The organism is Roseibaca calidilacus, assembly GCF_001517585.1.
In the GTDB taxonomy this organism is placed as follows: Bacteria; Pseudomonadota; Alphaproteobacteria; order Rhodobacterales; family Rhodobacteraceae; genus Roseinatronobacter; species Roseinatronobacter calidilacus.
Genome location: NZ_FBYC01000004.1, coordinates 170107 through 281960, shown reverse-complemented (window position 1 = coordinate 281960; position 111854 = coordinate 170107). Strand labels below are relative to the sequence as shown.

The 111854-nt window shown below is 61.8% G+C and carries 114 protein-coding genes and 1 riboswitch (2 of these 115 only partly in view); of the genes, 48 read left to right on the top strand and 66 right to left on the bottom strand.

The features are described 5' to 3' along the window. Window positions 1-811, top strand: partial view of a cytochrome c oxidase subunit I gene (ctaD, locus tag AWT76_RS04840; protein WP_072245353.1) — the 3' portion only. It extends 857 nt beyond the left edge of the window; only the last 811 of its 1668 coding nucleotides appear in the window; its start codon lies off the left edge, out of view; its stop codon occupies window positions 809-811. A 12-nt stretch (window positions 812-823) separates the two neighbouring features. Beyond that, a complete protein-coding gene (locus tag AWT76_RS04835) occupies window positions 824-1360 on the top strand; it encodes a DUF2244 domain-containing protein (RefSeq protein ID WP_072245352.1) in 537 nt (178 codons plus the stop codon). On the opposite strand, the gene AWT76_RS04830 is transcribed toward AWT76_RS04835, so the two are convergent. From AWT76_RS04830 to AWT76_RS04790, 9 genes are all read right to left on the bottom strand, one after another. Then, window positions 1357-1962, bottom strand: coding sequence for an N-acetylmuramoyl-L-alanine amidase (locus AWT76_RS04830; protein WP_072247460.1), 606 nt, complete (start codon window positions 1960-1962; stop codon window positions 1357-1359). The genes AWT76_RS04835 and AWT76_RS04830 overlap by 4 nt on opposite strands. Before the next feature lie 58 nt (window positions 1963-2020). Continuing rightward, window positions 2021-2803, bottom strand: coding sequence for a hypothetical protein (locus AWT76_RS04825; protein WP_072245351.1), 783 nt, complete (start codon window positions 2801-2803; stop codon window positions 2021-2023). Between the two features lie 35 nt (window positions 2804-2838). Further along, a complete protein-coding gene (gene gatA, locus AWT76_RS04820) occupies window positions 2839-4320 on the bottom strand; it encodes an Asp-tRNA(Asn)/Glu-tRNA(Gln) amidotransferase subunit GatA (protein ID WP_072245350.1) in 1482 nt (493 codons plus the stop codon). Next, window positions 4317-4607: an Asp-tRNA(Asn)/Glu-tRNA(Gln) amidotransferase subunit GatC gene (gene gatC / locus AWT76_RS04815; RefSeq protein ID WP_072245349.1), complete on the bottom strand. Its 291-nt coding sequence runs from the start codon at window positions 4605-4607 to the stop codon at window positions 4317-4319. The genes gatA and gatC overlap by 4 nt, the downstream gene beginning before the upstream one ends. A gap of 32 nt (window positions 4608-4639) precedes the next feature. After that, complete coding sequence (locus AWT76_RS04810; protein ID WP_072245348.1) at window positions 4640-5293, bottom strand: hypothetical protein; 654 nt, start codon at window positions 5291-5293, stop codon at window positions 4640-4642. Window positions 5294-5302: 9 nt separating this feature from the next. Further along, complete coding sequence (locus AWT76_RS04805) at window positions 5303-5755, bottom strand: nucleoside deaminase (protein WP_072247458.1); 453 nt, start codon at window positions 5753-5755, stop codon at window positions 5303-5305. Between the two features lie 125 nt (window positions 5756-5880). Further along, window positions 5881-6969 carry a bifunctional diaminohydroxyphosphoribosylaminopyrimidine deaminase/5-amino-6-(5-phosphoribosylamino)uracil reductase RibD gene (gene ribD / locus AWT76_RS04800; RefSeq protein ID WP_245638773.1) on the bottom strand — a complete coding sequence of 363 codons (1089 nt, stop codon included), beginning with the start codon at window positions 6967-6969 and terminating at the stop codon, window positions 5881-5883. 2 nt (window positions 6970-6971) lie between these two features. Continuing rightward, window positions 6972-7439: a transcriptional regulator NrdR gene (gene nrdR / locus AWT76_RS04795; RefSeq protein ID WP_072245347.1), complete on the bottom strand. Its 468-nt coding sequence runs from the start codon at window positions 7437-7439 to the stop codon at window positions 6972-6974. Between the two features lie 117 nt (window positions 7440-7556). Further along, complete coding sequence (locus tag AWT76_RS04790) at window positions 7557-7976, bottom strand: L,D-transpeptidase (RefSeq protein ID WP_072245346.1); 420 nt, start codon at window positions 7974-7976, stop codon at window positions 7557-7559. A 138-nt stretch (window positions 7977-8114) separates the two neighbouring features. On the opposite strand from AWT76_RS04790, the gene AWT76_RS04785 reads away from it, so the two are divergent. Continuing rightward, window positions 8115-8771 (top strand): SDR family NAD(P)-dependent oxidoreductase, encoded by a 657-nt coding sequence (locus tag AWT76_RS04785; protein ID WP_072245345.1) that lies wholly within the window; start codon window positions 8115-8117, stop codon window positions 8769-8771. On the opposite strand, the gene AWT76_RS04780 is transcribed toward AWT76_RS04785, so the two are convergent. Both AWT76_RS04780 and msrB read right to left on the bottom strand, forming a co-directional pair. Further along, window positions 8768-9178 carry a tellurite resistance TerB family protein gene (locus AWT76_RS04780; RefSeq protein WP_072245344.1) on the bottom strand — a complete coding sequence of 137 codons (411 nt, stop codon included), beginning with the start codon at window positions 9176-9178 and terminating at the stop codon, window positions 8768-8770. The genes AWT76_RS04785 and AWT76_RS04780 overlap by 4 nt on opposite strands. Then, a complete protein-coding gene (gene msrB / locus AWT76_RS04775; RefSeq protein WP_072245343.1) occupies window positions 9175-9696 on the bottom strand; it encodes a peptide-methionine (R)-S-oxide reductase MsrB in 522 nt (173 codons plus the stop codon). Before msrB ends, AWT76_RS04780 begins: the two co-directional genes overlap by 4 nt. 119 nt (window positions 9697-9815) lie before the next feature. Between msrB and dnaG the strand changes: the two genes are divergently transcribed. The 4 genes from dnaG (at window position 9816) to AWT76_RS04755 (ending at window position 15040) form a co-directional block, all read left to right on the top strand. Beyond that, a complete protein-coding gene (gene dnaG / locus AWT76_RS04770) occupies window positions 9816-11708 on the top strand; it encodes a DNA primase (RefSeq protein WP_072245342.1) in 1893 nt (630 codons plus the stop codon). A gap of 159 nt (window positions 11709-11867) precedes the next feature. Beyond that, window positions 11868-13859: an RNA polymerase sigma factor RpoD gene (gene rpoD, locus AWT76_RS04765; RefSeq protein ID WP_072245341.1), complete on the top strand. Its 1992-nt coding sequence runs from the start codon at window positions 11868-11870 to the stop codon at window positions 13857-13859. A 127-nt stretch (window positions 13860-13986) separates the two neighbouring features. Next, window positions 13987-14373: a helix-turn-helix domain-containing protein gene (locus AWT76_RS04760; protein ID WP_072245340.1), complete on the top strand. Its 387-nt coding sequence runs from the start codon at window positions 13987-13989 to the stop codon at window positions 14371-14373. 139 nt (window positions 14374-14512) lie between these two features. Continuing rightward, window positions 14513-15040 carry a response regulator gene (locus tag AWT76_RS04755; protein ID WP_141655881.1) on the top strand — a complete coding sequence of 176 codons (528 nt, stop codon included), beginning with the start codon at window positions 14513-14515 and terminating at the stop codon, window positions 15038-15040. Between the two features lie 156 nt (window positions 15041-15196). On the opposite strand, the gene AWT76_RS04750 is transcribed toward AWT76_RS04755, so the two are convergent. The 13 genes from AWT76_RS04750 to AWT76_RS04690 all read right to left on the bottom strand — a co-directional run bounded on the left by AWT76_RS04750 (window position 15197) and on the right by AWT76_RS04690 (window position 29630). Beyond that, window positions 15197-16081 (bottom strand): hypothetical protein, encoded by an 885-nt coding sequence (locus tag AWT76_RS04750; protein ID WP_072245338.1) that lies wholly within the window; start codon window positions 16079-16081, stop codon window positions 15197-15199. A gap of 218 nt (window positions 16082-16299) precedes the next feature. Beyond that, a complete protein-coding gene (locus tag AWT76_RS04745) occupies window positions 16300-17262 on the bottom strand; it encodes an amidoligase family protein (protein WP_072245337.1) in 963 nt (320 codons plus the stop codon). After that, complete coding sequence (locus AWT76_RS04740; protein ID WP_176699341.1) at window positions 17259-17681, bottom strand: gamma-glutamylcyclotransferase family protein; 423 nt, start codon at window positions 17679-17681, stop codon at window positions 17259-17261. Before AWT76_RS04740 ends, AWT76_RS04745 begins: the two co-directional genes overlap by 4 nt. Window positions 17682-17721: 40 nt before the next feature. Further along, window positions 17722-18609, bottom strand: a complete 888-nt coding sequence (gene rarD / locus AWT76_RS04735) for an EamA family transporter RarD (RefSeq protein ID WP_072245335.1) — start codon at window positions 18607-18609, stop codon at window positions 17722-17724. After that, window positions 18606-20009 (bottom strand): UDP-N-acetylmuramoyl-L-alanine--D-glutamate ligase, encoded by a 1404-nt coding sequence (gene murD / locus AWT76_RS04730; RefSeq protein ID WP_072245334.1) that lies wholly within the window; start codon window positions 20007-20009, stop codon window positions 18606-18608. The genes rarD and murD overlap by 4 nt, the downstream gene beginning before the upstream one ends. A 133-nt stretch (window positions 20010-20142) precedes the next feature. Then, window positions 20143-21228, bottom strand: a complete 1086-nt coding sequence (gene mraY, locus AWT76_RS04725) for a phospho-N-acetylmuramoyl-pentapeptide-transferase (protein WP_072245333.1) — start codon at window positions 21226-21228, stop codon at window positions 20143-20145. Then, window positions 21228-22643 carry a UDP-N-acetylmuramoyl-tripeptide--D-alanyl-D-alanine ligase gene (locus tag AWT76_RS04720; protein WP_072245332.1) on the bottom strand — a complete coding sequence of 472 codons (1416 nt, stop codon included), beginning with the start codon at window positions 22641-22643 and terminating at the stop codon, window positions 21228-21230. The genes mraY and AWT76_RS04720 overlap by 1 nt, the downstream gene beginning before the upstream one ends. Beyond that, entirely contained in the window at window positions 22640-24124 is a 1485-nt protein-coding gene (locus tag AWT76_RS04715; protein ID WP_072245331.1) for a UDP-N-acetylmuramoyl-L-alanyl-D-glutamate--2,6-diaminopimelate ligase, read from the bottom strand. Before AWT76_RS04715 ends, AWT76_RS04720 begins: the two co-directional genes overlap by 4 nt. Before the next feature lie 97 nt (window positions 24125-24221). After that, window positions 24222-26009, bottom strand: a complete 1788-nt coding sequence (locus AWT76_RS04710; RefSeq protein ID WP_072245330.1) for a peptidoglycan D,D-transpeptidase FtsI family protein — start codon at window positions 26007-26009, stop codon at window positions 24222-24224. Then, the gene (gene ftsL, locus AWT76_RS04705; RefSeq protein ID WP_072245329.1) at window positions 26006-26392 is read right to left on the bottom strand and encodes a cell division protein FtsL; all 387 of its coding nucleotides are present in this window, start codon (window positions 26390-26392) and stop codon (window positions 26006-26008) included. The genes AWT76_RS04710 and ftsL overlap by 4 nt, the downstream gene beginning before the upstream one ends. Before the next feature lie 3 nt (window positions 26393-26395). Further along, window positions 26396-27370, bottom strand: a complete 975-nt coding sequence (gene rsmH / locus AWT76_RS04700) for a 16S rRNA (cytosine(1402)-N(4))-methyltransferase RsmH (RefSeq protein ID WP_072245328.1) — start codon at window positions 27368-27370, stop codon at window positions 26396-26398. Between the two features lie 5 nt (window positions 27371-27375). Then, window positions 27376-27936 carry a division/cell wall cluster transcriptional repressor MraZ gene (locus AWT76_RS04695; protein WP_082700106.1) on the bottom strand — a complete coding sequence of 187 codons (561 nt, stop codon included), beginning with the start codon at window positions 27934-27936 and terminating at the stop codon, window positions 27376-27378. A 635-nt stretch (window positions 27937-28571) separates the two neighbouring features. After that, a complete protein-coding gene (locus AWT76_RS04690) occupies window positions 28572-29630 on the bottom strand; it encodes an Mrp/NBP35 family ATP-binding protein (RefSeq protein WP_072247452.1) in 1059 nt (352 codons plus the stop codon). A gap of 338 nt (window positions 29631-29968) precedes the next feature. On the opposite strand from AWT76_RS04690, the gene AWT76_RS04685 reads away from it, so the two are divergent. Next, window positions 29969-30181, top strand: a complete 213-nt coding sequence (locus AWT76_RS04685; RefSeq protein ID WP_072245327.1) for a DUF1127 domain-containing protein — start codon at window positions 29969-29971, stop codon at window positions 30179-30181. Window positions 30182-30488: 307 nt separating this feature from the next. Here AWT76_RS04685 and fliP read toward each other — a convergent pair whose 3' ends face one another. From fliP to fliF, 4 genes are read right to left on the bottom strand one after another with little or no spacing between them, the layout of a single operon-like run. Beyond that, entirely contained in the window at window positions 30489-31217 is a 729-nt protein-coding gene (gene fliP, locus AWT76_RS04680; RefSeq protein ID WP_072245326.1) for a flagellar type III secretion system pore protein FliP, read from the bottom strand. A 2-nt stretch (window positions 31218-31219) separates the two neighbouring features. Further along, the gene (locus AWT76_RS04675) at window positions 31220-31519 is read right to left on the bottom strand and encodes a FliM/FliN family flagellar motor switch protein (protein WP_072245325.1); all 300 of its coding nucleotides are present in this window, start codon (window positions 31517-31519) and stop codon (window positions 31220-31222) included. Beyond that, on the bottom strand, window positions 31512-32105 hold the full coding sequence (locus AWT76_RS04670) for a FliH/SctL family protein (RefSeq protein WP_072245324.1): 594 nt from the start codon (window positions 32103-32105) through the stop codon (window positions 31512-31514). The genes AWT76_RS04675 and AWT76_RS04670 overlap by 8 nt, the downstream gene beginning before the upstream one ends. After that, the gene (gene fliF / locus AWT76_RS04665) at window positions 32102-33658 is read right to left on the bottom strand and encodes a flagellar basal-body MS-ring/collar protein FliF (protein WP_072245323.1); all 1557 of its coding nucleotides are present in this window, start codon (window positions 33656-33658) and stop codon (window positions 32102-32104) included. Before fliF ends, AWT76_RS04670 begins: the two co-directional genes overlap by 4 nt. Before the next feature lie 123 nt (window positions 33659-33781). Between fliF and AWT76_RS04660 the strand changes: the two genes are divergently transcribed. The 5 genes from AWT76_RS04660 (at window position 33782) to AWT76_RS04640 (ending at window position 38373) form a co-directional block, all read left to right on the top strand. Beyond that, the gene (locus tag AWT76_RS04660; RefSeq protein WP_072245322.1) at window positions 33782-34276 is read left to right on the top strand and encodes a flagellar basal body-associated FliL family protein; all 495 of its coding nucleotides are present in this window, start codon (window positions 33782-33784) and stop codon (window positions 34274-34276) included. Between the two features lie 12 nt (window positions 34277-34288). Next, a complete protein-coding gene (locus tag AWT76_RS04655; RefSeq protein WP_072245321.1) occupies window positions 34289-34702 on the top strand; it encodes a hypothetical protein in 414 nt (137 codons plus the stop codon). Continuing rightward, a complete protein-coding gene (locus AWT76_RS04650) occupies window positions 34699-35271 on the top strand; it encodes a MotE family protein (RefSeq protein WP_072245320.1) in 573 nt (190 codons plus the stop codon). The genes AWT76_RS04655 and AWT76_RS04650 overlap by 4 nt, the downstream gene beginning before the upstream one ends. A 105-nt stretch (window positions 35272-35376) precedes the next feature. Continuing rightward, on the top strand, window positions 35377-36246 hold the full coding sequence (motA, locus tag AWT76_RS04645) for a flagellar motor stator protein MotA (RefSeq protein ID WP_072245319.1): 870 nt from the start codon (window positions 35377-35379) through the stop codon (window positions 36244-36246). Between the two features lie 3 nt (window positions 36247-36249). Further along, on the top strand, window positions 36250-38373 hold the full coding sequence (locus AWT76_RS04640) for a hypothetical protein (RefSeq protein WP_072245318.1): 2124 nt from the start codon (window positions 36250-36252) through the stop codon (window positions 38371-38373). A gap of 30 nt (window positions 38374-38403) precedes the next feature. Here AWT76_RS04640 and AWT76_RS04635 read toward each other — a convergent pair whose 3' ends face one another. Then, the gene (locus tag AWT76_RS04635) at window positions 38404-39165 is read right to left on the bottom strand and encodes an NAD kinase (protein ID WP_072247450.1); all 762 of its coding nucleotides are present in this window, start codon (window positions 39163-39165) and stop codon (window positions 38404-38406) included. Between the two features lie 200 nt (window positions 39166-39365). Here AWT76_RS04635 and glyA point away from each other — a divergent pair, with 200 nt between their 5' ends. Next, complete coding sequence (gene glyA, locus AWT76_RS04630; RefSeq protein ID WP_072245317.1) at window positions 39366-40661, top strand: serine hydroxymethyltransferase; 1296 nt, start codon at window positions 39366-39368, stop codon at window positions 40659-40661. After that, window positions 40661-41428, top strand: a complete 768-nt coding sequence (locus AWT76_RS04625) for an alpha/beta fold hydrolase (RefSeq protein WP_072245316.1) — start codon at window positions 40661-40663, stop codon at window positions 41426-41428. Before glyA ends, AWT76_RS04625 begins: the two co-directional genes overlap by 1 nt. Before the next feature lie 3 nt (window positions 41429-41431). On the opposite strand, the gene AWT76_RS04620 is transcribed toward AWT76_RS04625, so the two are convergent. The 3 genes from AWT76_RS04620 to AWT76_RS04610 all read right to left on the bottom strand — a co-directional run bounded on the left by AWT76_RS04620 (window position 41432) and on the right by AWT76_RS04610 (window position 42909). Continuing rightward, window positions 41432-41623: a hypothetical protein gene (locus AWT76_RS04620; protein WP_072245315.1), complete on the bottom strand. Its 192-nt coding sequence runs from the start codon at window positions 41621-41623 to the stop codon at window positions 41432-41434. Window positions 41624-41704: 81 nt separating this feature from the next. Then, a complete protein-coding gene (locus AWT76_RS04615; RefSeq protein WP_072245314.1) occupies window positions 41705-41998 on the bottom strand; it encodes a hypothetical protein in 294 nt (97 codons plus the stop codon). 56 nt (window positions 41999-42054) lie between these two features. Beyond that, window positions 42055-42909, bottom strand: a complete 855-nt coding sequence (locus tag AWT76_RS04610; protein WP_072245313.1) for a tetratricopeptide repeat protein — start codon at window positions 42907-42909, stop codon at window positions 42055-42057. A gap of 115 nt (window positions 42910-43024) precedes the next feature. On the opposite strand from AWT76_RS04610, the gene AWT76_RS04605 reads away from it, so the two are divergent. The 13 genes from AWT76_RS04605 to AWT76_RS04545 all read left to right on the top strand — a co-directional run bounded on the left by AWT76_RS04605 (window position 43025) and on the right by AWT76_RS04545 (window position 58135). Then, complete coding sequence (locus tag AWT76_RS04605) at window positions 43025-43648, top strand: hypothetical protein (protein WP_072245312.1); 624 nt, start codon at window positions 43025-43027, stop codon at window positions 43646-43648. 5 nt (window positions 43649-43653) lie between these two features. Next, on the top strand, window positions 43654-44058 hold the full coding sequence (gene ybgC / locus AWT76_RS04600) for a tol-pal system-associated acyl-CoA thioesterase (RefSeq protein ID WP_072247448.1): 405 nt from the start codon (window positions 43654-43656) through the stop codon (window positions 44056-44058). Between the two features lie 100 nt (window positions 44059-44158). Then, window positions 44159-44857, top strand: a complete 699-nt coding sequence (gene tolQ / locus AWT76_RS04595; RefSeq protein WP_072245311.1) for a protein TolQ — start codon at window positions 44159-44161, stop codon at window positions 44855-44857. 1 nt (window position 44858) lies between these two features. Further along, on the top strand, window positions 44859-45329 hold the full coding sequence (gene tolR / locus AWT76_RS04590; RefSeq protein WP_072245310.1) for a protein TolR: 471 nt from the start codon (window positions 44859-44861) through the stop codon (window positions 45327-45329). Between the two features lie 15 nt (window positions 45330-45344). Continuing rightward, window positions 45345-46481: a hypothetical protein gene (locus tag AWT76_RS16665; RefSeq protein ID WP_141655879.1), complete on the top strand. Its 1137-nt coding sequence runs from the start codon at window positions 45345-45347 to the stop codon at window positions 46479-46481. Continuing rightward, entirely contained in the window at window positions 46478-47785 is a 1308-nt protein-coding gene (gene tolB, locus AWT76_RS04580; protein ID WP_072245308.1) for a Tol-Pal system beta propeller repeat protein TolB, read from the top strand. Before AWT76_RS16665 ends, tolB begins: the two co-directional genes overlap by 4 nt. A 17-nt stretch (window positions 47786-47802) precedes the next feature. Beyond that, window positions 47803-48327, top strand: a complete 525-nt coding sequence (gene pal, locus AWT76_RS04575; protein ID WP_072245307.1) for a peptidoglycan-associated lipoprotein Pal — start codon at window positions 47803-47805, stop codon at window positions 48325-48327. Between the two features lie 3 nt (window positions 48328-48330). Then, a complete protein-coding gene (locus tag AWT76_RS04570) occupies window positions 48331-49110 on the top strand; it encodes a tetratricopeptide repeat protein (RefSeq protein WP_072245306.1) in 780 nt (259 codons plus the stop codon). Next, window positions 49107-50330, top strand: coding sequence for a tRNA lysidine(34) synthetase TilS (gene tilS / locus AWT76_RS04565; RefSeq protein WP_072245305.1), 1224 nt, complete (start codon window positions 49107-49109; stop codon window positions 50328-50330). Before AWT76_RS04570 ends, tilS begins: the two co-directional genes overlap by 4 nt. 75 nt (window positions 50331-50405) lie before the next feature. Next, window positions 50406-52328, top strand: a complete 1923-nt coding sequence (gene ftsH, locus AWT76_RS04560; protein WP_072245304.1) for an ATP-dependent zinc metalloprotease FtsH — start codon at window positions 50406-50408, stop codon at window positions 52326-52328. Between the two features lie 271 nt (window positions 52329-52599). Further along, window positions 52600-53340 (top strand): hypothetical protein, encoded by a 741-nt coding sequence (locus tag AWT76_RS04555; protein ID WP_072245303.1) that lies wholly within the window; start codon window positions 52600-52602, stop codon window positions 53338-53340. Window positions 53341-53350: 10 nt separating this feature from the next. Continuing rightward, window positions 53351-54073: a sulfotransferase gene (locus AWT76_RS04550; RefSeq protein ID WP_176699340.1), complete on the top strand. Its 723-nt coding sequence runs from the start codon at window positions 53351-53353 to the stop codon at window positions 54071-54073. Between the two features lie 12 nt (window positions 54074-54085). Then, the gene (locus AWT76_RS04545; protein WP_082700102.1) at window positions 54086-58135 is read left to right on the top strand and encodes a glycosyltransferase family 2 protein; all 4050 of its coding nucleotides are present in this window, start codon (window positions 54086-54088) and stop codon (window positions 58133-58135) included. On the opposite strand, the gene AWT76_RS04540 is transcribed toward AWT76_RS04545, so the two are convergent. The 8 genes from AWT76_RS04540 to mutM all read right to left on the bottom strand — a co-directional run bounded on the left by AWT76_RS04540 (window position 58128) and on the right by mutM (window position 65360). Further along, window positions 58128-58748, bottom strand: coding sequence for a LysE family translocator (locus tag AWT76_RS04540; RefSeq protein WP_072245300.1), 621 nt, complete (start codon window positions 58746-58748; stop codon window positions 58128-58130). The genes AWT76_RS04545 and AWT76_RS04540 overlap by 8 nt on opposite strands. Then, a complete protein-coding gene (locus AWT76_RS04535; protein ID WP_072245299.1) occupies window positions 58745-59182 on the bottom strand; it encodes a VOC family protein in 438 nt (145 codons plus the stop codon). The genes AWT76_RS04540 and AWT76_RS04535 overlap by 4 nt, the downstream gene beginning before the upstream one ends. After that, on the bottom strand, window positions 59179-60264 hold the full coding sequence (recF, locus tag AWT76_RS04530; protein ID WP_072245298.1) for a DNA replication/repair protein RecF: 1086 nt from the start codon (window positions 60262-60264) through the stop codon (window positions 59179-59181). Before recF ends, AWT76_RS04535 begins: the two co-directional genes overlap by 4 nt. 20 nt (window positions 60265-60284) lie before the next feature. Next, the gene (gene dnaN, locus AWT76_RS04525; protein ID WP_072245297.1) at window positions 60285-61403 is read right to left on the bottom strand and encodes a DNA polymerase III subunit beta; all 1119 of its coding nucleotides are present in this window, start codon (window positions 61401-61403) and stop codon (window positions 60285-60287) included. A 111-nt stretch (window positions 61404-61514) separates the two neighbouring features. After that, the gene (gene dnaA, locus AWT76_RS04520; protein WP_072245293.1) at window positions 61515-62849 is read right to left on the bottom strand and encodes a chromosomal replication initiator protein DnaA; all 1335 of its coding nucleotides are present in this window, start codon (window positions 62847-62849) and stop codon (window positions 61515-61517) included. Window positions 62850-63235: 386 nt separating this feature from the next. Next, a complete protein-coding gene (rpsT, locus tag AWT76_RS04515; RefSeq protein WP_072245291.1) occupies window positions 63236-63508 on the bottom strand; it encodes a 30S ribosomal protein S20 in 273 nt (90 codons plus the stop codon). Window positions 63509-63658: 150 nt separating this feature from the next. Beyond that, entirely contained in the window at window positions 63659-64435 is a 777-nt protein-coding gene (locus AWT76_RS04510) for an enoyl-CoA hydratase (RefSeq protein ID WP_072245288.1), read from the bottom strand. A 61-nt stretch (window positions 64436-64496) separates the two neighbouring features. Next, a complete protein-coding gene (mutM, locus tag AWT76_RS04505; protein WP_072245286.1) occupies window positions 64497-65360 on the bottom strand; it encodes a bifunctional DNA-formamidopyrimidine glycosylase/DNA-(apurinic or apyrimidinic site) lyase in 864 nt (287 codons plus the stop codon). 102 nt (window positions 65361-65462) lie between these two features. Between mutM and ubiE the strand changes: the two genes are divergently transcribed. Further along, window positions 65463-66215: a bifunctional demethylmenaquinone methyltransferase/2-methoxy-6-polyprenyl-1,4-benzoquinol methylase UbiE gene (gene ubiE, locus AWT76_RS04500; protein ID WP_072247446.1), complete on the top strand. Its 753-nt coding sequence runs from the start codon at window positions 65463-65465 to the stop codon at window positions 66213-66215. Continuing rightward, complete coding sequence (gene ubiB / locus AWT76_RS04495) at window positions 66216-67745, top strand: 2-polyprenylphenol 6-hydroxylase (RefSeq protein WP_072245285.1); 1530 nt, start codon at window positions 66216-66218, stop codon at window positions 67743-67745. A 20-nt stretch (window positions 67746-67765) separates the two neighbouring features. On the opposite strand, the gene tolA is transcribed toward ubiB, so the two are convergent. From tolA to AWT76_RS04445, 10 genes are all read right to left on the bottom strand, one after another. After that, window positions 67766-68560, bottom strand: a complete 795-nt coding sequence (gene tolA / locus AWT76_RS04490; protein WP_072245283.1) for a cell envelope integrity protein TolA — start codon at window positions 68558-68560, stop codon at window positions 67766-67768. After that, window positions 68560-68937: an ExbD/TolR family protein gene (locus AWT76_RS04485; RefSeq protein ID WP_072245281.1), complete on the bottom strand. Its 378-nt coding sequence runs from the start codon at window positions 68935-68937 to the stop codon at window positions 68560-68562. The genes tolA and AWT76_RS04485 overlap by 1 nt, the downstream gene beginning before the upstream one ends. Next, window positions 68937-69320, bottom strand: a complete 384-nt coding sequence (locus AWT76_RS04480; protein ID WP_176699339.1) for an ExbD/TolR family protein — start codon at window positions 69318-69320, stop codon at window positions 68937-68939. Before AWT76_RS04480 ends, AWT76_RS04485 begins: the two co-directional genes overlap by 1 nt. Further along, window positions 69320-69940, bottom strand: coding sequence for a MotA/TolQ/ExbB proton channel family protein (locus AWT76_RS04475; protein WP_245638772.1), 621 nt, complete (start codon window positions 69938-69940; stop codon window positions 69320-69322). The genes AWT76_RS04480 and AWT76_RS04475 overlap by 1 nt, the downstream gene beginning before the upstream one ends. Next, a complete protein-coding gene (locus AWT76_RS04470; RefSeq protein WP_072247441.1) occupies window positions 69940-70611 on the bottom strand; it encodes an adenosylcobinamide amidohydrolase in 672 nt (223 codons plus the stop codon). Before AWT76_RS04470 ends, AWT76_RS04475 begins: the two co-directional genes overlap by 1 nt. Continuing rightward, window positions 70608-71363 carry an ABC transporter ATP-binding protein gene (locus AWT76_RS04465; protein WP_072245279.1) on the bottom strand — a complete coding sequence of 252 codons (756 nt, stop codon included), beginning with the start codon at window positions 71361-71363 and terminating at the stop codon, window positions 70608-70610. The genes AWT76_RS04470 and AWT76_RS04465 overlap by 4 nt, the downstream gene beginning before the upstream one ends. Then, window positions 71360-72346: a FecCD family ABC transporter permease gene (locus tag AWT76_RS04460; protein ID WP_072245277.1), complete on the bottom strand. Its 987-nt coding sequence runs from the start codon at window positions 72344-72346 to the stop codon at window positions 71360-71362. Before AWT76_RS04460 ends, AWT76_RS04465 begins: the two co-directional genes overlap by 4 nt. Next, on the bottom strand, window positions 72343-73164 hold the full coding sequence (locus AWT76_RS04455; protein WP_245638771.1) for an ABC transporter substrate-binding protein: 822 nt from the start codon (window positions 73162-73164) through the stop codon (window positions 72343-72345). The genes AWT76_RS04460 and AWT76_RS04455 overlap by 4 nt, the downstream gene beginning before the upstream one ends. Continuing rightward, on the bottom strand, window positions 73142-74977 hold the full coding sequence (locus AWT76_RS04450) for a TonB-dependent receptor plug domain-containing protein (RefSeq protein WP_072245275.1): 1836 nt from the start codon (window positions 74975-74977) through the stop codon (window positions 73142-73144). The genes AWT76_RS04455 and AWT76_RS04450 overlap by 23 nt, the downstream gene beginning before the upstream one ends. A gap of 133 nt (window positions 74978-75110) precedes the next feature. Then, a riboswitch (cobalamin riboswitch) is annotated at window positions 75111-75321 on the bottom strand. A gap of 29 nt (window positions 75322-75350) precedes the next feature. Then, window positions 75351-76025, bottom strand: coding sequence for a thiamine diphosphokinase (locus AWT76_RS04445; protein WP_072245273.1), 675 nt, complete (start codon window positions 76023-76025; stop codon window positions 75351-75353). Window positions 76026-76245: 220 nt separating this feature from the next. Between AWT76_RS04445 and AWT76_RS04440 the strand changes: the two genes are divergently transcribed. Next, window positions 76246-78438 carry a prolipoprotein diacylglyceryl transferase gene (locus tag AWT76_RS04440; RefSeq protein ID WP_072245270.1) on the top strand — a complete coding sequence of 731 codons (2193 nt, stop codon included), beginning with the start codon at window positions 76246-76248 and terminating at the stop codon, window positions 78436-78438. A 62-nt stretch (window positions 78439-78500) separates the two neighbouring features. Here the strand turns inward: AWT76_RS04440 and AWT76_RS04435 are convergent, their stop codons facing one another. After that, the gene (locus AWT76_RS04435; protein ID WP_072245267.1) at window positions 78501-78728 is read right to left on the bottom strand and encodes a DUF2842 domain-containing protein; all 228 of its coding nucleotides are present in this window, start codon (window positions 78726-78728) and stop codon (window positions 78501-78503) included. Continuing rightward, window positions 78728-80020, bottom strand: a complete 1293-nt coding sequence (locus AWT76_RS04430; protein WP_072245265.1) for an adenylosuccinate synthase — start codon at window positions 80018-80020, stop codon at window positions 78728-78730. The genes AWT76_RS04435 and AWT76_RS04430 overlap by 1 nt, the downstream gene beginning before the upstream one ends. Before the next feature lie 152 nt (window positions 80021-80172). Here AWT76_RS04430 and secG point away from each other — a divergent pair, with 152 nt between their 5' ends. The 4 genes from secG to AWT76_RS04410 all read left to right on the top strand — a co-directional run bounded on the left by secG (window position 80173) and on the right by AWT76_RS04410 (window position 83578). Further along, window positions 80173-80535 (top strand): preprotein translocase subunit SecG, encoded by a 363-nt coding sequence (secG, locus tag AWT76_RS04425; RefSeq protein ID WP_072245264.1) that lies wholly within the window; start codon window positions 80173-80175, stop codon window positions 80533-80535. Window positions 80536-80652: 117 nt separating this feature from the next. Further along, entirely contained in the window at window positions 80653-82296 is a 1644-nt protein-coding gene (locus tag AWT76_RS04420) for a CTP synthase (protein WP_072245263.1), read from the top strand. Window positions 82297-82371: 75 nt separating this feature from the next. Continuing rightward, a complete protein-coding gene (locus AWT76_RS04415) occupies window positions 82372-82836 on the top strand; it encodes a RidA family protein (protein ID WP_072247439.1) in 465 nt (154 codons plus the stop codon). Next, the gene (locus AWT76_RS04410) at window positions 82829-83578 is read left to right on the top strand and encodes a glycerophosphodiester phosphodiesterase family protein (protein WP_072245262.1); all 750 of its coding nucleotides are present in this window, start codon (window positions 82829-82831) and stop codon (window positions 83576-83578) included. The genes AWT76_RS04415 and AWT76_RS04410 overlap by 8 nt, the downstream gene beginning before the upstream one ends. On the opposite strand, the gene AWT76_RS04405 is transcribed toward AWT76_RS04410, so the two are convergent. After that, on the bottom strand, window positions 83566-84183 hold the full coding sequence (locus tag AWT76_RS04405) for a TetR/AcrR family transcriptional regulator (RefSeq protein WP_072245261.1): 618 nt from the start codon (window positions 84181-84183) through the stop codon (window positions 83566-83568). The two genes, AWT76_RS04410 and AWT76_RS04405, sit on opposite strands and share 13 nt — an antisense overlap. Window positions 84184-84280: 97 nt before the next feature. Here AWT76_RS04405 and AWT76_RS04400 point away from each other — a divergent pair, with 97 nt between their 5' ends. Genes AWT76_RS04400 through AWT76_RS04375 form a run of 6 tightly spaced genes read left to right on the top strand, consistent with a single transcriptional unit; the run spans window position 84281 to window position 88840 of the window. Continuing rightward, window positions 84281-85210, top strand: coding sequence for an AEC family transporter (locus tag AWT76_RS04400; protein ID WP_072245259.1), 930 nt, complete (start codon window positions 84281-84283; stop codon window positions 85208-85210). 32 nt (window positions 85211-85242) lie between these two features. After that, entirely contained in the window at window positions 85243-86073 is an 831-nt protein-coding gene (gene fghA / locus AWT76_RS04395) for an S-formylglutathione hydrolase (protein WP_072245256.1), read from the top strand. Next, on the top strand, window positions 86070-86690 hold the full coding sequence (locus AWT76_RS04390; RefSeq protein WP_072245254.1) for an HAD family hydrolase: 621 nt from the start codon (window positions 86070-86072) through the stop codon (window positions 86688-86690). Before fghA ends, AWT76_RS04390 begins: the two co-directional genes overlap by 4 nt. After that, window positions 86687-87622, top strand: a complete 936-nt coding sequence (locus tag AWT76_RS04385) for an ornithine cyclodeaminase family protein (protein ID WP_072245252.1) — start codon at window positions 86687-86689, stop codon at window positions 87620-87622. Before AWT76_RS04390 ends, AWT76_RS04385 begins: the two co-directional genes overlap by 4 nt. 52 nt (window positions 87623-87674) lie before the next feature. Beyond that, window positions 87675-87986, top strand: a complete 312-nt coding sequence (locus tag AWT76_RS04380; protein ID WP_072245249.1) for an H-NS histone family protein — start codon at window positions 87675-87677, stop codon at window positions 87984-87986. 29 nt (window positions 87987-88015) lie between these two features. Beyond that, complete coding sequence (locus tag AWT76_RS04375) at window positions 88016-88840, top strand: YihY/virulence factor BrkB family protein (protein ID WP_176699338.1); 825 nt, start codon at window positions 88016-88018, stop codon at window positions 88838-88840. Here the strand turns inward: AWT76_RS04375 and map are convergent. Continuing rightward, window positions 88797-89669 carry a type I methionyl aminopeptidase gene (gene map, locus AWT76_RS04370; protein WP_245638770.1) on the bottom strand — a complete coding sequence of 291 codons (873 nt, stop codon included), beginning with the start codon at window positions 89667-89669 and terminating at the stop codon, window positions 88797-88799. The two genes, AWT76_RS04375 and map, sit on opposite strands and share 44 nt — an antisense overlap. 307 nt (window positions 89670-89976) lie before the next feature. Between map and AWT76_RS04365 the strand changes: the two genes are divergently transcribed. The 3 genes from AWT76_RS04365 (at window position 89977) to AWT76_RS04355 (ending at window position 94473) form a co-directional block, all read left to right on the top strand. Beyond that, entirely contained in the window at window positions 89977-92724 is a 2748-nt protein-coding gene (locus AWT76_RS04365; protein WP_072245245.1) for a PAS domain S-box protein, read from the top strand. A gap of 18 nt (window positions 92725-92742) precedes the next feature. After that, complete coding sequence (locus AWT76_RS04360; RefSeq protein ID WP_072245243.1) at window positions 92743-93378, top strand: response regulator; 636 nt, start codon at window positions 92743-92745, stop codon at window positions 93376-93378. A gap of 78 nt (window positions 93379-93456) precedes the next feature. Next, entirely contained in the window at window positions 93457-94473 is a 1017-nt protein-coding gene (locus AWT76_RS04355) for a Hint domain-containing protein (protein ID WP_072245242.1), read from the top strand. On the opposite strand, the gene AWT76_RS04350 is transcribed toward AWT76_RS04355, so the two are convergent. The 6 genes from AWT76_RS04350 to argH form a co-directional block, all read right to left on the bottom strand. Beyond that, window positions 94439-95173 carry a hypothetical protein gene (locus tag AWT76_RS04350; RefSeq protein WP_072245240.1) on the bottom strand — a complete coding sequence of 245 codons (735 nt, stop codon included), beginning with the start codon at window positions 95171-95173 and terminating at the stop codon, window positions 94439-94441. The two genes, AWT76_RS04355 and AWT76_RS04350, sit on opposite strands and share 35 nt — an antisense overlap. A 113-nt stretch (window positions 95174-95286) precedes the next feature. Further along, on the bottom strand, window positions 95287-97818 hold the full coding sequence (locus AWT76_RS04345) for a DUF4175 domain-containing protein (protein ID WP_072245238.1): 2532 nt from the start codon (window positions 97816-97818) through the stop codon (window positions 95287-95289). Window positions 97819-97839: 21 nt separating this feature from the next. Beyond that, complete coding sequence (gene lysA / locus AWT76_RS04340; RefSeq protein ID WP_072245235.1) at window positions 97840-99111, bottom strand: diaminopimelate decarboxylase; 1272 nt, start codon at window positions 99109-99111, stop codon at window positions 97840-97842. 84 nt (window positions 99112-99195) lie between these two features. After that, window positions 99196-99510 carry a DUF2834 domain-containing protein gene (locus tag AWT76_RS04335; protein ID WP_072245233.1) on the bottom strand — a complete coding sequence of 105 codons (315 nt, stop codon included), beginning with the start codon at window positions 99508-99510 and terminating at the stop codon, window positions 99196-99198. Beyond that, window positions 99507-99644 (bottom strand): hypothetical protein, encoded by a 138-nt coding sequence (locus AWT76_RS16880; RefSeq protein ID WP_176699337.1) that lies wholly within the window; start codon window positions 99642-99644, stop codon window positions 99507-99509. Before AWT76_RS16880 ends, AWT76_RS04335 begins: the two co-directional genes overlap by 4 nt. After that, window positions 99641-101032, bottom strand: a complete 1392-nt coding sequence (gene argH, locus AWT76_RS04330) for an argininosuccinate lyase (protein WP_072245231.1) — start codon at window positions 101030-101032, stop codon at window positions 99641-99643. The genes AWT76_RS16880 and argH overlap by 4 nt, the downstream gene beginning before the upstream one ends. 176 nt (window positions 101033-101208) lie before the next feature. Between argH and AWT76_RS04325 the strand changes: the two genes are divergently transcribed. Further along, entirely contained in the window at window positions 101209-102033 is an 825-nt protein-coding gene (locus AWT76_RS04325; protein ID WP_072245229.1) for an EAL domain-containing protein, read from the top strand. Window positions 102034-102203: 170 nt separating this feature from the next. Continuing rightward, on the top strand, window positions 102204-102629 hold the full coding sequence (locus AWT76_RS04320) for a universal stress protein (protein WP_072245227.1): 426 nt from the start codon (window positions 102204-102206) through the stop codon (window positions 102627-102629). Between the two features lie 6 nt (window positions 102630-102635). On the opposite strand, the gene AWT76_RS04315 is transcribed toward AWT76_RS04320, so the two are convergent. Together AWT76_RS04315 and AWT76_RS16875 are read right to left on the bottom strand one after the other, a co-directional pair. Then, complete coding sequence (locus AWT76_RS04315) at window positions 102636-103595, bottom strand: glycosyltransferase family 2 protein (protein ID WP_072245226.1); 960 nt, start codon at window positions 103593-103595, stop codon at window positions 102636-102638. 71 nt (window positions 103596-103666) lie between these two features. Next, a complete protein-coding gene (locus AWT76_RS16875; RefSeq protein ID WP_176699336.1) occupies window positions 103667-103843 on the bottom strand; it encodes a hypothetical protein in 177 nt (58 codons plus the stop codon). 122 nt (window positions 103844-103965) lie between these two features. Between AWT76_RS16875 and leuB the strand changes: the two genes are divergently transcribed. Beyond that, entirely contained in the window at window positions 103966-105072 is a 1107-nt protein-coding gene (gene leuB / locus AWT76_RS04310; protein WP_072245224.1) for a 3-isopropylmalate dehydrogenase, read from the top strand. A gap of 166 nt (window positions 105073-105238) precedes the next feature. Then, a complete protein-coding gene (locus AWT76_RS04305; RefSeq protein ID WP_072247435.1) occupies window positions 105239-107446 on the top strand; it encodes an NADP-dependent isocitrate dehydrogenase in 2208 nt (735 codons plus the stop codon). Between the two features lie 135 nt (window positions 107447-107581). On the opposite strand, the gene AWT76_RS04300 is transcribed toward AWT76_RS04305, so the two are convergent. The 4 genes from AWT76_RS04300 to betA all read right to left on the bottom strand — a co-directional run. Beyond that, window positions 107582-108349, bottom strand: coding sequence for an ABC transporter permease (locus tag AWT76_RS04300; RefSeq protein WP_072245222.1), 768 nt, complete (start codon window positions 108347-108349; stop codon window positions 107582-107584). Continuing rightward, window positions 108346-109137 carry an ABC transporter ATP-binding protein gene (locus tag AWT76_RS04295; RefSeq protein WP_072245221.1) on the bottom strand — a complete coding sequence of 264 codons (792 nt, stop codon included), beginning with the start codon at window positions 109135-109137 and terminating at the stop codon, window positions 108346-108348. The genes AWT76_RS04300 and AWT76_RS04295 overlap by 4 nt, the downstream gene beginning before the upstream one ends. A 52-nt stretch (window positions 109138-109189) precedes the next feature. Beyond that, window positions 109190-110194, bottom strand: a complete 1005-nt coding sequence (locus tag AWT76_RS04290; protein ID WP_072245219.1) for an ABC transporter substrate-binding protein — start codon at window positions 110192-110194, stop codon at window positions 109190-109192. 129 nt (window positions 110195-110323) lie between these two features. After that, a protein-coding gene (gene betA / locus AWT76_RS04285) for a choline dehydrogenase (RefSeq protein WP_072247433.1) crosses the window boundary here: on the bottom strand, window positions 110324-111854 show its 3' portion. It continues 107 nt past the right edge of the window; 1531 of the gene's 1638 nt are visible here — the last part of the coding sequence; its start codon lies beyond the right edge, outside the window — the gene reads right to left on this strand; its stop codon occupies window positions 110324-110326.

Here is a 111854-nt window from a genome sequence, read left to right as displayed (position 1 = left end):
TATCAGCCATGTGATCGCAACCTTCTCGCGCAAGCCGGTCTTTGGCTACATGCCGATGGTCTGGGCCATGATCGCCATCGGTGTTCTGGGCTTCATCGTCTGGGCGCACCACATGTATACGGTCGGCATGTCGCTGACCCAGCAGACCTATTTCATGCTGGCCACGATGACGATCGCGGTGCCCACGGGGATCAAGATCTTCTCTTGGATCGCGACCATGTGGAAAGGCTCTGTCAGCTTTGAAACCCCGATGCTCTGGGCCTTCGGCTTCCTGTTCCTGTTCACCGTGGGCGGTGTGACCGGCGTGGTGCTGTCGCAGGCACCCATCGACCGGGTCTATCACGACACTTACTATGTGGTGGCGCATTTCCACTATGTGATGTCGCTGGGCGCTGTCTTTGCGCTGTTCGCGGGGATCTATTTCTGGATCGGCAAGATGTCGGGCCGCCAATACCCGGAATGGGCCGGCAAAACCCATTTCTGGCTGATGTTCATCGGCGCCAACCTGACCTTCTTCCCGCAGCACTTCTTGGGCCGTCAGGGCATGCCGCGCCGCTACATTGACTACCCCGAAGCCTTTGCGCTTTGGAACTATGTCAGCTCGATCGGGGCGTTCATCAGCTTCGGGTCCTTCCTGTTCTTCATTGGGGTCATTTTCTACACCCTGACGCGCGGGGCCCGCGTGACCCAGAACAACTACTGGAACGAACACGCCGACACGCTGGAATGGACCCTGCCCTCGCCGCCGCCCGAGCATACGTTCGAGCAGCTGCCCAAGCGCGAGGACTGGGACAAGCAAGCCGCCCATTAAGCTTGCCTGACCATGCCAGCATTCTGGACGATATCCCCAAAGGCCTCGGGCACCCCGCCCGGGGCCTTTGCCGTGGCGCAATCGGATGGGGCGGAATATCTGCTGGTGCTGTCGCCGCATCTGTCCATGGGGGCCGAAGGCTTTGTTGCCATCATCGGGCTATGCGCGGGGCTTCTGGCGCTGCCGCTGATCGGGGTGCTGGGAACGCCGGTGCTATGGGGGCTGATCCCTTTTGCCGGGCTGGCGCTTTGGGGCTTGTGGTATGCGCTGCAACGCAACGGGCGCGAACGCCTAAGCCTACGCGAAGAACTGCGCCTGACCCGCGACATGATAGCAATCACGCGCACCAACCCGCGCAAACCTGAACAGCATTGGCAAGCCAATCCCTATTGGGTGCGGCTGTCACTTTTGGAAAAGGGCGGTCCGGTTGAAAACTACCTGACGCTGGATGGGGGTGGGCGCGCGGTCGAACTGGGTGCGTTTCTTAGCCCGGAAGAACGTGTGGCCTTGCATGACGAATTGTCACGGGCCTTGCGCCACCTGCGCTAACTGCGGCAGCGCAGCCTTTCAAAGGCTGATGCCACATAGGCTGCCCGCCGTGCATCTGCGTCCGTAACGGGCCCACGCCCTTCCGGCCTGAACCGCGCGCGAAAGGCAGCAAGCCGCGTCACCGTCTGCGCCGGCGGATAGCCGATACAGGTCAGGCTAGTGTCGAGATCGCTGCCCTCTGCCGCGCCGTCGGGCCAGACCGCGACTCCTGATCGCGCCAAAGCGCGCCAATCGAAACGCGGGCCGGGGTCTGCCTTGCGGTCGGGTGCCATGTCCGAATGGCCGATCACATTCACCGGCGCAATTGCCCATCGCGCCAGCACGTCGCGCAGCAGCGCGGCCAAGGCACACATCTGCGGGAACGGAAAGGGTTCTGCCCCGGTATTGACCAATTCCACCCCAATAGAGCGTGAATTGATATCCAGCAGTCCAGCCCAAGCCCCTGCCCCGGCATGCCATGCGCGCATATCCTCTGCGACCATCTGGTAGCAGGTGCCGCACCGGTCAATCAGGTAATGCGCCGAGACTTCGGCACCCGGATCGCACAGGCGATCAAGTGCCTCTTGTGCACAGCCCATCGCGGTATAATGCAAAACGACCATATGCGGGCGCAGCCCATCGCGTCGCGGCCCGTAATTTGGCGAGGGATGCCAGATCACCTTATTCGCGCGCCTTCACGGTTGACGCAGCTTGCCGGAACGGTGCCGGGTCCCACCAGCAGGCATAGCCATCACCATCCGGGTCCATATGTTCGGGGTCTTTTTCAGGTCCGCCTGCGGCAAGGAACGCTTCCTGCGCCAGATCCTGATGCGGGTATTGCGCACAGGCCGCTTCCCAACGCCGCCAACGCAGTGGGTGGCGACGGGTATAGCGCACATCGCCAACAGCATGCCGTGTCGAGAGCGCGTAGACAAACAGGTTCGGCCCGCTGGCGGCCGGCGCCTCTGCCGCCGTCACGCGCACCTGAGGGACGAAATCGCGGCGAACAACCCGGTTCTGGGTCGGCGTGCCGAAGGGCTGCGCCTCGAAGCTTTGGGTGCTGACCCCTTGTGGGGCCGGAGCCGGGGTCGGGGCCGCGGCAACCGCCTGCCCTGTCCCGAAACTCTGGGCCGGGGGCTGTTGTGCCACGGTCTGAGGTTGCAACACCGTCGTGGCGACCGGCTGGCCAAGCGCGGATTGCGGCGGCACCTGCGATTGCGCCGTTTCAGACCCTTGCGGCTGGAACCCGGTGGGCGCGGCCTGCGAAAACGGGCGCGACTGGCCGCGCGCGGTGGTCGCTTCTGCGCGGCGGATGCGCGACAATTCTTCCTGCGCACGCATGTATTGCGCGTAGTCGCTAAAGCCCACACCGCCGCCAGCAGTGTCGATCACATTCGAATAAGGCGCAGAAGATGTGCAGGCCGACACCAAAACGAGGGCGGCTAGAGCGATGGACACACGCATGGGGAAACTCTCGAAGCTCGATAATTTTCGAGAGATTACCACCATTTCGCGGGTTTGGCCACAAAGCCTGCCGCCTGTTCCAGCACATGGGCCGTGTTCAGCAAATCGCCCTCTTCCCAAGGGCGGCCAATCAGTTGCAGGCCCAAGGGCAAACCAGCGCTGTCCAACCCGGCCGGCACCGATACCCCCGGCAGTCCAGCCAGGTTCACGGTCACGGTGAACACGTCGTTCAGATACATCTGAACCGGGTCCGCATTGGCCATTTCGCCCAAGCCAAAGGCCGCAGAGGGCGTGGCCGGTGTCAAGATCGCGTCAACCCCATCGGCGAAGACCGTCTCGAAATCGCGCTTGATAAGCGTGCGAACCTTGCGCGCGCGGTTGTAATACGCGTCATAAAAGCCCGCCGACAACACATAGGTGCCGATCATAACGCGGCGCTGCACCTCTGGGCCAAAGCCCTCTGCGCGGGTTTTTTCATACATTTCTGTAATGCCATCGCCCGCTGCCAAGCTGGCGCGGTGGCCATAGCGCACCCCGTCATACCGCGCCAAGTTCGACGACGCTTCCGCCGGGGCGATGACATAATAGGCCGGCAGCGCATATTTGGTATGCGGCAGGCTGATATCGACCACTTTAGCACCCGCATCGCGCAGCATATCTGCGCCCTTGTCCCAGAGTGCTGCAATTTCCGCAGGCATCCCGTCAATGCGGTATTCCCGCGGTATGCCGATGGTCTTGCCACGGATATCGCCGGTCAGCATCGCCTCGAAATTCGGCACTGGCAGATCGGCGCTGGTGGAATCCTTCGGGTCATGCCCGCACATTGCTTCAAGCATAATGGCAGCGTCGCGCGCGGTTTTGGTCATCGGCCCGGCTTGGTCCAGACTAGACGCAAAGGCCACAATCCCCCAACGCGAGCACCGCCCATACGTGGGCTTTATCCCCACGGTGCCTGTAAATGCTGCGGGCTGGCGGATAGAGCCGCCCGTATCGGTGCCGGTTGCCGCCAAACACAGATCCGCTGCCACCGCCGCCGCAGAACCGCCCGACGACCCGCCCGGTGTCAGATCGCGGTCGTCCACTTTCCACGGGTTCACCGCATTGCCGTAAACGCTGGTTTCATTGCTGGACCCCATGGCGAATTCGTCCATGTTCAGCTTGCCCAGCATAACGGCACCTGCATCGCGCAACTTGGCGCTGACGGTGGATTCGTATTCGGGGCGAAAACCGTCCAGAATGCGGCTGGCCGCTTGCGACGCGACACCCTCGGTGCAGAACAGGTCTTTGATCCCGATAGGAAGGCCGCACATGGCGGGCGCATCACCTTGGGCCAAGCGCGCGTCGGCGGCGCGCGCGCGGTCCAGCGCCAGATCGGGCGTGTTATGCACGAAAGCGTTTAGCGCCCCGGCGGCGTCAATCGCGCCAAGGCAGGCTTCGGTCAGTGCCACAGATGTCACATCGCCTGTGCGCAGACGGTCGCGCGCTTCAGCCAGCGTCAGCTTGTTCAGATCGCTCATTCCACCACCTTCGGCACCGCAAAGAAGCCTTCGCGCGCATCGGGCGCGTTGGACAAAATCCTGTTCTGGTAATCGCCGTCCGTCACCCCGTCCTTGCGGCGTGGCAGGCGCATTGGCGTGACAGAGGTCATCGGCTCGACCCCTTCGACATCGACCTCGTTCAATTCTTCCATGAATGTCAGAATCCGGCTCAGGTCACTGGCCAAGGCAGGCAATTCGCTTTCAGGCACCGCAATACGCGACAGTTTCGCAACCTTGCGCGCCGTTTCATTGTCAATCTCGGACATACGCCCTCCGCAGGACAGGGTTTTGGGCGGGTTTACCCAGATGGCACGCGGGGTGCAAGCGGGGCCGCGCGCATGTGGCGGCAATAGACCAGGATCATCCAACCCAGCATGATCCCGTTCAGGATATGCCACATGAAATGGCTGCCAATGGGAAAGCTGGCGCAAACCGCGTCATCGATCATCCGAAACCCAAGCGAGGCACATAAGATCGCCGCGCCAACCATCAAGCCGCGCCCGGTCGGACTGCGGCGCAACCACAGCCCGTAGGCCAGGATCAACACCGCCACGCTGGCATAGAGCGCATTCGCCCCCGGAATGACGCCGCCAAACACAGCCCGAAAGCCGAACGCATAGGGAAAGAAGGCCAATGTCACGATCCCGGCCACCAAGGCCGACGCGCCCAGAAAATCCCGCGTGGCCGCAAAGATATAGACCAAGATGAATAGCAAGATCGGAAGCACATCCGCCAAGCCCGCCCAGCCCGTGGCATGCGTGTGCCATAAGTAAGACCCAAGGCCGATCATCCCAAGAATGACCGCCAGCAAACGCCCCAGAACCAAGCCTTTCGTCTGCGGCCAGACATAGACTGCCGCTATCACAAACGCTGCATTCGTGACGGCATTCACCGGCTCTGACCAATAGGAAAAATCGGTGCGTTCACAATAGGCTATAACCTGTTCGAACATATCCTCGCCTCAGCGTAACTGTTCAAAAAACGATATTAGAAGCGTTCTGGCGGCAGCCGCCTGTAACCCGTCATAGACCTCTGGCGCGTGGTGGCATTGCGCATGCGCAAACACCCGCGCCCCGTGCAGCACACCCCCGGATTTAGGGTCATCCGCCCCGAAATAAAGCCGCCTTATCCGCGCATGCGCCACCGCCTGCGCGCACATTGCACAAGGCTCTAGCGTGACATACAGATCGCAGCCGGTCAGCCGTTCCTGCCCCAACCGCGCGCAAGCCGCGCGAATGGCCAGCATCTCGGCATGGGCCGTGGGGTCGTGACGCTCTCGGGTGCGGTTGCCCTCCGCTGCCAGCACATGCCCCGACGCGTCAACCACCACCGCACCTACGGGGACTTCGCCGCGCGCGGCGGCCTTGCGCGCTTCCTCCAACGCCAAAGGCATGAAACTGCGAAATCCGACCATATATCTGACATGCCGCCGGGCCTGAAAAAACTCAAGCCCCTTCATCCTTGCACAGAAATCCTGAGAGAGAGTCGCGCGGCACCCGTGACGGCGGCAAAGCCCCCTTAAAACCAAACCGTGGCGCGTCAGCGCCTCCGCCAAGTCTGGCACAGATCCGCGCCCAACCGCTGCACTTGCATCAGCTCGAATTGCGGCGCTTCGGCCAAGCGCGCCATGCCCAGCGGCCCCAGCCCCGCGCGGCCATCTGCACCGATCATCTTGCCTGCGGCAAAGATCACCAGTTCATCGACAAGCCCGGCACCGATCAGCCCTGCGGCCAAGGCCCCCCCGCCTTCGCATAGCACGCGGGTCAGACCGTTTTGCGCAAGGGCGGACATCATCGCAGCCGGGTCAAGGCTGTCGCCCCGCGTGGCGCAGCCGATCAACCGCGCTCCGGTCGCGGTCCACTGCGCTGGCGGGGTCAGACCCGCCGCGTGCAGCAGCCAGACCGGCAAGTCGCGCGCGCTGCGGCCAAGACGGCTGTCGGGGTTCAGGTTCAGGCTGTGGCTGGCCACCACGCGGACGGGTTGATGGCTTACGCCCAAATCGCGCACGGTCAGATCGGGATCATCGATCCGCGCGGTCCCGCCGCCCACCAGAACCGCATCATGGCAGGCGCGCAGCGCATGCACGGCGCGCCGCGCCTCTGGTCCGGTGATCCACCGGCTTTCGCCGCCAGCAGTGGCAATGCGCCCATCCAACGACAGGGCCAGCTTTAGCGTGACGAACGGGCGTTCTTGGGTCAAGCGCAGCAAAAAGCCCGCATTCGCTGCATGGGCGGCATCGGCTTCGACACCCTCTTCCACCTCTATTCCTGCGGCGCGCAAGCGCGCATGGCCGCGGCCCGACACGCGCGGGTCAGGATCGGTCAGGGCCGTCACCACCCGCGCCACGCCAGCCCGCACAAGTGCGTCGCAGCAAGGCGGGGTGCGGCCATGATGGGCGCATGGCTCCAGGCTGACATAGGCGGTGGCGCCGCGCACATCGGGGTTGCGCGCAAGGGCTGCGGCTTCGGCATGGGGGCGTCCGCCCGGCCCGGTCCAGCCGCGTGACAGGATGCGCCCATCGCGCACGATCACGCAACCCACCGCCGGGTTGGGCCAGACCTGCCCCAGCCCGCGCCGCCCAAGGGCGATGGCCAGCCGCATGAAGCGGCGATCAGCGGCGCTTGCCACGGTTACTCCGTCTCTTTTGCCTCGGGGCGCAATTCCGATACGAACTTGTCGAAATCATCGGCCTCCTGGAAATTCTTGTAGACCGATGCAAAGCGCACATAAGCAACCGTGTCGATCCGCGCCAGCGTTTCCATCACGATTTCGCCGATCAGCTTGGACGGGATGTCACTGTCGCCAAGGCTTTCCAGCCGGCGCACGATACCGCTGATCATCTGGTCCACGCGTTCATGTTCAATATTGCGCTTTTGCAGGGCAATGCGCACCGAACGTTCCAATTTCTCACGGTCGAAAGCTTCGCGCCGACCGTTCGATTTCACGACAACCAGATCGCGCAATTGCACCCGTTCATAGGTTGTAAAGCGCCCGCCGCAGGCCGGACAGAAGCGGCGGCGACGGATTGCGCCATGGTCCTCTGCCGGACGGGAATCTTTTACCTGCGTGTCGGTATTGCCGCAAAAGGGACAGCGCATTAGCAGCCTCGGAGGTTATGTTCAGCTTGCCCCAAGGACTATACCCAATGCCAAGGCTTTGGGTAGCGCTTAATCGCACCCACCATATAACGCGGGCGCGGCTGTGGCATGAGGGACTCAGCGCACCACGATCACACGGGTCTGATCCATCCCTTCCTCGCGCACCATGTCGAACAGCAAACTGGCATTTTCCGGGTCCAGCCGCACGCAACCGGCAGAGGCCGGATGGCCCAGGCGGCTGACTTGATCGGTGCCATGGATCGCGTAATGCCCGGAATAGAAAATCGCATAGGGCATGGGTGCATTGTTGTAGCGGCTGGAACGGTGATGCTTTGACAAAAGTTGCGGCCGCCATTGGCCAGTGGGCGTAATCTTGCCCGGCCGCGCCGTAGAGACCGGCCATTCATGCAATAGCGTGCCATGGCGATAGACATACATTTTCTGCTCGGAAATGCTGACGCGCGCCACCACGCGGTCGGCCAGTGCAGAGCTTGCAAAAAGACCTGTCGCGGCCAGCGCCGCCAATAAGATGCGCATGATACAATCCCCCCGGAAACATCATGTCAGATTAAGGTGCAGCAATGCGTCAATTTGGCCCGAGTTGCGCGGCTCAAGTCAAGCGATTCCAGACCAAATCGCCTTGCAAAAGCGCAAGTTGGATGGCATCTGGCACGCATGACACAGAAACAGATCGCCCTTGTTACCGGTGCGTCGCGCGGAATTGGCGCGGCCTTGTCGGAAGAGCTTGCCGCACGCGGCTGGCATATCGTCGCTGTGGCGCGCACCTTGGGCGCGCTGGAAGAACTGGATGACCGGATCAAGGCACGCGGCGGGTCTGCGACCCTTGCCGCGTTGGATGTGACGATAGATGATGCCATGCGCCATCTGTGCCGCGACATTCATGACCGCTGGGGCAGTGTCGGGCTGTGGGCGCATTGCGCGATTCAGGCGCCGCCCCTGTCGCCGGTCAGCCATAATGCGCTGAAGGAATGGGACAAGGCCTTGGCGGTGAATGCCCGCGCAACAGGTGTTCTGATCCCGATGGTCGCGCCGTTGCTGGCTGCCAGCCCGGATAAGGGAACGGCGCTGTTTCTGGAAGATACCGCCGCCGAAGCCCGCTTTCACAGTTGCTACGGCGCGACCAAACTGGCGCAAATTGCGCTGGCGCGGGCTTGGGCCGATGAAAGTGTCAAGACCGGGCCGCGCGTTCTGGTCGAGGCTTGCGCGCCCATGCCCACGGCACTGCGCGCGCGCTTTCATCCGGGCGAGAATCGCGACGCCCTGACCCCCTGCGCGGCAGAGGCCGCACGCTTGGCCGACCTGATCGGCTAACCGCCCTCTGCCTGCACCAACTGGCGCGCGCGGGCCGAATCGCGGTCGCCCATGCCCAGCAGGTTGCAGGCCAGACGCATGAACCCATCTTCCTCGAAATCGCGGGCCTCGTCGGCCAGCACCACGCGCCACAGGTCTTGCAAATAGTCCAAGCGGTCATCATGCGCGATCTCATCCTTGATCGCTTTGGTCAGATGCACCGTGTCACCCGCGCTTTGCTCTAGCGCCTCGGCCTGTGCCAGCATGTCAGCGCTGCCGAAACGGCGGGTCAGGATGGCCTGAATGACCGCGCGCTCGGCATCGGCATAATCACCATCCGTCCGCGCCACGCGCACCAGCAGCGCCGCGACGGCCACACGACCGTCGGGCTTGTCGGGTTCGGGTTTGCGAAACAGGCGTCCGATCATGCGGCGGGCACCGGCTGCCCTTCGACCTCTCCGGTGCTATCCGGCGTAAAGGTCATGGCCAAACCGTTGATACAATGGCGTTTCCCGGTTGGTTGCGGACCATCATCGAAGATATGCCCCTGATGCCCACCGCAATTGCTGCAATGCACTTCGGTGCGGACCATGAAGAAGCGACGGTCTTCGCGCGTGCCGACCGCCCCGTCCATCGCTTGCCAGAAGCTGGGCCAGCCAGTGCGGCTGTCATACTTGGTTTCCGAGCGATAGAGCGCCTGCCCGCAGCCCGCGCAATTATATGTGCCCGCGCGGTCCTCTTTCAGCAACAGAGAGCGTTCGCCCATCAGCTCGTTGGTGAAAGCGCGTTCGGTTGCCTCTTCGCGCAGCACGGCGAATTGCGCCGGGGTCAGGCGCGCGCGCCATTCATCCTCTGACAATTTGAACGGGAAATCCCCTTCGGATGCGCTGGCTCGCAAGCCATAGAATGTCAGCCCGGTGGCGGCAAGAAATGTGCGTCGGTCCATGAAACCCTCCTGTTCTGTTCATGCCCCAAATACGAGGGCGCGCAGCGATTTGTTTCATACATAGGGTAGGATCGCGTCACGGCTTCAACAAGCCCGCGTGATCTGCCATTATCCTCCGCATGAGTCTGCCCCCCGGTTTTCTAGATGAATTGCGCAATCGCGTCACGATTTCGTCCGTTGTCGGGCGCAAGGTCGTGTGGGACATGCGCAAGTCGAATCAGGCCAAGGGCGATTACTGGGCCCCCTGCCCGTTCCACCAGGAAAAAACCGCCTCTTTCCATGTCGATGACCGAAAAGGGTTTTATTATTGCTTTGGGTGCCACGCCAAAGGCAACGCCTTCACCTTTCTGCAAGAAACCGAAAATATGTCCTTCATGGAAGCGGTCGAAACCTTGGCCCGCGAAGCTGGGCTGCCCATGCCCGAACGCGACCCGCGCGCGGCCGAAAAGGCCGACCGGCTGTCGGAACTGGCCAAGGTCACCGAAGCGGCGGTGCGGTTTTTCCGCATGCAGCTTAACACCGGGGCCGCGGCTGGCGCGCGCGAGTATCTGAGGGGCCGCGGGCTGGCGCAGTCGGCGCTTGACCGATTCGAGATAGGCTATGCCCCGGACGCGCGGCAGGCGCTGTGGGACGCGCTTACGGGGGCAGGCATTGCGGGCGACCTGATTATAGAAGCCGGGCTGTGCGCCAAACCCGACGATGGCGGCGCGCCCTATGACCGTATGCGCGGGCGGATCATCTTTCCCATCCGCGACGGGCGCGGGCGTTGCATTGGGTTTGGGGGGCGTGCCCTAAGCGCCAATGCACGCGCCAAGTATCTGAATTCGCCCGAAACGCCTTTGTTCGACAAGGGCCGGGCGCTGTATAACCTTGGCCCTGCGCGCAGCGCCTGCGGCAAGGGCCAGCCGCTGATCGTGGCCGAAGGCTATATGGATGTGATCGCGCTGAGTGAGGCCGGGTTCGAAGCCGCCGTCGCCCCGCTTGGCACCGCGATCACCGAAGACCAGTTGCGGCTGATGTGGCGCGTCTCTCCCGAACCGATCATCGCGCTGGACGGCGATACTGCGGGCCTGCGCGCGGGGTTCCGGTTGATCGATCTTGCCCTGCCGCTTCTGGGGCCAGAGCAATCCCTGCGCTTCTGTCTGCTGCCCGAGAAAATGGACCCGGACGATATTCTGCGCCAAGGTGGCCCCGCCGCCATGACCAAGCTGATCGAGGGCGCGGTGCCGCTTGTGCAGCTTTTGTGGCAGCGCGAAACCGAGGGCAAGGTGTTTGACAGCCCAGAGCGCCGCACGGCATTGGACAACCGCCTGCGCGACGCCTTGGCCAAGATCACCGATCCGGGGTTGCGCGGGCATTATACCGACGAAATCAAACGGCTGCGGTTCGAATTTCTGCGCCCTGCCGAAGCAACCGGTCGGAAGCAGAGCCTTGCATGGGGCCGACGTGCAACGCCCGCAAAGCCGCTTTCAAGCACCCGCGGCACAAGGCTGGCCAGCGCCCCCGATGATGCGATTGCCGAAGCCATGCGCGTGGAACTGATCCTTGCGATCTTGCTGTGCCATTCCGCGCTTGTGCCCGAATTCGAGGTCGAACTGGAACGGCTGAACTGTCGCGATCCGGCCCTCGCCCGCATCTGCGCCGCGTTTGTGACAGGCGACACACCCCCACCCGCCGATGCCGACGCGCTTTTGGCCCTGCCGCATATCGCCATTGCCCCTCCCGTGCGCCAAGCGGACGCGCAATTTGCGCGGCTCTGCCTGCGTGACGAATTCGCCAAGTATTTCGCACGCGGCGGGCTGGATGCCGAATTGCGCGAAGTGGTCGAGGACATGGACACGCTGGCGGATGAAAGCGTGACCTTCCGGCTGGCCCGCGCCACGGCGGCGCGCAACGAATCGGAACGTTCGCGTCTGAATGATTCGACCGATTTGGGCGAAGATCGGGCTGCCTTGTCGGGCGAATTGCAGCGACTCATCGAATCACAGATCTGGATCAAACCCAAAAAGTGACCGATTCGTAACGAAGCCGCGAGGTTATGTCATCAATTCTGCATCCGACAACTGGAAAATCCCGCAATCTGCACCTACATCATAACGAGCCGCATTCCGCCAGCCTGCTGATTCGCCCGAATCGGTCCAGGCACACGCGCATTTTTTCTGGGAGCGTCCATGGCCGCCAAAGACACTGACGATACGCGCAACGACGAGATCGAAGCCGACGAAAACCAGACCGTCAGCCAATCGTCGATCAAGAAGATGATCGCACAGGCAAAAGAACGCGGTTACATCACCTACGAACAGCTGAACAAAGCGCTGCCGCCGGAACAGGTCTCGTCCGAGCAGATCGAAGATGTCATGTCGATGCTTTCGGAGATGGGCGTCAACGTTGTCGAAGATGACGACGAAACCGATGAATCCGATGCCAAGGGCGGCGAATTGGTCGAGGTGTCTGGCGCGCGCGAAGTGACGGTTGCGACCTCGTCCAATAGCGAAACGCTGGACCGCACCGACGACCCGGTGCGCATGTATTTGCGCGAAATGGGGTCGGTCGAACTGCTGTCGCGCGAAGGCGAAATTGCCATCGCCAAGCGGATCGAAGCCGGGCGCAACACCATGATCGCGGGCCTGTGCGAAAGCCCGCTGACCTTTCAGGCCATCACCATCTGGCGCGACGAATTGCTGAACGAAGACGTTTTGCTGCGCGACGTGATCGACCTGGAAACCACCTTCGGCAACAGCCTTGAAGATGACGAGGATGTGCCCGTCACCAACGGATTGGCCGGGTCTACACCCAGCCAGAAGCGCGATTCCAGTTCGGAACCAGAGCTGGATGCCGACGGCAACCCAATCGCCCGTTCGGACGAGGATGATGACGAGGACGAAAACGCCAATCTGTCGCTCTCTGCGATGGAAGCCGCGCTGAAGCCCCGCGTTCTGGATACGCTGGACCGGATCGCCGGCAGCTACGAGCGGTTGGCCGAAATGCAGGATGCCCGGATAGAGGCGACCTTGCACGAGGCTGGCAAATTCAGCGCCGATCAAGAAGCGCGCTACCAAGATCTGCGCAGCCAGTTGGTAGAGATGGTGAATTCGCTGCATCTGCACAACAACCGGATAGAGGCGCTGGTCGACCAGCTTTACGGCATCAACAAGCGGATCATGTCCATCGACAGCGCCATGGTAAAGCTGGCCGATCAGGCCCGCATCAACCGGCGCGAATTCATCGACGCCTATCGCGGGTCGGAGCTGGACCCGACATGGTGCGACCGGATGGAGGAAAAGCCAGGTCGCGGCTGGCAAGCTTTGATGGAACGTTCGCGCGACAAAGTCGAGGAATTGCGCGCCGACATGGCACAGGTCGGTCAGTATGTGGGCGTTGATATTAACGAATATCGCCGCATTGTCGCGCAGGTCCAGAAGGGCGAAAAAGAAGCCCGCCAAGCCAAGAAAGAGATGGTCGAAGCCAACTTGCGGCTGGTGATTTCCATTGCCAAGAAATACACCAACCGTGGCCTGCAATTCCTTGATCTTATTCAGGAAGGCAATATTGGCCTGATGAAAGCGGTGGACAAGTTCGAATACCGTCGCGGCTACAAATTCAGCACCTATGCGACATGGTGGATTCGTCAGGCCATCACCCGGTCCATTGCGGATCAGGCGCGCACAATCCGCATTCCGGTGCATATGATCGAGACGATCAACAAACTGGTGCGCACTGGCCGCCAAATGCTGCACGAAATCGGACGCGAGCCGACTTCGGAAGAATTGGCCGAAAAGCTGCAAATGCCGCTGGATAAAGTGCGCAAGGTGATGAAAATCGCCAAGGAACCGATTTCGCTGGAAACGCCCATTGGCGACGAGGAAGACAGCCAGCTTGGTGATTTCATCGAGGACAAGAACGCGCTTCTGCCGCTGGATTCGGCCATTCAGGACAATCTGCGCGAAACCACCACGCGGGTTCTGTCCTCGCTGACGCCGCGTGAAGAGCGTGTGCTGCGGATGCGCTTCGGCATTGGCATGAACACCGATCACACGCTGGAAGAAGTGGGTCAGCAGTTCAGCGTGACGCGCGAGCGTATTCGTCAGATTGAAGCCAAGGCGCTGCGTAAGCTGAAACACCCGTCGCGGTCGCGGAAGTTGCGTAGCTTCCTAGATCAGTGATATAAAATTTCTAACAGAAAAACGTGCTTGATCTTAACTTGCGGTAAAATATATTTATAAATAACGTGAGTAACGATTTGTCAAAAATCGGTGAATTTAGATCGTAATTAGTCTGAAGCAGGATGGCATGCCTGAAACGGATACCGTTGACGAGGCACAACTCTCAGAGTGCTTCAGAATGAACCTTGCGCTGCTTATGAAAGAGCAGGGTTTGAATGCGACTTCGTTGTCGAGAAAAGCTGGCCTTAATCTACGGGCGGTCAAGGATATTTTAGACGGTCGCGCGAAAAGCCCTAGGTTATCAACATCATACAAGCTTGCCTGCGCTTTGAATGTGTCCTTGACTAGTCTTCTTGCTCCGATGGCAGGTCCTGGAAGCAATTCAGACATGGCTGAAACGCTTGATCCGAACCGAGCTGAAGTCGCACAATTTCTCGACACTCTTTCTCAAGCTCAGAAAGAACGTCTTCTGGAGTGCATTCACTTATTGGCTGCGATCTGCGCGCAAGAATAAGAGATAGCATCTCCAGCGCCAGTTGGCGCTCCATCCTGTCCATATTCAACACCTTGGTGTGATTTTTCACTTTTTTCTTGCAGTGACACGCAGCCTATGGCCAATATAAGTGAAACGTCACGTTTTTAAAGAGGGTAACATGGCGATGGTGACCAATCCTCGAACTGCTTCCACCGGTCACGATCGCCCTCACAGCGGGCTGGCACTCTTGATAGGCTCATATTGTGAGAATTCACAACTATTGCAAGAGTGGGCGTATGTAGAGTTCAAGCTAAGCATGATGGTTGTAGCCTATACCAAAGCTGCACAAGACTGGCTACGCAATACCCCTGTCAGCTACCGCCTTATCTGCGTCGACCTTGATCACTTCATAAGTATGAACACCGCGATAGAGGTCTGTTTGTCGCTTCGCAACGAACAACCTACGGCAAAGCTTGTTCTTCTATCACATGACACCGCCCGCGATGACTTCGGCAGCGAACGCAGTTCGATTGCTGATGTCACCCTGCGCAAGCCCGTCAGCTTCGACAGGTTTGTTGAAGCCATTGAATATGTATTGAACAAAAGAAGCGCACCAAGGGTGCAGACCTATCAGTATCGCGACTATTTTGGCGAGAACCACCGCGCGCACCTTTGCCCCGGAAACATTCCCCAATTCAAAACATAAAGGCTGACGACAGGTTTCCCGACGCAAGGCGACGGCGCTGTTCAAGCTGATTGCCCGTGTCGTTGTCGCGCGGTCTGCCCCGCTTTCCGAACGCAGGCAGATGGCATGAAAAAGGGCGCGGTGTAACGCGCCCTTCTTTGTGTTTTGACCCTTGGGTCAATGGTCCGAGTCGTCCTCATCGTCTTCGTCGTCTTCGTCTGGAATGTCATCTTCAGACGCTTCGCCGGTCGACAGGCTGCTCATCGTGTCGTCGTCTCTTGGCACCAAGGTGGTATTGCCATCATCATCGGTGCCCAGTTCGTAATCGGTCACAACCTCATTCCCATCGGCATCGGTGCCAACGATTGTGACCTGATAGACTTCGCCAACCTCGGTGCCGTTCTCTTCCAGATCGGCCAGAACATCGGTCAGAATGTCGTCGATATTTACCTCGTCAAGCGTCGTTCCTTCGGGAAGTTCGACCGTCGCCCACTGGAAATAGCCTTCTTCGGTGAACTGCTGCTCATTCCCATCAGCATCGACGGTCGAGTAAAAGATTTTCACTTCATCGACAGTGTCTTCACCAGAGGTGTCGCCGCCGTCGTCATCGTCACCATCATCGTCATCATCTTCTTCATCCACGTCATCATCATCGGTCTTGCCAGCCAGCGCATCCGCTTTGGCCTGCCAGTGATTTGCTTTCGCGTCGTATATATCGGCTTTGCATTCGCCCAGTTTCTCGATCTTGGCAGCCTTCAACTCGCCAATCTTTTCGACCTTGGCCGCCAAATGGTGAAAGCCCTTTTCTTGCAGCGCCTGCACCTTGTGTGCGGTCTTGTCCCGAATATCGTCGGCTTTTTCGGCGAGCTTGTCGCGAATGCTATCAGCCTTGTCCGCGTATCTATCAGCGATTTCCTGATACTTCTCTGCCAGCTTTTCGACCTTTTCGGTCGAACATGCATTGCTTTGACCATGATTCGAGAACTTCCCGAACCTTGAACCGCCGCCAAAGTTGGACCCAAATGACCCCGAGCCGAAGCCCAACGCTCTGAAAAATGGCATGGAAAACTCCCTTCACACCCTTGATGTTATGCTTCGGGATAGCCGAGCGGCCACAAAACGTGCTTGGAAAAGACGAAATCAGTGCGCGCCGGTGCCAACAATTTTAGATAAATTCAAAAGGGTTTTTACGCATTGGCAACGATTGCCCCGCAATGCCCCTGTTGTTGCGCGTTTGGAACTAAAGCGGCCTGTCCAGACCGTAGAAAGCCCAGCTTGGACTATCCACCGATTCGATCAATGATCGCGGATTGCCACAGTTTTGCCGCAATCTCTGCCGCCTCTCCGGTCGGCCAAAGCCCGCGTTGCTGACGGATATTGGCCAAGCTGTGAATAAAGCCGCTATCCTTGGCGACCTGTTCGACAACCCACCAGCGGTTCCATTCATAGGCCAGCGACCAATCCACTTCGTCCAGCCGGGTTTCCGGCAGTCGGTAATGAAAGGTCGGCCTGCCGCCCTTCAGCTGATCTGCCGGCACGTTGGCAAGCGTGTCCGGCACAGCGTCTTGCAACAGCGGCAGCAGGTCCAGCCCATAGCCACGCGACGGGGCATGCTTGGCATAGACGCGCCCAAGGTCGGCCAAGGACCAATCATCGGCTCCGGCCAGCGCATCGACCAGCGCGCGCGGCCACGGATCAACAAAAGGCAGAACGCGGCGCGCCGGGTCCAACGGGTCCGACTGGCGCAACCAATCTTCCAGCAGCGCAAAGGCGCGCACAATGGCAATGGTGGCGGGGTCATCCGGGCGTTCGGTGTTCAGGTGCACGCCGAACCCGTAGCCAACATGTGCGCCCGACCCTTTTGCGCCAGCCCGTGCCAGCGTGGTCAAAAGCGCCGCGACCTGCGGCAAATCGCGTTGCGCCATCGGGGCGGTCACAATCTCGACTGGAACAAGATCGCCCAAGATCTCGACAGCCAAATCCTCGATCCAGCGTGTCTTGAGCGTGATATCCAGTTCCACCTTGACCGGGCCGAAACGCCCATCTGCGACCAACAGGTCGCGCGGCCCCTCGCGGGTTATCGTGCCGCCCCATTCGGCCTGAACGATCTGGGCCGCCTGCTCTGGCGTCAACCCGGCGAATTCAACCTCTACCCCCGTGCGCCGATCGCGGCTGGGACCAGCATGGTCTGGCAAAGGCAAAAAGCGGTCTCGCGGCAAGGCGCGGTGCAGAGTGTCGGTCAATCCTCTACCCCCTCTGCGCCGGGCACCCCGATCAGGCGGTAGACCCAGGCGCTTTGCCCGTTTTCCAGCACCATCAGGTCACGGCGGTATTTTCGCCCGGTGCGCTCGTAGCGGTCAAGGCGGATCATCTCTGCCGGGGTTGCGCGGAACACAACCCCATCCAGCACGGTATCCGCCCCTTCCACGATGTCGCGCCCTGCGCCGCGCTGCCAGCCACGCAACTGCGCAGGTTCGGCAGGCACCCAACGGCCCATAACCACCAGCCGCACCAGCGGATTGGTCAGCGTCGCAAAGCCAAAGACCCGCACCGAACCATCGGGCGGCGCGGGCGTGGCAGCATCGGTTGGCGGCAAGTAAAACGGGGCGCGGGTGATCGCATACCACGCCAGCGCAATCACGATCAGGGCAAACAGCGTCATCTTGGTCATCCTTGGCAAGGTGGCAGAGCCGCGGCCAAGGTCAAGCCCGCGCGGCGCGCCGCTTGCGCAGCACTTCCCAGATATAGAGCGCCATGGCCGCCCAGATCATGGGAAAGGCGATTAGTCGCGCCCCCTCGAACGGTTCCTGAAACGCAAGGGTCGAGATCAGAAAAATCATCGTCGGAATCGCATAGCCCGAAATCGCGATGGTCGATAGCCGAAGTCCTTTGGCACCATTGGCATAAAGGATGAGCGGCACCGCGGTAATAACCCCGCAGCCCAGCAATAGCAGCCAATCCACCCCGCTTGCCTGTGCCGCGAACAGGTTGCCTTGCGCCGCTTGCCAGCCCATGAAGGCCAGCGCAACTGGCAGCAATATCAGGGCTTCCAGCGCGAAACCTTGGTTGGGGCCAATCGGCAAAGCGCGTTTGAAAAACGCATATCCACCCCAAGAAAAGACCAAGACCAGCGCGCCCAAGGGCAGGCTTCCGGCCTCGACCGTCAAGACCACGACCGCGGCAAAAGCCAGCGCAACCGCGCCCCATTGCCGCGCGCTGAGCCGTTCACCCAGAAAGATCGACCCCAGAAACACGCTGAAAATGGGGTTGATGTAATAGCCCAAGGCCGCTTCCATCGCTTGACCCGACTGGATAAGCCAGACATAGGCACCCCAATTCAGCGAAATCAGCGCCGCCGTGACCACCGCCATGCCCAACATGCGCGGGGTGCGGATGGCCAGCCGCAAATCTGCCGTGCGCCCAAGGTAAAGCAACCAGCCAAGCGCCACCGGGACCGCCCAGATCACCCGATGCGCGACCACTTCGGGCGTTGGCACATGGCCCAGCGCCCGGAAGTAAAAGGGCAACATGCCCCAGATCGCAAAAGCGCCAAGCGCGAACGCAAAGCCGCGCGGGGTATCTTCATTCATGCGTGGTCCAGCCCCGCCTGAACTGCGGCGATAAAGGCCGCGCCGCGCGCCTCGAAATCGGGGAACTGGTCGAAACTGGCCGCCGCCGGGGCCAACAGCACGGTGTCGCCCGGCTGCGCATCTGCCATGGCGCGGGCTGTGGCCTGCTCGATCGTGTCGCAAATCTCGTGCGGGTGCTCGCCCAATTGCAGGGCAAAATCCCGCGCGGAATGGCCGATCAGATAGGCTTTGCTTACGCGGTCCAGATGCGGGGCAAGCGCCGCGATCCCACCATCCTTGCCCAGCCCGCCCGCAATCCAGCGGATGCGGTCGAAGGCTTGCAGCGCCTTGGCGGCACTGTCGGCATTGGTGGCCTTGGAATCGTTGATGTAGCGCACACCACCCGCTTCGGCGACCAACTGGCTGCGATGCGGCAGGCCCATGAAACTGGCCATGGCATCTGCAATCAGGCGCGGCGCGGCACCCAGACTGCGCGCAACGGCATAGGCCGCGCAGGCATTCTGGTGGTTATGCGCGCCGGGCAGGCCCGGCATGGCGCGCAGGTCGATAGATGCCACCTGCCGCCCCGCGCGGTATTCGGCCAGAAAGCCCTTGCGCGCAAAAATGTTCCAACCCGGCCCCACCAGCTTCTGACCAGAGGAGATGCGGATCACCCGCGCATCTTCTGCCGCTTCCGAAAGTTGCCCGGCCATGAACAGCCCCTCAATCTCGTCCACGCCGATGATGGCGCGGTCCGGCCCGCCTTCGGAAAAAAGCCGCCGCTTGGCGGCGAAATAGCCGCCCATCCCGCCATGGCGGTCCAGATGATCGGGCGACAGATTGGTGAACACGGCAATATCTGGCGTCAGTGCGCGGGCCAGTTCGGTCTGGTAGCTGGACAGTTCCAGCACGATCACCTCGCCTTCGCCGGGCGGGTCAATGGACAAGACCCCCTTGCCGATATTTCCCGCCATCTGGCACGGACGCCCCATGGCACCCATGATATGCGCGATCAATGCCGTGGTGGTGGATTTTCCGTTTGACCCGGTAACGGCCACAAGCTTCGGCGGCTGGTCCATTTCCATGTTGCGGGTTGTCGCCATGCTGCGGAAAAATAGGCCGATGTCATTATCCACCGGCACCCCAGCCGCCAAGGCCGCGGCAATATGGCGGTTGGGCGCGGGGTAAAGATGCGCAATGCCCGGGCTGGTGATAAGGGCCGCGATTTGCGACCAATCGGCGCGCGACAGGTCTTGCAGGGCAATGCCCTCTGCCTCTGCACGGGCGCGGGCATCTGGGCTGTCATCCCATGCCAGCGGCGCGGCCCCGCCTGCGGCCAGCGCGCGACATGTGGCCAGCCCCGAGCGGCCAAGGCCCAACACCGCGACGCGGCACCCTTCAAACCCTTGCACCGGGATCATCTGACAGCCTTTCAACCGGAAGGGGCTGCGCCCCTGCGCCAATTTGTTCCGGGGGCGTTGCCCCCTTGCTGGCCCGGATAGGCCAGCCGCACCCCAGAGTATTTGGGGCAAGATGAAGGTGCAAGCGGCGCGCTTAACGCACCTTGAGTGTCGCCAGCCCGATCAGCGCCAGAACCAGCGCAATGATCCAGAAGCGGATCACGATCTGCGGCTCTGCCCAGCCCTTTTTCTCGAAATGATGGTGGATCGGGGCCATCAGGAACACGCGCTTTCCGGTCTTCTTGAAATAGAGCACCTGAATAATGACCGAGAGGGTTTCGACCACGAATATCCCGCCCACGATGCCCAGCACGATTTCATGCTTGATGCAGACGGCAATCGCGCCCAGCGCACCGCCCAAGGCCAAGCTGCCCGTATCCCCCATGAACACAGCCGCCGGGGGCGCGTTATACCACAAGAACCCCAAGCCGCCCCCCGCAAGCGCGGCTGTGAAGATCAGCAATTCGCCCACCCCGGGCACATAATGCACATCCAGATAGGCGGTAAAATCGACCCGGCCCACGGCATAGGCGATCACCCCCAGCGTGGCGCCCGCAATCATCACCGGCATGATCGCCAGCCCGTCCAGCCCGTCGGTCAGGTTCACGGAATTGGCCGCACCCACGATGACAAACGCCCCGACCGGAATGAAGAACCAGCCCAGCGTAACCAGCACCTCTGAGAAGATCGGAACGGCAAGCTGGCCCTGAAGCTCTGCCGGGTGGACATACATCGCCGCCGCACTGGCCAGCACGCCAATCAGCGTTCCCAAGGCCAGCCGCACACGGCCCGGCACGCCTTTGACATTGCCTTTCGACACTTTGGCAAGGTCATCGGCAAAGCCGATCAGGCCAAAGCCGATTGTCACCAGCAACACGATCCAGACATAGGGGTTGTCCAGCCGCGCCCAAAGCACGGTCGAAACCGTCAGCGCTGACAAGATCAGCAATCCCCCCATGGTCGGCGTGCCGGTCTTGGTCAGCAAGTGGCTTTCTGGGCCGTCAGCACGGATGGGCTGGCCGTTTGATTGGCGGCGCTTAAGCAGGTTGATAAGCGGACGGCCAAAGAAAAAGCCGAAAACGAGCGCGGTGAAGAACGCCGCCCCAGCCCGGAAGGTGATATACCTAAACAGGTTGAACCCCGGCAGGGTTTCGGCGAACTCGGTCAACCAAAAAAGCATTACAGGCCCTTTTTCTGCGAGGATTGGGTATCAAGGCCGCGCAGCGCGTCGACAACGCGCGAAACATGGCTGCCCTTGGAGCCCTTGACCAGCACCACGTCACCGGGCGCGACAAGGGTATGAACGTGATCGAGCAGCGCCTCGGCATTTGGCACCCGACGACCGCGCTGGCGCAGGGGCAACGCGGCGTGAAGTGCCGCCATGCGCGCGCCAACGCAATGCACCAACCGAATATCTGCCATGGACGGGTCTTCGGCCAGCGCGGCATGCATGGCCTGTTCGTCCGGGCCAAGTTCCAGCATGTCGCCCAAAATGGCAACGCGCCGCCCGCCATCGGCAGGATTGGTCTGGGCCAGCAGCGCCAGCGCCGCCGCCATAGAGGCCGGATTGGCATTGAACGCATCGTCAATCAGGGTGAAGCTGGCCTCTTCGATCGGGTCAAGCAGGATGGTCTGGCGCAGCCCGCGCCCGGCGGGCGGTTGCCAGCGCCCCAGCGCAAAGGCGGCGCGCGCAAGGTCCAGACCCAGCGCATGGGCCACGCCCAAACAGGCCAACGCATTGCTGGCGGCATGGGCGCCCGAATTGATCAGACGCACCGCAACCGCCATCTGCCCGACCTTGGCGCGCAGCACGAGCGCGGTCTCGGTCTGGCGAATGTCATGCAGGTGAAGCGGCAGATCACCCTTTCCCATTGGCAGGCATGTTGAGGCATGGGTCCGGGCGGTTCGCTCTAGAATGGAACTGGTCGGCAATTCGGCTGGGAAAATGGCCGTGCCACCGGGTTCCAGCCCGGCAAAGATACTTGCCTTTTCCTGCGCTATCGCCTCCAGACTGCCCAAGGATTCAAGGTGCGCGGGCGCAATCGCTGTCACTATTGCAACATTTGGGCGGGCAAGCGCGGTCAGGGGCGCAATTTCGCCCGCATTGCTCATGCCCATTTCGACCACGGCGAAATCGGCGTCTTGCGGCAGCCGCGCCAATGTGATCGGCACACCCCAATGGTTGTTGAAACTGGCCTCGGCGGCATGGACTTTGCCAAATTCCGCCAGCATGTCGCGCGCCATGTCCTTGGTCGATGTCTTGCCCACGGACCCGGTTATGCCAATGACCTTGGCACGGCTTCGGGCACGACCCGCCGCGCCAAGGGCGCGCAAGCCTTCCAGAACATCGGGGACCAAAAGCAGCGGGGCGTCCTTCGCCACCCCTTCTGGAATGCGCGAAACCATGGCCGCCGCCGCACCCTTGGCAAAGGCATCTGCCACGAAATCATGCCCATCGCGCGCGGCAGAAAGCGCCACGAACAAATCGCCCGGCTGCAAGCTGCGCGTGTCAATAGATATTCCACTTACCTGCCACGCCCCGGTGGTTTGGCCATCCGTGGCAGCAGCGGCATCGGCAGCGGTCCAGAGGGTCATGCCCGTTCCTCCAAAGCGGCAATGGCAAGAGACGCCTGTTCCAGATCGTCAAACGGGTAGACCGTATCGCCCACGATCTGCCCGGTTTCATGGCCCTTGCCCGCGATCAGCAGCGCATCACCCGGACCCAAGGCGTCAACCCCGCGAAGGATGGCTTCGGCGCGGTCGGCTACTTCGGTCGCGCCCGGGCAGGCTTGCAATATTTCTGCACGGATTGCGCCGGGTTCTTCGGATCTGGGGTTGTCGTCTGTCACAAATACAACATCGGCATGTTTTGCCGCCGCTGCCCCCATCAGCGGACGTTTGCCGCGGTCGCGGTCGCCCCCCGCGCCGAACACCACCACAAGGCGGCCCATCACATGCGGTCGCAGCGCCTGCAAAGCGACGGCCAACGCATCGGGGGTATGGGCGTAATCGACGAAGACGGTCGCACCATTGGCGCGCGTGCCCGCCAGTTGCATCCGCCCGCGCACCCCGTCCAACCGATGGAGTTGCGCGGCGGTCTCTGCCGGGTCGGCCCCGCAGGCCAACACAAGCCCATAGGCCACCAACACGTTTTCCGCCTGAAAACCGCCGATCAGCGGCAGGTTCTGCTGGTAGGTCACGCCGTCATAGGCAAACCGCAAGACCTGCCCCGCCGCGTCGAACCGTTGGCCCAGAAGCCGGATATCGGCATCGGCGTCGCGGCCTACGGTCAGCGTGCCAAGCCCGCGCGCTTCGGCAATTGCCAACAGTTCCGCCCCGCGCGGATCGTCCATGTTCAGAACGGCGATACCATCATCGGGCAGAACGCGTTCAAAAAGCAGCGCTTTGGCCGCGAAATAGGCGGCCATTGTCTGGTGGTAGTCCAGATGGTCCTGCGTGAAATTGGTAAACCCGGCGGCGCGCAATGTCACGCCGTCCAAGCGCCGTTGGTCCAACCCGTGCGAGGACGCTTCCATCGCACAATGGGTCACGCCCTCGCGGGCCATGTCGGCCAGCAGCCGGTGCAATGTCACGCTGTCGGGCGTGGTATGGCCCAGCGGCGCGCTATAGGCCCCTTCAACGCCGGTCGTGCCCAGATTGACCGCGTCATAGCCCAGCGCCGCCCAGAGCTGGCGGGCGAAGCTGGCCACAGAGGTCTTGCCATTGGTGCCCGTCACCGCCGCCATGGTCTGTGGCTGCGCACCAAACCACAATGCCGCCGCCCCAGAAAGCGCGGCACGCGGGTCTTCCGCCAGCACCAAGGCCGCATCAGAGCCAGCAAGCGCGTCGGCGGCAATTTCGGCCCCGGTCCGGTCCGTCAGGATGGCGGTAGCGCCCAAGGCAAGCGCGGTAGCGATATATTCGGCCCCGTGCACGCGACTGCCGGGCAGTGCGGCAAACAGCATCCCTTTTCGCGCGGCGCGGCTGTCCAGCCCAATTCCGGTCACAACGACATTGCCGCCCCGGCTGGGGTTTAGGCCAAGCGCAGACAAAGGGCGGGCAGGCAAGTCGGACACGCAGATGTTCCTTCCAAATGACCGGGGCTTGGGGCGGATCGCGGTTCAGTTACCCCGTTTTGGCATATGGGTTCAATGGCCCGCGCGCAGCGTTGGGCTATTGCGCGCCAGTGTCGGCCTGTAGCTTTGCCTCTGCTTGCTTCAGCGCCACGGGGCGCAGGCCCAACATGGGGGCCACGCGGCGGGTGATTTCGGCAGAGATGGGCACGGCGGTCCAACCTGCGGTGCGGCGCGGCTCTGGGCCGGTGGTGTCCACGGCTTCGTCCAGTGTCACGACCAGAACGTATTTCGGGTCATGCGACGGGAATACGCTTGCGAAGGTCGCCAGCACCGCATCTTCCTTATAGCCGCCATTCGGGCCGGGCTTGTCGGCAGACCCGGTTTTGCCGCCAACCGGATAACCCGGAATACGCGCGAAAGAGGCCGTGCCTTCATAGACCACATCATGCAGGATTTCGCGCATCTGGGCAGAGCTGCGCGCGCTTATCACCTGCGGCGCATCGGGGGGGGCGTCGCGGCGCAACAGGGTGGGCGTTACCTGCCGCCCGCCATTTACCAGCGCGGCATAGCCTGCGGCCAAGGCAAGCGGGCTGGTTGTCAGGCCGTGGCCGTAAGAAATGGTCATGGCCGACAGTTCCGACCATGGCTCTGGCAGCAATGGGCGCGCGCGCTGGGCCTCTGCCAGCTCTATCGCCATGCGGTCCAAGAACCCGAAACGGCGCAAGAAATCCTGCTGTCGCTCTGCCCCGATTTCCTGCGCCATGCGCGCGGTCCCGATATTAGACGAATGCACCATCACCTTTGTGACAGACATCTCGCTGCCATAATCACGGAAATCATTGATCCTGAACCGGCCCCATCTTAACGGGCCGCGCGTGTCGATGATGGTGTCAGGTGTGACATCACCCTCTTCCAGCGCCTGCGCGACGGTGAAAGCCTTCATCACCGAGCCAAGTTCATAATAGCCCTGCACCGCGCGGTTGAAGAGCGGGCTGTCGGCAGGCTCGCCCTCGGTCAAGGGCGCGGGGCGGTCATTCGGGTCGAAATCGGGCAAAGAGACAAGGCTCAGCACCTCTCCGGTATGGGCATCCATCAACACAGCGCTGGCGCCGCGTGCGCTGAGCACCTGCATACCGCCCGACAGAACCTCTGTGATCGTTGCCTGAAGCGGCAGGTCAATCGACAGCTGCAAGGGCTGGTTGGCGCGGGAAGGGTCGCGCAGACGCTCCTCGAAATACAATTCTGCACCCGCCACGCCCAAGATTTCGGCGGCCCGCACGCCTTGTTCGCCAAAACGCGCGCCGCCAAGGATATGCGCGGCCACGCGTCCATTCGGGTAAACACGCATCTTGCGCGGCCCGAACAACAGCCCCGGCTCTCCAATATCATGCACCGCCTGTTTCTGCTCTGGCGAAAGGCGGGTGCGCACCCAGACAAAACTGCGGTCCGGGTCGGTGAAGCGCGCCGCCAGGCGGTCGGCATCCAGTTCCGGGAATATGCGGCCCAATTCACGCGCGGCGCGCACCGGGTCCACCATGCGCCGGGTTTCGGCATAAAGCGCATGTGTGGCAAGGTTTGTCGCCAGCACCCGGCCATTGCGGTCGGTGATGTCGGAACGCGTGTCGGAAATCCCCTCTACCAGACCGACGCGCATTTCGACCGGCTCTGTCGCGGCCAACAGCCCCATACGCGCGCCCAGCAGCACAAAGCCCGACAGGAACATCAGGGCCAGCACCAACAGCCGCAATTCGGCACGCACACGGCCGGTATCGCGCAGCTCTTGTCGGCGCAGGCGCAGGTTTTCCTGTTCGATATAGTTCGGATCTTCGCCGCGTTCACGGGCACGAAGCACACGGGCAAGCGGGCGCAGGGGGGTGCGGATCATGGCTGCTCTTCCTCGGACGTGGCGGGCAAATCGCCTGTCATCTGCTCAAGCGCCCCGAAAACGACAACCCCATCGCCAATGTCGAATTGCGCGCCCGGCACTGGGTAGGCGATTTCGTCAATCTCGCCGAAATGATCGGCGGTCATGGGCACAAGCTGCAATTCCTCGAAATTGACATCGACAAGCGCGCGCAACCGGTCGGGGCGGTTCAGATAGGCCCATTCCACACGCTGCATAGAGATCTCGGCGTCCAGACGGGCGATCTCGCGTTCCAGCGCGGCGCGGGTGTTCATGGCCTCTTGCGTCAGGTGGTTTTCGCGATAGGCCCAGGATGCAAGGCCAATCACCGCCAGAGCCGTCAGCAGATACAACAAGCTTCGCATCAGTCACACCTCTGATATGCGGGGCAACCCCAACGCGGCGCGGTCGGCCGGGCTGGCGGGGGCGTCGGTGCGCCGCGCCAGCCGCAATCGCGCAGAGCGGGCGCGCGGGTTGGCGTCCAACTCTGCCGCATCGGCGGAAATGCCCTTCTTCTCGATCAACTCGAACCGCGCGGCGCGCTGGGGGGCTTCGGGGGCAAAACGGTTGCCGCCCCCGCCCTGCCCGGCCCGCTGCGCCAGAAACCGCTTCACGACCCGGTCTTCCAACGAATGGAAACTGACCACCGCCAGAAAACCACCGGGTTTGAGCGCGCGCTCTGCCGCTTCTAGCCCGTCCACAAGCGCGTCGAATTCGGCATTCACGGCAATGCGCAAGCCTTGGAAACTGCGCGTGGCCGGGTGGCTTTGCCCCGGTTTGGGGCGCGGCAGGCATCCCGATACGATCTGAGCCAATTGCCCGGTGCGCTCGATCGGGGCCTCTGCCCGCGCGCGCAGGATCGCCCGCGCGATCCGGCGGCTGGCGCGTTCCTCGCCATAATGGAACAGGATATCGGCCAATGTCTCTTCCGACGCGCCGTTGACGATATCGCGCGCTGACGGACCTGATTGCGACATGCGCATGTCCAGCGGACCATCCTTGGAAAAGGAAAACCCGCGTTCGGGCAAATCCAACTGCATGCTGGAGACCCCAAGATCCAGCACCACACCGTCCAGCGGCTGGCCCGCATGCGCATCCAACTGCGCGAAATTGCCCTGCACAAGGCGCAAGCGCGCGCCGAATTCTGCACCCCAGTCGCGCGCCATGTTCAAGGCGAGTGGATCGCGGTCCACCCCGATCACCTGCGCCGCCCCTGCTGCCAGAAGCGCGCGCGCATAGCCGCCTGCGCCAAGTGTTCCATCCAGCCAGACGCCGGATATTGGCGCAAGATGGGTCAGTATGGGCTGTAGCAGAACCGGGATATGCGGGCTTGGGTCTTGCATCGGTCTTAACGCCGGCGGGACAGGGTGTCACGCAGCAGATCGGCCTCTGTTCCGACCGCGCTGGACGGGCGCGGCGGCAGGTGAATGCGCGCGTCGAAATCGGGGGCCTGATCGGCTAGGAACACGTCTGTGCGCTGGGATTTGACGGCTTTGAACGTATCTTCCTTCCAGATCTGGAAATGATCGCCCTTGGCGATGAAGAACGCAGCCTCGTTCGGTTCCAGTTCCAGCTTGTCGCGCAGGCGTTGCGGAAGCACGATCCGCCCGTCCTCGTCAATCTGGGCATCGGCGGCATGACCGTGAAAGGTCAGTTCCAGCGTTTCGCGCTCTGGGCTGCCGGGTTGCATCAGGTCAATGCGGTCCTCGATATCTTCGATTGCGGTCAGCGTGTAGCAATCCAGCCGCTTCTGGCTGTCCAGCCCGTAAACAATGACCAGATTGGGGCGCAGCCCTTCGGTCCAGTCCGGGTCTCCGGATTCGACGACGCGTCGGAAGCTGGCCGGGATCGAAACCCGGCCTTTGCCATCCACCTTCTGGTGGAAAGAGCCTCTGAACCTGCGTGCCACGTCGGGCCGTCCTTCGTCTGCATGCGGCGCGTTTCAGGTGCCGCAAATGAAAACGGCGGATCGAGCTGCTGCCACTGCTCGATCCGCCGACTGTCCCATCTCTGGGTGCCCGGTTGGCGCTCGCTTCCTTGGGGGGAGGGGATGCTGCTCGCGAGCGCGCCGGATCTGTGCTTTTGTAGATAAAGCGGGGACCTGTATGAACTCTGCCTCGGCGGGGTCTTGGTGCCCCTGTGATGCCCGTTTATCTTGGAACAATCATTGCCACGGGATTTCATGGTAATCAATGAAGAATTGGCGAGGTTACCCACTATTCCTTGGGAATACGGCCCACAAAACATAGCATATCAAGCGGTGATACCACCACGGTATTCTACATGTTGTGAGAACAAAACAAGATCATATCTAAATAGGGCTGTAACTTGAGCTTTGTTCAGCACTTGGAAACCAGTTCCATAAATTCCCGCTTCAAACAAGAATTGCTCATGCATGTGGCAGCGCAGCCACATAAATCGCGATCCCACCCAGAAATCGCAATAAAAATAACGCTCGAATCACGGCGCAGTGATTCGAGCGCAACGCTGTCAGATCAGCAATCTGCCGGGTTCCATGTAATCCCGGCGCATCTGGGCTATGGCTTAAAGCGCGGCCACAACTTGCTCTGCAATCCGGCTATAGGCCTGCGCCACCGGACTGTCGGTGGCGGCAACCGGCACGCCCCCGTCCCCGGCCAAGCGCACTTCCAAGCTTAGCGGCAATTCCCCCAGAAACGGCAAGCCCTGCTTCTGGGCCTCGCGGCGCACACCGCCATCTCCGAAAATATGCTCCTCGTGACCGCATTGCGGGCAAATGAAGGTCGACATATTCTCGATCAGCCCCAAAACGGGTGTTTTCAGCGTCTCGAATGCGCGCAGCGCTTTGCGCGCGTCCAGCAGCGCGACATCCTGCGGGGTCGACACCACGATCGCCCCGCGCACATTGAACTTGGTGCACAGCGTTAGTTGAATATCGCCGGTGCCGGGTGGCATATCCACCAGCAAGACATCCAGCCGGCCCCATTCCACCTGCGTCAAAAGCTGTTGCAATGCGCCCATCAGCATTGGGCCGCGCCAGATCACGGCGTCATCGCCTTTCAACATCAACCCGATAGAGATCATGCGCACGCCATGCGCCTCGGGCGGAATGATCCGCTTGCCGTCCGGAGAGGCCGGGCGCTTGTCCACCCCCATCATCTTGGGTTGGCTGGGCCCGTAGATATCGGCATCCAGCAGGCCAACGCGCAATCCTTGGCGGGCAAGCGCCACCGCCAGATTTGCCGAAACGGTAGACTTGCCCACCCCGCCCTTGCCCGATCCGATGGCGATCAGACTGGTCACACCGGGCACTGTCTGACGCCCCTCTTGCGGTGTCGGGTGCCGCCCGATCTTCAGGTTCGGTGCGGGTTTGGGCGCGCTATGCGCTGTCAGCGCCACCGCGACCGACTGCACACCCGGCACTGCGGTGACAACCCGCTCGGCCTCGTTGCGCACCGCTCCATAGCTCTTGGCAATTTCGGCAGATGGCGTTTCGATCACGAATCGCACCGATTGGCCATCCACAACCAGCGCGCGCACAAGGTCGCGCGCGACCAGCGTCCCGCCATCCGGCAAGGCAACCGTGTCCAAAGCCGCAAGTATAGCGTCGCGCGTGGGTTCCATCGGGTTCTCCATTCCTGTCTTGCTGAATAGATGTGCATGGCGCACGTCGGGGCAAGGGGCCATTTGCAGGCGCCGCCCCTATTGCGGGAAATGGGCAACGCCCAAGTTTCGCGGCCAATCGATGCCACCGCCCCGTTTTCAGGTATCTGCTGCACATGTTTTACCATCCCCAGATGCAAACTGCCCGGATCTCGGGCAGCGTGCAAATTTACCCAACGTAAGCATGACACTAGCGCATAGCAGCATTGCAGCATCTTACATTGTGCACCCGCAGCATTCGCATATATTGATCCGCAAGAGGCCGAAACACTCGGCCAAAAGGTTAAAGGTGCATCGAAATGGCACATATCGCAGAAAATCTTGGCACGAGCCGCGTTCAAAGCCCTTTTGGTGGCTTTTTTCTGCGGCTGTCGGAAGCCTTCGTGCGTCGGCGTGTATATAATCGCACCTATGCCGAGTTGAATGCACTGTCCACGCGCGAGCTGGATGATCTGGGCATCAGCCGGTCGATGATTTCGCGCCTCGCTTACGAGGCTGCGTTCGAGAATTGAGTTTCAGGCCCTATCCTCCTCCCGGGGCTTGATTACGGCGGCGACTGTTTCCTCCTCCCTCAGTCGTCGCCAGAACTACCGCACCGGCCCGTCAAGCCGGACCGCGGACAGAAACGACCGCCCTTTCCTCCTCCCTAGGGCGATCGAGAGATAACCGGCGTCCTCCTCCCTGCCGGTGTCTCTGTGACCGGGCCTTTGGCCCTTGACATTGTGACGACCCCCTCCTCCTCCCTGGGGTCAAGCAAAATCGGCGGTAATCCCCTCCTCCTCCCTGGGATTGCCGCCTTTTTGCGTTTCGAGGGCCGCCCTAGAAATAGCTGCGCACCAGGGCTTCGGAAATCAGCCGCCAACCATCGGCGATGACGAAAAATGACAGCTTGAATGGCAACGACACGATTGCCGGCGGCACCATCATCATGCCCATCGACATCAGCACCGCAGCCACAACCAGATCGATAATCAGGAAGGGCAGAAAGATCAGGAACCCGATCTGAAACGCGCGGGCGATTTCACTAAGCATGAAGGACGGAACCAGCACCGAGAGCGGGCTATCGGGACCAAGCGCGCCAACCGGGGTTGGGCGCAGACTGGCTAGGCTCTCGAATGTCTCCGGGTCGATACGCGCGGCCATAAAGGCCCGAAACGGGTCCACAGTGCGCAGGAACGCCTCTTCCATTGCAATGTCACCGTCATTGAACGGCACAATCCCGTTTTGCCACGCCATGACAAATACCGGTTCCATCACGAAATAGGTCAGGAACAGGGCCAGCGACACCATCAGCATGTTGGGTGGCGACTGCATCAACCCCAAAGCCTGCCGCAAGATCGCCAGCACCGTCACGATGAATGGAAAACATGTGACCATGACCAATATGCCGGGCGCAAGGCTAAGCAGCGTCAGCAACACGACCAGTTGCGCACCACGCAGTGCGAGCGATCCGTCCTCGCCGAATTGCAGGCTGATATCCTGCGCCAGCGCCGGCGTCAGGGCAGCAAGCCACAAAGCAACGGCAACGCAGAGCACACGCAGCGGCATGGTCAAAGCATCTCGTCAAGATTGGTAAGTTCCGTCAGGCGCACACCCAGAAACCCGGCCTGTTCGCCCTCCATCTCCTGCAACTCGCCACGCGCGATCAGCTTGTCCCCGATATATAATTCAACCGGGTCATCCACCCGCCGGTCCAGCGGCAAAACCGCATCGCGGCGCAGGCGCATCAGGTCTTTCACCATCGGTCTTGCGAACCCAACAGAGACCGTAATCTCTATCGGGACCTGTCCAAGAATCGCGTTTGCTGGGCTTGCCTGCTCAAGGCTTGGCGGCTTCGCTTCATCATCCATATACCGTGTCCTTTTGCTCTAAAGTGTCGCCCAGCGCATCGTTCAGAGCCGCGATCACCCGATCTAGATCGATCCGCCGGTCCGTCTGGTCGACCCGGATCAGCACTTGCGCCTCTGTAAAGCTGGGTTCTTGCACCACCGCGATTTCCATGTCCGGGATGGCCTGAACAAGGTTTGAAATCGTGGTCACACTGGTCGGCGCACAGAGAATTTCGAGCCGCCCCCGAAAGTGGCGCGCTGCGAGCGTTCGCAATTCCTGTGCCAGATGCTGACGCAGCGCGACCGGGCGTAATTCTGGCAACAGCGTTGCCACAAGCTGCGACGCAAGGTCCATGAAGCAGCTTTCCAAGCCATGCTTCGCTTCCTGAAAACCAAAGGCCACCGCTTGCAACGCCTCTTCCGACGCGACGCGGCGCAACGCATCCTCGTTGCGCATCTGCTCCAACGCATCGGTCCAGCCTGCGCCATACCCGTCTTCAAAGGCGCGCGCGCGCAGGCTGTCTGCATCTTGCGGCGCAAGTGCCGCCCAATTCGGCGCCATATCGGCCGCGTCAAAGGATTCGAGGTTCAACATGGGTCTGGTCATGACGGCTCCTTTCGGTCCTCCATCCAGTGGCGCAGCAATTGCGTCGAATCCTCCTGCCGTTCTTCGATCAGGCGGCGCAAGCGGGCGATCGGGTCTTCCCTTTCATCGGAACTGGCTTGAAGCTGCGCTGCCCCCCCTTCGAACCGTTCGAACCCGTCTTCGGGCAGCGCCGGACCATCCAGCGCCAGCCGCTGCGATGCAGTATCCGCACGGGCGGCGCGCAAAAGTGGCCGCAGCACGAACAAGATAAACACAGCAAGCACCACCAGTAAAAAGGCCCAGCGGAGCAATGTCATGGCATCCAACGCAGGATTGGCGAACCAGCCAGAGCGCGCTTCGGTTCCCAAGGCTGCAACTGGTTCAAAACGCAGGGATTGCAGCGTGATGACATCGCCCCGCGCTTCGTCAAAGCCCACGGCAGACGCGACAAGCGCGCGCAATTGGGCCAGTTCCTCGGCGCTGCGCGGGCGCCAAGACTGCGTTCCATCGGGCTGCGGTTCTTGCACACCATCAATCAGCACAGCGACCGTCATGCGCCGGATCGCGCCCGGCGCGCGCTCTATTTCGCGCAACGTGTGAGATATCTCGAAGTTGGTGCTTTGCCGGGTCTGGGTTTCGGTATTCTCGGCGGCGCCGCCCTCTGCCGCATCGCCATCGGGCAGGTTCGACGCCACTGTAACACCCTGCGCACGCGAATCCGTGCTGCTTATCCGGGTTTCTTCGCTTTCAGAGCGGATTGCAACGCGGGTGTCAGGGTCAATCCTGCGTTCTGTGATGGTCTCTCGATCGGTGACCATCTCTAGGCTTACTTCAACGACGGAACGCCCCGGACCAACATGAGCTTCAAGCAAACGCTCCACGCTGCGTCGCAAATCGCGCGCCTGGTCGGCCGACACGGCCGCTGGCTGGCCGCTGTCATCGGGGCCAATGACCACCCCGTTCGCGCTGTCAATGATCGAGACGTCTTGCGGCGTCATGCCCGGCACGGCCGATGCCACAAGAAACCGCACCGCCCGCGCCTGTTCCGGTGCCAGTGGCCCGCCATGTGATGTGACAGACACCGAGGCCGTTGGCGCGATATCGCGGCGAAACGCCCCGTTCACACCCTGTGAGATGTGGACACGCGCCTGACGCAGATGTGGGCTGGCCACGATGGTCCGCGCCAGTTCCCCTTCCTTCGCGCGCCAATAAGCAGCGTCGAACATTTGCGATGTCGTCCCAAACCCGGTGAGGGAATCGAGCAGCTCATAGCCGGTATGCGAATTGGCTGGCAGCCCGGCAGAGGCCAGCATAAGCCGCAACTCGTCACGCGCTGGCGAGGGCACATAAATCGCGTCGCCGCGCACTTCATAAGCGATATTGCGCGCCTCTAGCGCCTGAATCACCTCACCCGCAGCGGCCTCTTCCAGCCCCGCATACAGAAGCGCCTTTGCCGGTTGCAGCCCAAGTTGCGCGATGAACACGGTCACGATGACCGCGACAGCGCCCAGCCCGGCCAGCAATAGCTGGCGCGTGGTGTCGAGTGTCGTCCAGAATGCCCGAACCTGCTGCACAACGATGCTCCCTTCCTGCGGGCCTTTTGCCCGTTCGACAGTCTGAACATCGCGCGCATGACTTAAGATTCGGTTAGTGAAGTTGTGGCAAAAGAACAAAAGTCAAACACGAAGCGAGGGCTTATGTCACAGACTGCGCCGATCACAGAGGGTGAAGGAATTTCTCCAAATAAAAAGACGGGTTTAAGGCCGATTTTGATCGGCCTTGTCGGGGCATTTCTGCTAGGAGGCGGTGGATTCTACGCGGTCTATACAAAGCTGATTCTTGGCGAGAACGAAGCACAGACTGTTCAATCCGCCACGCCGCAGAAGCGCCCGGCACCCTCTTATATGGCGATTGAACAGCTGACCTTGTCACTGGCAACGCCGGGCGCGGCGCAGCATCTGCGCTTGTCGGCCCATATAGAAATCGCCGATGGCCGCCTTGCCGAAGCTGAGCCTTTCAGACCGCGCTTTCTTGCAGTCATCAACACCTATCTGCGCGCCGTTGAACCAAGCGACCTTGAAGATCCGACCGCCCTGATCCGACTGCGCGCGCAGTTGCTTCGCCGTTTGCAAATGGTGGCAGGAGAAGACCTGATCGACGATTTCCTCATCACTGAATTCATCTTGAACTAAGGAGCGGCGCATATGGGCATTCTTGCAGATATTGCAATCGGATCGGGGGCGCTGCTGGCGGCTGCGTACTGCATGTTGCTGTCCCGCAGATTGCGGGCCTTCACGCGGCTAGACGGCGACGTGGGGCGAGCCATCGCGCTGCTGTCAAAACAGGTCGACCAGTTGACCCAAGCGTTGTCTGCGGCCGAGGCTGGCTCTGCCGCGCGCGAACGGGTGTTGCGCGAACAGATCACTGCCGCCGAACAGGCAGCACGGCGACTGGAGCTGTTGATGGCGGCGGATCGGCCCCATGCCGGCAAGACCACTGCCGCCCCACCAAGCGCCGACTGGTCCGACGCGTCGGCAGAGTTCGAACCGCTGGACCGCGCGCGCGCACCCGAACAACGCCTGCGCATGACCCGCACCCGAACGGGGACACGCGCATGACAGTTAATACCAAACTTCGCGGGGCGGGAATGGGGGCGGTGCTTTTCCTCGTCGCCGCCTTGTTGTTCGTAGCAGGGCTGTCACGGCTAAGCCTTGGCGTAGCAAGCGCGGTCGCCGCCGAAGACACGGCACCCGAACCACCTGAAAGCGCTGTCGAAATACCAGATGGCGGCGCTTTGTTCGACGCCTTGCGCGCCAGAGAGGCGCGCCTGTTGGAACAGGAAAAAGCACTTGCGGACCGCAGCGATGCCCTTCGCGCGGCTGAAGCGCAACTGCGCCGCCAACTTGACGAATTGCAAGCTGCCGAAAGCCGCCTTGCCGCGACGCTTGCCCAAACCGAGAGCGCCGCTGAAAACGACCTGTCACGCCTGACCACGGTTTTTGAACACATGAAACCCCCACAAGCCGCTGCGTTATTTGCGACAATGGAAACCGAATTCGCGGCCGGGTTCATCGCCCGTCTGGACCCGCAATTCGCGGGCGAGGTGATGGCCGAACTCGACCCGACCCTCGCCTACGGCATTAGTGCGGTCCTTGCCGGGCGCCATGCCCAAACACCACGCGAATAAGCTTCATGTGCAGCGCCCTCCAAGGGTGCAACCGAATTTTAAGGTCCGCTGGCGATACTGACTGCAACATCAGGCGCGGCGCCATCAGGATATCAAGAGGTTATCGTGTTACCTATTATTGGCATAATTCTTGTCGTTGGTCTGGTTTTTGGCGGCTATCTGGGGGCCGGTGGATCAATGACCATCATCTTGAAGGCACTGCCCTTCGAAATGGTCATGATCGGGGGCGCGGCGCTGGGTGCCTTCGTGCTTGGAAATGACCTTGCAACCATAAAGGGAACCGGCCGTGACATCGCAAAGGTGTTCAAGGGGCCGAAATGGCAAGCGACAGATTACCGCGACCTGCTATGCTTGCTATTCCAGCTTATCTGGTTGGCACGCCAGAACCCCGTCGCGGTCGAAGAGCATATAGAGTCTCCATCCCAGTCCTCCATCTTCAGCGCCTATCCGAAAATTCAAAAAGACCATGATGCCGTCGCACTGATTTGCGACACGATGCGCGCAGCCTCGATGAATTATGACGATCCGCATCAGGTGGAAGACGTGCTCGACAAGCGGCTGGAAGCCAGACGAGAACATGCGCTGCATACCAGCCACGCCGTTCAGGTTGTGGCGGATGCCTTGCCTGCACTCGGGATCGTGGCAGCTGTGCTCGGCATCATCAAGACAATGGGCGCAATCGACGAACCGCCCGAAGTGCTTGGGAAAATGATTGGCGGGGCACTCACGGGCACGTTTCTAGGTGTATTCTTGGCTTACGGTTTTGTCGGCCCGATCGCTGCGCGCATGGGCGCGATCGTTGCAGAGGACGATCACTTTTTCCAATTGATCCGCGAAGTGTTGGTCGCAAACATGCATTCACATCCTGCAAATATCTGCATCGAAGTCGGTCGGCAAAACGCACCGCACCATTTCAGACCGGAGTTTTCAGAGCTGGAGGATGCAATGCGAGACCTGAAAAAAGCGGCGGCATGATCCATGCGCTTGCTCGCACTCCTGATCGGGCTGTTTCACGGGTTTATCACGGCCTCAATGGGCCTTGCCCAAGGCGCGGACATCGCCTTGCGGGCCGGTGAACACGCAGATTTCACGCGGCTTGTAATGCCACTTCCAGAGGGCATGGATTGGCGATTTGTTGAAACAGATCGCTCTATTGACATAATTTTCTCGGACCCGTCGCTAGCGGTGGACCTGACCAAAACCTTCGACCGCATTCCCCGAACCCGCCTGCGTTCGGTCACGCAGATCGCGGGCGGTCTAAGGCTGCAACTTGCCTGTTCCTGCCCTGCACGCAGGGTCGACGGCGTGCCGGGGCAGCTTGTTCTCGACATCCAATCGCCCGAACCAGACGCGACGCCCGAGCAAACGGTTCGCCCGCAGGCACGGCCTGTTGCAGACCGCACACGCAATGCACCACAAAGCGCGGGCATAGCCCTTGCACGCAGGATGAAGGGCGAGGTGGACCATGCCACAGATACAGCCCTTGTCCTACACGCACAACTTATGCCGGGCCGATCCCCTTTAGCCGGAGCGGATGAACCCGAGCCCCCAAACGAAAATGACGCCAACATGATGACCGCGGCGCTTGGAGGCATGATTGCTGGGGCAGTCGCATCCAATCTGTTAACCCCCGAGCCCGAATTTCGTGCAGCCGCACCACCTGACCCCGTTTTGGTTCCTGAAGGGACGTCGCGCCACATTCTTGCGCAAGAAGACCGGCGCGATGCCCCAGAAGGTGCGGCAGATCAGCTTTGCTTCTCCGCGGCCTCGGCCCAGATTGCAGACTGGTCGGGTCTGGCGCCGGAAGGCGGGCCTCGCACAGACTGGCAGACGCTTTATGATCCACTTGACCGGCTGGATGAGGATGCGGCGTCGGCGCTTGCGATCGCATTTCTGCAAATCGGGTTCGGCGCAGAGGCGCGAAGCATTCTGTCCCTATTGCCCGCCGCGCCCGCCGCAGATGTGTTGCGACAGCTGACATACGTCATCGACCTAGACCAACCGCCTGCGCCCGACATCTTGGTGAAATATGCCGAATGCTCCGATCTCGACATGCTTTGGGCCGTTCTTGGCGACCCAGCCCAGAGCCTGACCTTGCCGAATGCGGAAAACCGGATCGTCCGCGCCACGCAGGCACTGTCTGCGCATTTGCGCCATCATTTGGGCAACACGATCATCAACACGCTACTGCAACATGATGCCCCGGACGCGGCCAAATTGGTGCAAGCCGTGCTTGACCGCTCGGTTCACCCGGCATCGTCCGGCACCAGATCGCAAACCCTGCTAACGCAGCCCGAAGCCTTAGGCGCGCTATCGGGCACTGACCTTATGGACCTGCCGGATAGCGATCTGCTGCTGATTCTGCAGAACGCCCTAGACCGCGGTCTGACCGTAACGCCCGAGCTACTGGCGCTTGCCGTGGATCGACAATTTGCGCTACGGCGCAGCGACCTTGGACGCCGGTTTGCGAATGTGGCAGCCCGCCTATTGGCCCGCGCGCAACAATACGACGCCGCATTCCGCATCGCTAACGCGCCAGAGACGGATCTGGCACCGGAAAATCGCGCTGCACTTCTTTCCGACCTATTCAACACGCTTGCGCAAACAGCGACCGACACGGAGTTCGTCACCACAACCTTCAAACAATCTCCATGGGCGACGGCAGGGCTAAGCGCAGATGTGCGGGGCGCGTTGCGCCGCAGGCTTGACACGCTTGGCTTTCCCGAGGCGGCGCAGCAAATGCTGCGTTCGCCCCAGCCAGACCCTGCCCCCACGCGCGCAGCCACAGCAATAGAGGCCGCGCCCGCGCGCAGCACGCCGATGGTTCTGCGTGGCGACCGGGCGTTGTCCGTCGCCACTCCGCAACCGCCCGGTCCGGCCGGGCCGGTGCCGCAAGACCCGGTCCCGCCCGCACCAATGCCTGTGCAAGTGCCACCCGACACGGCACCGGGGCCAAGGGCTGAACCAAATGCCACCACAACCGAGGACGTACCGGGCACGGGGCTACTTTCGCAAGGGCGCCAGACGCTTGACCGCTCCGCAGAGCTGCGCAAACGCGTGCAAGATTTGATCGGCGGCACATCGACAGGGGCAGAACAATGACCCCCTTTTCGTGGCCGGACCCAGCTTTGGCTAGAAAAACTGCTCGCGGATCAGCCGTTCTTCCAGACCATGGCCGGGGTCGAACAACAGCTTGTGGACGATATCGGCACGCGACACGATATCGACCGAGACAATATTGCGCACAGAGCGGCTGTCAGCATCCGCCATAACAGGTCGCTTATCGGGGTCCACCACTTCGAACCGCACCTTGCTGGATGTTGGCAACAAGGCCCCACGCCAGCGGCGCGGACGAAATGCCGCGACCGGTGTCAATGCCAAAACCTCTGCACCAACCGGCAGAATCGGCCCATGTGCAGAGTAGTTATAGGCGGTGGACCCGGCGGGCGTGCTGAGCATAGCGCCATCGCAGATCAGTTCCGGCAAACGCTCGCGTCCATCCACCAGAATGCGCAGTTTTGCCGCCTGCGCCCCTTGCCGCAGCAGCGACACCTCGTTTATTGCCAGTGCCCGCACAACGCTTCCGTCCACCCTTTCGGCGCGCATATCGAGCGGGTTCAGCGGCGCCATCTCTGCCGCAGCAAGCCTTTCGTATAACCCGTCGACCGCATAGGCATTCAGAAGAAAACCGACCGTGCCACGGTTCATGCCATAGACCGGAAGGTCGATATGCTGCGTTGCATGCAGGGTTTGCAGCATGAACCCATCCCCGCCCAAGGCAACGATCACATCGGCCTTGGCAATCGGAACATTCCCGTAGCGCGCCGACAACTCCGCCAGCGCAGCCTGCGGGGCAGCGACCGGGCTGGCAACGAACGCGATCTTGCGGGTCATGATGAACGCTCCTTGGCTGCATGATGTCGGTGTTGTGACCTGTATCGCGCGGGTTTGGCAAGCGGTTGCAACCTTGCGCATTTGCGCTTCATCAACCATGCCGCGTCGCGGTTTTGGCCAAATGCGGCGCAAACAAGCCTTCCACAAGCGCCGTCCATGCTCTAGATGAAGTCCATCTTACACCTTCGCCGGAGACCGCAATGGACATCACCACTCGCGATACAGGTTTTTTCACCGAAACTCTGGAGACCCGTGACACCGAGTTGTTCGCGGCCATGCAGCAAGAGTTGGGGCGCCAGCGCGACGAAATCGAGCTGATCGCCTCTGAGAACATTGTGTCCGCCGCGGTGATGCAGGCGCAGGGGTCGGTTCTGACCAATAAATACGCCGAAGGCTATCCCGGCCGACGTTATTACGGCGGCTGCCAATTCGTCGATATTGCCGAAAACCTTGCCATCGAACGCGCCTGCAAGCTGTTCGACTGCGAATTCGCGAATGTGCAGCCCAATTCGGGCAGCCAAGCCAACCAAGGTGTGTTCACCGCACTCTTGCAACCGGGCGACACGATTCTGGGCATGAGCCTTGATGCGGGTGGTCACCTGACCCACGGCGCCAAGCCCAACCAGTCGGGGAAATGGTTTAACGCGGTGCAATACGGCGTGCGCGAAGGCGACTACGCCATCGATTATGACCAGATCCAAGCCCTTGCAACCGAACATCAGCCGAAAATGCTGATTGCTGGTGGGTCTGCCATCCCGCGCGTGATTGATTTCGCGCGGATGCGCGACATTGCCGATAGCGTTGGTGCCTACCTGCTGGTGGACATGGCGCATTTCGCCGGTCTGGTTGCGGCGGGCCTGTACCCCAGCCCCTTCCCGCATGCCCATGTTGCCACGACCACCACGCATAAAACCCTGCGTGGGCCGCGCGGTGGCATGATCCTGACCAATGACGAGGCGCTGGCCAAGAAGTTCAACTCGGCCATCTTCCCCGGTATTCAGGGCGGCCCGCTGATGCATGTGATTGCCGCCAAGGCCGTGGCCTTTGGCGAGGCGTTGCGCCCCGGCTTCCGCGATTACCAAAAGCAGGTCATTGCCAATGCACAAGCCATGGCCGACCAGTTGGAAAAGGGCGGTCTGGCAACTGTGACAGGCGGCACGGACACGCATTTGCTACTGGTCGACCTGCGCCCCAAGGGCGTGAAGGGCAACGCGACCGAAAAAGCGCTCGGCCGCGCGCATATCACCTGCAACAAGAATGGCATCCCATTCGACACCGAAAGCCCGATGGTCACAAGTGGCATTCGTCTTGGCACGCCCGCCGGCACGACCCGCGGATTTGGCGAGGCTGAGTTCCGCCAGATCGCAGATTGGATTGTCGCGGTGGTCGATGGGCTTGCCGCCAATGGCGAAGACGGCAATGCCGAAGTTGAAGCCCGCGTAAAAGGCGAAGTCGCCGCACTTTGCGCCCGGTTCCCGATCTACCCACAGCTTTGATGAAGCTGGCGCAGGTCGATCATGGCACGGCAGGGGCGGCTCCGCCCTTGCTTGTGGTGCATGGCCTGTTCGGATCGGCCCGGAACTGGGGCGCGATCGCCAAGCGCATGGCCGCTGATCGCCATGTGGTCGCGGTGGACATGCGAAACCACGGAAACAGCCCGTGGGATCACCGCCATGACTATCCGGCCATGGCCGATGATCTGGCCAAGGTGATTGTAGCGCAGGGTCAAGCCATGGATGTTCTGGGGCATTCCATGGGCGGCAAGGCCGCGATGGTTCTAGCGCTGATGCGGCCTGATTTGGTCAACAGGCTGCTTGTGGCAGATATAGCGCCGGTCGCATATGCGCATTCGCAACGCCATTTGGTGCAGGCAATGCGCGACATGGAATTGGAAGGTCTGTCGACCCGGGCAGAGGCTGACGCCGCCTTGGCCGCGCGCGTGACCGCCCCGGACGTGCGTGCGTTCTTGTTGCAATCACTGGATTTGCGCGCAAGCCCGGCGCGCTGGCGGCTGAACCTGAACACGCTGGACACGGAAATGGACAAAATCACCGGTTGGCCCCACACGGTTCAGGGCCAATTCGACCGCCCCACCTTGTTTCTGAGCGGGGGGCGATCAGATTATGTGCTTCCAGAGCACCGATCTACAATCAAGGCGCTGTTTCCAAACGCGAAATTTGCCAAGATCCCGCATGCAGGCCACTGGCTGCATGCCGAAGACCCGCGCGCGTTCGAGCAGACAGCACGCGCGTGGTTCGACTAGGGGTCAGGCCGCTTCGTTCGCAAGGATCATCTTGGCGACGACCCAACTGGCCACGACGCCGACAAGCCCACCCGCAGCGGCCCAAGCCAAGATCGGGTTCAGCGTATCTTGGCCAATCACCAGCGCGATCACCACGCCGATCCCGGCACAGGTGGCCCCGGCAATGCTGAAGATCAGCGAAAACAAGCGGAACATAGCAACACTCCTCGGTTCGATTAACTTTGTTAGAGGATACTGTTGGAAGCCGCTTGCGTCCTTGATCTGGCGCAAACGGGATCAGGTGTCGCAATCAAGCCGCGCCCGCAGCACGCCGATATCCCCTTCGACCGAGTTTTCCCGCAAAGCGCAGCCGGTGGCATCACGCATTGCCTGCATCAAGACGCCCCGAAGCTGTGGCATATCATCCCGGCGGGCCATCCCATGGCGAATGGCCTCTACCCGGTCATCTGCACGCCAAACGGTAATGTCATATCCGCCACGCTGAAGCCGTGTGGGTTCTGCCTGCCCCAAAGACATGGACGGGCTATCGCAAGCGGCCAAAAGCAAAAGGATTGGGACAAAACGGGTCATGTCGCGGATGAAAGCGCAAATTGGTTAAAAATGCCTGAATCCGTGAAAAAACCGCGTCACCGCGGGCACGCGGACGCATCTGCCAAACAGCGTGCGGCGATCTCTCTTGCGGCGTTTTGGGCGTCCGGCGACATGACCTCTTGCAAGGCACCGGCCAGCGTCTTCGCCTGCTCAAAGCCTTGCTCTTGCGCAACAAGCGCCCAAGCCAGTGCTGCCCGAAAACTTTGCGCCGCACCCTGCCCCCGCGCGTGCATGAGGGCCAGATTATAGCTGGACGCGCCGAAGCCCGCGATCGCCGCGCTTGCATACCAGCGCCGGGCCGCGACCGGGTCCGTCGGCTCTAGCCCGCGCGCATGGTTGAACTGCGCCTCGACATGGCCCGCTTCAGCGGCCCGCGCGAACCATTGCGCGGCCTCTGGCACGTTTTCCTCGGTCAACAGAGTGCCAAGGGCGAATTGTGCGGGCACATGCCCGGCCTCTGCCGCCTGACGAAACCAACGCGATGCCTGCGTGCGCGACTCATCGCCCAAAAGCCCCCGGTCGTGCAGCACGCCAAGGCTATGGGCCGCACCGGCATTGCCTTGCTGAGCCGCCGCAGCATACCAGCGTGCCGCACCATGCCAATCTTGCCGGTCGGCCAACAGCCCGGCCAGCGCGGTCTGTGCGGGCAGATGCCCGGACTCTGCGGCGGCGGTGAACCAGCGAAGCGCATCGCCTTCGCCGCGCAAGGCCAAAACGCCAAGGTTATACTGCGCCAGAACATCGCCGCGCTCGGCCAAGGGTTCCCAGATAGCGCGGGCGCCCGCCGCATCGCCGGCTTCCAGTGCTGCCAAACCATCTGCCGCGCGAAGCTGCGCCTGCGCCGGACCACATGCCAGACAGAATACACCAATTATCCACGCCAAACGCATGATCGCCCCCTGTAATTCGCCAACCCTATAGGGCGCGCATCGGCCTATGTCACGCATTTGTGACGGGTTGCACGCGGGGCGTGTGCCGCTTATGCAAATGCCGAAAGGACCGCCCATGAATGCAGCTGAAATCACCGACTTGTTCACGCGTGCCGACGGGCAATACCTGTGCGCGCGCTGGGGACGGCCGATTGTGCCGGTCGTGTTCGGGGTAGAAGACAGCACGCTGCAAACCGTGAAAGGCGCGATTGAAGCCGTGGTCGCCTTGGCCAATCACAAGATGGCCGAAACCGACCCTGAACTGGGCGCGAACCTGATGGTATTCTTTTTCCGCGACTGGGCGGAATTGCTGGACGTGCCCAATCTGGACCGCTTGGTCGAAGGCTTGGAGCCATTGGTCGCGCGGCTGCAAGCGGCGGATGCCAACCAATACCGTGTCTTCCGGTTTGACACAGCCAACGCGATTCGCGCGGCATTCGTGTTCATCCGCATGGATGCCGCGCTTTCGGATGTGCCCGCCGAAACCTTGGCGCTGTCCCAAGCCGTGCAGGTGATCTTGTTATGGTCTGACACGGCCTTTACCGACCGGTCCGCCTTGGCCGTGGCGGGGGACCACACAATCCTGCGCCCCGAGATCGGCGCAATCATCCGCGCGGCTTATGATCCGGTGCTGCCAGCGGTCGCGACCGATCCCGCCCATGCGCTGCGGCTGGCGGCGCGGATCGCGCCCCAGAGTTGAACATGATGACCCATAACCACCAAATCCGCGTCTATTACGAAGACACCGACCTTGCGGGCATCGTCTATTACGCGAATTACCTAAAATTCATCGAACGCGGGCGTAGCGAATGGGTGCGCACATTGGGGGTGGATCAGGCACAACTGAAGGCCGAAGGCGGCGGTGTCTTTGCCGTGCGGCGGGTGGTGGCAGATTACCGCGCACCCGCCGTGTATGACGACCTTTTGGACGTGCAGACACGCTATATCAGCCATTCCGGCGCGCGGCTGGTGTTGCATCAGGCGGTTCTGCGTGCCGAGAAACTGTTGTTCGAAGCCGAGGTCACGCTGGTTTGCATCAATGACGCGGGCCGCCCGACGGCACTGCCAGACAGGCTGACCCGGCATTTCGGTGAAAAACCGCCAGAATAAACCCATGGTATAACGCCATCGTGTTGGTAGACCGCTTGCTTTGGTGTAAAGTCCGGCGCAAAGCCGCCGTCAGATGCGGACCCCAAACCCGAGCAGGACCATGGACCCGACCACACTGACCGCCGCGCAAGATATCGACTTTTCGTTGATTGCGCTATTTGCCCGCGCCACGCTGACCGTGAAACTGGTGATGATCTCGCTGATCGTCGCGTCATTCTGGTCATGGGCGATCATCATCCAGAAACACATCCGCTACCGCAAAGCCCGCGCCGAGGCAGAGGCGTTCGACGCCGCCTTTTGGTCGGGCGAACCGCTCGACCAGTTGTTTGACCAAATTGGCCCGAACCCCGCCAGCCCGCCGGAACGTGTATTCGCCGCCGGCATGTCGGAATGGCGCCGTTCGCACCGCTCGGACGGAGGGTTGATCCCCGGCGCAGTTGCCCGGATTGACCGGTCAATGGATGTGGCCATCGCACGCGAGGGGCGCGATTTGACGCGCGGCCTGACCTTTCTGGCCTCTGTCGGGTCGGCCAGCCCGTTCATCGGGTTGTTCGGCACGGTTTGGGGCATAAAATACGCGTTCGAGGAAATTGCACTGGCGCAATCAACGAACCTTGCCGTTGTCGCGCCGGGCATTGCCGAAGCGCTACTGGCCACCGGCCTTGGGTTGTTGGCCGCTATTCCCGCCACGATTTTCTACAACAAGCTGAGCGACGACAGCGACGAGATCCTGTCGGGCTATGAGGCCTTCGCAGACGAGTTCAACACCATCCTGTCGCGCCAGTTGGACGCTGCCTGATATGGGTGCGCAACTGATGGGCAAATCCAGAGGGTCGGGGCGGCGTGGTCGGCGCGCGCGCGCCGTCCGCATGTCAGAGATCAACGTCACGCCCTTTGTCGATGTCATGCTGGTGCTGCTGATTATCTTCATGGTGGCTGCCCCTATGCTGACGGTGGGTGTGCCGGTGGAATTGCCGCGCACTTCAGCGGGCGCACTGCCTGCCGAGCAAGAGGAACCGCTGTCGGTGACACTGACCGCCGAAGGGCAAGTCATGCTGATGAACAGTGACATCGCCGAGGACGATCTGATCCCGCGGCTGCGCGCGGTGGCATCCGAACGCAGCAACCGCAAAGTGTTCCTGCGCGCAGACGGGTCCATTCCCTATGAGCGCGTCGTGCAGATCATGGGCGCGCTGAACGCGGGTGGCTTCAATGATATCGGGCTGGTCACAGACCAGGGCGGTCCGCGATTCGACGGGCAAGGCAACTAGGGGCCAATTGCCGCCATGAGCGTAGCGAGCGACATTGTTGGACGGATGGACACGGGGCAGAAAGCCTCGGCCGTGCTGCATCTTGGCCTTGTGGGCTGGGTGCTGGTGTTCGACCTGTTCGCCGCACCGTCGCATGAGCGCGAAATGCCGGTGGCCGAAGTGTCTTTGGTCAGTGCCGAGGAATTCGCGGCATTAAGCGGCGGCGGCGCGCCGGAGCCTGCGCCAAGCCCCGAACCGGAACCCACACCGGAGCCAGAGCCGGAGCCAGAGCCCGAGCCAACACCGGAACCAGAGCCCGAGCCTGAACCCGAGCCAGAGCCGGAACCAGAACCGCAAACCGAACCGGAGCCAGAGTCGACCGGCGCAATCTTTTCACCTGCGCTGACCCCCGGCGCGACAGAGCGCCCGGCCCCGCGCCCAGTGGACCGTGTTGCCCCAACCCCGACAGAGGCCCCGCCAGAAGACGCCACGATCGACCAGACCGCGCGACCGCAAGCCAGCGCGGATGCGCCGGGCGAAGAGGTTCTGCCTGAACAAGAGCAGGTCGCCCCGCCAGAGGCAACGACCGAAATCGTGACAGAGGCCACGGAAACCGAAACCGAAAACGAAGAACGCGCCGCAGCCGCCCCCACGGTCAGCCCGCGCCCGCGCACGCGGCCAGAACGCCCTGCGCCGCCCGCCGAAGATGAGGCAGAAACGGCCGAGGCAGACCCAGAGCCAACACCAGAGCCTGAGCCAGACCCCGAGCCAGAGGTCGCCGATGACGTTGCGGACGCAGTGGCCGCTGCCCTTGCCGAATCGTTGTCCGGCATTGATACGGCTGCGCAACCCGGCCTGAGCGCAACCGAAGCGGACCGTTTGCGCCTTGCGATACAGCAATGCTGGAACATCGGCACGCTTTCGACCGAAGCGCAGCAGGTTACCGTAACCGTTGGGTTCTCGATGAACCCGGGGGCTATGCCAGAGCAAGGCAGTATCTATATGGTCGATAATAACGGCGGTTCCGAAGGTGCCGTTTCGCAGGCATTCGAGGCCGCACGCCGCGCGATCATTCGTTGCGCAAGCGATGGCTACGGTTTGCCACCTGAAAGCTACGAAGCTTGGCGCGACGTCGAGATTACGTTCAACCCCGAAGGGATGAGATTGCGATGACACGGCTTTTGTTTGCTTTTCTGGCCATCTGGATGGGCTTTGGCATGGCGGCGCAGGCACAGCCCTTGCGGCTGCAGATCACCGAAGGGGTGATTGAACCGATGCCGTTTGCCGTGCCCGCCTTCGTGCCCGAAGACAATGGCGGCATGGAATATGCCGATGCGTTGTCGCGCGTCGTCGCATCCAACCTGTCGGGCACCGGCCTGTTCCGCGAGGTGCCACGAGAATCGCATATCGCGCGGATCACCAGTTTCGACACCAGCATTTCCTATCCGGACTGGCGCGCCGTCAATGCGCAAGCCCTGATCGTGGGGGCGGTTTCGGCCAGCGGCGACAGGCTGACGGTCAAGTTCCGGCTGTTTGACGTGGTCTCTGGCCAGCAGATGGGCGAAGGCTTGCAATTTGCCGGTGCCGCGCGGGATTGGCGGCGCATGGGGCACAAGGTCTCGGATGCGGTTTATAGCCAGATCACCGGCGAGGACGGCTATTTCGACAGCCGTGTTTTGTTCGTGGCAGAATCCGGCCCGCGCAACAACCGCACCAAGCAACTGACGATCATGGATCAGGATGGCGAGAATCGACGCACCCTGACCGATGGTCGGTCCTTGGTCATAGCGCCGCGCGTCTCGCCCACAGGTGACAGGGCGGTCTATACAACCTATGAGACCGGCAGTCCGCGCATTGCGCTGATGGATTTGCGCTCGGGGCAATCCCAGCTTGTGGGCGAGATTCCCGGCGCGATGACCTTCTCGCCCCGGTTTTCGCCCGATGGGCGCGCGCTTGTCTTTTCCGCCGCGATGGGCGGCAGCACCGACCTGTTCCGGCTGGACCTGTCGAACGGGCAGATGGAACGCTTGACCAATTCGCCCGCCATTGCCACCGCGCCCAGCTTTTCACCCGATGGGCGGTCGATCACCTTTGAATCCGACCGCTCTGGAACCAGCCAGATCTATGTCATGTCCGCCGATGGTGGCGACGCACAGCGCATCAGTTTCGGCGAGGGCCGCTATTCCACCCCGGTCTGGTCACCGCGCGGCGATATGATCGCCTTCACGAAATCGCATGCAGGGCGCTTCCATATTGGCGTCATGCGCTCTGACGGGTCAGAGGAACGCTTGCTCACGGCATCTTTCCTTGACGAAGGGCCAACATGGGCGCCAAACGGGCGTGTTATCATGTTCACCCGTCAAGCGCAGGGCGGCGAACCTGCGCTTTATGCGGTCGACATCTCGGGGCGCAACCTGCGCCGCGTGCCGCTTTCCTCCCCGGCCAGTGACCCGGCCTGGGGGCCGCTTTTGCCATAAAAAATGGGACAGATACAATGAACCTGACATCGAAATCGCTTCTGCTGCTGGCTGGCCTTGCGCTGGCCGCGTGCAACAACCCGCGCCCCGGCATGTTTGGCGGCGGCGGGGAAAACGGGTTTGGCGGTGACGACGCCATCACCACGGGCTCGCTGGGCGATCCCAGCGATCCGCGCTCGATCGCGCATTTCCAGCAACGCATCGGCGACCGCGTGTTCTTTGAGAATGACAGCTCCGATTTGACGCCAGACGGTCGCAGCACGCTACAGGGCCAAGCCGCTTGGCTGCGCGCGAACCCGCAATTCGCCGTTCTGATCGAAGGCCATGCCGATGAACGCGGCACGCGCGAGTATAACGTGGCCCTTGGCGCACGCCGTGCCAACACTGTTGAACGCTACCTTATTTCCGAAGGCGTGGATGCCGACCGCATCCGCACGGTCAGCTATGGCAAAGAGCGCCCGGTCGAAGCCTGCGCAGAGCCACGTTGCTGGGATGTGAACCGCCGCGCCGTGACCGTCGTGTCCGGCGGCGTGACGGGCTAAGCCATGCGACATGCGCGCGCCATCTTCGTCGCCCTGTGCCTGCTGGCCCCGCCTGCCGGGGCCGATACCGTAGCCGAATTGCGCGCCGAACTTGGCGCGCTGACCGGTGCCGTGGCGGATTTGGCGCGCGAATTGTCATCCGGAGAGGCTGCCAGCCAGCCCAGCTACGATGGCTCGCTTCTGGACCGGGTCGACCGGATGGAAGCGGCGCTGGCCGATCTGACCGGCCGCACGGAAGAGCTGGAATACCGTATCCGGCGCAGCATTGACGAAGCGTCGAACCGCTTGGGCGATCTGGAATTTCGCCTGACGGAACTGGAAGGCGGCAGCACAGCGGGGCTGACCCCGCCGCGACTGGGCGAATCCGCCACCGACGATGACACGGCCCAGCCCCAGCTTGCCGCGGGCGAACAGCAGGCTTTCGACGCGGCGATGGACCTTGCCGAAGAAGGCGATGCAGAGGCTGCGGCAACAGCCCTCATGCAATTCATCGAAACCTATCCCGGCTCTCCGCTTGGGGCAGAGGCCAGCTTCAAGCTGGCAGAGACATTGCGCACGCTTGACCGCGAAACCGATGCCGCACGCGCCTATCTGAACCTGTATATGACCGCGCCAGACGGGCCAGAAGCGCCGCGCGCGCTTCTGGCGCTTGGCGAAAGCCTTGCGCGGCTAGAGCAGGTCTCTGAGGCTTGCGCCATGTTCGACGAGTTGCGCAACCGCTTCGCCGACAGCGACGAGGCCGCGCAATCAGAGGACGCCCGCGCGCGGCTTGCCTGCCCTTGAGCGATCTGGCTGACCGGGTTGCGCGCAATCTGGATGCGCTGCTGCCAAACCCGCCCAAGGCGTTGGGCGTGGCAGTATCGGGGGGCGGCGATTCCCTTGCGCTAATGCATTTGGCAAGCCTTTGGGCTGCGCGGCAGGGCTGCGCGCTGCATATTGCCAGTGTCGATCATGGCTTGCGCCCAGAGGCCGCGCAAGAATGCGCCCTTGTCGCGCGCCATGCCGCGGGCTTGGGCGCGCCGCATGATATTCTGCCTTGGGCGTGGGATGGTCGCGGCAATCTGCAAGACCGCGCGCGACATGCCCGGCAAGACTTGCTGCGCAATTGGGCGCAAACGCGCGGTGTCAGCCATATCGCACTTGGGCATACCCGCGACGATCAGGCGGAAACGCTGCTGATGCGGTTGCAGCGCGGCTCTGGCGTGGACGGGCTGGCGGGCATGGCGCCCGCGCGCCCCGATGGCCCCGTGACATGGCTGCGCCCGCTACTGGACATCCGCCGCGAGGCCTTGCGCGACCATTTGCGCCGCATGGGTTGGGATTGGGCCGAAGATGCAAGCAATCTGGACCCCGCCTATGAGCGCGTGCGCACCCGGCAGGCCATTTCAGCGCTGGGGCTGGATGTGGACCGCTTGGCCGAAACTGCAGCACATATGGCCGCGGCGCGCCAGGTTCTGGACCATGCCGCCACGCAAGCCGCGCGCGACATAATCGCGCAGGATCAGGGCGATCTTGTCTTTGCGCGCGAAAGGCTAAGCGCACTGCCCTCTGACACACGCGAAAGGCTGGTTGCTGCGGCCTTGTGCTGGGTGGGCCAATCGCCCTATCGCCCAAGGCTGGCGGCGCTGCGCGCCGCGCTTGACCGCCCGCGCGCCACGCTGCATGGCTGCCTGTTGGTGCAACGCGGCGACAGCCTGCGCATCTGCCGCGAATGGAACGCGGTGGCAGATATCGCGGCCCCCTGCCCCGGCCCTTGGGATGGGCGCTGGCAGATTGACGGCCCGGAACCAGATGGCGCAGAAATCCGCGCCTTGGGGCCCGAGGGGGCCGCACAAACCGACAGGTCTGCATGGCGGCTGCCACGAGAGTCGATCCTGTCCAGCCCAGCAATCTGGCAAGACAAACGTCTGATTGCCGCGCCACTGGCCGGGATGCCCCGCGAATTTCGGGCAAATTGCCGCGTATTGCCACCCGATTGGCCTGCATCCCATCACGCACATTGATTGCAGCGCCGCAATAGCTATGTAACACTACAACAAAGGCGCGTTTCCGCGCCGACCTGACCAAAGGAGACGCCCGTGGGCAACGCACGGAATTTCGCTTTCTGGATCGTGCTGTTCCTGTTGATGATCATGCTCTTCAACATGTTCAGCAACGGCTCCAGCACATCCTCGGCGCGCAGCGTGAATTACTCGGATTTCATCACCCGTGTCGACAATAACGAGGTTAGCCGCGTTACCATTGATGGCGAGCGCATCGTGTTCGTGGGCAGCGATGGCCAGCAATACAGCACCGTGCGGCCCGATGATACCACGTTGACCCAGCGCCTGCTGGACCGCGAGATTCCGGTCGAAGCGCAACCGCAACAGCAATCGGGGTTCATGTCCACGCTTATGCTGTGGTTGCCGTTCCTGTTGCTGATCGGTGTGTGGATTTATTTCATGAACCGCATGCAGGGTGGCGGCAAAGGCGGCGCGATGGGCTTCGGCAAATCCAAGGCCAAGCTGCTGACCGAAAAGCAGGGCCGCGTGACGTTCGACGACGTCGCCGGCATTGACGAAGCCAAGGACGATCTGGAAGAAATCGTAGAATTCCTGCGTAATCCGCAGAAATTCAGCCGCCTTGGTGGCAAGATCCCGAAAGGCGCGCTGTTGGTCGGCCCTCCGGGCACGGGTAAAACGTTGCTGGCGCGCGCAGTTGCGGGCGAAGCGGGTGTGCCCTTCTTCACCATCTCCGGTTCTGACTTTGTCGAGATGTTCGTTGGTGTGGGCGCAAGCCGTGTGCGCGACATGTTCGAGCAAGCCAAGAAGAATGCGCCCTGCATCGTCTTTATTGACGAGATCGACGCCGTGGGTCGGTCGCGTGGCGTAGGCTATGGCGGCGGCAATGACGAACGCGAACAGACCTTGAACCAGCTTCTGGTCGAAATGGACGGGTTCGAAGCCAATGAGGGCATCATCATCGTCGCGGCGACCAACCGCCCCGACGTGCTGGACCCCGCGCTGCTGCGCCCCGGTCGTTTCGACCGTCAGGTGCAGGTGCCCAACCCCGACATCAAGGGTCGCGAGCGCATCTTGGGCGTGCATGCCCGCAAGGTGCCGCTGGGGCCGAATGTCGATCTGCGCATCATCGCGCGCGGCACGCCGGGCTTTTCCGGGGCCGACCTTGCCAACCTTGTGAACGAAGCCGCGCTGATGGCCGCGCGCTCGAACCGTCGCTTTGTCGTGATGGACGATTTCGAGAATGCCAAGGACAAGGTGATGATGGGGGCAGAGCGCCGCTCTATGGTTATGACCGAGGACGAGAAGAAACTGACCGCCTATCACGAAGCCGGTCATGCCGTGGTCGGCCTGCATGTGCCCGAACATGACCCGATTCACAAGGCGACCATCATCCCGCGCGGGCGCGCGCTGGGTCTGGTGTTGTCCTTGCCAGAACGGGACCAATTGTCGGTCAGCTACCGCAAATACAAATCCAAGATCGCTATGGCGATGGGCGGGCGCGTGGCAGAGGAACTGGTCTTCGGGCCAGAGGCTGTGACCTCTGGCGCGGCCAGCGACATCCAGCAGGTGACCAAAATCGCCCGCGCGATGGTCACGCAATTCGGCTTTGACGAAGAACTGGGCTATGTCGACTACGCCAATGAACAGCAAAGCTACCTGGGCAGCTATGGAGGCGGGTCAAACCATTCTGGCATTACCCAGAAGATGATTGACGACAAGGTGCGCGAATTGGTCAACGAAGGCTACGAGACCGCCAAACGCATCCTGACCGAGCATCGGGAGCACTTGGAAAACTTGGCGCAAGGCTTGCTGGAATACGAAACGCTGACCGGGCCAGAGATTGGCCGTGTCATGCGCGGAGAGCCGATTGGCCGGGATGACGATGACGCGGACAAGCCCAGCAGCGGCACGCCCTCTGTTGCGGCCATTCCGAAAACGCGCAGCCGCAAACGTGGCGGCGAGGGCGATGGCGGCATGGAACCCGAGCCAAGCGCCTAAGACGCTTATTACCCCGCACAGAACAGCCCGGCCATTTTGGCCGGGTTTTTTTCATGGCATGCGGCGCCAGCCGCGCCTGCCTTTCAACCCGCTTCAGCACCCCAGAACCATGTTCTGCGCAGGCTGGCATATCAGGGTGCGGCAAACCCGAAATCGCGATTTCAAAGCACTTTTTTCACTCGCGGAATGCCCCGCGCCATTCGCGGCAAGCATAGCTTGATCCCGCCACCTGCGCAGGTATAATGACGCGCGTTTTGTGAAAGTTGCCCTTATGTCCGAACAGCCAATTCTTATTCTTACATTGCGCCGCACCGGCGGAACCGACTTCACAACAGCGCTGGTGAAGCTTTCTAGCTTTCCCGCTGTGGAACATGAGCCGTTCAACCGGAGGCGCAAATTAAGCGCGATTTCTGAAAGCTTCGCACAACATAGCGATCCAGAGAGGTTGCGCGCCGAGATTGACGCCGCACTAGACCAAAGCCCGAACATAAAGCACTGTGTGGAAGTGCAGCCCATAGCGATCACGCGCGCCTTGATCGACGTGGCGCAAGCGCGAGGGTATTACATAATTGTCCTGACCCGGCGGAATGAGGCCAAGCGCATCGGTTCGCTTTTGCTAGCGCAGGCAACAGGAGCATGGGGGCCAGCGGGTGCTGACAGGGTTTACCCCAGAATCTTAGATGGAACCCTGCGCCCCGCGCCCATTGACCTGAGCCGCCTCGCGAACCGTGTTCATGCAGATTTCGCGGCACTTGGGCAGACCCTAACGCTGTTGCGCAATCGCGGCATAGACTGGGATTGGATCGTCTTTGAAGAAATATACCTTTCTGAGCGCTCCTCGGCAGAGCAGGTTGCCGCAATCGCGCGTCGCGCTGGAATCCAAGCAATGCCAGATGACCCACGGTTAACGGTATTTGCCAAAAGCAAGGGGCAGAATTCGGCAGCAATTGCCAGCTATGTGCCCAATTTTGCCGAGGCGATGGCCCGGTTGGAAACGCTCTGCGCCACCTGAGGCAATCGCGATGATGCCTCCTCCCGCGCCCCAAAGCACGCATCCACCAGAGGGGTATGTGTTCATCGTGACCTATGGGCGGTCCGGGTCGACCCTGTTGCAGCATCTGCTCAACACTCTAGACGGTGTCATGGTTCGCGGCGAAAACAATGGCACCTTATGGCACATGTTTCAGACTTGGCACGCTTTGGACAGTGCCGGGCCGATCCGCGAGTTGCGCGCGCGCGGGGCTGCAACAGATGCCATGCGACCGTGGTTCGGGGCAGAATTGATCGAGCCGGACGCGGTCGGGCACGAGTTTGCGCGCCTGTTTCAGCGGCAGGTTTTGAACCTGCCAAGCGACATACGCATGGGCGGCTTCAAGGAAATCCGCGTTCATGGCGATCCAGACCTGTTCCCGGATTACCTAGATTTCATTACACGCTTCTTCCCCGGCAGTCGTTTCGTGTTCAACACGCGCAACCACGACGCCGTCGCGCGCTCTGCATGGTGGGCCATCTGTGACCCAGATTTCGTCCGGGCCAGCCTGCAAGAGGCCGAAACCTTGTTCCATGCCTATGCCGCGGCGCATTCCGACAGATGCGTTATGCTGCATTACGATACCTATATTAACGACCGGACCGCGCTTGAACCATTGTTTGCGCTGATTGGCCGGCAGCCCACCGCCGCCCAGGTCGAGAATGTTTTCGCTCAACAATTACAGCATGGCCGCAACCCGGCCTTTCGAACCTGATTGGACCAAAAAATGATTCCGACACCGCCCCGGCACAGCTTGGCCTATCGCGCCCCACGAACCGGATCTCTCTGGCTGGAAGTTGACCTGAGGATGGATCCAAACCCGATGATCGGGTTCTGGGATGCAGGCCTTCGCGACATGCCGCTGCATGTAGAGTTTCGACGCAAGGAACGGCTTTTGGTTCTCAATCGCTACGCGCAAAGAGGCTGGAGCCGCGAGGTCATTTGCGATCTGCCGCCGCCGGCCGGTCCCCACCTGCTTGGGTTGCGGTTCAAGACGGGTTTTAGCCGCCCCGGAACTGCCGTCACGGTCTGGTTGGACGGGCGCGAGTTGGCCAGTCTGAACGCCCTTCCGCAGTTCAGCCGCGAAGCGCGATACGGGCTGCGACGCGGGTTTTCCGGCCTGGAGAATATCGCCCGGATCACCTTTCCGCAGGCGGTGCGCGTCGTTGCGCGTTCTGGCCCTGCACTTGGTCCTTATGTCACCGACCGTATGGAAATGACATGGACGGGGCCCAACCCTCCCAGCGCCGTCCGCCTTCCCAGCGGCGAGCGTCTGACATTAGAGCCTGTCACCGGCAGCGACCACGCAGGCGGCATTGTCAGGGCGGTGCTGCCGGGACGCATCTGGCAAAACGGCCAGCCAGAATTGCGCTTGATCGCCCAAAATGACGAATTGCGCAACAGCCTGCGCCTAGACCGTGCCGATCTGCTGATGCGGCTTGAACGCCTGTCGCAAGATGGCTGGCTTCTACTGGACGAGCTTGCAGCGCTTCAGGCGCTGGAACACGCACATGCCGCCAATATGTTGGACGAACTGTCGGATGGCTGCCGGTCTGCCTTGGCCGGAGCAGCACGGCTGTACCGACTGGGCAAATATTGCCCGCCTGTTGCCAAGTCATCCCCCGCCCCGACAACAGCTAAACCCGACCCGGTTGCAGAGTTGCGAACCCGCTTCGAAGCCTTGCCCGACGCGGCACGATCATTTTTTACGTTGGACAGATTGCTGCGGGACAGCGATTTGTCGCCAGACCAAATGGGCCACCTGCTGCTAAGCCAGTGCGAATGGGCGTGCAGCATAGATGACCCTGTCGCGCTTTTCGCCCTTGCCGACAGGTATGGCGCTCACCTGCCCGCCCCGGACACGCCTTATTCGGCCTCTGCTGCGCTACCAAAGCTCTGGGCGGCGCGTGATATCGGCGGGTTACGCAGCGCGCTTTGGAACATGGTCCCAGCCGGTGACAGGTGGATCGCCACCCCGGCCTTGGCTTGGGTCATACGCGCCTTGATATCAGACCGGGCAGGCCCCTATGGCCATGTTTCTATCTGGGACCGCACCGATCTTCTGAATGACATCTTGCGCGCCATGCGAATGCTGATCGCAGAATCAGGCTCGCAGATGCGCTGCCCCGACCTGCTGGATGCCGTTGTCAGCCTCGTCGCGCAGCGTGAACACTTGCCAGCCTATGCGATACCGGACATAGCCCGGCTTGCGCTGGAAACCTTTGGGCTAATCCCGGAATTCTGGGACCGTGTCGATAGGCTGCCCCCCGATGCAAAACCGCGGGGTTGGACCGACTGGGCAAACATGGCGCGGGCTCTCTGGACAAATCCATCTGCGCCCGATGCGGCGCAGATCATTGCCCGTTTCGAACAGGCCTTTGTTGTAGGGGCAAGGGCGCATCGGCTTTGCCTTTTGGCGGACGCTGGTCTGGACGACCCGCTGGCCCCCGCGCTTGCCCATCTTCCCTTGCCAGAGCAGCAAGACATCGCATTGCGCTGGCTCGCCTTTCCGCGCGCTGACAAAGCTGCACCACCACCGCCAGAGCTGCACCAATTGGCCTGCGAAGGCTTGCGGCCCGCGAGCGCGCATACCCCGCGCCCGGTGATGGAACCGGCCATGCGGCGTCTTGGATGCACGGCCATGGATGCTTTGCGTCAGCTTCGGGCCGGTCAACCGCCGGCCGGACTTGAGATGATCCGCGCACAGGCCGTCGCGCTTTTGTTGCCAGAGGCCGGGTATTGCGGCGGCGCCGTGCTTCTGGCCATGGCAGAAGCGCTATCCCGTGCCAACCAAACCGGCCTTGCGCGACAGATGCTGAGCGCATTACACGACGGATTGCGCACGCGCGATCCCGCCGAATTCGCCACGGCTACTGCGCTGCGCCATGCCAGCGCCCGTTTTGCCGCCTGCTGCCCCGATCCCGTTTTGCGCGCGCACGCCGAAACAATCCTGCCCCCCGACCCGGCGCTAGCTGGTCCGGCCTGCCACCTGCGCCAAGCGGCCAATCCGCTTGCCGATACGCTTGTTGTCCTTATTTCCTGTCGCCCCTATCTGGACAGCCGCGTGCCACAGATACGGGCGGCCTGGGGTGACCTGCTGGAACAAGCTGGTTTGCCGATGGTCGTAGCTGTTGGCGGTCATAGTGGCCCGGCGCAACTGGTCGATAGTGTGCTCAGGCTGCCAGCACCTGACGATTACGAAGGTTTGCCACAGAAGATCCTTGCGCTGGCAGATTGGGTCCGCAGCCAGACCGGGTTTTCCCGCATCCTGAAAATAGATGATGATTGTTTTCTCGACCCGCAGGCCTTTTTCGCCGATCTCTCTGCTCTCTGCACGCCGTATTACGGGCGTCCTCTATACCGCGCCCGTGGCGAGATGGACCGCGCGTGGCACATGGGCAAGGCGACCAGTGACCGTGGCCGCTTCGATCTGGACAAGTCACCGGAGCCATCGGTCTATGCCGATGGCAGCGCGGCCTACATGCTGGGCCGCGATGCCCTGACAGCCCTAAGCGCTGCGTGCGCAACACCCGCTGGGCGCGCATTAGAGGCCGTGTCCTTCATGGAAGACAAACTTGTAGGCGATCTGCTGGCCCTGAGCGGCATAACCCTGTCGGGCGAAAATTACGACATGGCGATTTTCCGGCGCAGTGCACCTGGCCTGCCCCCTCTGCCGCTTTATGAAAACAGTTTCCTGCCCTTCGCAGGCTCGGGCCTGAAGGTCGCACATCTGGACAGTGGTGGCGACCTTCACGCCGCGCGGCGGGCCTTGTCAGCGCCTTGGCCTACCCCGATGAAGTTGTGGTCGCCTCATAGTTCAGCCCGGCTGGGTTGGGCCAGCAACACGCTTGATCTTGTCAGCGCGCCCGACCGTCTTGCACAGGCGCGTGACGCAGAGCTTGCCGTGGTTGCGGTCATGCGCAACGAAATGTTCATGCTGAAACACTTCCTGAACCACTATCGTGCCCTTGGCGTCGGCGCGTTTCTGGTGGCAGATAACGGGTCCGATGACGGCACGCTAGAGGAACTGGCGGCGCAGCCCGATGTCGTGGTTTTTTCAACCGACACACCCTACAACGAATCGCGCTACGGCGTGCTGTGGCAAGAGGCGCTGCTGGCGGCGTTCCGCGTGGGCCGCTGGAGCCTTGTGGCCGATGCGGATGAATTCCTGTTCTGGTCGCTGCCCGACGAACGCGGGCAGGTGTCGGGCGATCTGCCAACCCTGCTGCGTGGCCCGGACTACCGCGACGCCGAACTTGTGCGCCTGTCCATGCTGGATCTTTACCCATCCGGCCCCTTGGCACAGGCGGGTTTCGCCCACGGCCCTTTCGCTGATGCGACACATATTGACCGCGCTCCGCTGCGGTGTGTGCCGGGCATGCGCGGGCCATGGGGCAATTGTGACAGTGTCACCTCTAACCTGCGCCACCGCCTGATGGAAGAGTTGGGCCAACCCGCCGCGCGCAACCTGTTCGTGGCCCAGAAATTCGCGCTCATGCGGTATCAACCTTATATGCAGTTTTCTGCCGGGCTGCATTATGCTGTGGGCGGCAGGATGGCGGAACGCACGCTTGCCTTCGCCCATTTCAAATACAATGCCCAGTTCCACGCCAAGGCACAGGCCGAAGTCGCGCGCGGCCAGCACTTCAACAGCGCCGAGGAATACCGCAAGTATCTGGCGCTTTTGTCAGAAGGTCGCGACACGTTGTTTGACCCGGATGTGTCGGTGCCCTTGGCCGATTGCCCTTTCGTGCAGGATTTGAGCGCGATCAGGTAAGCCCGATGACCAACCCAACCCCGATCATCAACGCGCCCGCTATGCGGTTCACGCGCGCCATCGCCTCTCCCGAACGCAAGAGCGTGCGCGCGCGGTCAATGGCCAGCGCCATAGCCAGATTGCCCAGCATCGGGATGCTGGCCGATACGGCCAGAATGGCAGCAATGTCAAAACCCGTGACGCGGCTAAGGTCAAAGAACCCCGGCAGCACGCCCATGTAAAACAGTATTGCCTTGGGATTGGCCAAGATCACGCTGATCCCGGCCAGAAACCCTGCCATGCGCCCCGGCCGTGTCAGTCGGCTATCGGTCGAAATACGCGCGCGAGCGTGCCGTATAAGCTGCACCCCCATGATGACGAACATCGCCATCGCAACCCATTTCATCAGCCCCAACAGGTCGCCATAAAGCGACAATATCCATGTCAGCCCGAAAATGGCCGCCAGCGGCCAAAGCATATCCCCCAGGGCCACCCCCACCGCCAAGGGCGCGGCAGACGCGAACCCGCCCGACATGGCGCGCGCGGTCAGCGCCACCCAGACCGGGCCGGGGGTCAGGAACAGGATCAGGATTGCGCCCGCATAAAACAGCAGGTCGAGCGCGCCGATTGTCATGCAGGCACCGGTAGGGTCAGGCTGCCATCTTTGGCCAGCGGCCAAAACGGGTTATGCGCCACTTCCCAGACATGGCCGTCCGGGTCGGCGTAATAGCCGGAATACCCACCCCAGAACACGGCCTCGGGCGCTTTGAGCGCGGTGGCACCGGCGGCAAGCGCTTGGGCAAAGGCTGCGTCCACGTCATCGCGGGTTTCGAAACACTGCGCCAGCGTCACGGCCCCGGTGCCCAATTCGGCCCCTTCCCGGCCTTGGTCCTTGGCAAGATCGGCACGCCCGAACAGCATAAGCGCCTGACCGTGCAACTGGAAACAGGCCATGCCGTCGGTCGACTCTGCCTCTGCCCAGCCAAGGGCCGCGTAAAAGGCGCGTGCGCGGTCTAGGTTGTCGACCCCAAGGGTCACAAGCGAAATGCGCTGGCATGGCAAAGTCATAGGATATCCTTTTCAACATGGGACACGCCATCGCGGTCCGACAGCGCGAAGACTTGTGCGCGCGAGCCCAGCTCTGCAAACAGCTCTGGCCCGGTGCCTGTCATGAAGCACTGCCCCCCCATCGCGCAAACCGCGTCATAAAGCGCCGCGCGCCGGGCGGCGTCAAGATGGGCTGCGACCTCATCCAGCAGCAGCAAGGGCGGCATGGCGGTTTTCGCCGCCAGCGCGCGGCCATTGGCCAGTATGGCGGAAATCAGGAATGCCTTCTGTTCGCCGGTTGAACATTGCGCCGCCTGCACCCCTTTGGCGGCCCAGACAGCGCGCAGATCGGCGCGATGTGGGCCGATCAGGCTGCGTCCGGCAGCCATGTCACGCGCGCGGTTCTCGGCCAAGGCGGCGGCCAGATCATCGGGCGCGCTGCAATCAAGGCTTAGATCAGCCATGGGAAACGGGCTGTTGGGGTCAGCATGGGCGGATAGTTCTGCCAAGGCCGCGCGCCGGTTGACGGTGATCTGCCTGCCCGCCTCGGCCATCTGTCCTTCCAGCGCGGCAAACCAGCGGGTATCGCGCACCCCATCGCGCAACAGGCGATTGCGCTCGCGCATTGCCTTGTCATAGGCCAGCACCTGCGCGGCATGGTCCGGCGCGAAGCTAAGCGTGGTGCGGTCCAGAAAGCGCCTGCGCCCTTCGGCCCCTTCCAGCCAAAGCCGGTCCATCGCAGGCGTCAGCCACAGCATGGGCACCAATGCGCCAAGGGCAATTTGCGGCGCGGTCTTTTCGTCAATCCGCACCTGCCGCGATTGGCCGGGTTCGGCCCATGTTTCCGCCAGCCGGGGGCCGTCCCGGGTCACGATTTCGGCGCGCAGCTTCCAGCCCAAAGCCTGCGGCTGGCGCGCCATCTCGTCAGGCGTGGCGCGCCGCAGCCCGCGACCGGGCGAAAACAGCGAAACCGCTTCAAGGATATTCGTCTTTCCCGACCCGTTCGGCCCGTGCAACGCCACAGGCCGCCCGTCAAACTCCAGCCGCGTGCGCTGATGCGAGCGGAAATGCGACAGGGTCAGATGGGATAGATGAACGGACATGGATCAGGCCAAACGGCCCGTTACACCCGCATCGGCATCACGACATATACGGCAGAGGTGTCATTGCCTTCGCGCATCAGCGTGGGATCGCCCGAGGAGTTGAACAAGAACACAGCATTCTCGCGGTCCACTTGGCTGGCGATCTCAAGCAAGTATTTCGCGTTGAAGCCGATTTCCAAGCGCTCGTCGGCATAGGCGACGATCAGCTCTTCCTCTGCCGCGCCGCTATCGGGGGCGTTCACGGACAGAACCAACTTGTCATCTTCCAACACCAGCTTGACCGCACGCGAACGTTCGGACGAGACGGTGGCCACACGGTCCACCGCCTTGGCGAAATCGCCTGCATCCACTTCCAGCCGCTTGGTGTTGCCCGACGGGATGACGCGGGTGTAATCGGGGAAGGTGCCGTCGATGACCTTAGATGTCAGCGTGATATCCGGCGTCGCGAAGCGGATCTTGGTTTCCGACACCGACACAGCGATCTGCATATCGTCATCTTCCAGCAGTTTGCGCAGCTCGCCCACGGTTTTGCGCGGCACGATCACGCCGGGCATGGCCTCGGCACCAGCAGGCAGACCGGCATCAACGCGCGCCAAGCGGTGCCCATCGGTTGCCACGCAGCGCAGCACGCGCCCGCCCTCGCCTTCGGCAACATGCAGGTAAACGCCGTTCAGGTAGTAGCGCGTTTCCTCGGTCGAGATGGCGAATTTCGATTTGTCAAACAGCCGGCGCAGCGCCTTGGCAGGGGCCGAGAAATTCGCGGCATATTCGCTGGAAGCCATGACCGGAAAATCTTCTTTTGGCAGGGTCGCCAGCGCAAAACTGGACCGGCCCGCCGTGACCTGCAACCGGCCAGAGCGGCTGTCATCGGCCAGTTCGACCATCGCGCCATCCGGCAGCTTGCGCACGATTTCATGCAACAGCACAGCCGACACGGTCGTCGCCCCTGCCCGCTCCACCATTGCGGGCGCGCGGTCCACCACTTCGACATCCAGATCGGTGGCGCGGAAACTGACCTGCGCATCCTCGGCCTCTATCAGCACATTGGCGAGGATCGGAATCGTATTGCGCCGCTCAACCACGGATTGCGCTTGCGATACAGCTTTCAACAAAGCCGCCCGTTCAATGCTGATCTTCATACGCTCGATCCTTCTTCACATCCCGCACACGACACGACTATGCAGCCGCGGAGGTTTCCGGAGCCTAGCCAATTCCGCGCGGGCGGCAAGGTGCTTTTTGGGCTGTTCAGGTCAGCTTTGCAACAGGCGACGCAACAAATCCACGTCTTCGGCAAGCTGAACATCGGTGCTGCGCATTTCCTCGACCTTGCGCACGCCATACAGGATCGTCGTATGGTCGCGCCCGCCAAAACGGCGACCGATCTCTGGCAAGGACCGCGAGGTCAGTTCCTTGGCCAGATACATCGCAATCTGACGCGGCCGCGCAACATTGCGCGCGCGTTTCGGCCCCAGCATGTCAGACAGGCGAATGTTGAAATGCTCTGACACCTTGCGCTGGATTTCTTCGACCGTGACGCGCCGCTCTGAACTGCGCAGAATATCCGACAGGCAATCCTGCACCATGTCGAGCGTGATTTCCTGTCCGATCAGATTGGAGAACGCGAACAGGCGCTGTAACGCCCCTTCCAACACGCGCACATTGGTGGTGATCCGATGGGCAAGAAACTCGAACACGCCATCGCCCACATTGACCGGGCCAAGCGTTTCGGCAAAGATCGCGGCCTTGCGATGCAGGATGCCAAGGCGCAATTCGTAATCGGTCGGGTGCAGATCCACCACAAGGCCGCATTGCATCCGCGAGGTGATGCGCGCTTCCAGATCCTTGATCTCTCCGGGGGCGCGGTCGGCGGAAATGATGATCTGCTTGTTCTGGTCCACCAGCGCGTTGAACGTGTGGAAGAATTCTTCCTGCGTACTGTCCTTGCCGGCAATGAATTGCACATCATCGACCATCAGCACATCGACCGAGCGGAACAGGTTCTTGAAATCCATGATCTGCCGGTCGCGCAATGCCTGCACGAAACGATACATGAACTGCTCTGCTGACAGATACAGCACCTGCAAATCCGGGCGCGATTGCTGCAATTCATGCGCAATCGCGTGCATAAGATGGGTTTTGCCCAAACCAACGCCACCATACAGGAACAGCGGGTTGAAGGTGACAGGCCCGGCTTCGGCCACGCGCTTTGCGGCAGCATGGGCCAGTTCGTTGGGTTTACCGACCACGAAATTGTCGAATGTATAGCGCCCTTCCAGCGGGGCGCTTTCCAGAACGGACGGGGCTTCTTGGGTTTGGACCCGCGCCTTGACCACCGGCGCAGCCGCGGGCCCCACAAAAAATTCCAGCTGCGTCAACCCGGCATGGTCATTGCGCAAGCGCGCCACGATTTTGTCGTGATAGTTGCGCTTCACCCAATCGCCAACAAAACGCGACGGCGCGTTCAGCCGCGCAACGCCGTTTTCCACACCGACCAGTTCAAGGGGTTCTATCCAGCTTTTATAGCTGCTCTCGCCCAGCTCCTGCCGTAGTTCCTTGGAAACTTTTGACCACTGCTGTGCAATCATCGACCCCGACCCGTTATTCTTGTTTCATACGGCTAATACGACAGTTTCTTGACGGCCCTCACCCTTGAAAGCCCGCTACAAAGACCCTGGCCGGAACCCGGCATTCAGTGATCGCTGGGAAAGAGCGCACCAAGCGCCGCCAAAGCAGCGCCAGTCGGCGCGTCAAAATGGTGCTAAGGTGCCTTCGACACCTTCGGCCACTCGTCCCCCCCAGGACTGCGTGAATCGCTCAGGCACATTAGCAATCTGGGTAGAAGCTGCGCAACACAACAACGCGCTTGACCTTAGCCAACGACTAAAAGAATCGCAGCACGAGGTCGAAAACAGTGGCCTAAAACGCAAAAAGCGCGCCAGAGGCGCGCCTTTTGTAGTTTTAATTCAAAGACTTACGCCTGAGCGCCCAAAGCTTTGACTCGGGCCGACAGGCGCGACATTTTCCGGGCCACCGTGTTTTTGTGCAACACACCTTTGGTCACACCGCGCGCCATTTCCGGCTGCGCCGCGCGCAGGGCTTCCGTCGCTTTGGCCGGATCGCCAGAGGCGATTGCCTCTTCCACCTTGCGCAGGAAACCACGGATGCGCGAGCGGCGCGCCTTGTTGATATCGGTGCGGCGCTCCGCTTGGCGGGCGCGCTTCTTGGATTGAGGAGTATTTGCCATTTGCGTGTCTTCTCTTCGGGTTCGTTACATGTCTGTTGCACAACGGACCCAAAATGGCCGAAACCGACCATGGTCAAAACTTGCCTTAAGCGGGCCCACGCGCATGTGGAGCGCCGTATAGGCTAACCGGGCGCGAAAGGAAAGGGGCAATTACTGGTCGCGAAACTGCGGCGTGCGCTTTTCCAGAAACGCCTGCATCCCTTCGGTTCGATCTTCGGACGCAAACATCATGTGGAACATCCGGCGTTCAAACAGCAGCCCCTCGCGCAAACTGCCCTCATAAGCGCGATTAACCGATTCTTTCACAGCCTTGGCCGTGATCTGCGACTTCTCGGCAATCTTGCCCGCGGCGGACATGGCTTCGTCCATCAGTTTCTTGGCGGGCACCACGCGGCTGACCAGCCCGGCGCGCTCGGCTTCCTCGGCATCCATGAAGCGGCCAGTCAGGTGCATATCCATGGCTTTGGACATGCCCACCAGCCGCGTCAGGCGCTGCGTACCGCCCATGCCTGCAACAATCCCAAGGTTGATTTCCGGCTGGCCGAACTTGGCGGTGTCGGCGGCAATGATGAAATCGCACAGCATCGCCAATTCGCACCCGCCGCCCAGCGCATAGCCCGCAACGGCAGCTATGATCGGTTTGCGCACAGCCGCAATCGTGTCGCAGGCCGGACCAAACAGGTCTTCCTGATAGGCATCGACAAAGCTTTTGTCGGCCATTTCCTTCACATCGGCCCCGGCGGCAAAGGCCTTGTCGGACCCGGTCAGCACCATGCAGCGCACCTTGTCATTGGCATCGGCGGCTTGCATCGCATCGGTCAGTTCGGAAAGCAGTTTGGTATTCAGCGCGTTCATCGCGTCAGGCCGGTTGAGGCGAATCAGCGCCACATGGTCCTTGATGTCGACGATCAGCGTTTCATAGGCCATGTTGGCACCTTGTCTGTGGCTGTCAGCCCCTTGGCTTAGCAGCTTGGCCCATGGGTTCAAGTCATCTCTGGCAGGTAGCGCAATAGAAGCTGGAGCGCCCGGACTGAACAATTCGGCGTATCGCGCCGGTGCAATCCGGCTGCTGGCACGGCTGACCTTCGCGCCCGTAGACCTTGAAACCATGTTGAAAATAGCCAAGCGCGCCATCGGCTTGGCGGTAGTCGCGCAAGGACGATCCGCCCGCTGCAATCGCCTCTGTCAGGGTGGCGCGAATTTCATGAACCAACCGTTCCACCCGCGCTGCGCCTATTCTATGGGCGGCGCGTGCAGGATGAATGCCCGCGCGGTGAAGCGCCTCGCAGACATATATATTGCCCAAGCCCGCAACGATTCGCTGATCCAGCAACGCCGCTTTTATGGGCGTGCGCTTGCCCGCCAACTGCGCGGCCAGATAGATCGCATCGAACGCATTGCCCAAAGGCTCGGGCCCGATTGATGCCAGCAGCTTGTGGCCTTCCTGCGTCGCAGTCGCGCACAGATCCATCGCACCAAAGCGGCGCGGGTCGTTAAAGGTCACGCGCGCGCCGCTTTCCATGTGGAAGATCACATGGTCATGCTTTTCCAGCGCCGGATGGTCAAAATGGAACTTGCCCGGCACATGCGGTGCGGCCAGCCCCGACACGGTCATGCGCCCCGACATGCCCAAGTGCACGATCAGCGTTTCTGCCCGGTCCAGATCGGCCAGCAGATATTTCGACCGCCGCCGCAGCGCCAGAACCCGCGCGCCGGTCAGGCGTTCGGCCATATCGGTCGGAAAGGGCCAGCGCAGATCGGCACGGCGCAATTCAGCGCGCGCGATTACTGCCCCTTCCATTGCCCCAAGCAATCCCCGGCGCACGGTTTCAACTTCTGGCAATTCCGGCATTTGCCCCCCAGCATGGCGCGAGGTCGCATTGTATCGCGCCCCTCAAACCCTATAAGGAGGGGGAAGATGCCCCCGCAAGGGCCAAGCGAATGGAACCGCGCCATGACCAATGACAAGACCACCACGCATTTCGGCTTTCAGACGGTCGATGAAGACCAGAAAGCGGGCATGGTACACGGCGTGTTTTCCTCGGTCGCGTCCAAATATGACGTGATGAATGATTTGATGAGCATGGGCATTCACCGCATCTGGAAAGACGCGATGATGGATTGGCTGGCCCCGCGCCCCGGCCAGCGCCTGCTGGATGTGGCGGGCGGCACGGGCGACGTGGCCTTCCGCTTTCTGGCCCGCGCGGGGATAGGCACCCATGCCACCGTGCTGGACATGACGGAAGATATGCTGCTGGCAGGCCAGACACGGGCAGAGGCCGACAGCATGGCCGCGTCCCTTGACTGGGTGGTGGGCGATGCGATGGCGCTGCCCTTCCCGGATAACAGCTTTGATGTCTATACAATCAGCTTTGGCATTCGCAACGTGACCCGCGTGCCAGATGCGCTGTCCGAAGCGTTCCGCGTGCTGCGCCCGGGCGGGCGTCTGATGGTGCTGGAATTTTCCCAGATCCCGAATGAGCTGATGCAGAAGGTCTATGATCTTTATTCCTTCAATATCATCCCACCCATGGGCAAGCTGGTGACAGGCGACCGCGACAGCTACCAGTATCTGGTCGAATCCATCCGCAAATTCCCCGATCAAGACACATTCGCGGGCATGATCGCGGCGGCCGGGTTTGAACAGGTGAAATACCGCAATTTGTCCATGGGCATCGCGGCGCTGCATTCGGGCTGGAAGCTGTAAATGCGCGGACCGCATAATATTTGGCGGCTGGTGCGCACCGGCGCCACGTTTGAACGCACAGGCGCCATGGCCGAAGTGCTGGAGGCCATGAATGCCCCATCGCGGTTGCGACTGGCCGCGCGGGTGCTGGGCTGGCCGTTCAAAATGTTGGGGCTGAAGGGTGATGAGAGCTTGCCGCCCTTGGTGCGCGCGCTGACGGCGCTTGGGCCAGCCTATATCAAATTCGGGCAGACGCTGGCCACCCGCCCCGATGTGGTGGGTCAAGAACTGGCTGACCAGTTGCGCTATCTGCAAGACAAGCTGGCCCCCTTCCCGCGCGCGGAGGCCGTGGCCCAGATCGAAGCGGAACTGGGCATCAGGCTGGCAGAGGCGTTTTCGGAACTGTCCGAACCCGTTGCCGCCGCGTCGATCGCGCAGGTGCATCAGGCAAGGCTGGCCGAAACCGGCGCGAAAGTGGCGGTAAAAGTACTGCGCCCCGGCGTGGAACGCGCCTTTCGCCGCGATGTCGATGCCTTCCATCTGGCCGCGCAGATCATCGAACTGCTGCTGCCAAAATCGCGCCGCCTGCGCCCTCTGGATGTGATCGCGCATTTCGAGGAACTGGTCGAAGGCGAGTTGGACCTGCGGATAGAGGCGGCTTCGGCTGCCGAATTCGCCGCCAATACCGAAGGGGACGAAGGCTTTAGCCTGCCGCGCCCGGTTTGGCACCTGTCGCAGCGCCGCGTGATGACGCTGGGCTGGGCCGAAGGTGTGCCCATGGGCGACAATGCCGCGCTGGATGCGCTTGGCATTGACCGGCGCGAGCTTGGCACCCGCGTGCTGACGCTGTTCCTGCGCCACGCGCTGCGCGACGGGTTCTTTCACGGCGACATGCACCAAGGCAATATGAAGGTCACGGCGGATGGCGGGATCATCGCCTTCGATTTCGGCATCATGGGCCGGATCGATGCCTATACCCGCCGCGCCTATGCCGAAATCCTGTTCGGCTTTATCCGCAAGGATTACCGCCGCGTGGCCGAGGTGCATTTCGAAGCCGGATATGTCCCCCCCGACCGCGATATCGACGATTTCGCGCGCGCGCTGCGCTCGGTCGGCGAGCCAATTTTCGGGATGGATGCGCGCTATATTTCGATGGCGAAACTTCTGGCCTATCTGTTCGAGGTGACGGAACGTTTCGGCATGGAAACCCGCACCGAGTTGATCTTGCTGCAACGCACCATGGTGGTGGTCGAAGGGGTCGCGCGGTCGCTGAACCCGGAAATCAACATGTGGCAGGTCGCCAAGCCCGTGGTCGAGGAATATGTCCGCACCCATGTCGGCCCGCAGGCCTTTGCCCGCGATCTGGCGCAGACCGCAAAGATCCTGTCGCGCTTTGGCCCGCGCCTGCCGCGACTGGTCGAGGACGCCTTGATCGCGCAGGCCCATCCCAAGCCAGAGCAAACGCCCGCGCGCCGCGTTGGCCCCTTGGGCTATGGTCTGGCCGGTGGTGGGCTGGTCGCGCTGGGTGTCGTGATCGGGGCGGCGCTGTAGATAAGCCGCGCAAGGTAATCCTATCGAAAGCCGACCGGCAAGTTGAACTGATGCGTCCCGCTCACGCCCTGCGGCGCACGGGGCAGGCGCGCGCGCTGCACGGCGCGCAAAGCGGCTTGGTCCAGCGCCGCATTGCCGGAACTGCCGGTAATGCTGACCCCTGCCAACTGCCCCCCCGCTGTGACCGACAGGCGCAACTGCACCACGCCGCGTGCGCGCGTTTGGGGCCGCGATTGCGCGCGCTGCACGGCGGCGCGGATGCGTCCGCCCCACTCGGCCAAGGCGCTCGCGGAATTGCCGCCACCGCTTTGCACCTGCGCCGCGCCTTGGCCGCGTTGCGCGGCCGCACCTTGGCCGCTGGCGCGTTGCGCGGGCGGGCTGGCCGGGGCGCTGGCCTTGGCCTTGGGGTCGGGCCGCGCGCGCGGGCGGGTTTCGGGCGGGGTGTCGGGCTCGGCGAACAGTTTGGGCAGGTCGGGCGGGGCCATGCGCGGCGCGGTCTTGGCCCTTGGCGCAACCAGACCCGGCAACTTGGGCAAGGTATCGCGGGACATATCCGGCAGCGCATCGGGCGCGGCCTGCGGCGCAGGCGGAGCGGCCATGTCGGGCGGGGCCGCGACCTGCACCGGGGCGTCCCAGTTGCGGACCATGGCCGACAAAGCCGGATCCGCCGCGCCCAAAGGGGCGGCCACCGTCACAGACCCCTCGCCACCATCGCCACCCGCCGTCATCCCGTCAGGGGCAATGGCCGCGAAGGCCGCCAGATGCACCGCAACCGCTGCCACACCGAAGCCCGCGAATTCCAGCCCTGTGCGCATCAGCCGCCCCCCTGCCGCGCAACAAGCGTGACCGCACGCACCCCGCCCTGCCCCAACTCGCGCAGGGCAAGGGCCAAACCCGCCGCCGGGGCATCGGCATCGGCGCGCAGGGTCACGGCTGCGTCCAGCGCGGCCAGGTCAGGGGCCGTGCCATCCGCCGCCAGCAGATTGCCTGCGGGGCCAAGCCACAGGACCGCCGCGCCCTCTGGCACCGGGCCATCCGCCAAGGATACGTTAGGGAGTGTCACCTCTACCGGGTCGGGCGCGGTGATCTGCGCGGTCATCAGGAAGAAGATCAGCAGCAAAAACACCACATTTATCATGGGCACGACACTTTCGCGCGGGGCGCGGGGGCGAGAGGCGGGCGCGAAATCCATCACGGCTCCATCAGCACAAGCGAAGGCAACCCAGCCGCACGCAAGGCATCGGTCAGGTGGGCGGCATCCTGCACGCTGGCACCGTCGCGCGGGCGCAAGACGACCAGCGCATCGGGGCCGGGCATCAGCGGGGTCAAAGCATCTGGCAAGTCTGCGAGAGCGGTTTCAACCCCGTTTAGCCAGACCGCGCCACCGGCGAATTCGACCAGCCTTGGTGGGCCGGAATAACTACCATCCGCATGTCCGGCGGGGGCCAGCGCCAGCCCCACATCCTGCCCGAAACGCGCGGCCAGCATGAAGAACACCAACAGCAGGAACACCACATCTATCATTGGGGTCAGGCTGGGTTTGCGGCGCGGACGTGGCGGGCCGAACTGCAACATCAGCGCCCCCCGGTGGTAAAGACTCGGGTGGCCAAGTCTTCCATGTCGGCCTGCACCCGTTCGCAGATGCTGTCATACCAGCTAAGCGCCATGGAGGCCGGGATCGCCACCGCCATCCCCGCCGCCGTGGTCAGAAGTGCTTGCCAAATGCCACCTGCAAGCGCTGCGGGGTCGGCGCGGTTGCCGGCAGCTTGTAGCGCCTGAAACGCCTCTATCATGCCCAGAACCGTGCCCAAAAGCCCGATCAAAGGCGCGATGGTGGCGATCAGTTCCAAGGCGCGCAACCCGCGCCGTGTCTGCATCAGCGCGGATTTCGCGACGCGGGCGGTTTCCTCGCGGGCGTGATCGTCGGTCAGGGCGGGGTCAAGCCGCGCTTGAATCGCGCAGCGCAGCACGCGGGCGCGCAGGCCCCTGCGCCCGGCCAAGGGCGCAAGCGCCCCCTGCCCTGCGCCGCTGCGCCAAGCGGCAACGGCGGCTTCGGCAGGGCCGCGCGACCATGCGCCAAGGCGCGCCATGTCCCACAGCTTCCACAAGATCAGCGCCATGGTCACGACCGACAGCGCGGCAATTGCCCAAAGTGCGGGGCCGCCTGTCAGCAAAAATTCCTGAAACCCTGTCATCATCCCTCGCTTTGCGGGCCGATTGTGGCCCGCCACTCTGCCGCGCCGCGCGCGACGGCGTCAAACACCGCACGGCCAAGCGCCTCGCCCTGCGCGGTATGCAGCCCGGCGTAATCCTGCGCACCCGGCGGTGCGGCAACGACAATACAATCGGTGCCGGTGCCCGTGGCCGTGCGACCGCCCGGCACGCGGTGGCCTGCGGCAATTATCGCGGCGGTACGCGCTTGGGTGGCGATGCTGAGCGCTTCCAGCAAGCCCGTGTCAGACAAGGGCAGCGACAGTTTGACCGCTATGTTGATGGTGCCGTAGCTGGGCAAGACCTTGTCCCAGTTGCGGCCAGCGCGGTCCACGCGCGCGCCGACCGTTTCGGCATTCGACAGGCCAACAGTGGCAAGCGTCTCTGCCGTCACATCCTCTACCGTGGCGCGGGCCAGATGGTGATGGGCAATATCGCGCGAGGTGAGCAAACACACCGCGTCGCGCCCCGCCATTTCACGCGCCAGCCACGCAGCCACATCCAGATCGGCGGGCAGATCGGCGTTGCGCACCTGCCGCCACTGGATATGCTGCGCAATCTGGTAGCCGGGGCGATGCGGCGCCCAAGACAGCACCCGGTGCGGCGCGCCCAGATCACAATCCAACCATGGCGCGGCAAGCGTGACCTGCATCAGACCACCCCCAGCGGCTGGCAAATCGGACCGTCCTCTGTCTGCTGCACATAGGCGCGAATCTGGAACACGCGGGCCAGCAGCTCGGGCGTCAGAACATCGCGCGGTGGGCCATCGGCGGCGATGCCGCCTTGCCACAGCACGACAAGGCGCGTGCAATAGCGCGCAGCCAACCCCAAATCGTGCAGGGATGCGATCACGCTGCGCCCGCGCGCGGCCTCTGCCGCCAGCGTGTCCATCAGCCCCAGCTGATGCGCAGGGTCCAACCCCGCCGCCGGTTCATCGGCCATCAACAAGGGCGTGTCCTGCGCCAGTGCGCGAGCGATCAGAACGCGGGCCTGTTCACCGCCCGAAAGCTGCGTGGCGATGCGGGTGCGAAACCCGTCCAGCCCCATGCGGGAAAGCGCCACGTCAATCGCGGCGCGGTCAGCATCGCCCGGCTTTTGCCCGCGTGGCAGATGCGGCAGACGTCCCAGCGTGACCAGATCCACCACACTGACCGGCCATCCGATTTCGCGCGCTTGCGGCAGCCATGCGACATGGCGGGCGCGGGCGCGGGCGGGCAAGGAAGATAACGAGGATTGCCCGCGATGCGGCATCATCCCCAGTGCCGCGCGCATGAGCGTGGTCTTGCCCGCGCCATTGGGGCCCAGCAAGCCCACGAATTCGCCCGCGCCCACGGAAAGATTGATGTCGCGCAACACGTCACAAGGGCCACGGGCCACGGCAAAATCGGACAGGGCAAGACCAGTCATAGCGCCTGCCCCCGTGTCTTGAACACCAAGTGCAGGAACAAGGGCGCGCCAACAATCGCGGTCAGCACCCCCAGTTTCAGGTCGCGGTCAGGCAGCACCAGCCGCACGGCAATATCGGCGGCCAGCACCAGCACAGCGCCGCCCAGCGCCGAGGCCCAGAGCAAACTTGACGGGCGCGCGCCAACAAATGGGCGCAGGATATGCGGCACGACAAGCCCCACGAAGCCCACAGCGCCCGCGACCGCCGTGGCCGCGCCCACCATGCTGGCCACGGCCAACACCAGCAATAGCCGCAAGCGGAACAGGTTCACGCCCAACGAGGCGGCGCTGTCTTCGCCCAGTGTCAGCGCGTCAAACGCGCGGCCTTGGGCCAATAGCACAACAGCCCCGAGGGCAATGAACGGTGCGGCCAACCAGACATGTGTCATGGACCGGTCGGCAAGCGAGCCCATCATCCAAAACATGATTTCGGACGCGGCGAAGGGGTTGGGCGACAGGTTCAGCACCAGCGCGGTCAAAGCGCCTGCCAAAGCGGATACCGCGATCCCGGCCAAAATAAGCATCAGCGCGCCGCCGCGTGGCCCCGCCAGCGCCAGGATCAGCCCCACCGCCAGCACCGCCCCCAGCAATGCGGCCATGGGCAGGCCCAAGGCAAATTGCGCGGCAAAGCCCGTTTGCAGCGCGATCACCGCGCCCAAAGCCGCAGAGCCAGAGACCCCAAGCAACCCCGGCTCGGCCAAGGGGTTGCGCAGATAGCCCTGCATCGCCGCACCCGCCAAGCCCAGCGCGGCCCCGATCATGGCGGCCAGAATGGCGCGTGGCAGGCGGATTTCGCGCATGACCAGCGTTTCGGCCAGCCCCTCGCCCCGCAGCAGGGCGGCAAGCGAGGTCGCAGGCGACAGCCCCGCCGGGCCAATCAGCAGCGACAGCGCGAACAGCGCCACGATCAGCACACTCAGGACAAGGGTCAGCGTGCGGGTCATTGGCCAGCCTCTTGCAGCCGGGCAATGGCGCGCAAAACGGCGGGCGTGCCGCAGACCCATTCGGCATCGGACAGCGCGCTGCCCGCGTGCCGGTCGCGCAGCGCGTTCATCGCGGGATGGGTCAGCACAGATTCCGAACGCGACGCGCCGGGATAATTCTGACCGGAAATGACAAGATCGGGCATCAGCATGAGCAACCGCTCCATCGGCAGGGTGCCGCCGCCGGACAGACCCGCTTCCAGCGCGATATTGGCAAAGCCCGCCGCCGTCAGAATGTCATTGGCAAGTGATTTGTCGCCCGATGTGTAATTATTGGCATAATGCAACGCCGCGCGGGGGCGGCGGTCCGGATCGGCGCGCAAGGCGGCCAGATCGGTTTCGAATTGCGTGGCGACAGTATCGGCTTGGCGCGCGCGCCCCAGCAAACGGCCCACCTCGCGGATGGCGTCCGGGATCTGGTCCAGACTGGTGACGATGGGCAGTTGCACCACCTCTACCCCCAGCCGCCGCAATAGCCCGACCGTGTAGGACGAGGTGAACTGCCCGGCCAACACCAGATCGGGGCTCAGGCGGAACACCTCTTCCGCCTGCCCGTGGTTGATGGGGTATTTGCGCGCTTCTTCCAGCATGACCGACACGTTCGGGTCATGCGAAATGCGCGAGATCGACACCAACTGCCCCGGTGCCGCCAGCAACATGGCCAACTGGTCCGTGCACAGGTTGATAGAGACCACCCTCTCGGGTGGCCCCGCAGCCGCGGCCCCTGCCCAAAGGGCAAAGGCCGCAGCCAGTGCCTTAGAAACGCGACGACAGGCCAAGGTAGAAGGCCCTGTCAGAAGTGCCGTAACCTTCAACCGTCTGATACTGTTTGTTAAAGATGTTCTCGACACGGAAGGTCAGTTGCGCGCGCTCAGTCAGGTCATAGCTGAAATTCGTATTGACCACGCCGAATCCAGGTATGGATGACCCGCCAAACCCGAACCGCTCGGAAGATGCCGCAAGCGTGGTGGTATTGCGCAACCCTTCCATAATCTTCCAGTCCACCGAGACTGCAAGATCATGCTTGGGCACGTTGCCGACAGGGTTGCCGGAGCGATCTTTAGCATCGGTGAATGTATACGCGCCGGACAGGGAGAGATTGTCGCTTATGTCATAGGTGCCCGACATTTCTACCCCTTGCAGGCGCGAGCGGCCCGCGATCTGAACATAGCCGGTAGTATAGCCGATCAGATTATCGATATCGGTCCGGAACAATGCCACATCAGCTTTGAACGCCCCGAATTCACGCGACACACCTATATCGAAAGATTCGCTTTCTTCGGGCTTCAGGTTGGGGTTGGCACCAAACGGGCCAAACATTTCATTCGCCGAAGGCGCGCGGAACCCTGTCCCGGCAGACGCGCGCACGACTGTCGCGGCATCAGGACGCCAGACAAAGGCTGCGCGACCCGTGATCTGTCCACCAAACCGGCTGTCATCCTCGCGGCGCAGGGCAAATGTAAGGTCGATATTTTCGGTCGGTGCATAAAGGTATTCGGCAAAGAGCGCATTGCGCCGGATCGTGCCGTCGAAGCTTGCACCACCGGGGCGGAACGCATCATAGGTTTCACGCTGGTATTGCGCACCGAACACCAAGGTGCTGTTGCCCGACAGATCAACGCGCCCATTATATTGAATGCCTGTGCGTCCGCCCTGAAAATCGGTCGTGGTAAAGGTCGTCGGCGCGTTCGGGTCGGCGCGCTCGTTGCGGCTGGTTTCAATGCTGATTTCATTCTCGACCGCGCCGAGCGCGAATTCAACAAAACCGCGCAGGCCGTAGCGCTCTGACAGACCGAAGCGGTTGGGGTCATCCCCGCCTACCCCCGCACCGGCGTCGAATTCGTTAAACGAATCTTGGTAAAAGGCCGAGGCCCCGACCGCCACGGTATCCGTCAATTCGTGCCGTGCGCGAAAGGATAGGATCGTGCTGCGGAAACCGTCATCTTCGGTGTTGCCATCGTTTTCATCGGCGCTGGAAAAACCATCGGTTAAGGCGCGCTCAAAGGTGAAGGCCACTTCGCCACGTTCAAACCGCTGCCCGTAGGACAACCCCAGTCGGCGCGTGTTGAAACTGCCGAATTCCGTCGTGACCTTGGTTTCAGAACCGACCTCGTCAGGGATTTCCCCCATGGTCAAATTGACCACACCAGCAATCGCATTCGACCCGTAGATCGCCGATTGAGAGCCCTTCAACACTTCCAGCCGCGAAACCGCGCTGCTGGTCAGACCAGCAAAACTGAATTGCGACTGCAACTGGGACGGATCGCTCATATTGATGCCGTTAATAAGCACCGGGAAATAACGCTCATCCGCCCCGCGAATGCGCACGCTGCCAGAGGCACCAATCGGCCCACGCTGGGTCATGGTCACGCCGGGTAGTCGCGACAGGACCGTGTTTACCTCTGTTTCATTCGCTTCTTCAATATCTTCGCGTGTCAGCACCTGCACTCGCGCGCCGGTGCGGCCAAGCTCTAGCGGAACACGGCTGACCGAAAAGGTCACTTCTTCAAGGTTGATAATATCTTGTGCCGCAGCACCACCGGCCATCAGGCCAAGGGCTGCGACCGTGCCAAGGAAATGGCGTTTGGCCATGGGTCTACACCTATGCAAGGGCCGACAGCGCGGCCCAAAACGAGAGAATGTCGGCAGGTGCAGGGCGCACCGCAGACGGCGAAAGATGCCACCGCTACGGTAAAACCGTTACCCGCAGCGCCGCCCGCGCCGGGATAGGGTGAACACTTTGGCAGGTCTCCTGACTTGCGGGTCGTCGCTTTGCCGGGCCTTCCCGTGGCTTGCACCACAGTGGCATATGCCGACATTGCTAACCGCTTACAGTTGCGGGGGCAGTCGCGGATTTGCAGCCCCAAAAGGCCGCGCACCGCGTTCCCATTTTAACCGGCTGTTCACACAACCGGACCAAAGTGTGTTGGTCGTAGAACCTTCGCCGAGTCGGCGCAACAGTTTTTCAACGCGCCCAGTCGGGTGTTGCCAGAATTGCGGCCAGAAGCCGGGGCAAACAGCACCGATCCAGCACAAGGATCATGCGCGGCGCATTGACGGTCAGGCGCAAGCTGTCGCCCGCCATCCGGTTCGAGGTGCCAATACGCGCGTCGGGTGCAAAATCCAGCCCGTCGATCGGCCATTCCAGCCCGGACGATTGGCCCGCAACCGCGCCCATGGGAAACAGCGACACGCGCGCGCCGGGTTCCAAGGGCATGGTCAGCGCGGGCGGCGCCAGCAGGCAGATATCTTCTGCCCCCAGCAACAGCACCCGCGCACTGCCATTGCGGACAAGCGATGTCATCGCGGCCAATGTGTGGTCGGTGCGCGCACCTAGAAAGCCCAGACCAATCATGAAGGGTGCCGCAACAAGGCGCAGGCACTTGTCCAGATCGGTGCTGTCTTGCTCGGGGACATGGTTCACGCGCGGGCCAAGGCGGGCGCGCAGCGCGGGACGAATCGAATCAAGGTCGCCGATCACGGTCTGCGGGGTCTGGCCCAGATCATCCAGCTGATTTGCCCCGCCATCGGCGGCCACCAGATCGGGTGCCAGCGCCAGCGCCTCGGCCAGAACAGCAGGTTCAAAACCGGCCCCACCGGCCAGCGTGACGCCATTCTGTGTTTGGAAAACAAGGGTCAATAGGCTACCTTCCGAATGCGGCACGAAACTTGGGTTATGGTCATAATCACATCTTAAAAAAACCCAAGTTCAAACATGTAATCGCTTTGGTGTTCCGCGATCTTGGGGAACGTGCAGTTAGTAAAAGAGCGATGTGATGGTTGGTCCAAGCAAAATACTTACAGTATCCTACGGTACGTTCTCGTGTACTCTGGAAGGCTTTGATGAGCCTTTCGGCACAATGCAGGCAATCGCGGAGTATTTCCGGGACTTGGCAGCGCAGGACCGCTATTTTGGGGCGGAACCGCCGACCCCAGACGCGGAAATGCTGCATCGTATTGCCGAACGCGAAGTGCAGCGCCGTGTGGAGAGCCAAGTTCAGGAAAACGGGATCATCCTGCGTCAGCAGGCGGATCACAGCCTGTCGCAAACCGTTCCTGCGCCTTTCGCCTTGGCCAGCGCGGCATCGACCGCAGCAGCGCCTGCGGCAATGATGGCCGCAGCAGCACCTGCCGCTGCAACTCCCAACCAGAACGCAGAAGCGACGCCCCCCCAACCATCGGAGATTACCGACAAGCTGGCGCGCATCCGCGCGGCTGTTGCCAAATCGGAAGCGGTAGAGGACGCCGCGCCGCGGACCGCACCTGATGCAGACCTGCCCGACAGCGCCGACCCCGAACAGCCGGAGTTTGAAGATACCCTTGCCAGCTTGATGGCAGAGGACATGCCGGAAGAGACGGCCGGGCACGCGGAGGATGCCGAGATCGTGGCGTTTGACGCCAGCGACATGGCCGATGACAGCCCGGCTGCGTCAGAAGACATCGTGTCGGACGACGAGAGCGCCGATGAGGACACGTCGCTGGAACCGGTGACCGAAGCACCGGTCGCCGCACAGCCCGACACGCAGGACAATTCCGACGAATACGACGATTATGGCCTGTTCGACGAAGATGAGGACGCGCCACAAAACAGCGCGCCTGCCAGCGTGTCCAGCGCTCTGGACGCTATGCAACCTGTCGCGGCAGAGCAAACCATGGATGCGCAAGACGATTCGTTTGAGGACGAATTCGAAGATGAATTCGAACCGGACGACGCGGACAGTGCCGCCGATTCGGCACCTGCCCATCCCGAACCCTTGGAAGCCCCCGCGGCAGAGCTGAGCCAGCGGCAGCCAGAGGCCTCACACGCCGCACCGGCAAAGTCGGTCTTGGCCGAGGAGATGGACGAGGACGATTTCGAGGCTGAGCTGGAACGCGAAATGCAGGACGCGGCCCGCCTTGAACAAGAACGCCACTCCATCGAAACGCTGCGCAACGAAATTCGCGATATCTTGGGGCGGACCGGGCTGAACCAAAGTTCCGAAAGCTCGCTGGTCGAAGAGCTGGCGGATATCGAAAAAGAAGCGATCATTCGCCACCCGCATTTCAACCGCAAGGCCAAGAAGCGTATCCCCGGCGATACCGAAAGCACCGCCGAGCGCCTGCTGGAAACCGCGAAATCGGCTTTGGGCGAGCGTGATTCGAAGCGCCGCCGCGAGACGTTCGAACATATCAAGGTCGCGGTTGCAGCCACCCGTGCCGAAGAAATCGTGGAAGGGCCGCGCCGTCGTGATATCGAGCAGGATCGGGAGATTGACAAATATCGGGCGAGCATGGACGCACCCGCCCCGCTTGATCCTGCCCTTGTCCGTGCAGCAGCGCGCGCCCGCGCAACCCAAGACGACAAGGCCGCGAATGACGCGGATTATGACATCTGGGAAAAGGATGAGGTGAGCCTTGACAGCGCGCCCGTGGTTGAGGCTGCCGCGCCGCAACGCGCGCCCGCAACCATGCGGATGGCGGACGCCCCCGCAGAGGTCACTGCCAAAGCACCGCGCGCAGCAGAGGCCGACGCTTTTGCCGCACAGGATGACGACTCGGCCGAACTTAACCCGCGCCCGCGCCGCCCGGCTGTCGCAACCGCACGCCGCACCGAGCGGCCCTTGTCGGGCCGGACCCCGCTGGTTCTTGTGTCAGAGCAACGGGTGGACGCCGCAACCGCCGCCAGCGGCCCGGTGCGCCCGCGTCGCATCCGCGCCAGTCAGGCAGCCGAAACCATCGTGCCTGACGTTGATGGCACCGCTCTCGGGCAAGACACGGTCGAGACGTTCAAGGCGTTTGCCGATGACGTGGATGCTTGGCTTCTGGACGACCAGATCGAAGCCGCCGCGGCCTATTCGACCCATATTCTGGGCCAGGAGGAATTCTCGCGCCCCGACCTGATGAAGCTTGTTCTGGCCTATAACGAGGGGAAAGAGGTCAGCCGCGAGGACATGCTGCGCGGCTTTGGCACTTTGTTGCGCGAAGGGCGTCTGGAACGGGGGAATGCCGGTGCGTTCCGCCTTGCTCCGGCTTCGGAATACGACGAACCGGCGCGGAAATACGCCCAGCGTTAAACGCGAACAACACACAAAAAGCCCCGGCAGCACGCGCCGGGGCTTTTTTGTTTGATGTCTGTCTATTGCTCTGGCGGTGCGTCCGGGTCGGGCTTGCCCACACCCAGAAACACTTTCTTCAATGGCAAGGTCCAGACAATGCCCAAGACGACATAAATCAGCAGTTCCACCCAAAAGGACGGGCGATCGAACAGTTCGACCACGTTAACCGTGACAACAATGTAAAGCGGCAGCGCCACCACAAGGGCGAATATCGACCAGCGTTTGCGGGCTTTGTAGGAAAGGGCCATCAATCCTCGAATGGGTCTGTGACTAGGATAGTGTCTTCACGTTCTGGAGATGTGCTAAGTAGCGCGACCGGGCAGCCGATCAACTCTTCCACGCGGCGGACATATTTGATGGCATTGGCAGGCAAATCAGCCCAAGAGCGCGCGCCCTCGGTCGATTCAGACCAGCCGGGCATCTCCTCGTAGACGGGTTGGCACCGCGCCTGCGCTTCGGCGGCCGTGGGCAGGTAATCAAGCATGGTGCCATCCAGATCGTAGCCCACGCAGATTTTCAGCACCTCGAACCCGTCCAGCACATCCAGCTTGGTCAATGCTATGCCATTCACGCCGGAAGTGGCGCAGGTCTGGCGCACCAGACAGGCATCGAACCAGCCGCAGCGGCGCTTGCGCCCGGTGGTGGTGCCAAATTCATGCCCGCGCTCGCCCAGACGCTGCCCGTCGGCATCGTCCAATTCGGTCGGAAACGGGCCTTCACCCACGCGGGTAGTGTAGGCTTTGACAATGCCCAGAACGAAATCAATCGCGCCGGGACCAACGCCCACGCCAGTTGCCGCCTGCCCCGCGATCACGTTGGAGGATGTAACAAACGGGTAGGTGCCGAAATCCACGTCCAGAAGCGCGCCTTGCGCGCCTTCGAACAAAATGCGCTTACCGGCTTTGCGCTTGTCTTGCAGCACCTTCCAGACAGGGGCCGCGAAGGGCAAGATTTGCGGTGCAATCTCGCGCAGGCTGGCCAGAAGGGCGTCACGGTCGATAGGGTCCAGCCCCAAACCACGGCGCAGCGCATCATGATGCACAAGCGCGCGGTCCACGCGCAGTTGCAAGGTTGCGTCATCGGCCAGATCGGCCACGCGGATCACGCGACGACCGACCTTGTCTTCGTAGGCCGGGCCAATTCCGCGCCCGGTGGTGCCGATTTTCGCAACAGAGTTCTGGTTTTCGCGCGCGCGATCCAATTCGCCGTGGAAAGGCAGGATCAGCGGGGTATTCTCTGCAATCATCAGGGTGTCGGGCGTGATGTCCACGCCTTGGGCGCGGATCGTTTCGATCTCTTGCACCAAATGCCACGGGTCCAGCACCACGCCATTTCCGATGACCGACAGTTTGCCGCCGCGCACAACGCCCGAGGGCAGCGCGTGCAGCTTGTAGACCTTGCCGTCAATAACCAAGGTATGCCCGGCATTGTGACCGCCCTGAAAGCGGGCCACGACATCGGCCCGCTCGGACAACCAATCGACAATTTTTCCCTTGCCTTCGTCGCCCCATTGCGCGCCGACCACCACGACATTGGCCATTCCCGGACCTTTCCTTGCTGAAACCGTTCCGCTCTTACCCTGTTGCGTGGGTGCGGAAAACCCGAATCTGTTGATTTGCGTGCCACGATGCGGGGTTGCAGACATGCGCATGAACGCCTAAGTGAACGACAAAGCTATTCGCGGGTTTCCTGATGCAAAATGTCGTGCTCATTGTTCACCTTCTGCTGGCGCTGTCGCTGATCGGCGTTGTGCTGGTGCAGCGCTCCGAAGGGGGTGGGCTTGGCATTGGCGGGGGCGACGGCAACCCGCAAGCAGGCCGCCCGCCGCTGACGGCCATGGCCAAGTTGACATGGGGGCTGGCCGCCAGCTTCATCGCAACTTCGCTGTTTTTGACGGTTCTGGCAGCGCAGCAATCGGCCAGCACGTCGGTTCTGGACCGTTTGGGCGTTCCCGCCCCGGCAGAAGCACCGGCAACGCCAGAGTTGCCCGCCGCCGACAGCCTGCTGCCGCCCAGCCTGACCGACGACTCGCTTGCACCGCCACCGGCAGAGTAAAGGCTGCCCGCTTGCGGGCGCGCGCATTCTCGGGTAAGGCATAAGTCCCGTGAAGGTGTGCCGGTTCGCGCGCCGTTTTCCAATTCTGACACTTCACGGGGAGGTCCGAGCAGACCCATGGCGCGTTATATTTTCATTACCGGTGGTGTCGTTTCGAGCCTTGGCAAGGGGCTTGCTTCTGCGGCATTGGGCGCCTTGTTGCAGGCCCGGGGCTTTACCGTGCGGCTGCGCAAGCTAGACCCTTACCTGAATGTCGATCCCGGCACGATGTCACCATTCGAGCATGGTGAGGTGTTCGTCACCGATGACGGGGCCGAAACCGATCTGGACCTTGGCCATTACGAGCGCTTCACCGGGGTCGCGGCGCGGCGCACCGATTCGGTGTCGTCAGGGCGGATTTATTCCAACGTGCTGGAACGCGAACGCCGGGGCGATTACCTGGGGCGCACCATTCAGGTGATCCCGCATGTGACCAATGAAATCAAAGACTTCTTGGCCGTGGGCGAAGATGAGGTCGATTTCATGCTATGCGAAATCGGCGGCACGGTGGGCGATATCGAAGGTCTGCCTTTCTTCGAAGCCATCCGCCAATTCAGCCATGAGCGCCCGCGCGGTCAGTGTATTTTCATGCATCTGACACTCTTGCCCTATCTGGCCGCGTCGGGAGAGTTGAAAACCAAACCCACGCAGCATTCGGTCAAGGAATTGCAAAGCATCGGCATCGCGCCTGATGTGCTGGTCTGCCGGTCTGAACATCCGATCCCGGAAAAGGAACGCCAGAAGATCGCGCTGTTCTGCAATGTCCGGCCAGAGGCGGTGATCCCGGCCTATGACCTGAAATCCATCTACGAAGCGCCTTTGGCCTATCACGAAGCGGGCTTGGACCAAGCCGTTCTGGACGCGTTTGGCATTACCCCTGCCCCGCGCCCGCAGCTTGACCGCTGGCATGATGTGATCGACCGTTTGCAGCACCCCGAAGGCGAGGTGCGCATCGCCATTGTCGGCAAATATGTGCAGCTAGAGGACGCCTATAAATCCATCAAGGAAGCGCTTGTGCATGGTGGCATCGCCAACCGTGTGAAGGTGCAGGTAGAGTGGATTGACGCCGAGGTGTTCGACAGCGAAGACCCGTCCAGCGCCTTGGAACCTTATCATGCCATTCTGGTGCCCGGCGGCTTTGGCGAGCGCGGGACCGAAGGCAAAATCCGCGCTGCGACCTATGCGCGGGAAAAGAAGATTCCCTATTTCGGCATCTGTCTGGGTATGCAAATGGCGTGCATCGAAGCCGCGCGCAACTTGGCCGGGATTGCCGATGCCGGGTCCGAGGAATTCGACCACGAAGCGGGCAAGAAACGTTTTACGCCCGTGGTCTACCACCTGAAAGAATGGGTGCAGGGCAATCACAAGGTCGAACGCAAGGTGGGCGACGACAAGGGCGGCACCATGCGGCTTGGGTCGTATAATGCCAGCCTGTTGGATGGTTCGCGCGTGGCGGAAATTTACGGCACGACCCGGATCGAGGAACGCCACCGCCACCGCTACGAGGTGGATACCAAGTTCCGCGACGCATTGGAGGCAAAGGGGCTTAGCTTTTCGGGCCTGTCGCCGGACGGCTCGCTGCCCGAGATCGTGGAATATCCCGATCACCCTTGGTTCATCGGCGTGCAATTCCACCCAGAACTGAAATCGAAACCCTTCGAGCCGCACCCGCTTTTCGCTGATTTCGTGCGCGCGGCGGTCGAAGTGTCGCGGTTGGTCTGACCTGCCGCGCTTTTTCGCCCTTTCCACAGCCGCCCATTCGGGCATAGTGCAGGGAAAATGACGAAAGGTGCCATCATGTCCAATCCGATCGAAGCCCGCATTGCCGAACTTGGCCTGACCTTGCCCGACGCCCCCGCGCCTGCGGCGAATTATGTGCCTTTCGTGCAAAGCGGGCCTTTGGTGTTCATTTCGGGCCAGATTTCCAGCGGGGCGGATGGTCTGATCTGCGGCACGCTGGGTGCCGATACATCGGTCGAGGATGGCGTGACCGCCGCCCGCGCCTGCGGTTTGGCGCTGATCGCGCAACTGCGCGCGGCTTGCGGGGGTGACCTGACCCGCGTGAAACGCGTGGTCAAGCTGACCGGTTTCGTGAATTGCACCGCCGATTTTACCGACCAACCCAAGGTCGTGAACGGCTGTTCCGACCTGATGGTTGCCGTTTTTGGCGAGGCCGGGCGCCATGCCCGCGCCGCCGTGGGCGCACCCAGCCTGCCCTTGGGCGTGGCCGTGGAAATCGAAGGCATTTTCGAGATTGTCTGATCTACCACCCGCGTTTCTGACCCGCCCCATCGCGCATCGCGCCCTGCACGGATTGGCAGGGCCGGAGAATTCGCGCGCCGCCATCGCAGCTGCGGTTACCGCAGGCTATGCACTAGAGATTGACCTGCAAGCCAGCGCCGACGGTGTGGCGCTGGTGTTTCACGACCACAATCTGGAGCGGTTGACCTATGCCGCCGGTGCGGTCGCAGACCGGCCCGCGCACGAGCTGACAGATTTGCCGCTGCGCGGCACGTCCGAGTGCATTCCGACCCTGCGCGAGGTTCTGGCCCTTGTCGCAGGCCGCGCGCCCCTATTGATAGAGGTGAAGGACCAAAGCCGCACCCTTGGCCCCGTCGATGGGCGGCTGGAAGCCGACACCGCCGCCGCGCTGCGGGGCTATCAAGGTCCGGTCGCGGTCATGTCCTTCAACCCGCACAGCATGGCGGCCATGGCGCGGCTCGCGCCCGACATCCCGCGCGGGCTGGTAACCTGTGCTTTTGCGCCAGAGGATTGGCCGGGCGTGCCCCATGACCGCTTGGCGGAACTTGCGACCCTGAACGCCGTCGCGGCCACAGGGGCCAGCTTCATTTCGCATGAGTGGCAACTGCTGGACATGGCCCCGGTCGCCGCGCTGAAAGCCCAAGGCATGCCGGTATTGTGCTGGACAATCCGCGACACCGCGCAAGAAGCCCAAGCGCGGCACGTTGCAGACAACATAACCTTTGAGGGTTACACCCCGTAGCGCGCCATGAAGGTCGCCACGGCCCCGGCCAGAACATGCTCGATCTCTGCTTCGGTGAAAGTGTATTGCACACCGCAAATCATGCGGTCGCAGATCGTGGTCTGGCACAGTTGAAAGAACTGGTCTGCGGCAAGGTCAATGTCATCGACACGCAGCACCCCGCGCTCGGTTGCGGCGCGCAGATAGGCACCGAAACAGGCCCGGCCCAATTCTGGCCCGCCTTCGTAAAAGGCGCGCCCAATTTCGGGAAAGCGCGGGGTTTCGGCCACGCAAATGCGATACATCGCCAGCGCGAAATCAGACGTCAGGTAGTCAAGCATTCGCCGCCCCGCCTCGTGCAGGGCGTGCTCTGGGGACAGATGCGTGTCGTTCAACTCTACCGCCGAATCGGCCAACCGCAGCATTTCCGCGCGATACATCGCGGTGAACAATTCGCGTTTATCGGCGAAGTAGCTGTACACGGTTGCCTTGGATACGCTCGCCGTGCGCGCGATTTCATCCATGCTGGCACGCTCATAGCCATGCGCCACGAAAACCGCGCGTGCCCCATCCAGCACCTGTTGAACCTTGCGCCCCTGCGGGATCGAAATCTCTGCCGTCGTCATGCCTGCTCCTGCCATATGTTACAGATAGGCACTTGCGCCCGGTATGAAAAGCGGTTCCGCTGGCGCGCATAGGCCACCATTTTAACAGGTTCGGAATATGGTGACGATCTTTTTGGAAACTTTGCCGTTTTTTGCGCTGATCGGGCTTGGCCTTGGGGCGGCGCGGCTGGGCTTTTTCCCATTAGAGGCAACGGCCTATCTGACGAAATTCGTGTTCTACTTTGCGCTATCGGCGCTTCTGTTCGGGTTTGCCGCCAATCTGGGCTTGGATGACATCTGGCAACCGCGCGTGATCGGAGCCTATTTGCTGGCTTGCTTAACGGTTTATCTGGCGGTGATGTTTCTGGCGTTCCTGCGCCGCGCCAGCCTTTCAGAAGCCACGATAGAAGCGCAATGCGGCATTATCGGCAATACCGGTTTCATGGGGCTGCCAATGCTGGCGCTGCTGCTGGGCGCGGAATCGGTTCCCTATATGCTGATTATCCTGTCGGTGGATCTTGTGGTCTTCTCCTCGCTGTTCACCATGATGATAACCTTGGCCCGCCAAGGCCAGATTGATCGGGCCTTGCCGCAAAAACTGCTGGGCGCGGTGGCGCGCAACCCGATGGTGGTAGCCATGGTGGCGGGGCTGGTCTGGGCCTCTACGGGGCTGGCCTTGCCCGCGCCGGTCAATGACACGCTGACACTTCTGGGCGCTGCGGCCACACCGGGCGCGTTGTTTGCGATTGGTGCATCGCTGGCGGACAAACGGGTCGAGCGTCTGGGCCTTGTCACTTGGCTGACCTTCGTAAAACTGGGGCTGCACCCTGCCGTCGTCGCGTTGTTTGCGCTGGTCGTATTCAAGCTGGAGCCGGTCGCAAGCGCGGTTCTGATCGCAGGCGCGGCACTTCCTGTTGCGGGCAATGTGTTCATCTTGGCGCAGCATTACAATGCCGGGCCCGCGCGCGTATCCGCCACAATTCTTGTTTCAACGCTTATCAGCATGGCGACGATCCCGCTGGTCGTTGCATGGGTCAGCCAGTTCTGACAGGTTGCGGCCCAAAGAAATGGGGACATGACATGGAAACGATTTCAGAAAACCGGTGTTTCGGCGGCGTGCAGGGGGTTTACAGGCATCCGTCGAAGGCCACCGGCTGCGACATGACCTTTGGGCTGTTCCTGCCCGCAGAGGCGGCACAGCACCCGGTGCCACTGCTTTGGTATTTGTCGGGCCTGACCTGCACGCATGAAAACGCCATGACCAAGGCGGGTTTGCAGGCGCATGCCGCAGCGCATGGCGTGGCGGTCGTGTTTCCCGATACCAGCCCCCGCGGCGAGGGCGTGGCCGATGACCCGGCCTATGATCTGGGCCAAGGCGCGGGGTTCTATGTAAATGCCACGCAAGCCCCATGGGCAGCGCATTACCGCATGTGGGAATACATCACGCACGACTTGCCGCGCGTTCTGTTCGCCTATTTCGCCTTGGAAGAGGACCGGCAGGCCATTACCGGGCATTCCATGGGCGGGCATGGCGCCTTGACCATGGCCATGCGGCTGCCGGGGCGGTTCGCGTCGGTGTCGGCCTTTGCGCCCATTGCCCATCCCATGGCCAGCGATTGGGGGCGCAAGCAACTAGGGGCCTATCTGGGGCCGGACGAAGCCACTTGGGCCGCGCATGACGCGACGCTGCTGATGCGCAATGGCGGTTTCGAGGGCGAGGTGCTGATAGATCAGGGCACGTCTGACCAGTTCCTGGACCTCTTACGCCCTGACGCCTTGGCGCAGGCCATGACCGCGACCCGCCAACCCGGCAGTTTCCGGATGCAGAAAGGCTATGACCACAGCTATTTCTTCGTCTCGACCTTCGCGGGCGCGCATGTCAGCTTTCACGCAGAGGCGCTGGCGCGATGAACGATATTCACGCCGTCGTGTTCGACATTGGCAATGTGCTGGTGGGCTGGCAACCGGAAGCGTTTTTCGACAGCCGGATCGGGGCCAGTCGGCGCCAAAAGCTGTTTGCCGAGGTTGATCTGAACGGAATGAACCTTGCGGTTGATCGCGGCGCCCCTTTTGCCGAAAGCGTGCGCGGGCTTGCCGCGCAGCACCCCGATTGGCACGATGAGATCATGCTGTGGCATGATGGCTGGCCGCAGATGTTCGCGCCGGTCATTGCCGAAAACGTGGCCCTTTTGCGAGGGCTGCGCGCGCAAGGGATGCCGGTTTTCGCATTGTCGAATTTCGGGCGCGAGACATTTGCCTTGGCCTGCGAAACCCATAATTTCCTGACAGAGTTCGACCAACGCTATATTTCCGGGCATCTGGGGGTGCTGAAGCCAGAGCCAGAGATTTATCGCATTCTTGAACGGGAAAGCGGTGTGCCGCCGCAAAACCTGTTTTTCATTGATGACCGGCCAGAAAACATCGTTGCCGCGATTGCGCGTGGCTGGTCTGGCCATGTTTTCGAGCACCCCGATACGTTGCAAGCGGATTTACAAAAAAACGGCATAAATGTAGCGATGCAAATATGACCGAATCTTTCATTGGCCACGAAATAGAACCGCAGCTTGACTGGTTAGAATTGATCGCCGCTATCGGCGCGGGGCATCGATTGGCAAAAGCCACGATAACCGACAGCTTCCTTTATCGTGGAAAAGACACCCTGTTGTCGCGCGCGGCTTGGATTGATGGGTTGGGATCATTGGTTAAGACCGCCACGATTTTTCCAGAAAACGCCGCCCACGGTCTGGCAAATGTGAACGGCGCCGTTGCCCTTTTTGCAGATGCAACCGGCGTGCTAGAGGCGATGTTGGATTTCCATTTGGTTACCAAATGGAAAACCGCAGGTGATAGCCTGTTTGCCGCCAGCAAACTTGCCCGCCCGGATAGCCGGAAAATTGCGCTGATCGGGGCCGGAACGGTTTCACGCTCTATGCACGCGGCATATTCGGCACTATTTCCCGATGCGGAATTCACGGTCTGGAACCGCAGCCCCGGCGCTGCACAAGAAATGGCGCGCACCTTGCCGCGCTGCCACGCGACGGACGACCTGCAAAATGCCGTGTCGCAAGCTGACATCATTTGCACCGCGACCCTGAGCAAGACGCCCATCTTGCGCGGCGCATGGCTGCGACCGGGACAGCATATCGACCTGATCGGGGCGTTTCGGCCCGATATGCGCGAAGCGGATGATCTAACTTTGCAACGCGCCAAGCTATTCGTGGACAGTTATGAGACAACTCTGGACCATATTGGAGAGTTGAAAATACCTCTCTCGGAAGGCACCATAGCAAAGAAGGATATTCACGCCGACTTCTACGGGAGCGCGCAAGGGTCGTTTTTCCGCCCTTCGGACGATGCGATTACCCTTTGCAAGAATGGCGGCGGCGCACATCTGGATTTGATGACAAGTAGCTATATTTTGTCTAAATGGAACGCAGTGGTAGAAAACAAACAGGCTTGAAACCCGTTTGAAACTGGCGCATGAAATTTGAAACGATCAACTGGAGGAAACCATGGTCGATCTGGATACCCTTTCACTATCGGAATTGAAGAAACTTCAGAAAGACGTGGCAAAAGCCATCGACACATTTGAAGAACGTGAATTGAAAGCCGCCGCCGCCGAAGCGGAAGCCGTGCTGCGCGAGCGTGGGTTTTCTCTGGCGCAGGTCATGCAAATGGGTATGACCAAACCCCGCGCAAAGGTTGCCCCGAAATATGCCAACCCGGCAGATCCGTCGCAGACATGGACCGGACGTGGCCGCAAACCCCGTTGGGTGGTTGACGCTTTGGCAGCGGGTAAAACCCTGACCGATCTGGAAATTTGACAACGCCTGCCAATACAGCCCGATTTTTGGTGCAGCTTTACAAAACAAGCGACCAACGAAATATCGGGCTGATTGCGGCAGGTGTCGCATTCTTTGGGTTGCTGGCAATTTTTCCGGGGCTTGCCGCGTTGATTGCGGTCTTCGGTATTTTTGCGGACCCTTTGGTCATTCAAGACCAGTTGTCGCTATTGGCGGATTTGATGCCACCCGCGGCGCATACGCTCTTGTCCAATCAGGTGACGCGGCTTGTGTGGTCCGGCGATGGCACGCTGGGGCTGGCCAGCTTGGCATCGGTCTTGGTCGCGTTGTTCTTGGCGCGGCGCGGGGTAGATGCGTTGCTGAAGGGGCTGAACGCGGTCTATGGTGGCCGAAAACGCACCGGGCTTGCCCATGCCGTCGCGGTTCTGGTCATCACCTTGGGCATGGTGCTGGCCGGGGTTATCGCCCTTCTGGCCGTGCTGGTTTTGCCGATTGTGCTGACCTTCTTTCCCTTGGGCGGGACCGCCGGGTGGCTGGCCTTGCTTGGCCGCTGGGCCATTGCGCTAGGTATGCTGGCGCTTTGGCTTTGGGTGTTTTACCGCATCGGCCCCAATCGCCCGGCCAAGGTTTTATGGCCGGGGCTGGTGACGGCCTTGGTTCTATGGGTGACCGCCTCTGCTGGGTTTTCGCTCTATATCGGGAATTTTGGCAGCTACAATCAGGTATACGGGTCAATCGGGGCGGTCATCGCCCTGCTGACTTGGTTCTACCTGTCGGCCTATGTGGTGCTGCTGGGCGGCGTGGTCAACGCGCTTCTGGCAGAGACCGCGCCTAAGCCCATGTCGGATGAAACCGCCCCGCCGGAGACGTGGTGAATATCTCAACCCCGTCCTCGGTAACCCCGATGGAATGTTCGAACTGCGCCGAAAGTGACTTGTCGCGCGTTACCGCCGTCCAGTCATCCGACAGAACCCGTGTATCGGGCTTGCCAAGATTGACCATCGGTTCAATCGTGAAGAACATTCCCGGCTCCAGCACCGGGCCGCGCCCGGGGCGCCCGTAATGCAGCACATTGGGAGGCGCGTGGAACACCTGCCCCAGCCCGTGACCGCAGAAATCGCGCACCACCGACATGCGCTGGCTTTCGACATGGGCCTGAATCGCATGGCCGATATCGCCAAAGGTGTTGCCGGGGCGCACGGCATCAATGCCCATCATCAGCGCGTCATAGGTGACCTGTATCAGCTTTTCGGCGCGGGGTTTAAGCGCGCCTGCAACATACATGCGCGAGGAATCACCAAACCAGCCATCGACCACCACGGTAACGTCGATATTAAGGATATCGCCCTCGCGCAGCACGTCATCTGCGCGGCGCTTTTCCAGATCGCGCGAGATTGTTTCATCCTTGCCCAGCGGCACTGGCGCCCCCGGAATACCGTGGCAGACCACATGATTGACCGAGATACAGCTTGCGTGCTGGTATCCGCGATAGCCGATCGTGGCAGATATGGCCCCGGCAGAGCGAACCTGTTCTGTAATCAGACGGTCCAGCGCGCCCGTGGTCTGGCCGGGAAAGACATGCTCTGCCAAATCGTCAAGGATTCGTGCGGCCAGTTGCCCGGCCTTGCGCATACCCGCGAAATCCTCGGGGCGGTGCAGTCGAATCCCGTCGCGTGTGGTTGCGCCGTCAAATATGTCGCCCAAGAAGGCCTCCAGTCTTGCCATTGCGCCGCGCAAACTAATGCCGCTAAGCGCCAAACACCAGCCATCCTTCCCTGATTTCGGTCAGATATCAGCAGATGCGTGACTTACAGGCAAGCGCGCTTTAGAATGTGCGGGCGCGCCCTTAGACAGTTGACCTTGTAGCCCAATGCCACCCAATGACATGCAATCCAGCCAAGCGCCATCTCGCATGTCGGGCGACACTCTGAGGGTCGCGGCGCTGACGCGGGTATTTTCCCAAGCGGCAAAAGACCTTCAGCGCTGTGCCCCACTGGATTGTGACAGGGTATTGGACCGCGTTCTAGGCGATATCGGTCAGGCTTTGGCTGCCCAGCGCACCTATGTGTTCGAAGTTGTCGATGCCGTGTTCATCCGCAACACGCACGAATGGTGCGCAGCCGGTGTAAAACCGATGAAGCCGCATCTGCAATATGTGCCCTATTCTGTTGGCGCCGTGTTCTGGGAAAGATTTACCGAAGCCGGATCCATCCATATCGAGAACGTGGATGACCTGCTGCAAACCTCGGAATTGCGCCAGATTCTGGAAGAGCAAGATATCAAGGCCTTGATCGCCGCCCCGTTCTGGCAAAATGGCGAGATGTTCGGCTTCGTTGGTCTGGATTACACCCACGGTCCACACAGCTTTTCGCCAGAGTTCGACAATCTGATACGCGGATTCGCAGCACAGGTGGGAATGTTGCGCGCGCTTGCGCGCACCACCCGCGATCTGGTCCGGCACGAGGCCGACCTTGCCCGCGCGCGCGCGCAGCTTGGGGCCAGCGTCGCGGCACTGCCGGAATTGCTGGTCGAAACCGACCGCGACGGCATTATCGTGGGGTTCCAACAAAGCACGCCCCTGACATTCGCAGCCAGCCCGCAAGAGGTGATCGGACACCCGCCCGAAGCCGTCTTGCCAAACCATCTGGCCAACATCTGTCGCAAGGCGATGCGCGAGGTGGACCTGTTCGGATGGTCGCAATCGCACGGCTATTCGTTGGACACGCCGCTGGGGCCGAAATGGTTCACACTCTACGCAACACGGCGCGTTCTGGGCAGCGACACGATTGCGCAGAAATCCCCCGGCTACCTGTTCGTTGTGCGCGACGTGACCCATGCGCAGCGTCAGGATCAGCGTATCCGCCAGCTTGTGCGCGTCGCGGAATTGTCGACCAACCTTATCATGCTGACCAAGAAGGACCGTCATATCCATTGGCTGAATCCGGCCGCTGTAGAGCGCACCGGCTACAGCCTGCAAGACGCCGAAGGCCTGCGGCCCAGCGAGATTCTGCATCTGGACAAATCCGAACCCGATATCGTCGAAGAGCTTTGCCAAACACTGGACAACGGCTATCCGATTCACCGGGAACTGCGTGCGCAAACGATTGACGGAACCGAATACTGGCTGGACCTGAATGTGCAGCCGCTGCATGATGCCGACAGCGTGGTCGAAGGCTACATGGTCATCGGCGTTGACACGACCAGCCACAAACAAGCCGAAGCCCGCTTGTTGCAAGATCGCAGCATGGCCATGCGCGCCAGCCATGAAGGGATCGCGATTATCCGGCCGAACGGGCGATTGGCCTATGCCAACCCGGCGCTGCGCAGATTCTTGGGGATAGATCAGGGTGCGCGGCTTGCCGCGCTTATGTGGACCGACATTACCCCACCAAGTCTGACCGAGCGCATGACAGCTATTCTGCCGGTTTTGATGTCGGAAGGGGTCTGGGAAGGCGAATTTTCCCGCAGGACTTCAGATGACACAGCGCGCCATTTCCATCTTTCCCTGTCGGTTGAAAACGATGGCTCCACGCTGGCACTTATTCGGGACATCACGCGCCGCCATCGCGCAGAGCAGGACCGCGCGCAGCTGCACGAACAGTTGCAAAAGGCGCAGGCGCGCGAGCTGGGCGCGCAGCTTGCAGCCGGTTTGGCGCATGATTTCGCCAATGTGCTGGCCACGATCTCTGGCTCTGTCGACCAATTGGCACCGCAGGTCAAACCCAAGGCACTGCCGGTCATCGACCGTATCCGCAACGCCACGCAGCAAGCGCGTGAATTGGCGCGCAGCCTGACCCGGTTGGAAACCGCACGCCCAGAGGCGACATCGCAGGCGCTGGCGCCGATCCTGCGCCAAGCGGTCGATTTGCTGACACCCGGGCTGGAAGCGCCGGTTCAACTGGTTCTAGACATGCCCGATGACGCGCTGACCGTGCATGGCGACCGGATGGAACTGATGCAACTGGTGCTGAACCTGGCGCTGAACGCGCGCGATGCCTGCCGCGCCAGCCTAGAGCGTGATCCCGATCAGGCCGGCACGATCCATTTGCACGCGGCCCCTTGCCCAGAGAATGACCTGCCGCCGCATGTCGATCTTGGCCGCCTTCTGCCGGATATCCCTTATGCCCTGATTGAACTGCGCGATTGTGGCGATGGGATTCCGGACGAATTGCGCCATTCGTTGTTTGCCCCCTATGTCAGTTCAAAAGGTGATGCTGGCGCAGGGTTGGGCTTGGCCGTTGTCGCCAATATCGTGCAGACGCGCGGTGCGGCGCTGCGCTTGGTGCCCAATGCGCCAAAGGGCACCTGCGTGCAGGTGTTCTGGCCCTGCGCGCCGATAAAGGGGCTGGACCACCAAAGCACCCAGACACCGCTGGCGGGCACGAATGTTCTATTGGTCGATAATGACGACCTGTTGCTGCAAGATCTTGCAGCGATGCTGGTCCAAGCCGGCGCCGAGGTTGCAAGCTGTGTCGATCCCGCCGATGCGCTTGAAGCGGTCACATTGGCGCCAAATGACTGGGACATCGTGCTGACCGATTTCGACATGGATGGGATGTCTGGCAATGACTTGGCCGAAGCCATGCACACACAACGCGAGGATCTGCCGATCATCCTGATGACCGGGAACAACGAGTTGCATTTTGCAACAAAATCTGTGCAGACTGAGTTTGCTGCGACCCTACGCAAGCCAATTTGCCACACCGTCTTGATTTCGGTTCTGCTCGCCGCAAAATTAAGGTCTCAGCATCACATCTAACCGACGCGAAAGCTGACGATGCGACTGTTGATTGCAGATGACCACGAATTATTGCGCGATACCTTGCGCAGTTTCCTGCAGCAGCAGGATGATCTAGAGATCTGCACGGTCGGCGACTTGTCTCAGGCCGTGGCGCAGTTGGATGACGGGTGCCGGTATGATCTGATCCTTTTGGATTACACCATGCCGGGTATGAACGGTCTGGATGGCCTGCAATTGCTGCTGGAACGCCCCGACACGCCCCCGGTCGCGCTGATATCGGGAATCGCGAAATTTGAGGTGGCGTTGCAGGCCATTCAAATGGGCGCGCAGGGTTTCTTGCAAAAATCCATGCCCGCGCAATCGCTGCTAAACGCGATCCGTTTCATGGCGGCGGGCGAACGCTTTTTGCCGGTGGATGTGGCCCTTGCCGCCGCAACCGGCACGCTAAGAGTTGACGAAAGATCGGGTACCCGGCCCGACGTTAACCTGACATCGCGAGAAACAGAGGTGCTGGCGGCCCTGTGCTGCGGCCTGACCAACAAGGAAATCGCCCGCTCCATGAACCTGAGTGAGCCGACGATCAAATTGCATGTCAAGACGCTGTATCGCAGGCTGGGCGCGACCAACCGGACACAGGCGGCCATGATCGGGCGCAACATGGGCCTAAGTTAATCGAAACACTGGCTTGTGGTGCAAGTGACTGCTACACTTGCCGAAAGTCGCGGAAACAGCGACAGCGCAGAGGCAGACATGGCAGCACGAGCAGAGTTGCGCGGCGTTTACGCCGTGCCTTGGCATAATATAGAGATTGACGGCGCGTCGGGGCTGGACCCGCATTGGCTGCGTATCGGCGCAGAACTGCGTTGGCACGGAAGTGCGATGCGACTGGATGCGCGCAATGGCGTTCTGTCGCTGCACAGCCCCCACCAATGCACGCAGGGGCGGGCCCGTTCCATGGCAGAACGGTTGACCGGGCTGGCCCATCGCGACAGCCCAGAAGCGACGAGCGCAGAGGCACCGCAAAACGGGCTGTTGCTGACCGATGGGCACAGGCGCTACACGCTGCGCCTAATTGCGCAAGGGGGGAACTGGCTGGCGGTGTTCACCGATGGTCTGCCCTGCCCAAAAACGCCGCTTTGGGTGGTCGAAACGCGCCTGACGAATGCCCCCGCCCCAATGCAATCGGTGATTTGCTTCGCCTCTGACACGGTCATTGATACACCAAACGGCCCCTGCCCGATTGACCGGATCGCACAGGGCGACATGGTGCTGACGCGTGACAACGGCCCCCGCCCCGTGGTCTGGTCCGGACGCAGCGCCCTGTCGGGATCTGCCTTGCGCCGTCACCCGCATCTGCGCCCCATCCGCCTGCGCCGTAGCGCTTTGGGGGGCGTTCCAGACGAGGATTTGCGGGTCTCGCCAGAGCATCGGGTGCTGCTGACGGGACAGCGCGCGCAGGCATTGTTTGGCTGCGACGAGCTTTTGGTCCGGGCCGCCGACCTTGTCGATTATCGCAGTATTGCCCCCGATCCAGCCTTGCATGGTGTGGTCTATGTCCACCTTCTGCTGGAAGATCACCAAGTGCTGTTCGCCAATGGCTTGCCGTGCGAAAGCTTTCATCCCGGTCTGGCCGCACCTGACATGCTGCGCCATCACCGCGCCGATCTGCGCGCGGTCATGCCCGATATCGCGGATAGCCCAGATCGCTACGGTCCAACCGTCCGCCGGTGCCTTAATACCGCAGAGGCTGCACTGATGGCCGCGTAGCTGTCGCCGCCGCATAGGCGTCCAGCCAAAGCCCGTCGATCTGCGCAAGCGCGCCCGCGTCAAGCGGCGGGCCGTCCCAGTAACGGCCAGAGGGGCAGACAGCGTTCAGCGCCGTTTCTGCGGCAAGGGCTGCGGCTATGTGCGCGGTCGGATCATCTGGCAATCTGGTATTTTTCAAACCGACGGGGTCGACGCGCGGAAATGTCAGCGCGCTTGGCGCTTGCGACAGGTTGACCGTGGCACAACCGGCCTGCGCCGCCAGCAATTCCAGCCGCGCGGATTTTGCGCGCAGGTTTTGCAAGGTGGGGTCCGGGCGTAACGGGTCCGCCGTGCCTGTGCCGTAGAAATGCGTCTGGCCTTGGGAATAGACCATGTCGCAGCCCAGATAGGCCAGAACCTGCGGTCGTAACGCCCCCAAGGCCCAGTAGCCCGCGCTGAATGCCATGGTCGCGCCAGCATAGATAATCCCGCCAAAGCTGTTGTTATGCGGCACATATTCCGCCGAGCGCACAAGCGTTTGTCCGGCCTCCATTTTCGGTGGAAGGCGGTCCGGCGGGAAATCATCCGGGAACACAAGGTAGTCCCAGTCTGGCCGCACGGCCCAAGCATTGTTGATGGCCAAGACCCGGTCGAAATCTGCGCGCGGCCAGTCGCGGCAGGACAACACATTCGGTCCACTGCCAAGGATCAGAACGATCATTCGGTATCCTACATCTGCTGCCGCGTTATGCGCAGTGACGGGCTGTTTGATCCGCCACCATGGGCCTGCGCCATGACGGTTTCACGACGCGCAGCGCCAGAGATATAGCAAGATCAGAACCTGTCCAGCAAACGGCGAAGATAGTCGAGTTCTTCCTCTGGCCGGTCCAATTCGGCTGAACGGCGGCGCAATTCTTCCAACAGGTCGCGGGCGCGTTCATACACGTCATTTTCGGCCAGCATATCCTGCTCTGTGCCGGTCTCGCCGCCTTGGTTGCGCGCGCGGCCCAGTGGATCGCGGCCATCGCCATTGCCGGTTTCGGACGCGGAATCGCCTTCGGCCTGTTCGCGCTGGTCCTGCGTGGCCGCGTCATTCATGGCGCGCAACCCTTCGCGCATGGCTTCCATAGCGTCGGCCTGACGACTGAGCGCTTCGCCGCTATCGCCCCGCTCAAGTGCTTCTGCGGCCTCTTCCATGGCGCGCTGCGCGCGTTCCAGTTCGTCCAGCGCGGCGTCGCCTTCGGGCATCCCTTCGCCCGGTAGCGGTTGCAACTGCTGCTGGCGCAGGGCCTCTGCCAAGGCGCGCTGGCGGTCGGCCAGATCGCTTTGGCCGCCACCGTCTTCAGGCTGCTCTTCGGTGTCGCCCTCGCCCTGCCCATCCTGCGGCGCGCCCTCGTCACCGCGCCCCTGCTGCGGCTGGCCTTGCCCCGGCGTGCCGTCGCGGAAGTCATCTTGCAACTCGCCAAATGTGTCATCCGCCAAATCCTGCTGGTCGCGCAGGGTTTCACCCAGACCTTCCATCGCCTCGCCGCCGGGCATGGGGGGACCGTCGCCACCCTGCCCTTCGGCCACTTGCAGGTTTTCCAGCAGCGCGTTGAGCTGAGCCATCAGCTCTGCCGCTTCGTCCATGCGGCCTTCTTCCATCAGTTCCTGAATGCGGTCCATAAGCTCTTGGATCTGGTCTTGGGTGACCTCCATCTGCTCACCGCCCGGCTGCGGCTCTCCGCGCTCACGGGGCTGTTCGGCCAATTGCTGCATGTAGTCGCGCATGGCCTCGCGCATTTCATCCATCAATTCCTGAATCTCGGACGGGTCAGCGCCGTTGCGCATGGCTTCGTCCAGCCGTTCTTGGGCACGCTCCAGACGGGCGCGGGCATCGGCCAATTCGCCTTCTTCCAGCAAGATCGCCAAGTCCCAGAGCGCCTCTGCCAGATTGTCGCGTGTGGCGGCATCAAGACCGCCATCGTTTAAGCTGGCTTGCAGCAGATCGCGCGTTTCCATAAAGCGCGCCAAGCTTTCGGTGGACCGAAACGCATCTTGGGCGCGGTGCGATACCGCGCGCATCAGTTGCAGGCTGCGCGCGCCATTCTCGCGCGACCATAGCAGATCGCGCCGCATTTCGATCACAGCCGCCGCCATCGGGTCAAAAAACCGCCGCCCCGGCAAAATGACATGTGACTCGGCGCTCTGCCCGGTTTGGCCGCGCGCGTCCTCGACCCCCATGCGCAACACCACGGGCAGGTTGGCCCAAGGGTGCTGCGAGAAATCTTCGATGAACGCATCCTCAATCTCGTCGCGTGAACCAGAGGCGGGCAAAGGCAGATCAATTTCCAGTGTTTCGCGCGGTTCCGGGTCTGTGGCCAGCCCGAACCGGCGGTCGACTTCGTCCAAGTCCAGCGCGACGGTAATCTGGCCCGATGTTACGGCGTAGTCATCCTGCGCGCTGAAATCCTGCCGCATCAGCCCGCCACGTTCGCGCGCGGGCGCGCCGGCAAGGGTAACACGCGGGGCTTGATCGCTGAGCGTGGTAATTTCCCAGTCGCGTCCGGCCGGGCCACGCACGGACAGGCGGCCCGACGACTCTACGGTGAAATCCTGCGCCATGGCGGCGGGGTCTGGGTCGGTGCGGTCCGAAATACTTTCGACCACGCTCATCACCCCCGGCTGGCCGTAAAAGCGCACGGTCACAAGGCTGCCTTCGGGCAGTTGCAAGGTGGGGCGGTCGACCTCGTTCAGATACAGGCTGGGACGCCCGGTGTACCCCGGCGGTTGCACCCAAGCCTCCCATGACGGGCCAAGGGCGATGGCTTCTGCCCGGCCAGAAAGCTGCGCCATTTCCGCCAAGTCGGTCACGCGGGCGGGTGCCCCGAACAAGACCGCAACCGCCGCAGCCGTCGCGGCGATGAAGCGCAGACCGTAGCGGTCAAACCGGGCCAGCCGCAGATCGCCCGGCACGGCGCGCGCCTGATCCAACAGCCGCGACATGCGCGCCATATGTGCGGCCCACAGGGCTTGCGTGCCGGGGTCATCTTCCCCGATTGCAACCCTATCGGCCAAGGTGGTCAGGGGGCGCCCCGGAAGCGTCTGGTCCAGACGGCGCGCGGCTTGTGCGCGGGTCGGGATGCTAAGGCGCCACACCCCCCAGACAAAAGCTGCCAGCAACAATGCCAGTGCGCCCAGCCCGAATGCGGTGGACCAGCCACCGGACAACAACGTTTGAACGCCGAAGGCAAGCACTGCCCAAAGCAGCAGCGCGATGCTTAGAAATGGCCAAAAGGCCCGCGCCAGACGTTCCGCCCAAATCCCAACAAGCGTGCCACGCAATGCGCGGTCGAGCGTTGTGGTTTCGGCTTTGGTCTTGGCCATGCGCCCTCGCTTGCTGGCTGATCAGTCTGCCAGCCATGGCGGTAATGTATCGCGTGCAAGGATTTCGTCAAAGGTCGGGCGTGCCCGGATGACTGCGAATTGATCGCCATCGACCAAAACTTCGGGGATCAGGGGCCTTGTGTTGTATTCCGACGCCATGACCGCGCCATATGCACCCGCAGACCGAAACGCCACCAACGCGCCGGTGTCCAGCGGCGGCATGGAGCGCGCCTTGGCAAATGTGTCGCCCGATTCGCAGACTGGGCCGACAATATCGACCGGGCGTTGGTCGACCGCGGTTTGCGCTTCTTGCACCGGGACAATGTCGTGATGCGCGCCATACATGGCCGGTCGGATCAGATCGTTCATCGCGGCATCAAGGATCAGGAAATCCCGCCCCTCGCCCGCTTTGGTATAGATCACGGACGCCACCAAAAGCCCCGCATTCCCGGCGATCAATCGGCCCGGTTCGATCTCGATCTCGACATCCAGATCGCCCAGAACACGGCAAATCATGGCGCCGTAATCGGTGGGCAATGGCGGGGTTTCGTTGGACCGTGTGTAAGGAATACCAAGGCCGCCGCCCAAGTCCAGCCGTGTGATCGTGTGGCCATCCGCGCGCAGAGCGCGCGTCAGGTCCGCTATCTTGGTGAAAGCGTCCTCGAACGGGGCCAGATCGGTCAACTGGCTGCCGATATGCACATCCACGCCCACGACCTGAATGCCGGGCAGGCGGGCCGCTTCGGCGTAGATTTCGCGCGCGCGCGAAATCGGCACGCCGAACTTGTCTTCCTTGCGGCCCGTGGCGATTTTTTCGTGCGTCTTGGCATCCACATCGGGGTTCACGCGCAGCGCGATGGGCGCGGTCGCGCCCAAGCTTGCGGCCACATCGGACAGAACGCGCAGTTCTTCCAGCGATTCGACGTTGATCTGACGAATGCCGCCGGTCAGCACCAGCGCCATTTCCTCGCGGGTTTTGCCAACGCCGGAAAACACGATCCGCGCCCCCGGCACGCCAGCGGCTTTTGCCCGGCGGTATTCGCCGCCCGACACCACATCCATGCCCGCGCCCAGCCTCGCCAGCACACGCAACACCGCCACGTTCGACAATGCCTTGACTGCGAAACAGACAAGATGGTCCATGCCCGAAAGGGCCTCTTGGAACAGCTTGAAATGCCGGGTCAGTGTTGCGGTGGAATAGATGTAGAAGGGTGTTCCGACCTGCGCGGCGATCTCGGTCAGGGGCACGTCTTCGGCATGCAGAACACCGTCTTTATACAGGAAATGATCCATCTGGGGCTTTCAATCGGGCCGCGGGGGCATAGGGCTTGGGATGGACGCCCATCGCGGGCATCGTCTGGGCAAGATGAAAAGGGGTCAGTCCGGTTTCGAGCGCAGAAACAGATACAAGGGCAACCCGCAAGACACGCCAATGCAGAATGTGGCCGGTATGGCGACCAGCCCGATATAGCGTTTGCGCGCAACGCATTCGGCAATCACGAAAACCGTCAGTGCCACGGCGGCGATGGTCAGATCCCAGACCAGCCCAGAGGTCGCGGCATTGACATGCCAAGCATCGACCATGGCCATGATAGACCAGCCATTTTCCTGAAACCACGTCACAAACCAATACATCGGGTGGATCGCGCCCCAAATGGCAAGCGCAAGAAAGATCAGGCGCAACGGGGTCATAGCTCTGTCTGCACCCCGATCTTGACCTCGCCTGACATATGCAGGCCGGACTTGGGCTGTTCGGGCGCGGTTGGCAGGCCATCCGCCCCGCAAGCGGCCAAGATCAGCGCGAACGCGAAGGCGGCATATTTCATCCCAGAACCTCTTTCCAGCGGGCGATTTGTGCGCGCACATTGTCGGGCGCGGTGCCGCCATGGCTTGTGCGGCTGGCAACCGAGTTATGCACACCCAAGACAGAATAGACCGCCTGGGTGATTTCGCCATGCACTTTCTGCATCTCGTCCAAGGACAGGTCGGGCAGATCGCAGCCTTTGTCCTCGGCCAGCTTTACAAGGCTGCCGGTGACATGATGCGCGTCGCGGAAGGGCAGGTTCAATTCGCGCACCAGCCAATCGGCAAGGTCCGTCGCGGTCGAAAAGCCCGACGCGGCAGCCGCTTCCAGCGCCGCGCGATTCGCGGTCAGGTCGCTGACCATGCCCTCCATTGCCGCCAAGCCAAGCGCAAGCGTGTCGGCGGCATCGAACACCTGTTCTTTGTCTTCCTGCATGTCCTTGGAATAGGTCAGCGGCAGGCCCTTCATGACCGTGAACAGCGCCACCGTCGCGCCCAGAATGCGCCCCAGCTTGGCGCGCAATAGTTCCGCCGCATCCGGGTTGCGCTTTTGCGGCATGATGCTGGACCCGGTCGAGAAACGGTCCGACATGCGCACAAACCGGAACTGGGCAGAGGACCAGATCACCAATTCCTCGGCGAAGCGCGACAGATGCATCGCGCAGATGCTGGCTGCCGACAGGTATTCCAGCGCGAAATCACGGTCCGACACCGAATCCAGCGAATTTGCCGTGGGCCGGTCAAATCCCAAGGCGGCGGCGGTCATGTGGCGGTCAATTGGAAAGGACGTGCCTGCCAGTGCCGCCGCACCCAAGGGGCATTCGTTCATACGCGCGCGCGCGTCGGCAAAGCGCGACCGGTCGCGGGCGAACATTTCCACATAGGCCAGCATGTGGTGTCCCCATGTCACGGGCTGCGCGGTTTGCAGATGGGTGAAACCGGGCATGACCCAATCCGCCCCTGCCTCTGCTTGGGCAAGGAATGCGCGCATCAGCGCGTCCAGCCCGGCGATGGCCACGTCGCATTGGTCGCGCACCCACATGCGGAAATCCACCGCCACTTGGTCGTTGCGCGACCGTGCCGTGTGCAACCGGCCAGCGGCAGGGCCGATAATGTCGCGCAGGCGCGCTTCGACATTCATGTGAATATCTTCCAGCGCGGTCGAGAAGGCGAAATCACCCGCCTCTATCTCTGCCAGAACTTGCGTCAGGCCCGCATCAATGGCGGCGGCGTCCTCTGAGGTCAGGATGCCTTTCGCGGCCAGCATCGCAGCATGGGCGCGCGAGCCGGCGATATCCTGCGGCGCCAAACGCTTATCATACCCGATAGAGGCATTTATCGCCTCCATAATCGCGTCGGGACCGGCGGAAAACCGACCGCCCCACATGGCATTGGCAGATTTTGCAGACATGCGCGCGCCCCTTTCGCTGTTACACCCCGGCTATAGCCAAGGCACGCGCCCTTGGCAATGAAGCCGCCTGTTCGGCACGCATGCGCAAAGTACAAAGACTTTTAGCGAACATTATGCGTTTAACTTCCGATTAAGCCGCGTCGGGAATAACTGAGTCATAACCGCCGGAGAGTTCCATGCATTTTGAAGATACGCCGCAAAGAGCGTCGCCCCTGAGCGTAGCAGCCGATGAGAAAACGCGCGATGCCATTTTGCTTGTGCGCGAGGCGCTGCGTGACCGGCGCGCAATGCTTGCATTTCAACCTGTGGTGCAAGCGCGCATGCCCAAACGGGCCGCCTTTTATGAAGGGCTGATCCGGATCATGGACCCAAGCGGGCGTATCATTCCTGCCGCAGATTTCATCGGCGCGGTGGAAACCCGCGAACTGGGCCGCAAGATTGACTGTCTTGCCCTTGAAATGGGATTGGACACGCTGGCCGCCGAACCCGGCATCCGGCTGTCCATCAACATGTCGGCACGGTCCATCGGCTATCCGGAATGGCTGGCGGCGCTTGAACGCGGGCTGCGCCATGATCCCAGCATCGCCGAACGGCTGATCCTTGAAATCACCGAATCCTCTGCCATGGAAATGCCGGAACTGGTGATCGATTTCATGGCCGACATGCAAGAACGCGGCATCTGCTTTGCACTGGATGATTTCGGCGCGGGATATACCGCCTTTCGCTACCTTAAGGATTTCTATTTCGACATCATCAAGATCGACGGCGCATTCATTCGCGGCATTGGCACCAACCCCGACAACCAGGTTCTGACCCAGGCTTTGGTGTCGATTGCCCGACATTTCGACATGTTTACCGTCGCCGAATCCGTGGAAACACAGGAAGATGCGCGCCTGCTGGTCGAAATGGGGGTAGATTGCCTGCAAGGGTATTTCTTCGGTGCACCCTCCGTATCCGAGCCTTGGAAAACGTCTCAGCTCAAATCGCGTGGGGCAGGCTAAGGGCCGCACAGATCGAGGTTTGCGCGGCAACACCCCGGTGGACAGGGTCGAACGACCTGCGGCCATAGCGGCGGGTCACAAGCCACGCTGTTGCATGCGGCATGACAAATCTCTTGAATTCCGGCCGCTGAACGTGTCCATTTGTGGCCTACACCACGAAGGGGCCCCTCATGGCGACCAAAATTTTGCTGCCCATCGACCTGTCTTCGCCCGCATCTTGGGTCAAACCGATGGCCGAGGCGCAGAAAATGCTTGTCGGGGGCGGCGCCTTGCATGTCGTCAGTGTCTTGCCGGATTTCGGCATGTCGATGGTGGGCACCTTCTTCAAGGCCGGGTTCGAGCAAACCGCGCTGCACCAGTTTGGTGAAGCCTTGCGCAAATGGGTCGCGCAAAATGTGCCCGGCAGCATAGACGTGCATCCGCATGTCTTGCACGGAAACATTTATGATGAAATCCTTCGCGCGGCGGATGAGCTGGATGTTGATGTCATCGTAATGGCCGCCCACCGGCCAGAGGCCAGCGATTACCTGCTTGGACCGAACGTGGCGCGCGTTGTCCGCCATGCCAAGCAATCGGTCTATGTCGTCCGCGACTGAGAGCGCCTATTTGTATTCGATCAGCTTTCGCCTGCGCCCGGCCGCGCGGGCACGCCAATAGCTGGCCATACCCATCGCTTCGGCGAATTTGCTAAGCATCAGCAACCCGGCCACATGCGCGGCGCGACCCGCGCCCAAACCCTGCGCGCGAAACCCGCGCCATTGCCGCAGAACCGAGAGTGCGTATAGCGCAGCCACGGCAAGTGTTATGGGCCACCAGAACACCAACCCAAGCGCCGCGATCACCGGCAACACGCCGCCCCACAGCAGGGCGCGCCGTCTTTGGCCAACCGCCGCACCGTGCAGCACCCCAAGTTCAGCATAGCTGTGCCCGGCACGCAGGCTGCGGCGCCACCACGGGCGCAGCGACAACAGCCGCGCATCGTGTTCGGTCATGCGCGTGTCAATGCACCATGTCTGCCATCCGGCAGATTGCATCCTGTGGCACATATCGTCATCTTCGCCGGCGATCAGGTCCTCGTTATACCCGCCGATTGCGCGCAAGGCATCCGCGCGCACCATTAGGCAGCCCGCGCAAAACGTGTTCGGCCCAAGCGGTTTGTTCCATTCCCAATCGGTCATCCAGTTATAGACCGATGCATCGGGCGCAGCTTCAAACTGGCGGCCAAAGACCAGCCCGGCTTTGGAATGGGCGTGCAGATGCGACAGCGCCTGCATGGGCCAGTCCGGTTGCAGAATGCAATCGCCATCAATGAACTGCACGAATTCGGCATCGGGCAGCGCGGCAAGCCCCGTGTTACGCCCGCGCGCGGCGGTGAAGGGGCGGCTTGCGTCCAGCTCTATGACGGTCACACCCAGATCGCGCGCGGCCCGCGCCGACCCGTCATGCGAGCCGCTGTCGACATAGACAACCCGCCGCGCCACGGCCTGCGCGGCTGCCAATGCGCGCAGTAGCCGCGCGCCTTCATTGCGGCCAATGACAACCGCGTCGAATGCCTTATCCATGCAAGGGCCTATGCTGTGCCTAGCGCCTGTCCCCAAGGCTTAGCAGAAATCCCGGCCCCTGCCAGCGCCGGTTAGCCTGCGTGGCGCGCAATGCGCAGATAGGCAGGCAGACGCGCCACAGCTTTCAGCCTTGGGCGGCGGCTTAGCTCTGGGTGCACCGGCCCCATGGATGCGCGCGCAATGCGCACAAACCGCGCCAAGCGTTCGCTGCCGCGGTCGCGCGGCTGGTCGATCAGGTGTTTTGACATGGCTCTCCTCCCCGTGTCGGACGGCAAGTCTAGCATAAAGGGCGCTTTTTCCCAATCCCGCCCGACTTGACGCCCCCGCGCCTTGAGGCTAGCGACAAGCAATCACATCAGAGGAGACGCCCATGACCACCCCTTCCCTGCTTATCCTGCCCGGCGACGGCATTGGCCCAGAGGTCATGGCGGAAGTCCGCAAGATCATTGACTGGATGGGCGCCAAACGCGGGCTGAATTTTGATGTTACCGAGGATTTGGTCGGTGGCGCGGCCTATGACAAGCACGGCACCCCCTTGCATGACGACACCATGGCCAAGGCGCAAGAGGTGGACGCGGTGCTGCTGGGCGCGGTGGGCGGCCCGAAATACGATGTGCTGGATTTCAGCGTGAAGCCCGAACGCGGCCTGCTGCGCCTGCGCAAGGAAATGGACCTTTACGCCAACCTGCGCCCCGCCCAATGCTTTGATGCGCTGTCAGATTTCAGCAGCCTGAAGAAAGAGGTCGTGGCCGGTCTGGACATCATGATTATCCGCGAATTGACCAGCGGTGTCTACTTCGGCGAACCACGCGGCATTCATAAAGAAGGCAATGAACGCGTCGGCATCAACACCCAGCGCTATACCGAATCGGAAATCGCCCGCGTGGCGCGCTCGGCCTTCGAAATGGCGCGTAAGCGCGGCAACAAGGTCTGTTCCATGGAAAAGGCCAATGTCATGGAATCGGGCATTCTGTGGCGCGACGTGGTGCAGGAAATTCACGATGCGGAATACCCGGATGTGGAACTGAGCCACATGTATGCCGATGCTGGTGCCATGCAGCTAACCCGCTGGCCCAAGCAATTCGACGTAATCGTGACCGACAACCTGTTCGGCGATCTGCTGTCGGATCTGGCCGCCATGCTGACCGGCAGCCTTGGGATGCTGCCTTCGGCCAGCCTTGGCGCGCCGATGGCAAACGGTCGCCCGAAGGCGCTGTATGAGCCGGTGCATGGCTCTGCCCCCGATATTGCAGGCCAAGGCAAGGCGAACCCGATTGCCTGTATCCTCAGCTTTGCCATGGCGCTGCGCTACAGCTTCGATCTGGGTGAGGAAGCAACCCGCGTCGAACAGGCGGTCGAGAAGGTTCTGGCCGATGGCGTGCGCACGGCAGACCTGATGGGCCCCGAAGGCGGTGTGCCCGTGTCGACATCCGGCATGGGCGACGCGATTATCGCGGCGCTGGACGCAAGCCTGTAAACACCCGTCACCGACCACGGCCCCGGCGCTCCCCGCCGGGGCTTTTTGCTGCGCTGCCGAAAATCCACAATGCGGTGCAGAAATCTAGACGGTATACCATTGTGCACTGTTTACGGCGGGCGCAAAACAGCTTATGGTGGCCCCAAATTTCCAAGAGGGGCCAGACATGACCGACAAGACCATTCCCGACATCATCTACACCAAGGTGGATGAAGCGCCAGAGCTTGCCTCGGCTTCGCTGCTGCCGATCATCCAGCGGTTCGCCAGCGCCGCAGGCGTCAGCGTCGGCACCAAGGATATTTCGCTGGCTGGCCGCATTCTGGCGACCTTCCCCGATTTCCTGACCGAAGAGCAGCGCATCAGCGACGATCTGGCCGAACTGGGCGAGCTGGTGAAAACGCCAGAAGCGAATGTCATCAAGCTGCCGAACATCTCTGCCTCTGTCCCGCAGCTTGTAGCCGCAGTGCGCGAGTTGCAGGCCCAAGGCTACGCCCTGCCCGACTATCCAGAAACCCCCGCGACCGATGCCGAAAAAGAGATCCGCGCGCGCTATGACACGATCAAAGGATCTGCGGTCAACCCGGTGCTGCGCGAAGGAAACTCGGACCGCCGCGCCGCAAGCGCTGTCAAGAAATTCGCCCAAGCCAACCCGCACCGCATGGGCGCGTGGTCCAAGGACAGCAAAACCCGCGTTGCGACCATGGGCGCAGGCGATTTCTTCAGCAATGAGCGCTCTGCCACGCTGGCACAGCCTGCGATTGCGACCATTGACCATATCGCCCCCGATGGCACGCAGACCGTGCTGAAAGACGCGGTCAGCTACCCCGCTGGCACAGTGGTGGACGCGACCTTCATGTCGGCCAAAGCCCTTGGCGCATTTCTGGCCGCCGAGATTGAGAATACCAAAGCCGAAGGCACGCTGTTTTCGTTGCACATGAAGGCCACGATGATGAAGGTCAGCGACCCGATCATTTTTGGCCACGCGGTCAAAGCATGGCTGGCCCCGGTGTTCGAGCAATTCGACGATGATATGGCCGCTTTGGGCGTGAACCCCAATTCCGGCCTTGGCGACCTGCTGGCCCGCGTCAAGGACCGCGCCGATATCATGGCCGCGATCGACGCCTGCAATGCTGCGCGCCCACCCATGTATATGGTCGATAGCGACCGCGGCATCACCAACCTGCATGTGCCGTCGGACGTGATTATCGACGCGTCCATGCCCGCGCTGATCCGCAGTGGCGGCAAGGGTTGGGGACCGGACGGGGCAGAGCATGACGCAAATTGCGTGATCCCCGACAGCTCTTACGCGCCCGTCTATGATGAGACGATCCGCTTCTTCAAGGAAAATGGCGCGCTAAACCCGGCCACGGCTGGCACGGTCCAGAACATTGGCCTGATGGCTCAGAAAGCCGAAGAATACGGCAGCCACCCAACCACGTTCGAGATCCCAGCCAACGGCGTGGTGCGCATGGTGCTGGATGACGGCACGGTGCTGCATGAACACGAGGTCGAGAAGGGCGATATCTGGCGCTCTGCCAGCGCGCGCAAAGCGCCCATCGAGGATTGGGTAAACCTTGCCATCGCACGGCAGGCAGAGACCGGCTATCGCGCGATCTTCTGGCTGGATGCGACCCGCGCGCATGATGCAGAGCTGATCAAGCTGGTAAAGCCGATCCTTGCGGCCAAGGGCGTGGCCGACAAGTTCGAAATCATGGCCCCGCGCGCGGCCACCCGCGCCAGCCTTGAGACGATCACCAAGGGCGAGAACACCATCGCCATTACCGGCAACGTGCTGCGCGACTACCTGACCGACCTGTTCCCGATTCTGGAACTGGCGACCAGCGCCAAGATGCTGTCCATCGTCAAGCTGATGCAAGGCGGCGGGCTGTTTGAAACCGGCGCGGGCGGCTCTGCGCCCAAGCATGTGCAGCAGTTGCAGGGCGAAAACCACCTGCGTTGGGACAGTCTTGGCGAATTCTGCGCGCTGGGGGAATCGTTCAAGTTCCTAGCCGATGCCAAGGGCAACGCGAAAGCGCGGGTCTTGGGCAACGCGGTGGAAGTGGCGACGCAAGGCGTGCTGGACAATGACCGCTCGCCCGGTCGCAAGGCAGGCCAACCTGACAACCGCGACAGCCATTACTGGTTCGCGCGCTACTGGGCCGAAGCCTTGGCCGCGCAATCGGACGATGCCGACTTGGCCGCGCATTTCGCGCCCATCGCGGCAGAGCTGGCCGCACAAGAAGCCACCATTCTGGCCGAATTGCACGCGGGCCGGGGACAGGCGGTCGATACGGGCGGCTATTACCACAATGACCCGGTCAAAACAGCAGCGATCATGCGCCCCTCGGCCACGTTGAACGCGATCATCGGCTGATTTGCCGGTATGACCAAACGGAAAAAAGGCGGGCTTGGTGCCCGCCTTTTTGCGTGATGCTGGGGTTGAGGGGCGCTGCCCCTCTGGGGCCTGTCGGCCCCATTCACCCCGGGATATTTGGGCAAGGATGAAAGACTAGCCGGGGGCGCGTTCCGCCCAGCCGGCGAAGATTTTTTCCAGCGCAACCACGATGTAGTAGAGCACGATCCCCAGAAAGGCCAAGGCAATGAGCACCGCGAACATGAGCGGGAAGTCGGAATTGGTGCGCCCGCTATCGAACAATGCGCCCAAGCCGCGCCCATGCGGGCTGACGATTTCCATCAGGTTGGTGCCGATGAAGGCCAGTGTGACCGCAACTTTCAACGCACCGAAGAATTCGGGCAGGGTTTTGGGAAGCGCGATTTTCCAGAAGATCGTGGCTTGTGAAGCGCCCAAGCTACGCAGGATGTCGCGGTATTCAGGCTCCAGCGTGGATAGGCCAATGCTGACCGACACCGCGATCGGGAAAAACGAGATGATGAAGGCCAAAAGCACCGTGTTGAAATCGTGCTGGCCCACGAACATGAGCGCCACGATGGGCACGACTGTCGCCTTGGGGATGGCGTTGAAGCCCACCAGCAGCGGATAAAGCGCGTCGCGCATGATGCGCGAAAAGCCCATGATCATGCCCAGAAACGTACCGAAGATAACCGCCAGAAGCAGCCCAAGGATGGTGCGCCAGAGCGTCTGCCAACCCATGGTCAGGAACAGATCCCAATGGCGGATATAGGCTGCGGGCAGATCGGATGGCGCGGCCATTTTGAAAGTGGGCCAGCCATTGACCCAGACAAGCCATTCCCAAAACGCCAAGAACACCACCACCGCGATCAGCGGGACCGCAAAGGCTTGGACATGCTTGTTCATGCGGCACCTTCCGTGGTGCGGCCTTGGGCGACCTGAATCTGGTGGCGCAGGATATTCAACTGTTCTGCGGCTTCGGGGGTATAAAGATCGTCCAGCGTTGGTGTGCGATTGCGCGGAATATCCAGCACATATTGCGTGCGCGCGGGGCGGCCCGACAGCACCACGACCTGATCGGCCAGAAAGATCGACTCGCGCAGGTCATGGGTAATCAGCACGCCGGTAAAGGGTTCGCGTTCCTTCACCTTGTGCATGGTTTGCCACAGATCTTCGCGGGTGAACGCGTCCAGCGCGCCGAAGGGTTCATCGAGGATCAGCACCTCTGGCTGGTGAATGAGCGCGCGGCACAGGCTGGCGCGTTGGCGCATACCGCCGGACAGTTCCGAGGGGCGTTTGTCCTCGAAGCCCTCCAGACCGACCAGCGACAGCAGGAAGCGCGCGCGGTCTTCGGCTTCGCGTTTGGAGAGTTTCGAAGGCACGATCTCCAAGGGCAGAAGCACGTTTTTCAGGATAGAGCGCCATTCGAGCAAAACCGGGTTTTGGAATGCCATGCCCACGGTCGAACGCGGGCCTTTCACGCGCTCGCCATGCAGCCAGACCTCGCCGTGGTCGGGTTTCATCAGCCCCGCGATCAGGCGCGTAAGCGTGGATTTGCCACAGCCAGACGGGCCGACCACGGCAACAAAACCGCCTTCGGGCACGGCAATTTCCAGCCCGTCCAGCACCGGAAGCGGCCCGGCATCGGTGCGGTAAGCGTGGCGCACGCCCTTGATTTCGATCAGGTTTTTCATTCATCCACCGTGCAGAAAGGGCCGGTGCGTGCAGCACCGGCCCCAAAGCCCATCAATCCAGCTTGAACCCGCCTTCGGGCAGGTAAGCATCGGTAAAATAAAGGCTTGCATCCGGTGTGGTCTGATACTCATAGGTCAGCGCTATCTGATCTATCGCATTGGCGAAACGGTCATCGTCGATCAGGCCCAAGCCATTCGCTTTGACAGCATCCGTCACGATATTGGCCTCTAGCGCCAATTCCAGACGGCGCAGTTCCAACTCACCATCCATCGCCGGGTTGCGGCTGGCCAAGCTTTCGATGGCTGCTTCCGGATCGGCAATCGTGTCGACCACCCCTCTGGCGACAGCATCCAAGAACCCTTTCACAGCGTCAGGGTTGGCCGCCGCAAAATCGGTATTCACGATAATGACGTTGCCATACAGATCCACGCCGTGATCTGCCATAAGGATGACCGAAACGTCATCCTCTGGCACACCTAGACGCACGGTGTTCAGAAAGGACGTAAAGCTGAAACCGGTTACAGCCGCGACGGTGCCTTCGGCCAGGGACGGCTCGCGCGTCGGGAAGCCTACAGGCTCGATGGTTACGCTATTCGCGTCAATCCCCGTCTCTGACACGAAGATCGGCCATTGCGCCCAAGCGCCATCGGGGGGCGGTGCGCCCAGAACCTTGCCTTCCAAGTCGGACGGGGCTTCTACGCCCAGCGACTTGCGGCCGACGATGGCGAAAGGCGGCTTGTCATAGACCATCATTGCGCCAATGACGGGCGCGCCGGGGTTTTGGTCCAGAAATTTGATAAGGCTGTTCATATCGGCAAAACCGACCGGGAATGCGCCGGTGGCCACTTTCGGAATCGCGTCTAGGCTGCCTTGGCCTGCGGTGACCTCTACCTCCAGCCCGGCATCGGCGAAATAGCCCTTGTCGATAGCCACGAAATAAGGGGCTGACGGCCCCTCGAAACGCCAATCCAGCGCGAAGGGCATAGAGGTTTGCGCCTGCGCGGTGGCAGCCAAAAGGCCAAAACCGAAGGCGGCGGAGATGGATTTGTAGAACATGGACACTCTCCTGTCGGAATCTTGATAACGCAACAGCGCATGCGCCGCGGGGCTTCGCAAGTCTGATGCCTGCGCTTGGCCCAGCGAATGCCCAAGCCTTAGGCAGATACAAAAGTTATGCAAGAAATTTCAGCGCTGTGCCTGTGCCCAATCCGGGTGCAACCACGGTTCCAGATTCATCGGCGGCAGGCTGCGGCCCAGAATATGGTCGGCAATCTTCTCACCCACCATGATGGAAGGCGCGTTCAAATTGCCGTTCGGGATGCGCGGAAAGATTGAACTGTCAGCCACGCGCAGCCCCTCCACCCCGATCACGCGGCCCTCCGGGTCCACCACCGCCAAGGGATCGTCGCGCCGCCCCATCCGCGCCGTGCCGCAGGGGTGATAGGCGCTTTCCACATGGTTGCGGATAAATTCATCCAGCGCGGCATCGTCCCGGACACCCGCACCCGGCTGGATTTCGTGCTTCATAAAGGGCGCGAAGGCTGCCTGCCCCATGATCTCGCGCGTCAGGCGGATGCAGCGGCGAAAATCTTCCCAATCCTGCGCCGTGCTCATGTAGTTGAAGCAGATGCGCGGCGCATCTTCCGGGCGGGGGCTGGCCAGTTTCACCCAGCCCCGGCTGGGCGAACGCATGGGGCCGACATGGGTCTGGAACCCGTGCCCCTCTGCCACCGCCTTGCCATCATAGCGCACGGCAATGGGCAGGAAATGATACTGAATGTCGGGGTAGTCCACGCCAGCGCGCGAGCGGATGAAGGCGCAGGCTTCGAACTGGTTCGACGCGCCGGGGCCTTTGCGTGCCAGCAACCATTGCGCCCCGACCCAAGCCTTGCCCGGCAGGTTCCAATATTTGAACAGCGTGATCGGCTGGCTGGCGGCGTATTGCAGATACAGTTCCAGATGGTCTTGCAGGTTCTGCCCCACGCCTGCGCGGTCGGCGCGCGGTGTGATCCCATGCTCTGCCAAATGCGCGGCGGGGCCGATGCCCGACAGCATCAGCAATTTCGGCGTGTTCAGGCTGCTGGCCGCCAGCACGACCTCTGCATTTGCGTGGCAGATGCGCCCGCCTTGCAAAGCCACGCCGGTGGCGCGATTGGCCGCGTCAAACACCACGCGCGCGGCCAGACCGCGCACCACACGCACCCGCCCCGTGGCCATCGCAGGGCGCAAATAGGCGCGCGCGGCGGACCAGCGCTGGCCCGCGTGGATCGTCGCCTCCATCGCGCCGAACCCTTCCTGCTGCGCGCCGTTGTAATCCTCGGTCACCGGGTAGCCCGCCTGCCGCCCCGCTTCGACAAAGGCCGCGAATAGCGGGTTCTCGCGCTTGCCGCGCGACACATGCAGCGGCCCGCCCTGCCCGCGCCACGGGCTTGCGCCCGGCTGCCAATTCTCCATCCGGCGGAAATAGGGCAGCACATCGGCAAAGCGCCAGCCATCGGCCCCCTGATCGGCCCAATGGTCGAAATCGCGGGCATGGCCGCGCACATAGACCATGCCATTGATGCTGCTGGACCCGCCCAGCACCCGCCCCCGCGGGCAGGCCAGCCGCCGTCCGCCCAAATGCGGCTCCGGCTCTGTCTGGTAGCCCCAGTCATAGCGGGCCATGTTCATTGGGTAAGACAGCGCACCCGGCATCTGGATGAACGGCCCGGCATCC

Coding starts and splice junctions, on each gene's coding strand:
- AWT76_RS04835 (WP_072245352.1), top strand. CDS start 824: ATGCCAGCATTCTGGACGATATCCCCAAAGGCCTCGGGCACCCCGCCC.
- AWT76_RS04830 (WP_072247460.1), bottom strand. CDS start 1,962: ATGGTCGTTTTGCATTATACCGCGATGGGCTGTGCACAAGAGGCACTT.
- AWT76_RS04825 (WP_072245351.1), bottom strand. CDS start 2,803: ATGCGTGTGTCCATCGCTCTAGCCGCCCTCGTTTTGGTGTCGGCCTGC.
- gatA (WP_072245350.1), bottom strand. CDS start 4,320: ATGAGCGATCTGAACAAGCTGACGCTGGCTGAAGCGCGCGACCGTCTG.
- gatC (WP_072245349.1), bottom strand. CDS start 4,607: ATGTCCGAGATTGACAATGAAACGGCGCGCAAGGTTGCGAAACTGTCG.
- AWT76_RS04810 (WP_072245348.1), bottom strand. CDS start 5,293: ATGTTCGAACAGGTTATAGCCTATTGTGAACGCACCGATTTTTCCTAT.
- AWT76_RS04805 (WP_072247458.1), bottom strand. CDS start 5,755: ATGGTCGGATTTCGCAGTTTCATGCCTTTGGCGTTGGAGGAAGCGCGC.
- nrdR (WP_072245347.1), bottom strand. CDS start 7,439: ATGCGCTGTCCCTTTTGCGGCAATACCGACACGCAGGTAAAAGATTCC.
- AWT76_RS04790 (WP_072245346.1), bottom strand. CDS start 7,976: ATGCGCATCTTATTGGCGGCGCTGGCCGCGACAGGTCTTTTTGCAAGC.
- AWT76_RS04785 (WP_072245345.1), top strand. CDS start 8,115: ATGACACAGAAACAGATCGCCCTTGTTACCGGTGCGTCGCGCGGAATT.
- AWT76_RS04780 (WP_072245344.1), bottom strand. CDS start 9,178: ATGATCGGACGCCTGTTTCGCAAACCCGAACCCGACAAGCCCGACGGT.
- msrB (WP_072245343.1), bottom strand. CDS start 9,696: ATGGACCGACGCACATTTCTTGCCGCCACCGGGCTGACATTCTATGGC.
- dnaG (WP_072245342.1), top strand. CDS start 9,816: ATGAGTCTGCCCCCCGGTTTTCTAGATGAATTGCGCAATCGCGTCACG.
- rpoD (WP_072245341.1), top strand. CDS start 11,868: ATGGCCGCCAAAGACACTGACGATACGCGCAACGACGAGATCGAAGCC.
- AWT76_RS04760 (WP_072245340.1), top strand. CDS start 13,987: ATGCCTGAAACGGATACCGTTGACGAGGCACAACTCTCAGAGTGCTTC.
- AWT76_RS04755 (WP_141655881.1), top strand. CDS start 14,513: ATGGCGATGGTGACCAATCCTCGAACTGCTTCCACCGGTCACGATCGC.
- AWT76_RS04750 (WP_072245338.1), bottom strand. CDS start 16,081: ATGCCATTTTTCAGAGCGTTGGGCTTCGGCTCGGGGTCATTTGGGTCC.
- AWT76_RS04740 (WP_176699341.1), bottom strand. CDS start 17,681: ATGACGCTGTTTGCCCTGATCGTGATTGCGCTGGCGTGGTATGCGATC.
- rarD (WP_072245335.1), bottom strand. CDS start 18,609: ATGAATGAAGATACCCCGCGCGGCTTTGCGTTCGCGCTTGGCGCTTTT.
- murD (WP_072245334.1), bottom strand. CDS start 20,009: ATGATCCCGGTGCAAGGGTTTGAAGGGTGCCGCGTCGCGGTGTTGGGC.
- mraY (WP_072245333.1), bottom strand. CDS start 21,228: ATGCTTTTTTGGTTGACCGAGTTCGCCGAAACCCTGCCGGGGTTCAAC.
- AWT76_RS04720 (WP_072245332.1), bottom strand. CDS start 22,643: ATGACCCTCTGGACCGCTGCCGATGCCGCTGCTGCCACGGATGGCCAA.
- AWT76_RS04710 (WP_072245330.1), bottom strand. CDS start 26,009: ATGATCCGCACCCCCCTGCGCCCGCTTGCCCGTGTGCTTCGTGCCCGT.
- ftsL (WP_072245329.1), bottom strand. CDS start 26,392: ATGCGAAGCTTGTTGTATCTGCTGACGGCTCTGGCGGTGATTGGCCTT.
- rsmH (WP_072245328.1), bottom strand. CDS start 27,370: ATGCAAGACCCAAGCCCGCATATCCCGGTTCTGCTACAGCCCATACTG.
- AWT76_RS04690 (WP_072247452.1), bottom strand. CDS start 29,630: ATGGAACCCACGCGCGACGCTATACTTGCGGCTTTGGACACGGTTGCC.
- AWT76_RS04685 (WP_072245327.1), top strand. CDS start 29,969: ATGGCACATATCGCAGAAAATCTTGGCACGAGCCGCGTTCAAAGCCCT.
- fliP (WP_072245326.1), bottom strand. CDS start 31,217: ATGCCGCTGCGTGTGCTCTGCGTTGCCGTTGCTTTGTGGCTTGCTGCC.
- AWT76_RS04675 (WP_072245325.1), bottom strand. CDS start 31,519: ATGGATGATGAAGCGAAGCCGCCAAGCCTTGAGCAGGCAAGCCCAGCA.
- AWT76_RS04670 (WP_072245324.1), bottom strand. CDS start 32,105: ATGACCAGACCCATGTTGAACCTCGAATCCTTTGACGCGGCCGATATG.
- AWT76_RS04660 (WP_072245322.1), top strand. CDS start 33,782: ATGTCACAGACTGCGCCGATCACAGAGGGTGAAGGAATTTCTCCAAAT.
- AWT76_RS04655 (WP_072245321.1), top strand. CDS start 34,289: ATGGGCATTCTTGCAGATATTGCAATCGGATCGGGGGCGCTGCTGGCG.
- AWT76_RS04650 (WP_072245320.1), top strand. CDS start 34,699: ATGACAGTTAATACCAAACTTCGCGGGGCGGGAATGGGGGCGGTGCTT.
- AWT76_RS04640 (WP_072245318.1), top strand. CDS start 36,250: ATGCGCTTGCTCGCACTCCTGATCGGGCTGTTTCACGGGTTTATCACG.
- AWT76_RS04635 (WP_072247450.1), bottom strand. CDS start 39,165: ATGACCCGCAAGATCGCGTTCGTTGCCAGCCCGGTCGCTGCCCCGCAG.
- glyA (WP_072245317.1), top strand. CDS start 39,366: ATGGACATCACCACTCGCGATACAGGTTTTTTCACCGAAACTCTGGAG.
- AWT76_RS04625 (WP_072245316.1), top strand. CDS start 40,661: ATGAAGCTGGCGCAGGTCGATCATGGCACGGCAGGGGCGGCTCCGCCC.
- AWT76_RS04620 (WP_072245315.1), bottom strand. CDS start 41,623: ATGTTCCGCTTGTTTTCGCTGATCTTCAGCATTGCCGGGGCCACCTGT.
- AWT76_RS04615 (WP_072245314.1), bottom strand. CDS start 41,998: ATGACCCGTTTTGTCCCAATCCTTTTGCTTTTGGCCGCTTGCGATAGC.
- AWT76_RS04610 (WP_072245313.1), bottom strand. CDS start 42,909: ATGCGTTTGGCGTGGATAATTGGTGTATTCTGTCTGGCATGTGGTCCG.
- AWT76_RS04605 (WP_072245312.1), top strand. CDS start 43,025: ATGAATGCAGCTGAAATCACCGACTTGTTCACGCGTGCCGACGGGCAA.
- ybgC (WP_072247448.1), top strand. CDS start 43,654: ATGACCCATAACCACCAAATCCGCGTCTATTACGAAGACACCGACCTT.
- tolQ (WP_072245311.1), top strand. CDS start 44,159: ATGGACCCGACCACACTGACCGCCGCGCAAGATATCGACTTTTCGTTG.
- tolR (WP_072245310.1), top strand. CDS start 44,859: ATGGGTGCGCAACTGATGGGCAAATCCAGAGGGTCGGGGCGGCGTGGT.
- AWT76_RS16665 (WP_141655879.1), top strand. CDS start 45,345: ATGAGCGTAGCGAGCGACATTGTTGGACGGATGGACACGGGGCAGAAA.
- tolB (WP_072245308.1), top strand. CDS start 46,478: ATGACACGGCTTTTGTTTGCTTTTCTGGCCATCTGGATGGGCTTTGGC.
- pal (WP_072245307.1), top strand. CDS start 47,803: ATGAACCTGACATCGAAATCGCTTCTGCTGCTGGCTGGCCTTGCGCTG.
- AWT76_RS04570 (WP_072245306.1), top strand. CDS start 48,331: ATGCGACATGCGCGCGCCATCTTCGTCGCCCTGTGCCTGCTGGCCCCG.
- AWT76_RS04555 (WP_072245303.1), top strand. CDS start 52,600: ATGTCCGAACAGCCAATTCTTATTCTTACATTGCGCCGCACCGGCGGA.
- AWT76_RS04550 (WP_176699340.1), top strand. CDS start 53,351: ATGATGCCTCCTCCCGCGCCCCAAAGCACGCATCCACCAGAGGGGTAT.
- AWT76_RS04545 (WP_082700102.1), top strand. CDS start 54,086: ATGATTCCGACACCGCCCCGGCACAGCTTGGCCTATCGCGCCCCACGA.
- AWT76_RS04540 (WP_072245300.1), bottom strand. CDS start 58,748: ATGACAATCGGCGCGCTCGACCTGCTGTTTTATGCGGGCGCAATCCTG.
- AWT76_RS04535 (WP_072245299.1), bottom strand. CDS start 59,182: ATGACTTTGCCATGCCAGCGCATTTCGCTTGTGACCCTTGGGGTCGAC.
- recF (WP_072245298.1), bottom strand. CDS start 60,264: ATGTCCGTTCATCTATCCCATCTGACCCTGTCGCATTTCCGCTCGCAT.
- dnaN (WP_072245297.1), bottom strand. CDS start 61,403: ATGAAGATCAGCATTGAACGGGCGGCTTTGTTGAAAGCTGTATCGCAA.
- dnaA (WP_072245293.1), bottom strand. CDS start 62,849: ATGATTGCACAGCAGTGGTCAAAAGTTTCCAAGGAACTACGGCAGGAG.
- rpsT (WP_072245291.1), bottom strand. CDS start 63,508: ATGGCAAATACTCCTCAATCCAAGAAGCGCGCCCGCCAAGCGGAGCGC.
- AWT76_RS04510 (WP_072245288.1), bottom strand. CDS start 64,435: ATGGCCTATGAAACGCTGATCGTCGACATCAAGGACCATGTGGCGCTG.
- mutM (WP_072245286.1), bottom strand. CDS start 65,360: ATGCCGGAATTGCCAGAAGTTGAAACCGTGCGCCGGGGATTGCTTGGG.
- ubiE (WP_072247446.1), top strand. CDS start 65,463: ATGACCAATGACAAGACCACCACGCATTTCGGCTTTCAGACGGTCGAT.
- ubiB (WP_072245285.1), top strand. CDS start 66,216: ATGCGCGGACCGCATAATATTTGGCGGCTGGTGCGCACCGGCGCCACG.
- tolA (WP_072245283.1), bottom strand. CDS start 68,560: ATGCGCACAGGGCTGGAATTCGCGGGCTTCGGTGTGGCAGCGGTTGCG.
- AWT76_RS04485 (WP_072245281.1), bottom strand. CDS start 68,937: ATGGATTTCGCGCCCGCCTCTCGCCCCCGCGCCCCGCGCGAAAGTGTC.
- AWT76_RS04480 (WP_176699339.1), bottom strand. CDS start 69,320: ATGTTGCAGTTCGGCCCGCCACGTCCGCGCCGCAAACCCAGCCTGACC.
- AWT76_RS04475 (WP_245638772.1), bottom strand. CDS start 69,940: ATGACAGGGTTTCAGGAATTTTTGCTGACAGGCGGCCCCGCACTTTGG.
- AWT76_RS04465 (WP_072245279.1), bottom strand. CDS start 71,363: ATGACTGGTCTTGCCCTGTCCGATTTTGCCGTGGCCCGTGGCCCTTGT.
- AWT76_RS04460 (WP_072245277.1), bottom strand. CDS start 72,346: ATGACCCGCACGCTGACCCTTGTCCTGAGTGTGCTGATCGTGGCGCTG.
- AWT76_RS04450 (WP_072245275.1), bottom strand. CDS start 74,977: ATGGCCAAACGCCATTTCCTTGGCACGGTCGCAGCCCTTGGCCTGATG.
- AWT76_RS04440 (WP_072245270.1), top strand. CDS start 76,246: ATGCAGGCAATCGCGGAGTATTTCCGGGACTTGGCAGCGCAGGACCGC.
- AWT76_RS04435 (WP_072245267.1), bottom strand. CDS start 78,728: ATGGCCCTTTCCTACAAAGCCCGCAAACGCTGGTCGATATTCGCCCTT.
- AWT76_RS04430 (WP_072245265.1), bottom strand. CDS start 80,020: ATGGCCAATGTCGTGGTGGTCGGCGCGCAATGGGGCGACGAAGGCAAG.
- secG (WP_072245264.1), top strand. CDS start 80,173: ATGCAAAATGTCGTGCTCATTGTTCACCTTCTGCTGGCGCTGTCGCTG.
- AWT76_RS04420 (WP_072245263.1), top strand. CDS start 80,653: ATGGCGCGTTATATTTTCATTACCGGTGGTGTCGTTTCGAGCCTTGGC.
- AWT76_RS04415 (WP_072247439.1), top strand. CDS start 82,372: ATGTCCAATCCGATCGAAGCCCGCATTGCCGAACTTGGCCTGACCTTG.
- AWT76_RS04405 (WP_072245261.1), bottom strand. CDS start 84,183: ATGACGACGGCAGAGATTTCGATCCCGCAGGGGCGCAAGGTTCAACAG.
- AWT76_RS04400 (WP_072245259.1), top strand. CDS start 84,281: ATGGTGACGATCTTTTTGGAAACTTTGCCGTTTTTTGCGCTGATCGGG.
- fghA (WP_072245256.1), top strand. CDS start 85,243: ATGGAAACGATTTCAGAAAACCGGTGTTTCGGCGGCGTGCAGGGGGTT.
- AWT76_RS04390 (WP_072245254.1), top strand. CDS start 86,070: ATGAACGATATTCACGCCGTCGTGTTCGACATTGGCAATGTGCTGGTG.
- AWT76_RS04385 (WP_072245252.1), top strand. CDS start 86,687: ATGACCGAATCTTTCATTGGCCACGAAATAGAACCGCAGCTTGACTGG.
- AWT76_RS04380 (WP_072245249.1), top strand. CDS start 87,675: ATGGTCGATCTGGATACCCTTTCACTATCGGAATTGAAGAAACTTCAG.
- AWT76_RS04360 (WP_072245243.1), top strand. CDS start 92,743: ATGCGACTGTTGATTGCAGATGACCACGAATTATTGCGCGATACCTTG.
- AWT76_RS04355 (WP_072245242.1), top strand. CDS start 93,457: ATGGCAGCACGAGCAGAGTTGCGCGGCGTTTACGCCGTGCCTTGGCAT.
- AWT76_RS04350 (WP_072245240.1), bottom strand. CDS start 95,173: ATGATCGTTCTGATCCTTGGCAGTGGACCGAATGTGTTGTCCTGCCGC.
- AWT76_RS04345 (WP_072245238.1), bottom strand. CDS start 97,818: ATGGCCAAGACCAAAGCCGAAACCACAACGCTCGACCGCGCATTGCGT.
- lysA (WP_072245235.1), bottom strand. CDS start 99,111: ATGGATCATTTCCTGTATAAAGACGGTGTTCTGCATGCCGAAGACGTG.
- AWT76_RS04335 (WP_072245233.1), bottom strand. CDS start 99,510: ATGACCCCGTTGCGCCTGATCTTTCTTGCGCTTGCCATTTGGGGCGCG.
- AWT76_RS16880 (WP_176699337.1), bottom strand. CDS start 99,644: ATGAAATATGCCGCCTTCGCGTTCGCGCTGATCTTGGCCGCTTGCGGG.
- argH (WP_072245231.1), bottom strand. CDS start 101,032: ATGTCTGCAAAATCTGCCAATGCCATGTGGGGCGGTCGGTTTTCCGCC.
- AWT76_RS04325 (WP_072245229.1), top strand. CDS start 101,209: ATGCATTTTGAAGATACGCCGCAAAGAGCGTCGCCCCTGAGCGTAGCA.
- AWT76_RS04320 (WP_072245227.1), top strand. CDS start 102,204: ATGGCGACCAAAATTTTGCTGCCCATCGACCTGTCTTCGCCCGCATCT.
- AWT76_RS04315 (WP_072245226.1), bottom strand. CDS start 103,595: ATGGATAAGGCATTCGACGCGGTTGTCATTGGCCGCAATGAAGGCGCG.
- AWT76_RS16875 (WP_176699336.1), bottom strand. CDS start 103,843: ATGTCAAAACACCTGATCGACCAGCCGCGCGACCGCGGCAGCGAACGC.
- leuB (WP_072245224.1), top strand. CDS start 103,966: ATGACCACCCCTTCCCTGCTTATCCTGCCCGGCGACGGCATTGGCCCA.
- AWT76_RS04305 (WP_072247435.1), top strand. CDS start 105,239: ATGACCGACAAGACCATTCCCGACATCATCTACACCAAGGTGGATGAA.
- AWT76_RS04300 (WP_072245222.1), bottom strand. CDS start 108,349: ATGAACAAGCATGTCCAAGCCTTTGCGGTCCCGCTGATCGCGGTGGTG.
- AWT76_RS04295 (WP_072245221.1), bottom strand. CDS start 109,137: ATGAAAAACCTGATCGAAATCAAGGGCGTGCGCCACGCTTACCGCACC.
- AWT76_RS04290 (WP_072245219.1), bottom strand. CDS start 110,194: ATGTTCTACAAATCCATCTCCGCCGCCTTCGGTTTTGGCCTTTTGGCT.